We start from the raw sequence: 112234 nt of genomic DNA on the forward strand, positions 1-112234 counted from the left end.
GACTTTGTGTCCCCAGTGGACTGTGCCGGCCGGGAGCGAGTCGAGCAGGAGCTGCCGCAGATCGGCACGTTGCACCTCGGGGCGCCCGCCCGTGCCGTCGTCGGCTTTGTCGAGCAGGACGGCCCCGTCCGGCGCGAGAACCCGTATTGCTTGACGGCCCGCCAGGATGAGGCCGCGGAATTCGGCGGTCAGGCCCGCCGCCTCGATGGCGAGCTGTCCGTTGTAGTCGTGGATGTCGAGCATCCCGCCCTGCGAACGTGCCGACGGGGAGGCTTCGGCCTCGTAGACCGTGACCGGGATGTCGTGGACGTGCAGGACACGGGCCAGGACGAGGCCGCCGAGTCCGGCACCGATGATCGTGACGGGGGTGTTCATGGTGGCTCCTTTTTCAGGCAGGTTCGAGCGCGCGCCGGCGGACGCCGGCACGGCGAGGGGGTGTTCTGAAAGCGTGGCCCAGCCGCGGTTTACGACAGGGTCGGTTGCGGAAGCTCCGCGGTGATCTTCTTGAGCAGGGCGTGCAGGGTGTCCCGCTCAGCCCGGTTCAACGGGGCCAGGGTTGTCTTCTCGACGGCGGCCATTTCGGTGTCGATCCCGGCGATCAGCTCGACGGCGGCCGGTGTCGCGTAGACGCGTTTGCTGCGCACGTCGCCGCCCTCCGAGCGGCGCTCGACCAGGCCGCGGCGCTCGAGCCCCTGCAGCAGACTCGAGACGCTCGCCGCGCTCGTGCGGGTCGTCTGCGCGAGGTCGCGCTGGATCGCACCGGGGTTTTCGACCAGGTAACCGAGCGCGAAGGCCTGCTCGAAGCTCAGCTCGCGGGCCCGGAACAGGTCCTCGCCGGCTTTCCGCTGAGCCCATACGGCCCAGCGCATCAGCTCCAGGGTGCTGGTGGGTTTCGGTCCGGTCATAGTTAGAACACTAACTGTTTGAATTCTAACTGTCAAGGGTCGCCCGCCGCCGTGAGCAGGGTGAGCCGACCGTTAAAAGACTGCCGGTCTGCTATTCTCGGCCTGGTGAGCACCGGTTTCCAGCGCGCCCGGCGGCCCGAGCAGATCGAGGCCCGGCGCGCCACGATCCTCGAGACGGCGACCGCGATGCTGCGCGAGCGGCCGGTCGCCGAGATCAGCCTGCGCGAGCTGAGCGACCGCGTGGGGCTCGCGAAGTCCAACGTGCTGCGCTACTTCGACAGCCGCGAGGCGATTTTCCTCGAGGTGCTGGACCAGGTGTGGCGGGCGTGGCTCGACCGTGTCGAGCAGGAGGTCGAGCGGGAGCTGGCCGAGCCGGTCGAGGACGGGCCGGGTTACGCGCGCGAAGAACGCGTTGCCACGACGATCGCGCGTTCGCTGCAGGGGGACCGGCTGCTGTGCGAACTCATCAGCGCCATGGCTTCCGTGTTGGAGCGCAACATCTCCGTGCAGTCCGCGCGGGGCTTCAAGGCTCGCGCGGTCGCCAGCACCCACCGGCTCGCCGGGCTGGTCCGGGCCCGCGTGCCGGAGCTGTCGCCCGAGGGCGCGAACCACTTCGCGAGCGCCGCGCTCGTGGTCGTCGCCGGGTTGTGGCCGTTCGCCAACCCGACCGAGGCCGTCGCGACGGCGGCGGCCGAACTCGGCGCGCCGCCCGCGTCGCAGATGTTCGCGGACGGCCTCACCGAGGGCCTGGTCAACCTGCTGGTCGGTCTCGTCGCCCGGCAGCGGTGATGTCGCGCGGCTCCAGGATCTGGCGCGGGTACCCGTCGGCGGCGACGGACACCATCGCGAGGCCCAGCTCCTCCGTGGTGGTGACCGTCGCGGGCAGCAGCCGCCGCAGCAGCGAAAGCAGCGGCCCGGTGTACCGGTAGATCGCCCGGTACAGCGGGGTTTTCGAGGTGATCCCGTGCAACGGCTGGACCACGCCGGGCCGGAAGAAGAACGTGGTGAGCGGCAGCCGCTTCAGCGCGTTCTCCGTGGCGCCCTTCACCCGCGCCCAGCGGACGCGCCCCCGCTCGCTGCTGTCCGTGCCGGCGCCCGAGACGTAGACGAACGTGGCGTGCGGCCGCGCGGCCGCCAGCGTCCGGGCGATGGAAAGCGTGAGCTGGTAAGTGATCCGCTCGTAGTCCTCGGCCGGCAGGCCCGCGGAGGAGACGCCGAGGCAGAAGAAGCACGTGTCGTGGCGGGCGAGTTCGGCGGCGTGCCCGCTGAGGTCCGCGAGGTCGTCGGGGACCAGCTCGGCCAGCTTCGGGTGCACGGCGCCGGTGGCCGTCCGCCCGATCGCCAGCACCTGCTCGACGCGGTCGTCGAGCAGGCACTCCCGCAGCACGCCCTGCCCGACCATGCCGGTCGCGCCGAACAGGATCACCTTCATGCGCCGGCCACCGGCAGCAATCCGCGCTCGCCGAAGACCTTCTTGGCGACGAACGTGGCGTTCAGCGCCTTCGGGAACCCGCAGTAGCCCGCCGCCTGCAGCAGCGCTTCGATGATCTCCGCCGGCGTCAGCCCGACGTTCAGCGCGTTGCCGATGTGCACCTCCAGCTGCGGCTCGCACCCGCCGAGCGCGGTCAGCATGCCGATCGTCAGCAGCTGCCGGTCCCGCGGCACGAGCGCGGGCCGCGAGTAGACCTCGCCGAACCCCCAGGAGACGATCTGCCGGGCCAGCTCCGGCGCGACGTCCCCGAGGCTTTCGATCACCTTCTGGGCACTGCCGTCGCTCAGGGCGTTCAAGGTCTTGAACCCGAGTTCGTACCGCTCTTCTTCGGTCATGCCCTGTTCCTACCAGGAGAAGACGAAGAAGGCCGCCACGAGAGATCCCGTGGCGGCCTTCTTCAGCGTTGATCACGCACCGGAGCTGTAGAGCGTCGCCACCTCCTGCTCGGTCAGCGCGCGGTCGTAGACGTGGACCTGGTCGACGGCGCCGTTGAGGTAGTCGACCGGGTTGCCGCCGTACTGGCCGCGGCCGATGACGGTGTGGCCGGTCGACGCCTCGCCGAGGCAGACGTTGCGGCTGACGGCCTGCTTGCCGTCCACATACAGCGCGAGCTGGCCCGTGGCGGCGTCACGGACGCCGACCAGGTGGTACCAGCGCCCGGCTTCCGGCGCGACCGGGGCGAGGGCCCGCACCCCGACGAAGCTGAACGCCAGTTTGTGGTCCGCGCCGGAGTACTGCAGGAAGAACGCGCTGTGGTCACTGCCGTCCTGGCTCACCACGGTCTGGAAGCCGTCGCCCAGCGCGGTGAACTTCACCCACGCCGCGACGCTGTAGCTGCCGTCCGTCTTGACCAGCGGCGCACCGGTGTCGGCGTACTGGCCGGAGCCGTTCACCGCCAGCGCCGAACCGCTGTGGCCCGCCGTCCAGGAAGCTCCGCCGATGAGGGTGGCGTTGTGGTCGCCGACCGCGTCGGCCGCCGTGACGCCGGTGTTCTCGTCGAACGGGTAGGCGGCGATGCCGTCGATGCCCGGAGTGCCCTGTGCGGTCTGGGGGCCCTTGACCGGTGCCCCGGTCGCGCCCTTGATCACCGCCTGGTTCGCCGCGCGCACCGCCGCGAAGTCCATCTTCTTCACCTGACGGTCGTAGGTGAAGAAGCCGTTGACCTCCTTCTCGACGTCCGTGGTCTGCGTGTACACGCCGGCCGAGACGCCGCATTGCTGTGCCGCGAGCAGAAGTCGTTGCTGGAGCTCGCCGTAACGCCTCGTGAGCGTCGCGCTGTCCGGCTCCATTTCGTACGCGAAGCTGCCGGCGGGGTCGAACTGGTGGCCGTCGACCTTGAGCCCCAGCCCGCCGTACTCACCGTCGACGGCGGCGCGCGTGGCGTCCGGTGCCGGGGTGCCCGGTCCGGTGTAGGTGTGGTCGTCGTAGAGGTTGCCGCGGCCACTGTCCGGTTCGGACCGGCAGCAGTTCACCCCGGACTCCGCGTCCACCAGCCGGGTCGGGTCCCAGGACTTGACCTCGTCGGCGATCCGGCCGACCTCGTAGTCGCCCCAGCCCTCGTTGAACGGCACCCAGGTGACGATCGACGGGAAGCTGCGGTGCTGGTCGATCATCCGGTGCAGTTCCGACTCGAAGTTCACCTGCGCGGCCGGGGTCGCGTCCACGTCGTCCTTCATCGCCGGCATGTCCTGCCACACCATCAGCCCGAGCTTGTCGGCGTAGTAGTACCAGCGGTCCGGCTCGACCTTGATGTGCTTGCGCACCATGTTGAAGCCGAGCGCCTTCTCCTGCTGCAGGTCGAACTTCAGCGCGGCGTCGGTCGGCGCGGTGTAGATGCCGTCCGGCCAGAAGCCCTGGTCGAGCGGGCCCAGCTGCATGACGAACTTGCCGTTGAGCAGCATGCGCTGCTTGCCGTCCGCGGTCTTGCCGACCGAGATCGAGCGCAGCCCGAAGTACGAGCCGACACTGTCCCCTGAGGACAGTGACACGCGCAGGTCGTACAGGAACGGGTCGTCCGGCGTCCACAGGTGGGGCTTGTCCACCTTGAGCTTCAACGGTTTGCCGGCCTCACCGGTGGCCCAGCCCACCACGCGCCCGTGGTCGTAGGCGATGGCTTCGACGCGTTGCCGCACTGGGCCGCCGACCACGGCGTTCACCGTCACCGAGCCGCTCGCGACGTCCGGCGTGGTGTCGACGCGGTCGATGTGCGCCGGCGTGACCGGCTCCAGCCACACGGTCTGCCAGATACCGGACGACGGCGTGTAGAAGATCCCGTCGCCGGGCTTGCGCTGCTTGCCGAGCGGCTGGCCGCCGGCGTCGTTCGGGTCGGCGACCCCGACCACGATCTCCTGGTTCTTGGCCGTGGTCAGCGCGTCGGTGACGTCCACGGAGAACGCGTCGTACCCGCCGGTGTGGTGGGTGACCTGCTTGCCGTTGACGTACACCGTGGCGTCCCAGTCGACGGCCTGGAAGTGCAGCAGCAGCCGCTGGCCCCGGCCGCCGACCTGCCAGTTGTTCGGCACCTGGAACGTGCGCCGGTACCACATCTGCGTTTCGTGCCGCATGATCCCGGACAGCGCCGACTCCACCGGGTAGGGCACGAGGATCCGCTCGCCGAGGGAGCGGCCGATCGGCGGCGCCTCACCGGGCTGGGCCTTCGCGAACTCCCAGACGCCGTTGAGGTTCTGCCACTTGTCGCGGGTCTGCTGCGGGCGCGGGTAGTCCGGCAGCGCGTTCGTGGGCGAAACCTGGTTCGTCCACGGGGTGGTCAACGGCGGCGTCAGCCGTTGCCACTGCGGGGGATCGGCCGCGGCCGTGGCCGGGGCACTGGAAAGACCGGACAGCACCACGGCGAGCGCGGCCGCCGCCGTGGCCCATCGGCCGGGTCTGCGGGCAGGACGGAACATCGTCGAACCTCCTGGTGAGACGGGTCAGGACCGGCGAGAACGAGCCAATAGCCGCTGGATCACGACGACGATCAGCAGGAACGCGCCGCTGACCACCGTCTGGTAGTTGGAGTCGAGGGTGCCGACCTGGTTGATCACGTTCTGGATCAGGATGCGCAGCAGCACGCCGACGAGCGTGCCGATGATCGTCCCGGCGCCGCCGGTCAGCAGCGTGCCGCCGATGACGACGACCGAGATCGCGTCCAGCTCCGTGCCGACGCCGAGCACCGTCACGCCGGACTGCAGGTACGCCGCGGTGAGCACGCCGGCCAGCCCGGCGAGGGTGCCGCTGAGCGTGTAGAGCGTGATTTTGGTGCGCACCACGGGAAGCCCCATCAGCAGCGCGGACTGCTCGGCGCCGCCGAGGGCGAACACCGACTGCCCGAACCGCGTCCGCCGCAGCACCACCCCGCCGATCGCGAAGAAGATCAGCGCGAGGTACACGGGCACGCCGACGCCGAAGATCGTGCCCTGGCCCAGCCACAGGAACGCCGAGCCGTCCGGCACCTTGTACGTGGTGGCGCCTTCGTTCGTCAGCGCGAGGAGCAGGCCGCGCGCGAACAGCAGCGAAGCCAGCGTGACGATGAACGGCGCCATTTTCGTCCGGGCGATCAGCAGCCCGTTCACCAGCCCGATCAGCGCGCAGACCGCCACCGGCAGCACGATCGCGACGACCAGGCCGTACTGCGAGCCGTACGCGGCCAGCACGCCGCCGAGCGCGTACACCGAGCCGACGGAAAGGTCGATGCCGCCGGAGATGATCACGAACGTCATGCCCAGCGCGATCACGGCCAGGAACGAGCCCTGCAGCGCCAGGTCGCGCAGGTTGTCGGGGGAGCCGAAGCGCGGGAACGCGAACCAGGCGGCCACGATCCCGAGCACGAGCACCACGGCGGCGCCCTGGCGCTGGACCACCGCGGCGAGCGAGGCACCGCGTTCGGAGCCCGCGGTGTCGGTTTCGGTCACGGCGGTCATCGGCTGCTCCGCTCACGGGCGACGTAGACGGCCGCGACGATGATGGCCGCCTGGACCATCTGCGCGGCCGAGTCCGGCAGGTCGTGCTTGATCAGGGTCGCGTGCACCAGCTGCATCAGCAGCGCGCCGAACACTGTGCCGAGCACGCGCACCCGGCCGCCGGTCAGCGGCGTGCCGCCGACCACCACGGCGGTGATCGCGGACAGCTCCATCAGCAGGCCGAGGTCGTTGGGGTCACTCGCGCCGAGCCGCGCCGTGGACAGCACCCCGGCGATGGCCGCGAGCGCGCCGGAGATCACGTAGACGCCCATGAGCACCCGCTTCACCGGCAGCCCGGCCAGCGTCGCGGCCGGGCGGTTGCCGCCGACCGCCACCAGGTGACGGCCGAACGTGGTGCGCCGCACCAGCAGTCCCGCCAGCGCGGCGAGCACCGCGGCGACGAGCACCATGACCGGGATCCCCAGCAGGTCGCCGGTGCCGAGCGCGAGGAAGTCCTGGTTGTGCAGCTGGACGAGCTGGCCGTGCGCGATCACCAGCGCCAGCCCGCGTCCGCCGACGAGTAACGCCAGTGTCGCGATGATCGGCTGGATGCCCAGGTGCGCCACCAGGAAACCGCTGAAGAGGCCGGAAACCACGCCCGCGATCACGGCGACGATGACCGCGGTGACCGGCCCGGCGCCGAGGTACAGCGGCACGAGCGCGGCGGCCACCGACATCACCGAGCCCACCGACAGGTCGATGCCCTCGGTGCCGATCACCAGCGCCATGCCGAGCGCGACGATGCACACCGGCGCGGCCTGCACCAGCTGCGTGCGGAAGTTGCCCGCGGTCAGGAAGTTCTCCGTGAAGAACACGTTGAACAGCAGCAGCACCACCACGGCCAGGTACACGCCGTAGTTCTGCAGCCAGCTCGTCACGGCTTGTGAGTGGCGATGACGGTTAGAACCGTCATGAACACTCACGAGTTGTTCAGTCGACATCGTCGCCCCCCGCCGCGATCGCGGCCAGCACGTTGTCCTCGGTGATGGCCTCGCCGGTCAGCTCGCCGGCGACGGAACCGTCGCGCAGCACCACCACCCGGTCGGCGCCGTCGAGCAGCTCTTCCAGCTCCGAGGAGATCAGCAGCACGGCGAGGCCCTCCCGGGCCAGCTCGTCGATCAGGGCCTGTACCTCGGCCTTGGCCCCGACATCGATGCCGCGCGTCGGCTCGTCGAGCAGCAGGATCTTCGGCCCGGTGGCGAGCCAGCGGGCCAGCAGCACCTTCTGCTGGTTGCCGCCGGACAGCTCGGACACCTTCTGCTCCGGGCTCGCCGCCTTGATCCGCAGCCGGTCCATGAACGTCCGCACCACCCGGTCCTGCTTGGCCCGGTTGACGAAACCCCAGGTGGACAACGACGGCAGCGCGGCCAGCACGATGTTCTCGCGCACGGACAGGTTCGGGATGATCCCGTCGGACTTGCGGTCCTCGGCGAGCAGGGCGATCCCGGCGCGCATGGCGGCCGCGATCCGGCCGCGCTTCAGCGGCTTCCCGGCGACCAGCACGGTGCCGCCGTCGAGCGGGAACGCGCCGACCAGCGCCCGCGCCGTCTCACTGCGGCCGGACCCGAGCAGCCCGGCCAGCCCGACGACCTCGCCGGGCCGCACGCTGACCGAGACGTCGCGGAGCTTGTGGCCGCCGGAGAGGTTTTCCGCGCGCAGCAACGGTTCCCGCTCGGCATGGTGCTCCTCGCCGAACGCGGTGACCCCCTCGGCCCGGATCTGCCGGATCTCCCGGCCCAGCATCATGGACACCAGCTCGATCCGCGGCAGCGGCTTCAACGGTCCACTGTGGACGACCTTGCCGTCGCGCAGCACCGTGACGCTGTCGCAGACCCGGTACAGCTCGTCGAGCCGGTGGCTCACGTAGATCACCGCGATGCCCTCGGCGTGCAGCCGGGCCAGCACCTCGAACAGCGTGTCCACCTCACGCGGTTCGAGCGACGACGTCGGCTCGTCCATCACCACCACGCCGGCGTCCGTGGACACCGCCCGCGCCAGCGCGACCATCTGCTGCGCGCCGACGCCGAGCGTGTGCAGCGGGCGCCGCACGTCGGTCTCGATCCCGTACCCCTTGAGCAGTTCGCGCGCGTCCGCGTTCATCTTCGCCCAGTCCACCAGGCCCGCGCGGGTGCGCGGCTCGCGGCCGAGGAAGACGTTGCTCGCGATGCTCATCAGGGGGACGAGGTTGACCTCCTGGTAGATCGTGGAGATGCCGGCGCGCTGCGCGTCGATCGGCCGGCGGAACCCGACCGGCTCACCGAGGTGGCGGACCTCGCCCTCGTCCGGCCGGTACACGCCGGTGAGGACCTTGATCAAAGTGGACTTGCCGGCGCCGTTCTCCCCGACCAGGGCGTGGACCTCGCCGCGGCGCAGGGAGAACGAGACGTCGTCGAGGGCCACCGTGCCGGGGAACCGCTTGGTCACCCCGGCCACCTCGAGCACCGGTGCGGACGTGGTCACCACGTCCTCGTCGGCCGTGCTCGTCATCAGAACGCGTTCCCGACCTTCTGGGCCGCGTTCGACTCGTCGTAGGAGTCATCGGAGATCACGATGCTCGGCGCGATCGGCTGCCCGTCCTCGAACTGCTGCAGCGTCTGGAAGGCGAGCTGGCCGAAGCGCGGGTTCGACTCGATCACGGCGTTGTAGCTGCCGTCGGCGATCAGCTGCACGGCGTTGCGCGTGCCGTCGACCGACACGATCTTGACGTCCTTGCCCGGTGCCTTGCCCGCGGTCTTCAGCGCGTTGACGGCGCCGATGCCCATCTCGTCGTTCTCCGCGTACACGGCGGTGAGGTCGGGGTGGGTCTGGATCAGCTGCTCCATCACGTTCTGGCCCTTGGACCGGTCGAAGTCGCCGGTCTGCTCGGCCACCACGGACAGGCCGGGGGTCTTGGCCAGCTCGTCCTTGAAGCCCTTGGTGCGGTCGGTCGTCACGTTGTTGCCCGAGGAGCCGAGCAGGATCGCGACCTTGCCGTTGCCGCCGGTCGACTTCACCAGCGCGGCGGCGGCCCGGTGGCCCTGCTTCACGAAGTCGGAGCCGATGAACGTCAGGTAGTCGGTGCACGGCTTCGAGGTCACCTGGCGGTCGACGGTGACCACGGGGACCTTCTTGGCCTTCGCCGCGTCGAGCGCGGGCGCCAGGCCGTCGGAGTTCAGCGGGGCCACGATGAGCAGCTGCGCGCCCCGGTCGAGCAGTGACTTGATGTCACTGATCTGCTTGTTGAGGTCGCTCTGCGCGTTGGTGGTGAGCAGGTGGTCGGCCGGGATGCCGAGCTTGGCCGCCTCGTCGCGGATGGACTGCGTCTCCGCGATCCGGAACGGGTTGGCCTCCTTCTCCGACTGGGAGAAGCCGACGATCGCGGTCTTCAGGTCGACCTTGGGATACCCGGTCTTGGCCAGCGTGCAGCCGTCCGCGGACGGGGCCGCGGAGGCGGCCGAGGCAGCCGGGCCGGCGCCGCTGGAAGGCGCGGACGAGGTCTCCTCTCGGCTGGTGCAGCCGGTGAGGACGAGGGCCGCGGCGGCACCGGTCACGAGGACCAGCCGGGTGCGGCGGGCAGGGGCGGACAGGGCTGAGACAAGCAGGGGCGCGGCGGACACGGTGGACTCCTCGGGACAGCTACGACGATGACCCGCTCACCGGGTGATCGCTGTCACCACGGGAGCCTGGTACCTTTTTTACATCGTTGGAACAACGTTGTAAACAGGCAAATAGTCGTTATGCTTCGTGGTCGCCGGGGTCATGGTCCCCGGCTCCCGAGCAGAGGGGAGTCGGCGTTGGCCGTGACGCTCAAGGACGTCGCCACACTCGCGGGAGTGTCGGTGAAGACCGTGTCCAACGTAGTGAACGGGTACGCGTTCGTGAAGCCCGACAATCGGCGCCGCGTCGAGGAGGCGCTGGCGGTCACGGGCTACCGGCCCAACGTCGGCGCCCGCAACCTGCGGCGCGGCCGCACCGGCTTCCTCGCGCTGATGGTGCCGGAGCTGAGCATCCCGTACTTCGGCGAGCTGGCCGGGCTGGTGATCACGGCGGCGCAGCGGCGTGGCTGGAGCGTGCTGATCGAGCAGACGCAGGGCACGCGCGCGCGGGAACGGGCCACTTTGGACTCACTGGGCCCGCACCTGGTCGACGGCGCGCTGGTGCACCCGGAGGCGCTGGAGGCCGGTGACTTCCCGGACCTGGACAACGGAATCCCGATGGTGATGCTGGGCGAGCACGCCGTGGACGTGCCGATCGACCGGGTGGCGATCGACAACGTGGTGGCCGCGCACACCGCCGTCTCGCACCTGCTCTCACTGGGCCGGCGCCGGATCGCCGCGATCGGCGTCAACCCGGCGAGAGGCACCGCGTCGCTGCGGCTCGAGGGCTACCAGGCGGCGCTGGCGGACGCCGGACTGTCCGTTGTGGACTCCCTGCTCGCCCCGGCGGCGAAGTACCACCGCGCGGTCGGCGCCGCGGCGATGAAGAACCTGCTGGCGCTGAAGGAGCCGCCGGACGCGGTGTTCTGCTTCAACGACCTGCTGGCCGTCGGCGCGTTGCGCGCGGCCGCCGAGCGCGGGCTGAACGTGCCGGGCGACATCGCCATCGTCGGGTTCGACAACACCGAGGAGAGCGCGTTCAGCCTGCCCTCGCTGACCACGATCGCGCCGGACAAGGCGGCCATCGCGGAGGCCGCCATCGAGCTGATCCACGGCAGGCTGACCATCGGCACGGACGGGGCGCCGCGGGAGATCCAGCCGCCGTTTTCCTTGGAGATAAGGGAAAGCACGGTGGGGGTCGAGGCCGGGGCCGGCTAGGGCGCCGAGCTCAGGACCGGTAGCGGCGCACGGCCTCCGCACGGATGACGAGGCGAACCTGCTCGGTCGCCAGGATCTCGGCGAGGGCGCCGGCGCGGGCCGGGTCGTCGAGGTCCCAGTAGCGGGCGGCGAGACGGGCGGCCAGGTCGTGGCCCCCGTCGGGTTCGACCGTGGCGTGGCCGGCGATGGACAGCCAGTGCTCGCGTTCGCCCACCGGGGCGGCGACGACGATCGAGGCGCGCGGGTCGCGGGCCACGCGCCGCACCTTGAGCGCGTCGGGTTCGGTGAAGAGCTGGATCGTGCCTTCGTCGGTGGCCTCGAACCAGACCGGACGGGGCTGGGGCGGGAGCGGGCCGGCGGCCACGGTCAGGAAGCCGTGCAGGGGGCGGCGGAGGAACTCGAGGTCTTCGGTGGTCAGCGAATCGGTGGTCATCACAGCTCTATTCTTCAGGAGAAAGGAATTCTTGGCCAAGCCCGGTGATCAGCGCGGCCAGGCGCCCGCCGCCGCGGCCCGCACGACGTAGTCCTCGAAGGTCCGGGGCGCCCGTCCCAGCAGGGTGGCGAGGTCATCGGTGGTCACGGCGAGCAGCCAGCGTTCCATCAGCACGAACATCTCGGCGACGTGGTGGGCGTCTTCCTCGCTCAGGCCTGCTTCGACCAGTGTCGCGGTGTACTCGGCGGGGGAGATCTGCTTGTAGGTCATGGGTTTCCCGGACGCCCGGGAGATCAGCTCGACGGCCTCGCCGAAGGTGATCGCCCGCGGCCCGGTCAGCTCGTAGACGCGTCCGGCGTGCTTGCCGGGCTCGGCCAGCACCTTGGCCGCGGCGTCGGCGACGTCGTCGATGTCGATGAACGGCTCGGGGACCGGGCCGGCCGGGAGCGCCAGTTCCCCGGCGACCAGCGGGGCGTGGAAGACGTCCTCGTCGAAGTTCTGCGCGAAGTTCGACGGCCGCAGGACGGTCCACTCCAGCGACGAGCCGCGCACGGCTTCCTCGGCCGAACGCATGTCCAGCCCGAACGCGGAGTCGCCCCAGGTGTCGGCGCCGCGCCCGGACAGCAGGACCAGCCGCCGCACGCCGGCGGCCTCGGCCCTGGCCACGAACTCGTGCGCCGGGCCCGGCACGAACGGGGCCACCACGTACGCGGCGGCGATATCCCGCAGAGCCGCGTCCCAGCTGCCGGGGTCGGACCAGTCGAACCGGGTCTCGCTCGAACGGGAGGCCGCGCGCACCGGCGTGCCGCGCAGCCGCAAGCGGGCGGCGACCCGTCGGCCGGTCTTGCCGGTCGCGCCGAGGACGAGAGTGTTGCTGTTGCTCATGGCGTTGATTCAACCCGGCGAGCTCGGACAATCCCATAGGTCAAAAGCCGGATCGCCTGTCTGTTCGTCTAACCTTGCGGGGGTGGACGTGTTCAGTGACTTGATCCGCGGGGTGCGGGCCCACGGCTCGTTGTTCGGCAGCTCGACCCTGTCCACGCCGTGGGCGCTGCACTTCGTGGACGGCGCGCCGCTGACGCTGTGCACCGTGGTGACCGGGGCGGGCTGGATCGTGCCGGAGCACGGCCGGCCCGAGCCGCTTCGCGCCCGCGAGACGATCATCGTGCGCGGCCCCGCGACGTTCAGCTTCGTCGACGAGGTCGGCACCCAGGCCGAACTGGTGGCGTGCGGCGAATTCTGCGCGACGCCCGACCAAGGCGGCACCCGGCACCGGCTCGGCTGGAACGATCCCGGCTACGACTGCGGTGGTGTGCCCGACGCCAACGGTGGCGGCGCGACAACCCTGATCGTCGGCGCGTACCCGGTGCGCGGCGAGATCAGCCGCCGTCTGCTGGACGCGCTGCCCGTCGTGCTGCGCGCGGACGAATGCGACACGACCGATGCCGTGCTGGACAACCTCGCCGCCGAGGTCGCGGTCGACGCACCCGGCCAGCAGGTGGTCCTCGACCGGCTGCTGGACTGGATGCTGGTCTGCACGCTGCGCGAATGGTTCGACCGCCCCGGCGGCGAGCCCCCGGCCTGGTGGGCCGCCCAGCGCGACCCGGTGGTCGGCGACGCGCTGAGCCTGCTGCACGCCGAACCGGCGGCCCCGTGGACCGTCGCCGCGCTGGCCGATCGCACCGGGGTGTCGCGTTCGACGCTGGCCAAGCGCTTCGCCGACCTGGTGGGCGAACCGCCGCTGACCTACCTCACCCGCTGGCGCATGACCCTCGCGGCGGACCTGCTGGTCGAGCAGTCGGGGACCGTGGCGGACATCGCCCGCACCGTGGGCTACGCCGATCCGTTCGGTTTCAGCGCGGCGTTCAAACGGGTCCGGGGCGTCAATCCGAGCGAGTTCCGGCGCACTGTCAGCTCGCAGTGACGGCGCCGGCCGGTCACCGTTGCATCCTCGGGTCCTCGGTCGGATCCGCGTACATCGGCGGACAGCCCGCCTCGACTGCTTCCGGCCGCAGCTCGTAGTGCCACGGTTCGTTCCGATAGATCTGGCACAGCCCGTACGCCGTGCCGTGCTCGGACAGCCACGCCCTGGCGGCGGAGGGGCCGACGTCGACGGCGTGGCCGGACACGTGGGCGGACGTGTCCGGGGTGGCCACCCACCGGATGGCTTCGGCCGCGGAGCCGTACCTCGAGACCGCCTCGGCGAACAGCCATTCCTGGTATTCCGGGGAACGCCAGCCGCCGTTGACGCGGAACTCGACGCCGTCGGCCGCGGCGGCGGTGGCGGCCCGGCGCAAAGCACTCAGCAGCGCGGGGTCGAGGTTGGCCACGGCCGCCGCCCCGTCGTCGAAGGGCGTCACGGGGTCGGGGACGGCGCCGTGGGACTGCGGCGGGCGGGTTCGTGCTGATTCGAGGGAGGGCATGCCGTCAGTGAAGGCGGCGTGGTGTTGCCGGCGCGTTGGCGGTTTTGGATATGCCCGCGATATGGGCCGGCTCGTACTATCGGAGCATGCGTGTGCTGGTGGTCGAGGATGAGCCCTACCTGGCAGACGCCATCCGCGACGGGTTGCGCCTGGAGGCGATCGCCGCCGACGTCGCCGGTGACGGGGACACCGCGCAGGAACTGTTGAGCATCAACGCCTACGACATCGCCGTCCTCGACCGCGACATCCCCGGCCCGTCCGGTGACGAGATCGCCCGGGGCATCGTCGCCTCCGGCAGCGGCCTGCCGATCATCATGCTCACCGCCGCCGACCGGCTCGACGACAAGGCCTCCGGCTTCGAGCTGGGCGCCGACGACTACCTCACGAAGCCGTTCGAACTCCGGGAGCTCGTGCTGCGGCTCAGAGCACTCGACCGCCGGCGCGGCCACAGCCGGCCACCCGTACGGGAGATCGCCGGACTGCGGCTGGACCCGTTCCGCCGCGAGGTCTACCGCGACGGCCGTTATGTCGCGCTCACCCGCAAACAGTTCGCGGTGCTCGAAGTCCTCGTCGCGGACGAAGGCGGTGTCGTCAGCGCCGAAGAGCTGCTGGAACGCGCGTGGGACGGGAACGCGGACCCGTTCACCAACGCCGTGCGCATCACGGTCTCGGCGCTGCGCAAACGGCTCGGCGAACCCTGGCTCATCGCGACGGTGCCCGGCGTCGGCTACCGCATCGACGCCGGAGGCGGAGACCGTGACTAGGCGTTCCGGGCTGAGCGTGCGCCTCAAACTCACCCTCAGCTACGCCGGATTCCTGATGATCGCCGGTGTTGTGCTGCTCGCCGCCGTGTGGGTGTTCCTGCTGAGAGGCTTTCCCGCCAGTGCGTTCGCGCCCAACTTCGGCAACTTCCTGCGTGCTTTCGACCCCCGCAACTTCGGCCCGGCCGTCTTCGTGCAGGCGGTCGGCGTCGTCATGCTGTTCCTGCTGGTCTTCGGCCTGGTCGGCGGATGGATCCTCGCCGGCCGCATGCTCACCCCGCTGACCCGCATCGCCGACGCCGCCCGCGAGGCCGCGAACGGATCGCTGTCCCACCGGATCCGGCTGCCGGGCCGCCAGGACGAGTTCCGCGAGCTCGCCGACGCCTTCGACGCCATGCTCGAACGCCTCGAAGCACACGTCGTCGAGCAGCGGAGGTTCGCGGCCAACGCCTCGCACGAGCTGCGTACCCCGCTGGCGATCTCGCAGGCCATGCTCGAAGTCGCCCGCAACGATCCCGGCCACGACTCCGGTGAACTGGTCGAACGCCTGCACACCGTCAACGCCCGGGCGATCGAGCTCACCGAAGCGCTGCTCCTGCTCAGCCGCACCGCAGCGATCCTTCACGCGGGAGCCCGTCGACCTGTCGCTCATCGCGGAAGAAGCCACCGAAACGCTTCTTCCTTTCGCGGAGAAGCACGGCGTCACCGTCGAGACCTCCGGTGACCTCGCCCTGACCGAGGGCTCACCCGCCCTGCTGCTGCAGCTGACGACGAACCTCCTGCACAACGCCATCGTCCACAATCTCCCCGAGCACGGCAGCGTGCGGATCGAAACCGCCGCGCGCTCCGGGTTCGTCATGCTGACCGTCGAGAACACCGGCGACAAGCTCAGCCCCCAGCGGGTCTGGACCCTCACCGAACCCTTCCAGCGCGGTACCGGCCGCGCCCGCGGTGATCATGCCGGGGTCGGCCTCGGCCTGGCCATCGTCCGAAGCATCACCCGCGCCCACGACGGGATCTTCGACCTCACCCCGCTGGCCGCCGGCGGGCTTCGCGTCGCGGTGCAGCTACCCGCGCCGGCCCGGCCACCGGTGAGCACGCCGAACCTGGGCGGTCATGCCGCCCGGCTCGACCAGGTGATGGGGAAATCGAAGTAGGTGTCCGGGTAAGGCTCGTCCTCGAGCGTGTAATGCCACCACTCGTATTCGTAGGCGGCGAAGCCGCAGGACTCCATGATGGAGCGGAGATGGTGCCGGTTCCCGGCTTCGGCCTCCGCGATTCCCGGTGCGCCGTGGTGGGAGACCGAATCCATCAGGTCGTGGTCGCCGCCCATGGCCACGAGCTCGCCGGAGGCCAGGTGATAAAGCGTCAGGTCGACCGTGCTGCCCCGGCTGTGACCCGACTTGACCGCTACGTAGCCCTGCTCGAACATGTCGGCCCGATCGATGTTCGGATAGTGCCGCGGCTTCGTCCGGCCGTCGTCGGGCTCCTTCGACCAGCGCACGAACCGGTCCACGGCGCGTTGCGGCCGGTAGCCGTCCCACAGGACCAAACCGAAGCCGAGCGAGGCGGCCTTCTCGTGCGCGCTCTCCAGGGCCGCGCACAAAGCCGTCGTGCCGATGATGCGATTGAGCAGGTATCCGTCCACGGGCTTGCCGGTGAAGTTGTCCCAGGTGGCGTACTTGGCGTCCCAGCGAATTCCGGGCACCACCTCGTCGACGAAGCTGAAGCCGTCTTTCACCGGACCCTCCCCGCCAACGCCAGTGACACGGCCCGGTCGAGCACGTCGGCGAACGACAGCCCCGCGGCCGCCATCATCCTCGGGTAACGGCTGTAGCGGGTCAGGCCGGGAAAGGTGTTGACCTCGTTGAGGACTACCGTGCCGTCCTCCTTGAGGAACATGTCCACTCGTGCCAGCCCCCGGCAGCCGAGTGCGCGGTAAATCGCCTTCGCCGTCTCCTGCACCAGCACGCGCGTCTCGGCCGGAATATCGGCGGGCACGGTCACCGTCGAGTTCTCGGAACCACTTTCCGGATCGATTTCCTGGTGGATCCGGAAAAACCCGTGCGACAGCGTGATCTGATCCACCTCGCCGACGATCAGGTCCTGCTCGTTCCCCAGCACCGCACACCCGACCTCGCTGCCGGCTACAGCCGCTTCGACCAGCACCTTCGAGTCGTACTTCCGCGCGGCCTCCACCGCGCTCGCCAGCTCTTCCCGGCCGGACACCTTGCTGACCCCGAAAGACGACCCCGACCGGGCCGGCTTCACGAACACGGGATAGTCCAGCCGGCCGGCATCCAGGTTCTCGTCCACCGCGACCACCCGGCAGGCCGGCGTCGCGATCCCCGCACTCGCGACGACGGCGTAGGCCAAGGACTTGTCGATACACAGCGCGGAACTGGGCACGTCGCAGCCGACGTAGGGGATGCCGGACAGCTCCAGCAACCCCTGCATCGCACCGTCCTCGCCGTGCCGGCCGTGCAGAACCGGCAGCACGACGTCCAGCTCGATCACCTCGTAGCGCAGCTGCGCCAGCACGTGCAACCCGGGCGCACTCCGGTCCGGCGACAACGCGACGGGACAGTGATCGCCCGTTTCCCAGCCTTCCCCGGGGCCGGCGCAAAGCCGCCAAGCCCCGTCCTGGGTGATCCCGATCCAGAACGGCTCGTACTTCCCGGCATCAAGGTTCCGGGCCACCTCTTGCGCGGACTTGACCGACACGGGGTGTTCTTCGGACGTGCCCCCGAAGATGATTCCGACCTTCACCTTGTTCATGCCTTGTCCCCGATTTCGAATTTCAAGCAATTGATCAGGCTGTTCTCGACGATGTCACTCAGCGCGTGGTCCGTGTAATAGGCGGTATGCGGGCTGATCAATACATTGGGCATTCGCTGCAATCGCGCCACTGCCGCACTTTCGGCGACCTTGCCCCGGCAATCGGCGTAGAAGACCCCTTCCTCGCCTTCGAGGACATCCAGCGCCGCGCCGCCCAGCCGGCCATTTTCCAGAGCGTCGAGCAGCGCCCCGGTATCGATCAACGCGCCCCGCCCGGTGTTGACGACCACCGCGCCGCCCTTCAGCTGGGCGATACGCGACCGGTCCAGCAGATGATGCGTGCGCGCGTCGAGTGGCGTGTGCAGCGTGACGATGTCACTCGACTGCAGCAGCTGGTCGAGCGGCACGTGGCCGGCCGGACTTCGCGGACGCCGGTCGTACGCCAGCACGCTGCACCCGAATCCCCGCAGCCGGTCGATCACCGCCGCGCCGATCCGCCCCGTCCCGATCACCCCGACGGTCAGGTCGCGCAGTTCTTTCCCCCGCGCCGGGGCCAGGCGGTAGTCGTGCACCTCCGCGCGCCTGAAGGTGGCTTTGGTGTTTCGCACCGACATCAACATCAGCATCACCGTGTAATCGGCCACGCTGTCCGGCGAATACGCGACGCCTTCGACGGAAATGCCGACGCTGCGCGCGTATTCCCCGTCGATGTGGTCGTAACCGATGCTCCGCGTCGAGACGTACCGCACGCCGGCCCGGCTGAGCGCGAGAAGCGCGGAATTCGAGATCCGCGCTTTGTGCCCGACGCTGACGCACCGGTTCCCGGCGGTCAGGCCGACGTTGGCTTCCCCCACCGTCTCCGCCGTGACCACCAGCCGCACGCCCCAGTGAGCGGCCAGTTCCCGGAACAACGCGGTCTCGTCCGCCTCACAGCCGTAAACCGTGACCCCGGTCGCCCGCACCCCCAGAGCGGACGACCCGGCCCGCACCGCTTCGCTGTACCTCATGCCCGCCAGTCAACGCATCCCCACGTTGCCGGCCCGTATTCACTTTCCGATACGCCCGCGATATCCGGCGGACCCCGGCTTCGCTACCGGGCCGGCGCGCCCAGGCCCAGCACCAGGCCGGCGGCGCGGGTGGTGCCGCCCGGACCCGGGACGACCAGTAGCCGGTCCCGCTGTCCACGGCCCGGCCTGCCCGTTCAGTACGCTCAAAGGTGCCCGAAGAATTATCGGCAAACGGGCGACCTGCGTGGCCGCTCACGGCGCACGCAGGTCACCGGATCGCCCGTCGGCCTGGCCGAAAACGGCACCACCAAAGGGAACCCGGCCCGATCGGTCCGGACGTGGGTCGACGGCACGGATCCCGCCGTCGGGCGACGGCGGGATCCGCGGGTTCACATTCAGCAGGTGCAGACGCCGGTGTTGATCACTCCGGCGGTGCCGTTGGCGCCGCCGAGACCGTTGGCGCCATTGGTGATGCCGGCCGTGCCACCGCCGACGGTGACGGTGCCGGAGCTACCGACACCACCGGCACCCAGGGTGCCGCCGAAGCCGCCGGCACCACCGGCGCCGGGAGAACAGCCCGTGCCGCCGTTGCCGCCGGCGCCGCCGTTTCCGCCCTTGCCACCGGCCACGGTCGTGGTTCCGGCGCCGAGACCGCCGTGGGTCGTGCCGCTGTTGCCGACACCACCGGCCCCGCCGGTGCCACCCGCGCCGCCGGCCCCGCCCGGCTGACCGGTGCCCATGCCGTTGCCCGCCTTGCCGCCGAGCCCGGCGTTCCCGCCGGTACCGCCGGTGACCTTGATGGTGTCCACACCGCTGCCGCCGGTGATGGTCGCGGAGTTGCCGATCCCGCCGGCCCCGCCGACGCCACCCGCGCCACCGGCGCCGCCGCCGTGCCCGCAACCACCGATGGCCCCGATGCCGCCGGTCGCTCCCGCGCCGCCGGCGATGGTGGCGGTGTCCGTTCCCCCGCCGAGGGTGAGCGGCCCGGAGTTGCCGATCCCGCCGACGCCACCGGCGCCGCCGATTCCCCCGACACCACCGGTTCCGGCAGTGGGGCCACTGACACCGCCACCACCGCCCAGTCCACTGAGGCCACCGGCACCGCCGGTGACGATGACGGTGTCGTTGCCGCTGCCCGCGGTGATGGTGCCGGAACTCGCCACGCCGCCGGCGCCACCAGCCCCGCCGGCTCCACCCGCACCGCCCGCGCCGCCCAGCACTCCGGCGCCGCCGGATCCGCCCGTGCCGCCGTTGCCGCCCACGCCACCGCGGACGGTGACGCTGTCGGTTCCGTTGCCGGAGTTGATGATTCCCGAGCTGCCGAGGGCGATGCCGCCGACGCCGCCCGCCACCCCGACCCCACCGGCGAAGCCGGCCGGATGGGTGCTGGTGCCGGTCGCGCCGTTGCCGCCGACGCCGCCCACCGTGCCGGCGGTGCCGGTGACGGTGACCGAGTCGTTGCCGGTGGTGCCGAAGACCGTGCCGTTCATCGGGCCGCCGGTGACGGTGATGACGTCGTTGCCCGCGGTGCCGGTGAGGGTCTGGCCGGAGGCGATGCCCGCGGTGCAGACGATGGTGTCACCGGAACCGTTGGGAGTTCGAGTGCACCCGAGCGGGTCCGCGTGGGCCGCGGGCGCGGCCACCAGTGCGAATCCGGCGGCGGTGCCCAAGGCGATCAGGGCCCGTCCGGTCCGTCCGGCTGTGGTGCTGCGTGCTGTCGATCTCATGATCGGTCTCCACCCGTGGGATGGGCCCGAGGCCGATGCCGCGGGCCCGAGGATGGGGCGTGGGACCGGGGTCTGGGGGTTCCGATGTCCTGTGCCGCAAGGACACCGGCGTCACCCTCCACTCTCATGCTGAAGCGTCCACCTCACCGCACCGGATGGACAGGGCGGCGACGGCCGGTCACTCCTACGCTGGAAGTTCTTCGCTGACCGGGTGACGGCTCGGAACTCACCGTTTCGGCCAATGCCAGGCTGGTTGGTCCAATCTCCCCTGGCCTTCAACGATCGTGGCGCCGAATTCCTTGGCCAGCTCCAGCGTGGTGACGTCCGGGGCGATCGTTTCCAGCGCATGGACCAGAGGGCGGGCGTGGGAGACGACAACCAGCTGCGTGGTCTTCGCGGCGCGGGTGATCAGGGCGGCGAGCGCGGGCAGCAGGTCCGGGTGCAGGCTCGTTTCGGGCTCGTTCAGCACCAGCAGCTCCGGCGGGCGCGGGCTGAGCAGGGCGGCCACCCACAGCAGGTAACGCAGGGTGCCGTCGGACAGCTCCGGCGCGCTGAGGGGGCGCAGCAGGCCGTGCTGGTGGAAGCACAGCTCCAGCCGTCCGCCGACGGAGTCGACCACCAGCCTCGACCCGGGGAAGGCGTCGTCGACGGCGGTGGCCAGGCCGTCGCGGTCGCCGACCTCGTAGATCGTCTGCAGGGTCGCCGCGAGGTCGGTGCCGTCGTGGTGCAGCACCGGGGTGCGGGTGCCGATGCGCGACTGCCGCGCGGGCGCGCCGGGGTCCGTGCGGAACTGGTCGTAGAAGCGCCACGACCGGATCCGCTCGCGCAGCACCAGCAACTCCGGCGAGGCCCGCGGGTCGGCGAACTCGCTCAGCATGCTGTCGGTCAGCCCGATCCGATGGCTGTCACCCGACCACGCGCCCGTCTCGCCGCGGGTGCGGACCACCGGGCCCGCCCGGTCGGCGAGCAGGCCGGACGGGCGCAGCACCGGACCGCTCCACACGCACTCGCGCTTGAACTCCGGGTCGAGGTCGAACAGGCTGTCCACCGGTGTCGGCATCCCCAGATCGAGCGCGTACCCGTACTCGTCGCCGGAGAAGCCGAGGCGCAGCGCGAGCGGCTTCGTCCGGACCGTGCCCTGCACCGGCGCGCGGCCTTCGCGGACGGCGCGGCCCACCGACTCGGGCCCGGCCCACAGGGTCGACGGCAGCCCGCCTTCCCGCGCGAGCGCGGCGACCGCCCCGTTGCGCGCGGCATCGGCCAGCAGCCGCAACGCGCGGTACAGGCTTGATTTCCCGCTCCCGTTGGCGCCGGTCACCACGGTGAGCCGGGACAGCGGCAGCACGAGGTCGCGCAGCGAGCGGTAGTTCTCGACGGCCAGAGTGGTCAACACCCGCCCGACGCTAGCCGTGCCCACCGACAAGATCAGGATTCGTCGGAGCTTGATAACGATCGTGACTACCTTCGTGGCCGGATCGGGCCTATCCACCTGGTCATCTCACTGTCGGTCGCCAAAATAATTCCGCCCGTGTTCGCGGCCGGTAGACGTGGCGGCTCATTCATCGGATCTTTGTGCACGGAGTTACGAGGTCCGACCGCAAAGGAGCGGCCATGGTTGTCAGGCCAACATCGGGCAGGGCCGGGAGGCGGAAGTTCAGCGTCCTCGCCGCGTCGGTGCTGATGCTGTCGGCGATCCAGATCCCGGCCGCCTCGGCGGCGCCGGCCCCGGCACCGGTCCCAGCTGAGCCAAGCGCGGCACGGCCCGATGCCCAGCTGGCGCAGAAGCCCTACATGGGCTGGAGCAGCTGGAGTCTCGAGTCCACGAACTACCCCGGCGTCAACCCGACCGGCTCGGCCAGCTGGCTGACCGAGAAGAACGTGTTGCAGCAGGCCGACATCCTCGCCGCGAAGTTCAAGCAGCACGGCTACGACCACCTCAACCTCGACGCGGGCTGGCTGGGCTCCTTCGACCAGTACGCGCGCCCGGTCGTCGACGCCAAGAAGTTCCCCGACGGCATGAAGTACGTCGCCGACTACGTGCACCGGAAGGGCCTGAAGCTCGGCTCCTACCTCGCGGTCGGCCTCGACATGAAGGCCTACAACGCCGGCAACTCCCCGATCTTCGGCACCACCGGCTGCCACACCCGTGACCTCGTCTACCCCGACCTGCGCCAGACCAGCGGCTGGGACAACCAGTCGTACCAGATCGATTTCGCCACCCCGTGCGCCCAGGCGTACATCCAGTCCGAGGCGAACCTGCTCGCGAGCTGGGGCGTGGACTTCCTGAAGCTGGACGGCGTCGGCCCCGGCTCGTTCCGCGGCGGCGCGCAGTACGACAACACCGCCGACGTGAAGGCGTGGTCCGCGGCGCTGAAGAAGACCGGGCGGCCGATCGAGTTCATCCTGTCCTGGTCGCTGAGCCACGACCGGATGGACGTGTGGAAGCCGAACGCCAACGGCTGGCGCATCGACACCGACGTCGAGTGCTACTGCGACACCCTGGTCACCTGGAACAACTCGGTGAAGGGCCGCTGGAACGACGTCGTCCAGTACATCCCCGACGCCGGCCCCGGCCACTGGAACAACCTCGACTCCCTCGACGTCGGCAGCGGCAAGATGGACGGCATCACCGAAGCCGAGCGGCAGAGCTACATGACGTTGTGGGCCATCGAATCCGCGCCGCTGTACCTCGGCGACGACCTGACCCAGCTCGACGACTACGGCGTCAAGCTGCTCACCAACGACGAGGTCATCGCCGTCGACCAGGCCGGGGTGCCAGCCAAGCCGGTGAGCCAGAAGAGCGACCAGCAGGTCTGGTACGCCCGCAACGCCGACGGCAGCTACACCGTGGCGCTGTTCAACCTCGGTTCGGCGCCGGCGAAGGTGACCGCGGACTTCGGCGACTTCGGCCTCACCGGCACGGCGAAGGCGCGCGACCTGTGGAGTCATCAGGAATTGGGGCCACAGAACGGTTCCTTCAGCGCCACCCTGCCGGCGCACGGCTCGAAGCTGCTGCGTCTCACGCCGGTGAACCCAGTGCTGCTCCCGGCACCGGCCGTCGTCCACGGCACTGCTTCGACGCCGTCCAGCATCTCGCTGGCCTGGGACGGTTCGGGGAATCGGGCCACCGGTTACGACGTGTTCGCCGGCGGCCGGAAGGTCGCTTCGGTGACCGGCACGAGCGTGACGGTGGGCGGCCTCAAACCCTCGACCTCGTACGGCTTCACGGTGGTGGCCCGCGACCGGTTCGGCCGCAGTTCCGCGCCGGGCACCGCCGTGTCGTACGTGACGCCCGCGGCGACCGGGCCGGTGGTCTACGAGGCGGAGGCGGGCAGCCTGAGCGGCGGCGCGTCCGTCTTCGACTGCACCTGCTCCGGCGGCAAGAAGGTCGGTTACGTCGGCGGCAGCGGCCAGCTGACGATGAACAACATCAAGGCGGCCAAGGAAGGCACCTACCTGGTGCGGCTGGGTTACGTCGACGGCGACACCAGCCGCTCGGCCGTGGTCACGGTGAACGGCAGCGCGTTCAACCTGCCGGTGCCCGGCAGCAACGACAACGACTGGAGCACCGCCCGGGCCATCACGGTGCCGGTGCACCTGATGGCCGGGGACAACCAGGTCGTCTTCGGCAATCCCGGCGACAGCGCGTTCGACGTCGACCAGATCACCGTCTAGGGCTACTGCTACTGCAGCAACCCGATCGGGACCGCTATGCCCAGGAACAGCACGAGCTGATAGGCGCTGTTGAGCACAGTGAGCCGAACCGGCTTCTGCTCGAAGCCGTTGTGCTGCGCCAGAGTGGACAGCGAGAAGCCGAGCCACGCCACGAGTCCGACCGCCAGGGCGACCCAGAAGGAGCCGGTGCCGAAGAAGCCGGACGCGATGGAGCTGGCGGCTGCGAGAGCCAGCGCGGTGACGACGATCGACGCCACCAGGACCATGAACGGCCCCTTGCCGCCGCTCGCGGAGTCCTCTTTGGTCACCCCGGTCAGCTTCCGCCAGACGCCGCCGGCCAGCCCCCAGTCGCTGTACCAGACCCAGGCGATCGCCATGCCGACCACGATCGCGGCCACGACGGCCGGCCAGCTGATGCTCAGCTCCACGAAATCTCCCCTGCTCGACACTCTCCCGCGCGGTTGATATAATCAAGTGCGATGGAAAAAGTCAATCAGAAGGCCAAGGGTCCGCGCTCCTACGGGCAGTTCTGCGCCCTCGCGCGCTCTCTGGACGTCGTCGGCGACCGGTGGACGCTGCTCATCGTGCGCGAGCTGCTGCCGGGTTCGATGCGCTACACAGAGCTGAAGACCTCGCTCAAGGGCATCGCGACGAACCTCCTGTCCGAGCGGCTGAAGACCATGGAGGTGAACGGGATCGTCGAGCGGCGTCTCGAGGGCGCGGGCGTCGGCTACGCCCTCACTCCATGGGGAGCGGGGCTGCGAGAGCCCATGGAGGCGCTCGGCCGGTGGGGCGCGCCGCTGCTGGCCACCGGCCAGGGCGACGACGCCTTCCAGCCGCGCTGGCTGACCCTGGCGCTTCCCGCCCTGCTCCGAGGCGCGACCGCCGCTCCTCCCGTCGAGCTCGGCATCGAGACGGACGGCTTCCTCATGGTCCTGAGAGTCGACGAAGACGGTCCGAGCGCATTCGTGCCCGATCGGGATCCGGCCTCGGTGCTCACTGCCGCTCCCGACGTGGTCGTCGGTCTGGCCACTGGAGCGATCAGCATCGAGCAGGCCGTCGCCGCCGGCGAGTTCCGGGGCGACTCGAACGTCCTCCGAACCGCGTTCGTCCCTGCTCGTGCGGACGTGACTCCACAGGCCAACGGTGACTGACGAGCACGGAAAAGCGGGGGAGCAGTGAAAAACGGGGGAGCAGTGAAAAACGGGGCCGGCTCACGAGAGCCGGCCCCGTTCACGTCACCGCGTTCAGTGGGTCAGTACCGGCAGCTCCTCGTAGATGCGCTGCTGCGGCGCCGTCATGTCGACGCGGAAACCGTTGGCCCACAGGGAGTTCACGCGTGAGCGCTCCTGCGAGTTCGGCAGGGCGTTGGTGCACGACGGGCCGGGGCCGCCGCCCGACATCAGCTCCGAGCACGGGCCCGAGTAGTGGTCGGGGAGCCCGAGCACGTGGCCGGTCTCGTGCGCGGTGATGCGGGTCTGGTTGTACTGCTGCGCCTGGGCGTAGTCGATGAAGATGGTGCCGCTGCCGTGACCGTCGGTCTGGGCGTAGGAGCCCCGCGGGTCGTTGCCCTCGGTGTAGCGCAGCGACGCGCCCGAAGACCGTTCGACCAGCTTCACGTTCGTCACGGAGTTGTTCCAGTTGGCCGCGCCCGCGTTGATGGCGGAGCGGAAGGTCGGGGCACCGGACGTGCTGTAGTACACCGTGGTGACCGCGGCGGCCTGCTGGCCGGTGGCCGGGGCGGCGGTGGCCGTGCCGGAGACCAGCGGGGCGGCGGCGAAGGCCAGTGCGATCGCGCCGGACAGCAGAAACTTCCTCGACATCGGAAAGCTCCTCGGGGGAGGGGGATGGGGATGGGGATGGGGGGAGACAGAGCGGAGATTTGCCTGATTTGCGCGCGCAGAGGCAAATCTAGGCAGTTTCCGCCCTTTTGTGACCCGACTTTCGTACTGTCCGGCAAATGGTGATTTCCCAACACCTTCCCCGGGTTGACATGCTCATCCGTGCATGGGTCAGCCGACCGGCTCGGCCAGTGGCAAGTCGAGGTGGTGCTGCCAGGTTTCGACCAGGCGCAGGTCGGCCCGCTCGATCGCGGTGCCGCAGTGGTCGCAGGTCTCGCCGGGGCGCGTCGAGTGCCCGCACGGCGTGTGCACCAGCCGCATCGGCTCCGAGGCGGCGGGTGACGACGTGTGCGCGTCGCCCCAGGCAGCGATCGCGTGCAGGATCGGCAGGGTGTCGGCGCCGGCCGGGGTGAGCCGGTACTCGTACCGGGTCCGGCCGCCATCGCGGTACGGCACGCGCGTGAACAGGCCGGTTTCGACCATCCGGGCCAGCCGCGCGGAGAGCACGTTGTCCGCGATTCCCAGCCTCGCGCGGAACTGCTCGAACCGCGTGACGCCCGCGTGCGCGTCGCGCAGGAGCAGCAGCGTCCACGGTTCGCCGAGCGCGTCGGCGCCGCGGGCGGTGGGACAGGGCGTGCCGGTCCAGTCGCTTCGACGGCCCATCGGATCTCCTTCCCCCTGCTGACTTGCTTCAAGCAAGTTTACGCCGTACCGTCGTCGCTGGCTAGCTTGCTACTAGAAAGTCAGAAGGAGTCGATCTTCATGGAGATCAAGGGATCGGTCGCGTTGGTCACCGGCGCGAACCGCGGTCTGGGCCGCCGGTTCGCCGCGCAACTGCTGGAGCGCGGCGCCGCGAAGGTGTACGCCGCCGCGCGGAACCCGGAGTCCGTCGACCTGCCGGGCGTCGTGCCGATCAAGCTCGACATCACCGACCCCGCGTCGGTGCGCGCCGCGGCCGAGCTGGCCGGCGACGTGACGCTGCTCGTCAACAACGCGGGTTCGTCCACCGGCGCGTCCTTCCTCGGCGGCTCGCTCGAGGACGCCCGGCTTGAGATGGACACCCACTACTTCGGCACCCTGGTGATGGCGCGCGAGTTCGCGCCGGTGCTCAACCGCAACGGCGGCGGCGCGATCCTGAACGTGCTGTCGGTGCTCTCGTGGTTCACCGCGCCGCGCGTGGCCGCGTACTCCGCCGCGAAGGCCGCGGGGCTGCAGCTCACCAACGGTCTGCGCATCGAACTCCAGGACCAGGGCACACAGGTCACCGCGCTGCACGTCGGCTACATGGACACCGACATGGCGGCCCACGTCGACGGTCCGAAGGCCGATCCCTCGGACGTCGCGGCTCAGGCGCTGGACGGCGTCGAGAAGGGTGACTTCGAGGTCGTCGCCGACGAGGTCAGCCGACGCGTGCGGGCCGGGCTGTCGGGTGATCTCGCCGGGCAGTACCCACAGCTGGTGTCCTGACGGGACCGGATACTCCTTTCGCGGCACCCGGCGGGGCTGACCCACGGTGCGGCCGGGTAAGCGGTAAGAATGGGGGCGTGTCGGAAGAGGTCGAGGTCAGCGCCCCTCGCACCCGCAACAGGTGGGGTGAGGGTGACCGGCTGCGCGGGGAGATCCTCGACGCGGCCAGTCGCCTGCTCTCGGAGCTCGGCGGCGAGGACGGCCTGACCATCCGCGGCGTCGCGCGTGCCGTCGGCATCGCCCCCGCGAGCATCTACCAGCACTTCACCGACCGGTCCGCGCTGGTCGAAGGGCTGGTGGAGTACGAGTTCGCCCGGCTGCGCGCCGCGATGGAGGCCGCCGAGGCGAGTGAGGACCCGGACGACGCCATGGGCCGGGTCCGCGCGCTGGTCCACGCCTACTGCCAGTTCGCCATGGACAACCCCGGCCACTACCGGCTGATGACGGCCAACGGTGCCACCCGGTCCTCGATCGAGGCGCGGCCGACGGCCTCGTTGCCGGGCATCGTCGACCTGCTCTCCGCCGGGTTCGCGCGCTGCGACGCCGCCGGCCACGCGCTGCGGGTTCCGGCGGAGCGCGCCGGCGTGCTCGCGTTCGTCTGCGCACACGGCCGCGTCGCCTTGTTCCACAACTCGCCGCGGCGCGCGAGCGCGGCCACGGTGCTGCCGTTCGTCGACGAGCTCGTCTCGCTCGTTTTCGCCTGATCCAGGGCGTTTTCTCCCGTTTCGCACCGCCTGTTCTCGGCCGTACTGGTGATCTACGTCGCCAGGGTGGCGAACTCTCCACCAGATTGCCTAACATGTGTTCAGTAAGTGTCCGAACAATCGTTTGGTGACTCTGTGTAGGAGGCTTAAATGTCGGAGGCCCTGTCCGACGCGCCCGAGTTCCCGATGGTGCGCGGGCGCCGCCCGTTCGACCCGCCGCCGGAGCTCGACCGCCGGCTGCACGACGAGCCGGTGTCCCGCGTGAAGATCTGGGACGGCAGCGAGCCGTGGCTGCTCACGCGCTACGAAGACGTCCGGGCGATGCTCGCCGACGCGCGGGTCAGTGCCGACACCTCGAAGGCCGGTTATCCGCCGCAGTCGCCCGGCATCGCGGCGCGCCGCAAGCGGGCCAAGGCGTTCATCACCATGGACGAGCCGGAGCACGGCGCCCAGCGACGGCTGCTCACCGGTGACTTCATGGTGAAGAAGATGGAGCGGCTGCGGCCGCGGATCCAGAAGATCGTCGACGACCTGATCGACGACATGCTGGCCGGCCCGAAGCCCGCCGACCTGGTGCAGGCCTTCGCGCTGCCGGTGCCGTCGCTGGTGATCTGCGAGCTGCTCGGCGTGCCCTACGCGGACCGCGCGTTCTTCCACCGGGTCAGCAAGGTCCTGATCTCCAAGGACACTCCGCCGGCGGAGTCGCTGGCCGCGCTGGAGGAGCTGCTCGCGTACCTCGGCGGGCTGGTCAAGCAGAAGCTGACCGACCCGGCTGACGACGTGCTGAGCCGGCTCGCGACGGAGCAGGTCGCGACCGGCGCGATGACCGTGGACGACGTCGCGGCGATGGGGCAGCTGCTCCTCGTCGCGGGCCACGAGACCACGGCCAACATGATCGCGCTCGGCACCGCGGCGCTGCTGGAGCACCCGGACCAGCTGGCCGCGGTCCGCGACGGCGACCCCGCGCTCGTCGCCAACGCCGTGGAGGAGCTGCTGCGCTACCTCACCATCGTCCACACCGGACGGCGGCGCGTGGCGCTGGAGGACATGGAGATCGGCGGACACGAGATCCGCAAGGGCGACGGCCTGATCGCCGCCTCGGACATCGCGAACCGTGACGAGAAGGCGTTCCCGGACCCGGACAAGCTCGACGTCACCCGCAAGGCGCGCCACCACGTGGCGTTCGGGTACGGCGTGCACCAGTGCCTGGGGCAGCCGCTGGCCCGGGTCGAGCTGCAGGTCGTGTACAGCACGCTGTACCGCCGCATCCCGACGCTCAAGCTGGCCGCGCCGGTCGAGGAGCTGAAGTTCAAGCACGACATGGTTGTCTACGGGTTGCACGCGCTTCCCGTGACCTGGTGATTCGTTCGGGAGGAAAGTCATGAAGGTGCTCATCGACCAGGACCGGTGCGTCGGGGCGGGACAGTGCGTCCTGGCCGCGCCGGAGGTGTTCGACCAGCGCGAGGAAGACGGCGTCGTCGTGCTGCTGCAGGAGAACCCGCCCGCGGAGCTGCACGAGCAGGTCCGTGAAGCGGCCCAGATCTGCCCGGCGCTGGCCATCGAGCTGGCCGACTGAGCGGTAGCCGTTCCCGGTGGACGGGCGGCCCTTCGTGGTCGTCCGTCCACTGTGTTGAATGGGGCGGCTTCTCGGGGCTCCTCCCTGCCGCAGGTTTCCCGGTGGGGTGACGCTCGTCCGGGGAATGTCGGGGCCGGGCCCGTCCTGGCTAGGGTGACTCGTCCTGTTGCCGGGGAAGGGAACTCCCGCCGTGTCGATTCGTCGTTGTGTGACTGTGCTTTTCGCCGGCCCGGCGCTGCTGGCGGGTGCCGCCGGGCCGGCTTCCGCGTCCATCGCGCCGATGCCGCCGTCACCGGCGCGCTGTGCCGCCGTCGGCGCGGTGACGGAGCAGCTGCGTTCCGATGTGGACACCATCGTCAGCGGGATGGGCAGCGACCCGAACGCGACCGCCACCCCGGCCTCGAAGGCGTTCCAGAAGGCCACCGTCTCGCTTCCGGCCGCTCCCGGCGCCACCTGCCCGGCCGACGCGGCCGCCGCGGCCGGCGTCGTCGGCTCGATCTTCGGCTACGTCGGCGCGGTCAACCGCTACTCGCCCACGCAGACGCCGACCGTCAGCCTCGTCGTCGACCCCAGCGTGAGCACCTTCGCCTCCGCCCTGCAGGCCGCCGCTCCGGCCACCTTCACCAGCGTCACCCGGTCCGTCACCCCGGAGATGCGCGGTGAGCTGCTGCAGGGCAAGTACGTGCTGACTGCCGCCACACTGGGATTTTGAACGGCGGGATTTTGAACGGCGGGCTTCTGAACACCGTCACCCCTTCCCTTATCCTGTAAGGAGTCGTTCGAGGGGTGAGGAGCCGTCCGTGGTCGTGTTCGCCGGGCAGGGGGACGGTCGCCGTTCGATGGAGCTGTTGTGGCGCACGGGTGTCGCGGCCAGGACGGCGCCTGGGCCGAAGCCGGGGCTGAGCGTCGCCCGCATCGTGTCCGCCGCCATCGAGGTCGCCGACGCCGACGGCATGGCGGCGCTGTCCATGCGCGCGGTCGGCGACCGGCTGGGGCGCACCGCGATGGCGCTTTACACCTATGTGCCCGGCAAGAGCGAGCTGATCGACCTGATGTACGACCACGTGCTGGGCGAGCTGCGCGACGACCACGACCTGTCGTCCGGCTGGCGGCCCGCGATGGTCGAGCTGGCGCGTGAGCTGGGGGAGTTCCACCTGCGGCACCCGTGGCTGCTGCAGGTGTCGTACGCGCGGCCGGTGCTGGGGCCGGGGGAGTTCCGGATGCAGCAGGTCCTGCTGCGCGTGCTGCTGGCGACGGGGCTGCCGGCCGCCCGGGTGCGCCGGATCTTCGGCGCGCTGCTCCACGTCGTGCGCGGCTCGGTCCAGATCGCCGCCGAATCCCGCCAGGCCGCGCGCGAGACGGGCCGGTCGGAGGAGGACTGGTGGTACTCGCGCTCGGCGTTGCTGGGCGAGCTGGTCCCGGACTTCGCCGACCGGTACCCGCTGGTCGCGAGCCTGGGCGAGGGCCAGACCCCGCCGCCCGCCCCGTCGGACACCGGGTCCTACCTGGAACGCGAGGCGTGGCTCAGCCTGGACGCCGGCGTGGAACTCCTGCTGGACGGCATCGAAACGGCCATCGCGCGGCAGTCCTGACCTGCCCTGAAGGCCACCTTCAGGGACGTACATGCCCTCAAGGTGGCCTTCAGGGTCCGTCGCGGCGGCGGCACCGGTCAGACCAGGTTGGCCCGGTAGTCCTCCTCCGCGATCTCCCGGATGGAGCCGACCACGCCGCCGAGCGCGTCGGCCATCTTGGCGGCCTCCTGGGCGATCATCAGGTTGTAGAAGCCGCCGCCGAGGGTGAGGGCTTCGGTGAGGCCGCGGTCGTCGCCTTCCCAGAGGTGGGCGCGGATCAGGGCCTTGCCGCACTGGGTGAAGGCCTCCTCGACGCGCACGACGGTGGCCAGCAGCGCCGGTTTGCCGCCCGCGCTCAGCTGCCGCAGCAGGGCGGGGTCGTCGGAGACGGTGGCGCGGCCGTTGACCCGCAGGGTTTCCCGCATACCCGGCACGAAGAACAGCAGTGCCACCGACGGGTTACGCAGGATGTTTTCGAACGAGTCCGCCAGCCGGTTGCCCGGCCGCTCCGGCAGGGCGAGCGTCCACGGGTCCAGCACCTTCACCGAGCCCGGCGGGTCGCCCTTCGGGCTGATGTCCAAATTGGACTCCGAGTCGGTGGTCGCGAGGCAGAAGAACGTGCTGTGCGCGATGAACCGCACCAGGAACTCACCCAGCGCCGGCTCTTTCTTCTCCGCGATGAACCGCATCGGCTGGCCGATGATCTCGCGCAGCCGGGTGTGGTCGATGGACGCGTAGTCGTCGGCGGCCGTGCGGGCGGGGATGTCAGACATCAAGCACCAGCTTCGGGGTCAGCGCGCGGGAAACGCACGGGAACATCACGTCGCCGCGCGCCTGCTCGTCTTCGGACAGGATGTCGTCGCGGTGGTCGGGGACGCCTTCGAGCACCTTCGTCCGGCAGGTCCCGCACACGCCTTCGCGGCACGAGCCCTCGACCGGCAGCCCGGCGTCCTCCAACGCGCGCAGGACGCTCCGGTCGGCGGGCACCGGCACCGTCCGCGCGGATCGCGCGCACACGACCTCGACTGCGGTGTCGGGCCGGGGCGGACGGGGCCGCGGCTTGAACCGCTCCAGGTGCAGCGAGCCGGCCGGCCAGTGCGCCGTCCCCTTTTCGACGGCTTCGAGCAGCGGCTCCGGACCGCACGCGTAGACCGCGCCGCGCGGTTCCTCCAGCAGCTCCGTCAACGGCAGCCGCCCGGTCCGGTCCGACGCGTGGAAACCGAAGGGGCCCAATGCTTCCAGCTCCGCGCGGAAGGCCATCGAGTCCGCCGTGTGCCCGCCGTACGCCAGCCGCCACGGCACGCCCCACTCGGCGGCCTGGCGCGCCATCGGCAGGATCGGCGTGATCCCGATGCCGCCCGCGATGAACAGGTACTCCTCGGCGCGGCTGAACCCGAAGTTGTCGCGCGGGCCCCGGATCCGCACCGTCTGCCCGGGCCGCAGGAACGTGTGCACGTACTCCGAACCGCCGCGGCTGCGCGGGTCCCGCCGCACGCCGATGCGGTAGCTCGACCGGTCGTCCGGCGAGCCGCACAGCGAGTACTGCCTGCTGATGCCGGTCGGCAGCACGAGTTCGACGTGCGCGCCGGGCCGCCACTCGGGCAGCGCCCCGCCGTCCTCGCGCGCCAGCTCGACGGACACGACGCCGGCCGCTTCCCAGCGCAGCTGCCGGGCGGTCACGGGAAGCTCCATGGCCGTCTCCCTTCTTGGTCACTGACCAACGTAGGCCTGGGTTCAATGTAGGTCACTGACCAAGTGGCTGGCAAGGTGGCGCCGACCACCTACGATCGGCCGGTGACCACTTCCGCCGCCCCGGACCGCCGTGCCGACATCGTGCGGGTGGCGCTCGACGTGCTCGAAGAGTCCGGGCTGGAGGCCACGAGCCTGCGCGCGGTCGCGGGCAAGCTCGGCGTGCGGATGAACACCGTGCTGTGGCACGTGAAGACGAAGGCGCGGCTGCGTGAGCTGATGGCCGACGCGATCCTGGACAGCATCGACCTGCGCGGCCTGCCCGAGGACTCCCGCGAACGCGTGGTCGAGCTGGCTCACCGCTACCGCGCGGCGCTGCTGGCCCACCGCGACGGCGGGCGGGTGGTCGCGGGCACGTTCACCGCCGGGCCGGGCACCCTCGGCACGGCGGACGCGCTGATCGGCGCGCTGGCCGGCCTCGGCCTCGACGACCGCCAGGCCAACTGGACCTGCTGGACGATCGTCTACTTCGCGATCGGCCTGGTCGTGGAGGAGCAGGGCAGCGCGGAGACGCCGAAGCTGCACTTCGAATCGCCGTCGATGCTGGAGCCGTACCCGCACCTCCGGCGCGTGCTGCTGCGCGAGGCCAACGACCGGTTCGATGACCGGTTCACCTTCGGCCTCGACCTGATCCTCACGTCCGCTTCCGGGCCTCGATGAGGAATCGGGTGGTGGTGGCGGTGAACGGCCCGTCGCGCAACCGCTCGTGCAGCTCGCGCAGCCGGGGCCGGTAAGCCTCGACGGTGAAGCCCGGCACCATCCAGATCACCTTGCGCAGGAAGTAGATCACCGCGCCGACGTCGAAGAACTCGGTCCGCAGCTCCTCGGGCCGCAGGTCGACGACTTCGAGCCCGGTGCGTTCGGCGGCCGCTCGGGCGTCGTCGGGGTGACGCCCCCGGCGCACCTCTGGTGGCTGCGGGCCGAGGAAGTACTCGACCAGCTCGAACACGCTGCCCGGGCCGACCTGCTGGGACAGGTAGGCGCCGCCCGGACGCAGGACCCGCGCGATCTCGTCCCACCACACCGTCACGGGATGGCGGCTGACCACCAGCTCGAACGCGTTGGCGCGGAACGGCAGCGGCGGCTCGTCGGTGTCCGCGACGACCACCCCGCCCCGTGGCTCCAGCAGCGCGGCGGCCTTCGCCAGGTTCGGCGGCCACGACTCGGTCGCGACGGTCAGCGGCGGCAGCACCGGCACCCCGGCCAGCACCTCGCCGCCGCCGGTCTGAATGTCCAAAGCGGACTCGACGTGCGCGAGCCGGGCACCGATCAGCCGCTGGTAGCCCCACGACGGCCGTTGCTCGGTGGCCCGCCCGTCGAGCCAGGAGAAGTCCCAGCCCGCCACGGAAACGGCCGAGGCCTCGGCCACCAGCTCCTCGAACGCGCGTGTCATGACCCGATCGTCACAGCCGGGGCCGGACGGCGGCAAATCCGTTAAGGCCTCCTTACCCGCGTTCTACGCGGGTAAGGAGGCCTTAACGGAGGTTTCAGCGACGCCGCACCGGTGGCGGCGGCACGGGTTTCGCGGCGACGACGGCGTCGAGCGGGACGACCACGAGGCCGCGTTTCGTCTCCACCGTGCAGGTGACGGCGTCGCGCTCGCGCAGCGGCCCGAGCGCGTCGGTGAAGCCGCCTTCGATGCGGTAGCGCACGACGACGCGCGTGCCGAGCGGCAGCTCCGTCAGCGGGGTCACCGGGACAGGTGCGCGGTCAGCTCGTCGTCGCTCGGCTCGACGAGGTGGGTGCCGTCGCCGAAGACGATGGTCGGGATGCGGCGCGGCCCGCCCTGCAGCTCACGGACCAGCGCTTCGGCCTTGGTGTCCGCCTCGACGTCGACGTAGTCGTACGCGACGCCTTCAGCGTCGAGCAGTGCGCGGCTGCGCTTGACGTCCGGGCACCAGCCGGCGCCGTAGACCACTGGCTTCATGACACGACCTCCGAGGGGACGGGAGTGGATTTCTCTTCGGTGGCACCGGGTTCCGGGTGCCCGAGGAACGTCAGCCAGTCACGGAACACGTGGTGCACGGCCTCGGCGCCCACCGGCTCGCCCGGCGCCGGGAACTCCCGCGGGTGCACGATGAACCCACGCTGCTGCGGCCCGCCGAGCGCGCCGTGGGAGCCGACGTGCCGCTCGAACGGCGAGGACTGGTCGGACTCCGGGTCGTACCGGCTGTTGATCATGACGTCCGCGCAGTGCGGGAAGGAGTCGACGCGCTTGACCAGTTCGTCGGCGTACGGGCCGTAGTCGGCCAGCGGGTCCTCGCCGATCACGACGCCGGTGGCGAGCCGCTTGAGCCCGTCGCGGCCCAGCACCACGGGCCCGAACTCCGAGCTGCGCACCAGCATGAAGCCGACGCTGTCGTGGTCGACCAGGGTGGGCAGCAGGTCCGGGTACTCGCGCTCGATGGTCTCCAGCTCGACCCGGCCTTCGTGCTCGGTGAACGACACCATCGCCAGGTGCCCGGACACGACAGCGACCACTCCAGGCGCCACGCGCGTGACCGCGCCGGGGGAGCCGCTGGTGGTGCGCGGCCGGTTTTCGGCGCCTTCGGCCCTTTCGACGCGGCCGCGTAGCCGGCGTGCGATCAGGCCGCCGGTGAGGCTGGCTTCGGCCAGCGCCGCGTTCACCTGCCAGCTCTCCGCTTGCCGCCGCTTGCCCGGCTCGGCCACGGAATCGCCGCCGCACAGGCGCCCGACCAGTGCCTCCATCGTCTCGCCGAACCGGTCGACGAACGCCTGGCCCTGGGTCTGGCCGTGGTCCGACAGCCCGACGATGTGGTAGCGCCGCGGCGCGATCCGGCTCGCCCGCTGCAGCCGCGCGAACTGCTGGTCGATCGAGCGCAGCACCTCCAGGGTGTCGAAGCGCTCGATGCCGGAGTGGTGCGCGACCTCGTCGTAGCCCAGGAAGTCGGCGTACACCACGGGCCGCCCGGCCAGCATGTCGCCGATGATCGCGGACACGACGACGTCGCGCGCGATCACCGTGGTGCCCGGCCGCGCGAGCGGGTAGAAGCCGCCGCGCGGGATCCGCGGCATCACGCCGGCGCGGCGCTGCTTGGCGGCCGCGGACAGCTCGCGGAAGACGTCGACCAGTGCCACGCCGAACGTCCGCAGCACGTTCACCGGGTTCGCGAAGTAGGCGCGGTAGCCGGCGCCGACCCGGTCACGCTTGTGGCTGCGCAAGGTGCGCGGCACCAGTACCGGGATCGAGCTCATGGTGAGGCTGACGTGCTCGGCGTCGCCGGAGAACAGGTTGCCGTGGCTCGCGCCGTCACCCGAGAGCAGGCCCCGGCCGTTGGTGTGGCGGCGTTCGATCTCCGCCGCGTCGGTCGGGTGCGCGCACGCCATCACGTGGTCGCGATCCTTTTCGTACCAACGGAAGCCGAGGATGTCGTGGTTCGACCCGTGCAGGATGCCGCACACGCTGGCGCCGGTCTGCGAGCTCCAGTCGGTGTGCCAGCGCGTGAGCGAATGCGTGCCCTGGCCCAGCCAGGCGGCGAACGTCGGCATGTCGCCGTCGCGCACGGCACGGCGCACGGTGTCGTAGCCCAGGCCGTCGATCTGCAGGAAGATCACGCCCGGCGGCTGCTCGGCGAGGTCGGCGTCCGGGCTGTGCCGGCGACGGCGGCGGGCCGCGCGGCGGAAGAAGATCTCGTCCTCGTCGACCGCGAGCAGGCTGGAGATCACCGCGCCGACGGCCGACATCGTGACCGTGACGATCACCGCCGCGCTGAAGCTGTGCAGCTCGACGCCGGGCACGGCCTGCAGGATCGCCAGCGTCGCCGCGCTCAACAGCAGGAAAGTGCCGACGCCGAGGGTGAAGTACGCGATCGGCCACGCGATCCGGACTACCAGCGGCCAGACCACGGACGTCAGCAGGCCGAGGATCAGCGCGCACACCGTGGGCTGCCACCAGGACTGCATCGAGAACCCGTCGAGCCACAGGTCGAGCAGGCGCAGCGCGCCGGTGACCGCGGCCCAGACCAGGATCACGCGGGCGACGACGCGGCCGCCTTGCAGCAGCCGTCCCTTGCCGGGTTCGGGGTTGGTCACCGGGGTCCTCCAGTCCGCTCCGGTTTCCGGCGCAGCTTGCTGATCAGCGTCATGGCGACGGTGACGAGCAGCACCAGCACGGTGGCCAGCAACGTGGCGATGAGCGGCGAGTCGAAGATGCCGCCGCTGATGATGCCGAGCAGTGAGTAGGCGACGGCCCACAGCACACAGGCCACCAGGCTCGCGGGCAGGAACTTCCGCCACGGGTAGCTCAGCGTGCCCGCGGCGAGCAGCACCGGGATGCGCCCGGCGGGCACCAGCCTGCCGATCACCACGAGCTGCCAGCCGCGGCGGGCGAACTGCTCGCGGCCCTTCGTGAGCCGGTCGGCCTGCTGACGGCGTTCGACCCAGCGCAGCAGCGCCTCGCTGCCGAACCGGGGGACGGCGAACGTCAGCACGTCGCCGAGGTACGCGCCGAGCACCGCGAGCACGATCACCAGCGGCAGCGAGAGGTGGTCGGTGGTGGTGGCGACCGCGGCGGCGGCGCCGACGACCGCGCCCGTCGGCACGATCGGGATCACCGAGCCCAGCAGGACCCCGCCGAACAGCGCCGGGTAGCCGATCGCCGACGGGTCGGACCAGTTCACACCCGGTCCTCGGGCAGGGGCAGCGCGACCTCGGCGCCGGGGCGGGTCAGCAGCACCTCGGTGGGCAGGCCCGCCTTGAACACCTCCGCCGCGAACGTGCGCGGCGGCTCCACGAGCAGCTTGCGCATCCGCGCGGTCCGGTGGATCCCGGGCACGGCCAGCGTGCCCCAGTGCACCGGGATGATCACGTTGGCCTGAAGCAGCTTCGCCGCTTCCGCCGCGCGCTCGGGTGTCAGGTGCCCCGGGCCGAGGTTCGGTCCCCAGCCCCAGACGGGCAGTAACGCCACGTCGAGCGGCGCGAGGTCCGCCATGCCGTCGAACAGGTCGGTGTCGCCGGCCGAGTAGACGCGCACACCGCCGGCTTCGAGGAGGTGCCCCAGCGCCGGGCTCTGCGGTCCGTGCGTGAGCCTCGGTCCCCAGCGGTGGCCGGAGTGGACGGCTTCGGTCGCCGTGACCCGGAGGTCGCCGTTGGTGATGGTCTCGCCCGGGGACAGCTCCTCGACGTTCGGGAAACCCCGCTTCGCGAGCCAGTGCCCGGCCCCCCGCGGGACCACGATCCGCGTCCGCCGGCCCACCAGCCGCAGCGACGGCAGGTGGAGGTGATCGCCGTGCAGGTGCGAGATCAGCACCAGGTCGACGTCGGACCAGGCGGCCGCGTCGGGCAGCGGGGCCACCCGGGTGAGCGGGCCGACCCGGGACGTGAGCACGGGATCGGTGAGGACCACGCGACCGCCGAGTTCGACCCGCGTGGTCGCGTGGCCGAGGAAGTGCAGGTTGAGGCCGGTCACGGTTCCGAGTATCACCTGGTTGGCAGGGAAATGCCCGGTGGAGTGGCCGGTCGCACCTTGTCGGGTTCCCGCCGGGCCCGGGGCTAAGGGGTGGGCAGGAGCGAAGCGATCTTGAGCGAGCTGGTGCCGAGGCCGGTCGGCCCGCTGAACGGGTGCGTGGCCGGGGCGACGGGGGTGGCGGCGATGGGTCGGTAGCTGAGTTCCGGCTCGGTGTAGCGGTGACAGCGCTCGTGCCAGTTGAGGATGCCGGAGAGCCAGTTCTTCAGCTCCTCGGTGTAGGCGAGCAGGGTTTTGCGGGCGGCGTCTTCGAGGTTGTAGTCGGTGAACAGGATGGGCAGGGCGACGTCGACGGCGTGCTGGAACTCCTGCATGCGGGCGGTCATGAGGTTGTTCACGACCTCGAAGGCCGGTTGCTCGCCGATGTCCAGGAAGTTCCGGACCACCAGCACCGCGTTGTGCAGCTCGCCCTCGTACTCGATCTCCTTCTGGTACGAGAACACGTCGTTGAGCAGGCACGCGTAGTCCATCGCCGAATGCTCGATGGCCTGGATGGTGCGGGTGCGGTAGATCTCGGGCGGCACGGAGCGGCCGTGGCCGATCCGGCACAGGCTCATGGTCAGCTCCGAGCCGAAGGTCTTGCGGCGCATCTCGACGTAGTCGATCGGGTCCGGGATGCGGTTCTGGATCTGGTTGCCGAGTTCCCAGACCCAGCTGTCGGTCATGTCCACGATGGTCTTGCGGAACGTCTGCCGGAAATCCCGGGCCATGGTCGCGGTGGTGCGGCGCCAGAGGTCGGCCAGCCCCGTTTCGAGTGCGTTCAACGGGGGTGGCATCGGCTCGTCGTCGATCGGCATGAAGAGCTTGAAGCGCTCCGTCATCGCCTTCGCGCCCGCGACGTTGCCGGTCGTGCCGAAGACGACGGGGTAGTAGTCGTCGCCGTAAGTGCCCCAGGTCAGCCAGCCGCTGGTGAGGTCCAGCTGCTCCGGCGTCGCGTCCGGGTGGATGCCCGCGGCGCACAGCGGGAGGTCGGTCGCGCGCAGCTTGTGCTCGTCCCACACCACGCCGTCGAGGATGCCCATGGCTTCCGACCAGCCGACGATGTTCTCCCGCGCCTGGTCCAGGTGCGGGCTCAGCTTCAGCGAGAACGGCATGAAGATCTCGGGCCGGTCGATCGGCCCCACCGGCTCGAACGGCTTGTGCTGAAAACTGCGCATCCGTTGCGGCGCCGTGGCGGCCAGCGAAGAGAAGATCCGCGCCGCCGACGTGCCGAGGCCCGCCGGGCCGCCCAGCAGCTCCGGCCCGCCGCGTTGTTCCAGCGCGCCTTCGTTCATGTACCGGCCGGAGCGCAGGTGCCACTCGTGTCCACCGGACTGCCAGTCCTGCATGCCCTTGACGTAGGCGAACGTCTCGGTGCGCCCGGCCGGGTCCACGCCGTGCTCCTCGAACAGCCCCGGCACCTCGGTGAGCGCGGTGTGCTCGAACTGGTGCAGGCGGGAGGTCAGCAGGTCGTTGACGGCGTCCGCGGCCTCCTGCGTGGAGCAGCCGAGGAACTTCTCGAACACCAGCACGCCGTTGGACAGCTCGCCCTCGTCCTCCACCTCGCGCTGGTAGGAGAACAGGTCGTTGCGCAGGTGGACGGCGTCGGCGAAACAGTCGCGCAGCACCTCCATCGGGCGCTTCGCGGCGATCGCGTCCGGCACCTCCGCGTGCACGGAGTGCTCGATCAGGTTCGCCGACCACGGCGCGCCGCCGACCTTGCGGCGCATCTCGATGTACTCGACCGGATTGGAAACGCGGCCCTCGTTGATGTTCGCCAGTTCCCACAGCGACTCGTCGAGCAGGTTCCGGGTGCTCTCGACGAACCGCCGCCGCCAGCCCGCCGACCGGAACGGCACGGTGCGGTTCCACAGGTCCTCGAGCCCGCGCTCGACGGGGTTCTCCGGTTTCTCGGTGATCTCGCCCGTCACGGGCATGAACAGCGCCAGCCGGTCGAGGTACGCGCGTGCGCTGTCGATGTCGCCGGTGCGCTTGAACAACTCGAGGAAGTGGTCGTCGAAGTAGAAGACCCAGACGTACCAGTCGGTGACCAGGTCCAGCTCGGGCGCGCCCGCGTCCGGGTGGGTGTAGGCGCAGAGCAGCGCGTAGTCGTGGGAGTCGAAGTCGCGGGCGTCCCAGATCACCGTGCCGTGCTGGGGCACGTCGATCATGTCCATCGTGTACGCCCAGGCTTTGCTGTGCTCCCGCGCGCCCTCCAGGTACGGGTTCAGCCTGGCCGGATACGGCATGTAGAACTCGGGCAGAACAAACGGCTGCACGCGGCTTCCCTGGCCTTCCCTGTCGTTGGGTGCGGGCCCCGTGAGGCAACCAAACCCGCCCGCGCGCCGGAAGCCCCGCGGCGCGCGACTACCCGAACGAGCCGGCCCCGTCGCCCAAGCGGCCCAGCGCAGGTCACCGCGCGGTCGGTTCGGGGTGCTGTTCCGTCGCTCTAAGGTGAAGATCATCGGTGCGGTTGCGAGCGAGGGGACCTCTCGCGCCGCGCCGCCGCCGGGCCGCGGCCGGGCCCGGACCGGGAAGTGTGGAGGGGCCTGCGGCGTTCACCCGGATGCCCCGACTGCGAGGAGTGACGATGAGCGACGAGACCCGCGTTGTCCGCAACGACGACGAGAGCCGCTACGAGGTGTTCGCCGACGACAAGCTGGCCGGCTTCGCCGCGTACACCGAACGCGGACAGCTGACGGTGTTCACGCACACCGAGATCGACGACGCGTTCGGCGGCCGCGGCCTCGGCAAGGTGCTCGCGAAGGCGGCGCTGGACGAGGTGGTGGAGCGGGGCCGGGTGATCGTGCCGGTGTGCCCGTTCATCGCCGGGTACCTCCGGAAGAATCCCGGCTATGGCGACCATGTCCGTTGGCCGGACGGCACTTCTGCCGAATAATGAGTGTGCTGAATAACAAGTCCTCTGTGGACTAGCTTTCGAGCCGTCCGGTGAGGATGCCCGAGCGGGCCAGCTGAACCGCTCGGGCGCGCGACGCGGCGAAGCGCAGCAGGCCGAACGGCGCGTGCAGCCGCAGGGTGTCGGTGACGCGCGTGCCGTCGCCGTCCGGCTCGAGGTCGAAGCGGTAGCCGATGCGTACGCCGCCGGGGGAGACGACATCGCCGTACACGGCTTCGGTGCCGTCCAGGTGGAGCGTGACGACGATCGGGTTGTCGTGCCGCAGAAAGCCCAGGAACCGGAAGCGCTCGACGGCCGTGTAGCGCGTCGCCTCGTCTTCGCGGCTCACGTCGCGCACCTCGACGACGAGGGGTGAGAGGCCGACGTAGTTGGCGGGCTCCGCCAGGTGCGCGGAAACGGCGGCGGGGGCGGCCGCCACGGTGAAGGTATGGCGCAGCTCGGTGTCGGGCACGCCTGAGCGTAGCGGGGGACGGCGCGACGTCCGGCCTCACTCGCGCGGGTGGCTCCGCCATTCGGTGCAACCCCGTGTGCGGGGTTTTCGCCCTAGCCGCCCCGATGACCGGATAAACCCGTTCTGGGCAGGGCCGTCCGGTCCAATCAGGCTGGGCCGAACGACTGCCGGGAGTCCGGTTTGTCCGATACCTTGGTTATTAACCAACCTTCGTCGGTAGTGCATCGGTTTCTGGGCAACAAAAGTGTGGGGCGTCCCCCCCCCGTGGTGCGTGGCCCCCGGTCACGCAGGATCCGTCCAGCACAACTGGAGGAAGATTCCATGACTTCCCGGAAAACGGTCGTCGCGAGTTTCACCCTGTTTTCGGCCGCGGCGCTGACGGCGGGCATCTGCTCGTCGGCCGCGTCCGCGAGCCCGGTGGCCTTCGCGCAGATGCAGGCGCAGGCCATCAGTCAGGCCACGCAGGTCGCCGACAGCCTCGGCGCGGCGAGCGGCGGCATCTTCCTTGACAACGGCAAGGCCGTCGTCAACGTCACCGACGCCGCTTCGCAGCAGAAGGCCGAAGCCGCCGGCTTCGCCACGAAGATGGTCAAGCACAGCTTCGCTGCCTTGACCTCCGCGAAGAACTCTCTCGACGCGGTGAAGGACGTGCCGCAGACCGCCTGGGGCATCGACACGAAGAACAACCAGGTCGTCGTCAAGATCTACGACTCGGCCTCGAAGGCCACGGCGGACAAGGTGACCGCGGCCGCCGCCAAGCTGGGCGACTCGGCCCGCGTCCAGCACCTCACCGGGAAGCTGTCGCTCTACATCGCCGACGGCGACGCGATCCAGAACGACCAGGGCCGCTGCTCGCTCGGCTTCAACGTGACCCGGGGCGGCTCGCCGTTCCTGCTCACCGCGGGCCACTGCACCAACCTCGGCGGCACCTGGTCCGGCGGCGACGTCTCCGGTGCCGAGGTCGTCGAAAGCGACTGCCCGGGTGCGGACTCCGGCCTGCTGACCCGCCCGAACGGCTCCGGCCCGGGCGAGATCAACACCGGCCAGGCCATCACCAGCGCGGGCACGCCGACCGTCGGCGAGCAGATGGAGAAGCAGGGCTCGACCACCGGTGGCGGCAGCGGTGAGGTCACCTCGGTCGACGAGTCGGTCAACTTCGACGTCGGTGTCCTCAACCACGAGTTCGGCACCACCGCCCACACCGACCACGGCGACTCGGGCGGCCCGGCGTACGACGGTTCGAAGGGCCTGGGCACCCTGTCCGGCGGCGACACCGTGACCAGCTACTTCTACCCGCTGACCCTGGAGCTTCAGTCCTACGGCCTCGAGCTGGCCTGATCCTCCGGTAGATCTCTCTTCGAGAAGGCCCTCTCCACCGTCCGGTGGAGGGGGCTTTCTTCGCGGTTCCGGCTATTACGCTGGCTGTTCATGGAGCCGAATTCGAGCCTGGCCAGGCGGTTCTGGGTGGCGCTGGAGCCGGTGCACGCCGTTGTCTACTTCGCGCCGGAGCCCGCGGCGGCGGCGAAGGACGTCGGTCTGCGCGGCTGGTGGATGGGGTACTTCGCCGGTCGCGCGGCGCCGCTGGGCCCGGTCGGGCCGGCTCCGGTGACGTCGATGTTCTTCGGCTTCGCGCCCGGGATGGTGGCCCGCGCGCTGCCGGACGCGTGGAAGTTCGCGAGCCCGGAGGACGTGCTGCGCACCCGGGTGGAAGCGGTGGAGGCGGTGCTCGCGCGGGTGCTGCCGGACGCGGGACTGGCCGAGCTGACCGGGCTGCTGGAATGGGCCGTCGCGGGCTGCCGCTTCGACGGCCGCCCGCTGGCCGCGGCGTGGGCCGCGATCCCGCGCCCGCCGCGGCTGCTCGCGCGGCTGTGGCTGGCGACCTGCGTGCTCCGCGAACACCGCGGCGACGGTCACGTCCTCGCGTCCGTGGCCGCCGGGCTGACCGGGCTCGACGCGGGCCTGACCCACATCGCGACCGGCGCGACGACCCGTGGGCTGCTGCAACGCGCCCGCGGCTGGACCGACGAGGAGTGGGAGGCGTCCCGCTCGCGGCTGCTGGGGCGCGGCCTGCTCGACCCCGCCGGCCGGCTGACCGAGACCGGCGCCGCCCTCCGCCACCATGTCGAGGCCACCACCGACTGGCTCGCCGCCGGACCGCTGGAAGCGCTCGGTGCGGCGGACGTCGAGCGTGTCATCGCGTTGGCCACGAGGTTGAGCCGCGTGATCGTCGACACCGGCGTGGTGCCGGTACCGAACCCGATGGGCCTGCCACGGCCGTGAAACTCCTTCACCGAGCCGAGTCCCTGAAGGCCACCATGAGGGCATATCCGACCCTCATGGTGGCCTTCAGGGCGCATCAGTCGGCCGGTGTGGGGACGCGGCCGGGCTCCGCTTCGCCGGTGCGGCGGCACAACAGGTCGTACTGGCAGCGCAGCTCGTAGGCCTCGTCCTCGAGCCGGCGCTTGGCGAGCAGGTGTGGCCGGGCCGTCTCGCTGTAGTGGCGCAGGTCGTCCTGGTCGAGGGAGCCGTCGCGGAAAGCGGTCCAGAAGACCAGCGTCGCCGAAACCACCATCACCAGCGCGACGAGCACGGCCAGCAGCACCGCCAGATCCGACAGTCCACTGAGGACACCCTCGGTGTAGACCCGGACGAACATGACCACTCCCATCAGGCCCACCAGCAGGCCCACCGTCACCAGGCTCAGCTTGGCCCCGGTGGTCAGCTCGGCCCATACGAGCTGGCGGCGGTGGTTCTTGTGCTGCCGCTGGTTGTGCCCGAGGTGGTGCAGCGCGGTGGCCGCGCCGCCGGTGGCGAGCACGGAGATCACCACGCTGATCGCCAGCGGCAGGCCGAGCGGGTCGCTCCAGTCCACATTGAACACGGAGCTGGCCAGCCACAGCATGATCGGCAGGTCGACGATCGTCACCGCGAGCAGGGTGAGCACGCGGGTCAGCCGGTTGACGCGGCGGTGGCGCAGGCTGCCGCGCACCTGCTCCAGCTCGATCAGGTCGTCGAGCAGGTCGGCTCTGGCCTGGGCCTCGCCGGCGGTCAGGTTCTGGCCGTGCGGTCCGACCACGGGCTCGTCGAGGACCCGGGCGGACAGGTACTGCAGCTCCCGGATCCGGGCCAGCAGCCGTTCACCGGCGACAGTGGAGCCCCCGCGAGCTTCCGCGGGAGGCCGTGGTGACGGGAGGTAACGCGTCTCGTCGTTGCTGTACATGGCCTTGCCTCCGTGATCCTCAGTAGGTGATTTCGACCCGGCGCATCCGGGCCGCGGCCGGTTCGTCGAACCGGCCGCCGACGATCGCGGTCACGCCGGGCTGGGTGCCGGCGCCCGCCGCGTCGACCGGGCTCGTGACGCCGGCCCCGGTCAGTGCCGCCGCCACCGTGCGCGCCCGCAGCGTGGCGAGTTCCTGCCGGCCCGTGGCGGTGGAGCCCGGCGGGTCGGCCGCGTAGCCGCGGATGGTGACCGGCGCGTCCGGCCGGTCCGCGAGCCGGGCCGAGATGCTCCCGGCCAGCGAGCCCAGCAGGTCCTTCGCCGCGGGGGACAGGGCGGCGGAGTCACCGCTGAAGCCGAGGGCGCTGTCGGAGACGGTGGTGCTGATCCGGCCGTCCGGTCCCACCACCGACTGGACGCCGGGGACCGGCACGACGGGGGTGGCCACCGTGGCCGCCGGGCGCCGGGCCGGCACACGGCTCTGGTCGACGTCACAGGAGAGGGCATTTGCCGCCGTGCAGATCGCCTGCCAGTAGCGCGCGAGCGTGTCGCGGGCGGGCTCGGGCAGCGGCGGCTGGGCCCCGGAGACGGCGCCGAGCCCGGTGAACAGCACGTGCCAGCCGTCGAGGTGGGGCAGCTGCCCGGCGGCCTTCAGCCGGCCCGCGATGGTGGCCGCGTCGGCGTTCCAGCCGACCTGCCGCAGGTCGAACGCGCCGGCGGTGGCGAGCCCGTTGCTGTCGACGACGAGCGTGCCGGGGCTTATCCCGCGCACCGCGTCGTTGATGCCGCCGAGCAGGTCGAGGCCGGTTTTTCGGGCCGCGCTGGCCGCGATGACGTCCGCCGCGTCCTGCACGTTCCGGTCGACGAGCGCGGGCCGGTTCAGCCCGTGCTCCAGTGCCCCGTCCGCCCGCCGGGGCGTGAGGACAACCTGCTGCGCGTCACCGCCGTCGGCCCCGGAGATGAGCGCGACGCTGCTCTTGCCGGACCCCTGCGCGGAAACGTCGGTGCTGTCGGCGGCGTCGCGAAGCACCTTCAGCGCGGCCGCCGTGGCGAAGGGCTTCGGCTCGTTCGCGGTCCCGCTGACCACGACGACCACCCGTTCGCCACCCGAAGGCGTGAAGCTTCGCGGGGGGATGGCACAGCCGGCCAGGAGAAGTGGCAGGGCAGTGACGGCAATTGCCAAACCGACGGAAAGGCCGCGGCGAGCCTTCCTCGTGGGCGACCGAAACCGCCGCACAATGGGAAAGTAACCAGTTCCAGCCGGATCGACCGGCAGGGCCGGTGTAACGGTTCTGGGCTTCATGACGACCTCCCTAGGGTCCATGAGCAAGCCCAGGATGACACTTGCCTGAGATGAGCGTCAATTGCCGAGATGGATTCGACGCGAAGGGTTTCCCACTCGGTCCGCTGCACGGTGACTTCCTGCCACCTCGGACCGGCGAACGGCCGGAGGTGTGCCCCCGAATGGTCCATCAGCCAGTGCTCTTTGACGCCAGCGGTGGCCGATCGGGCCGCCGCGCTGGTCGAATTCCGTTCCGGAAGCAAATGACACCGGTGGCTCAGGCATTTGCCGGGAGGGCTAGGCTGAGGTGATGGCTGAGGTCGACGGCATCCAGGGTGCGTTCCTCGGGCTGCGCAAGCGCAGCGGCCTCAAGGCGGAGCGCCTCGGCACGACCGAGGTGGACCTGTCGCGGCTGGTCACGCTGCCCGCGGTGGAGTCCGCGGTCGCGGCCGGGTCACCGGTCGAAGAAGCGGTGGTGCGGGTGGTCACCGAAGCCGCGCGCCGGCTGCCGCCGACGGACCTGATCGTCGCCGACGCCGTGCTGGCGCTCGGCCTGCTGCGCGACCGGATGACCGGCCGCGCCGACCTGGCCGGCGTTTACGCCGACGACCTCGGCAAGCGCCGCGCCGCGCTGGCGGACCACTGGACGGAACTGCACACCCTGCTCGACGCCACCCCATCCCCGGTGGCCGTGACCGTGCGCGGCCTGCGCGGTTCCCTGGAGGCCGCGACCCTCGCGCGCCTGGCGGAGGAGTGCGCGGGCTCGCCGGCCCCGTCCCCGGCCCGCCCGGACCGCATGCCCCCGGCCGACGCGAAGTCCGTGGTCGTCGTCGGCGGCGCGGTGATGGACCAGATCTTCGTCGTCGACTACTTTCCCGCCGCCGGGACCTCGACACAGGCCAAACTGTTCGAGAGCCGCCCGGGTGGCAAGGGGCTGAACCTCACCGTCGCGGCCGCGCAGATGGAGTTCGCCCCCCGGCTCATGACGGCGGTCGGGGACGACTTCTGGGGCAAACAGATCCTGCAGACCATCGATGACACCGGTCTCCGGGACGACCTGATCAAGATCGTGCCCGGTGCGACAACGCCGGTCACCGGGGTGATCGTGACGCAGGAGGGGAACGCCAGCTACCTGGGCTGGAAGAACGAAAGCCAGGTCGCACTGTCGACCGCGGACATGCGCAGCCCTGCCTTCCAGAGCGCGATGACTGATGCGGAGGTTGTATTCGTGACCTTCGAGCCAGCCGTGGACGTGGTGCGGTGGGCACTGGGTGCGGCGGCACATCAGCCGCACCGGCCGCTGGTCGTGCTGCAGCCCTCGCCGCCCCTCGACACCCCTCAGCACCTTTACGGGCAGTTGGGCAGCGTCGACTACCTCGTCGGCAGCGAATGGGAGCTTCGCCGTCTTCTCCCCGATCCGGGAGAGGAAGATTTCGGCCTCGTGGTGCCGCTCCTCCTGGGGCTGGGGGTCGGCGCGGTCTGCGCGGTGGAGAAGTTCGGCTGCCGGATCTGGTCGAGAGATCTCACCGCGACGGTCGAGGGTTCGTCTCTGCCGCTCAACGATGCGCCGGGTTCTCGGGAGGTGTTCTCCGCCGCCCTTGCCTTCTGGCTGCTCAAGTTTGGTCGCAAGCTCAGTGTTGATGCCCTAGACTGGATCGTGGCGGCGACAACCATCAAACCTGCGTTAGAGGGACTCGAGCGTTTTCCGACTCCCCAGGAAGTTGATCGTAAGCTGGAAGGCTCAGGGTAGCTGCGAGACCGATGGGCGGGTGGGTGTGCACTCCTTGACGGGTGCCGAGGGGCCCTTCCGGGTTCTTGTCCTCAAAGCCGGCCAGTCGGATGAAGCCAACCCACCTTGTGCGGCGGTATTCGGCGAGCCCGGGCAGGGCTGTCTGGTGCGGATCCACTCACGCTGTCTCTACGGCGAGGTCTTCGATTCCCTCGACTGTGACTGTCGTGCGCAACTGAACCGGTCGCTCGAACTCATCCATGCTGCGGGATCCGGCGTGCTGATCTATCTGGATCAGGAAGGCCGTGGTGCCGGGCTGCTGACCAAAGCCCGGGCTTACGCGCTCAGCCAGGAGCTGGGGATCGACACTTTTTCCAGCTATCGGGAGCTGGGTCTGCCGTCTGATCTCCGGAACTACGACGGTGCGGTCGAGTTGCTTGATGAACTGGGGCTGCGGAAGGTCACACTGCTGACCAACAATCCGGCGAAGGTCGCCGCTGTGGAAGAAGCGGGCATCGAGGTCGTCCAGCGTCCGTTGCGTATTTCGGGGCTGGGCGAGCGGGCCCGCGAGTATCTGGCGGCCAAGGATCGTCAGCTGACGCGGCACGCGGATCCGCCGGAAAGCTGAGCGTGACCGTGTCGATTCCGTCCGGGCCGTCCGTTGGCCGCGGCGTGACCGAAAGCGGGTGAGCGAGCGCAATGCCCGCCCACCCGCGACGAACTACAGCAGCCCGAGCAACTTGAGGTTGCTGAGGTACTTGACGATGACGGTCGGGGTGATGTGCGGGATGTCCTTGTCCGGTGGGATGTTCGCCCGCTGCACGGCCGCGCGGAACTGCTCCGCCGAACCCATGCCGGTGTCCGACGGCGGCGTCGGCCGCTGGTAGTTGTGCAACAGCGGCAGCAGGGAATGCTGGCGTTGCTGGTCGGGCAGGGCCCGCATGGCCGCTTCGAAACGCTGCAGCCACGCGTCGTAGCCGGGGATGCGTTCGATTCGGTAGCCGGCCTCGATCAGCCAGTCGACGTAGGTGTCCATCGAGATGCCGTCGTCGTGCGGGTTCGACACGTGGTAGGTCTCGAACCCGGTCACCACCTGGGTGCCGATGGTGGTGATCGCTTCGGCGATGAAGTCGACCGGCAGCCCGTCGTAGTGGGCGCGCTGCCGGTGGCCGTCGGCGTCCAGCTCGTAGAACGAGGCGGGCGCGATGCCGGTGGCGGCCAGGCTGAGCATGGTGCGGGTGAACATGTCGGGCACGTTGAGCTGACCGGCGTACCGGGTGTCGGTCATGATCATGTCGCAGCGGAAGACCGAGACCGGCAGGCCGCACAGGTCGTTGGCCTCGCGCAGCAGCACCTCGCCGGCCCACTTGCTGTCGGCGTAGCCGTTCGCGTAGCTGTCACGGGACTTGCGGACCGGACTCGCTTCCCGGATGTCGGCCTTCTCGGTGAACGCCGACGGTTCGATCCCGTCGCCGACGCCGAGGGTCGACACGTAGGTGTAGGGCTTGAGCCGGCTGGTGAGGGCGAGCCGGATCAGCTCGGCCGTGCCCACGACGTTGGGGCCGAACAGCTGGTCGTAGCCGAGGACGTGGTTGACCATGGCCGCGGGGTCGACGATCAGGTCCACGGTGTCGGCGAGCCGCTGCCAGACGGCCTGGTCCAGCCCGAGGTTCGGCTCACCCTTGTCGGCGGCCAGTACCTCGAGGTGACCGTCGGCCAGCGACCGGTAGTGCGCCAGCAGCTCCGGGTCCCCGCTGTCGAAGGTTTCGTCCAGGCGTTGCCGCGCGGCCGCGTCGTCCTTGGCCCGGACGAGGCAGATCAGCTTTCCATCCACAATAGACAGACGCTCGAGCCATTCCAGGGCGAGGTAGCGTCCGAGGAAACCGGTGGCACCGGTCAGCAGGACGGTGCGCGCCTCCGGGCCGGCGCTGGGCAGGTTCGGGGCCGCCGCGAGGATCTCGGCGTCGAGGAACTTGTCCAGGGTCAGGTCGGCGGCCCGGATCTCGGTGGTGTTCTGGCCGTGTACCGCGGTGAAGGTCGGGCGCTTGGCCCCGGGGGCACGCAGCTTCTCGATGTGGGCGGCGATGCTCCTCAGGTCGTTCGCCGGGCTGACGAGGACGCCCGCGGACACCTCGACGCCGAAGATGTCGCGCAACAGGTTCGCGAAGGTCAGCCCCGACAGCGAATCCCCGCCGAGCTCGGTGAACCGGGACTCCGGCCGGAGCTCGTCGGCGGACGTGCCGAGCAGGGCGCCGACGGCCTGGATGATCGTCTCCAGCACCGGCCGGTCGGCGCCGCCCTGGCGCAGAGTCTGCAGCTCGTCGGTCTCCGCTTCGGCCAGATCTTGGTAGAGCTGCTCCAGCCGCGGGGCGTAACGCTCCTTGAGCTTGGGCCGGGCCAGCTTGCGGATGTCGGTCAGCAGACCGTTTTCCAGGCTGAACGGCGTCGTTTCGACGAGGAAGTCACGAGGGATCTCGTACGACTGCAGCGCCGCCGTCTTGGCGATGTCACGCAGCGAGCGGCTGATCGAGGACTTCAGCGCGTCGCCGCCGGTGCTCGCCAGCGCGTCTTCGGTGGGCACGACGATCGCGAGCAGGTACGTGCGGGCGCTGTTGCCGTACACGTAGATCTGGCTGACCAGCGGGCTTTCGGCGAACACCGCCTCCAGCCTGGAGACCGTCACGAACTCGCCCTGGGACAGCTTGAGCACGAAGTTGCGGCGATCGAGGTAGGCCAGGTGGTCCGGTTCGGTCTCGGTGACGATGTCCCCGGTGTGGTAAAAGCCGTCGGCGTCGAAGACCCCGGCGGTGACCTCGGGCCGGTTGTAGTAGCCGCCGAACACGTTGACGGACTTCACCGCCAGCTCGCCCCGGGGGTGGGGGCGGTCGGTGGTGAAGTAGCCCAGATCCGGGACGTCGACGAGCTTGTACTCGATCACCGGGGGCCGGGAGACGAGGCCATCGCGCAGCACCATGCCGATTTCGGTCGCGCCGTACGCGTTCATCACGTGGAGGTCGGTGAGCGATTCGACCCACGCCCTCAGCTCCGGCGAGATCGGGGCCGAGCCCGTCAGCGCGGAGAGGAACCGGCCACCGAGCACGTTCTGCCGCATGTCGGCCACCACCTCGGCCTCCAGCGTCGCGGCGTCGAGCCCGTCGGCGGCTCGCCGGTGCAGCTGGCTCTGGAAGTGCTGGAAGAGCATCTCCCAGATCCGGGGCACGAAGTCCAGCGCGGTCGGCCGCACCAGCGCCAGGTCTTCCAGCAAGGTCGACAGGTCGCTCTTGGCGGCGAAGTAGGCGGTGCCGCCGTTGCGGAGCGCGGTGTACAGGATTACGCGCCCCATCAGGTGGCTCATCGGCATGAAGCCGAGCACGATCGACGGGGCGGCGCCGGACGAGCCCCGGACCCCCGGCAGCCACGCGGCCGACCGGCGCCAGAAATTGGCCACCAGACGCTCGGGGTACATGGCCCCCTTGGGCGAGCCGGTGCTGCCGGAGGTGTAGATCAACAGCGCCAGCGGATCCGGCTCATCGGAAACGGCCGCCGGGGCCGCCGGCAGTGACCGGCCGCGTTCGAGCACGGTCGCCAGCGTCTCCAGGGCCACCGGGCCGCCCGCTTCGGCCAACCGGGTCCGGGCGGCTTCGAACGTTTCGCGCTGGTCGTCGACCTCGGGGTGGTAGTCGAACACGATGAGCCGCTTGACCGACGGGCCGGCCAGTACCAGCTCGACGGCGTCGTCCAGCGAATCGAGGCTGGACGCGAGCACGTTCGGCCCCGTCTCGGCGACGATGGGTCCCAGCCGGTCGTGCGGGGCGGTGGCCTGCAAGGGGATGGAGACCGCGCCCAGCCGGATCAGCGCCAGGTCGATGGTGGTGTAGTCGATGCTGGCGAAACCCAGCACACAGACCCGGTCGCCGGGGCGCACCGGGTCGCCGGTCAGCGCGGTCGCGATCGCGCGGGCGCGATCCCAGGTCTCGCGGTAGGTGATCGTGTCGAACCTCGACAGCAGTTCCAGCGCGGTTCGGCCGGTCTGCGGGTCTTCGACCAGCCGGGTCGCGCGCTGCCCCAAGGCGGGCCGGTCGGCGTAACCGTCCATCAGCGTTTGCACGATCTGCGGCAGCCGCAGGCCAGGCTGTTCGGACGCCTCGGTGACGGCCTCGATCGGCCGGGCGTCGGCGAACTGGCTGTCGGTGGCGTACAGCTGCGCGATGCGGTGCTCAAGCCGTGACTGTTGTGAATCGGTCGATGTCAATCCCGTCTCCTATCCTGCTGGGGGCACGCAAGAAGTGGCACTTCAGAGTGTCATCGTGTAACTACAGTGTGCCACCTTGGCACTCGTGAGTGTCAACCCTTCGAAGGGGGCGCGGGCATGACAAAGAACACGCAGGAACTCACCCAGGTGCAGCAACAGCGGCGGCAGGTCACGGTCGACGCGCTGCTCGAAGCCGCGAAGCTCGGCATGATCGACCGCGGGCTCGACGTGAGCATGGACGACATCGCCGAGCTGGCCGAAGTCGGCCGCCGGACCGTGTTCCGCTACTTCGCCACCCGCGAGGACCTGCTGAGCGCGGCCATCGCGGCCGCGTCGGCCGACTATCTGAGTGCCATGGCGGACTGCTCCGGCGAGGACTGGCGCGCCTGGCTGGCCGACTTCGCCCGCGTGATGCACCAGCGGTCGGCGAGAGGGGGACGGCTGTACTGGGAGTTCGCCTCACGCCGCCTGCCCGAGCGGCTGGCGCAGGCCTATTCCGAGCACCGGCAAGCACTTCAAGGCATGTTCGACACCGTCACGGTCACGGTCTGGGGCGCCGCCGGGGGCAACGGCGCCGCGCCGCAAGAACTGCGCCAGACCGTCGCCGCCCACCTGAGCCCGATGTTCACCCAGTCGGTGCTACTCGACGCGGGCGGCTCGGCCGAGCTCGCCGCGGAAATGGCCACCAACGCCATCGCCGGGGCCACGCGCCGGCTGCTCGGGGCCTGACCCGTTCGACCTGTCGATGCTGCTTGAAGGCAAGAACGCGGTCGTCTACGGCGGGGGCGGCGCGATCGGCGGGGCGATCGCGCGGGGTTCGCCGAGGAAGGGGCCCGGGTGTTCCTTGCGGGGCGGACGCGCGCCAAGCTCGAGAAGGTGGCCGGGGGCATCTGGGGAGCCGACGCCGTGGTCGCGGCGGCCGGGAGCATCGACGTCTCGATTAACGTCATCACGCACGGCGACGTCCAGGGCATCCCGCTGGTCGACCTGTCGCTCGCGGACTACGAGCGGCCCGTCGGCTGCAGGTCGCGTTCCACGCGCTGGAGACGATGCGCCGCCAGCTGGCCGCGGAGCTGGGGCAGTACGGCGTCCGCACGGTCACGCTGCGCACCGGCGGGTGCCCGAAACGCTCACGCCCGGGATGCCGGGCGCCGAGGAGATCGCCGGCGGCATCGCGCGGAGCACCATGCTCGGCCGCGCCGCGACCCTCGCGGACGTCGGCGCGGTGGCCGCCTTCGTCGCGTCGGACCGGGCTCGTTGCATGACCGCCGCGACGGCCAACATCAGCTGCGGCGCGCTGGTCGATTGACCGCGCTGGTCGGCTAGTGTCGCGTGATTCCGCCTTCTCTGCCTGGTTGCGGTGCGCCGGCTCCGGCTCGGCCCACAGCGCCCCAATGTGGCGTTGGTTGCGTTGGACGCACCCAATGTGGCGTTCGGTGCGTTGGACGCACCGAACGCCACATTGGGGCGCAACCCGCCAGAGCCACAAGACGCTGGCGGCGTGAAGAGACTGCGGCTAAACGGTGCGAGGAGATCTGCTGCCCGATCCGAGCCCAACCGGGCCGGGCGGCGTGCACCTCAGTCCACATCGGACAACTGTCAGCCGCCGAGCAGCCGGGCCAGTGCTTCGCGGGCGCGCTCGTCCCGTGAGGCCAAGGATTGCAGCTTCGAGGCGAGCACGGTCAGCCACTCGTCCAGCTCGGTGTCGCGGCGGCTGATCACCACGCCGCGCACCACCTGGCGGACCTCGGCCGCGACGCCGCCGCCCCGGCCGGCGGTGAGCACCAGCAGCTGGTCCGGCGTGGTCACGCGCACCTCCACCGGCTGGCCCGTGCGGCCCGCCACGCGGTCGGCGAACGTGCGGCGCCGGTCGACCTCGACCATGCCCGGCGGCAGCGCCGCGCCCAGGGTTTCGGACAGCACGCGGCTGTAGGACTCGACGTCGGCGCGGTCGGTGCGCAGCGTCGCGACCAGCAGGTGGAAGTCCAGCTCCGAACCGGCCATCAGTCGGTCAGCGGCAGCACGAGCTGCGGCTTGGCGATGTGGTGGTCGGCGCGCAGCGGCTTCACGGCCGTGCCGATCGCGAAGAACTCCGTGGTGTGCCCGCCCCACCGGTGCGACTGCGACAGCAGCTGGACGCCCACGATGCCCTCGGCGTGCAGCTGCTCGGCCTCCGCCTGCATGCGTGACATCGCCAGCTCACGTGCGTCGTAGAGCGCCTCGGTGTACTGCGGGATCTCGACGTTCTGCCCGATGTTGCCCATCGCCTGGCGGAACCGCTGGTGCGCGATGTGGTAGACGCACGTGCCCATCACCATGCCGAGCGGCGCGTAGCCGGCCTGCACGAGCGTCCAGAAGTCCTGGCCGGACAGGTCGGAGGTGAACGGCTTTCCCGTGTTGTTGCGCCATTCCCCGGGCTCGTCGGCCTTCACCGCGGTGCCGACGGCGACGAACTCGGCCAGGTCGTTGCCGAACTCCTTGAACTCGATCTCCAGCCGCACGGCCACGATCCCGTCGGCGCCGAGCAGGTCGGCCTCGGCCTCCATGCGTGACATCGCCAGCTCGCGGGCGTGGTACATCGCGGCGGAAAGCCGGTCCAGCTCCTGGTTCTTGCTCCACCGGCCCATCTGGAAGCCGACGTGGTAGATGCTCGACCCGAGCACCAGCCCGAGCGGCCGGAACCCGGCCTCGCGCACGAGCAGGAACTCGTTCACGCTCAGGTCCGAAGTGAACAGGCTGGTCGCCTGTCCCGGCCGCATCTCGGCGAGCCGGCGCATCGCATCCTCGGGGATGTGCTGCGCAGCGGGGTCCACAGTGGTCACAGGGCCTCCTTCTCAGACTCGGTTCAGCGGCAGCATGGTGAGCGCGGACGTCGGCGCGGCGGCCCCGCGGTGGAAGCGGCCGATCGCGGTGCCGAAGACGCTCGACACCCCGGCGACGCCGACCTCGCCCAGCTGCCAGGTGTTGAGGGTCATCCGCGAGACGATCGCGCCGTCGGCGCCGGTGGCCTTCACGGCGCGGCGGAACTGGTTCCGCGCGTCGGCCCGCACGTGCGTGACGAGCCGGGTGTGCGCGTCGACTTCCATGTTCCCGGCCCACATCGTGGTCTGGTACTGCATGTTGTAGTCGAACGTGGTGTGCGCGGCGATGCCGGTCACGATGTCCGCGGGCACCCAGCCGGCCTGCATCAGCTTGCCGACGTCCTGCCCCGGCAGTTCGGTGGTGAAGACCCGGCCCGGGCGCTGTTTCGAGTCCGCGCGCACGGCCGTGCCGAGCGCGACGAACTCCTGCATGGTCTCGTCGAGCGGGGTCACGGAGAGGGTGATGCCGAGCACGCCGTCCGCGCCGATCGCCTGCGCCTCCAGCCGGAGCCGGTCGAGAGCGACGCCGTATCCCTGGCGTAGCGCGTCGGCGTACAGGCCGACCTGCTGGTTCGGGGTCATGCCGTACACCGGGGCCCAGCCGAGCCGTTCCACGATGCAGCCCATCACCTCGCCGACGGCGGTGAAGCCCACGACCTCGGCGCCGACCGCGGCCGGCACGCTCAGCAGCGAGGTGTGCAGGCCCGAAGAAGCGAACCGGTCGACGCGCGCCCGCGCGACCGGCGGCAGCCCACGGCCATCCCAGTCGGGCACTCGGACCTCCTCGCGGCCCGTGGCGGCGGGCCCTCACCGACCATCGTGGCACGACTGGAGCGCTGGTCGGAGCCGGGAAGCGGCGATCAGGGCTGTTTGTCCGGAACATCCTCCGTAATCGTGGCCGACAGTCCAGTGAGGACACGATCGAGGCCGGCTTCGAAGGCCTGCTGCAGGCGGTCGGCCGCGTGCGGCGTCTCGGCCTCGACCATCACGCGGCTGAATCGCGGGTACGCGCCGTTGTTCATGATCGCCGGGCCGTACTCGCCCTGCTGCGTCAGCCACTCGTCGTTGCTCAGCCCGGAGCGGCGGATCGCCTCCTGCTCGGCCAGCTCCGCCTGCACGTGCCCGCGGACGAACGAGAACAGCGTGCCGAGCGCCAGCAGCATGTCGTCGGTGCCGAGGCCGGTGCCGTCGAACGCGGCCAGGGTCAGCTCCGTCCAGCGCAGGCTGTACGGGCCGTGGGTCGGCCGGCCCGCCGACAGTGCGGGCAACCAGGGGTGACGCAGCGAGACCTCGCGCAGGAGGTGGGCGAAGCGTCGCAGGTCGGCGCGCCAGTCGCCGGTGGTGCGGGCGTCGGCCAGCTCGGCCATCACGGCGTCGGTCATCAGCTCGTGGACCTCGTCCTTGCGCAGCACGTAGCGGTAGAGCGACGCGACGCCGACACTCAGCTCCGCGGCGATCCGCCGCATCGAGACGGCGTCGATGCCCTCGGCGTCGGCGACGCGCACGGCCACGGCGGCGACGTCGTCGCGCCGGTACGCCGCCTTCGGGCCGCGGGCGCCCTGCTCGGGCCGCATCCAGATGACGGGGGCGGGCTGATCCATGGCAGTCATTGTCCCGCACGGGGTAGAGTCGGAGTTATTGCGAACGATGTTCTCAGTTTTGGGGGTGGGGTCATGGACTACGACGTGGTGGTGGCGGGCGCGGGTCCGGTCGGGCTGCTGCTGGCCGCCGAGCTGCGGCTGGGCGGGGCGCGGGTGCTGGTGCTGGAGCGGGACGCCGAGGTGGTGCGGCCGTGGCGGGTGGGGTCGATGGGGGCGCGGTCGGTGAACACGCCGACGGCCGCGGCCCTGCACCTGCGCGGGCTGCTGCCCGCCGTGAGCGCGGCGGCGCTGTCCTGGTTCGACCCCAAGCAGATCACGCCGGAAATGCAGGCGGAGTTCCAGGCAGCGGCGCAGGCGGCCCGGTCGGAGGTCCGGCCTCAGGACGGCTCGCCGAAGCCGCCCGATCTCCCGTTCGTCGGGCACTTCGCGGGCATCGGCGTGCGGGCCGACCGGCTCGACTTCGAGGACCCGGAGATGACCGCCGAGCTGTACGGCACCGGCGTGGTCGCGCAGCAGGACTTGGAGGACATCCTCGCCGCGCGGGCGGAGGAGCTGGGCGTGGAGATCCGGCGCGGTGCGGCCGTGACGGGGTTCGAGGCGGACGAAACCGGCGTGACGGTGGCGGCTGCCGGCACCTCCGTGCGCGCCGGCTGGCTGGTCGGCTGCGACGGCGGCCGCAGTACCGTTCGTAAGCTCTCCGGCATCGGATTCCCTGGCGTGGACGCGGTTTTCCTCGGACGACAGGCCACTGTGGACATTACTGGTTCGGACATCGAAAGCCTTGACGAGAGTGCCGGCTGGCAGCACGGCCCCGGCGGGTCGTACGTGGTCGGTGGCTGGGGTGGCGGCGATACGCGGGTGCACACCGTCGAGCCCATCGGCACCGTCCCGGACGGCGAGGTGACGGCCGAGGAGGTGCAGGCGAGCCTGCGGCGGGTCAGCGGGCTCGACGTCACCGTCACGGCCGTCCACACGGCCACGCGCTACACCGACGTGACGCGCCAGGCGGAGACCTACCGGCGCGGGCGCGTGCTGCTGGCCGGCGACGCCGCGCACGTCCACTCGCCCGCCGGCGGGCAGGGCCTGAACCTGGGCCTCGGTGACGCGTTCGGGCTCGGCTGGCGGCTGGCCGCCGTGGTCCGCGGGGACGTGCCGGCGGACCTGCTCGACAGCTACGTCGCCGAGCGGCACCCGATCGGCCGGTGGGTGCAGGAGTGGAGCATGGCGCAGACCGCGCTCAGCCTGGACCGGAGCCCGCGCGCGGACGCCCTGCGCACCGTCGTCGGCCAGCTGCTGGACACTCGCGACGGCGCGACGTTTGTGGTCAAGCGGATCGCCGGCGTGTGGCAGCACTACGACCTGCCCGGCGCGCACCCGCTGGTCGGGCACCGCGCGCCGGATCTGCCGCTGACCGACGGCAGCACCCTGGCGTCCCACTTCGCGTCCGGCCGGGCGGTGTTCCTCGACGGCGGCTTCGGCGGCGAGGTGGCCGCGCGCTGGGCGGGGCGGCTGACCGTGGTCGAGGCCCGTGCCACGGCCTTCGCGGACGTGGTGATGTCGGCCTTCGCGCGGCCCGACGGGTACGTGGCGTGGGCCGGGCCGGGCGAGGGTCTGGCCGAGGCGCTGGAGACCTGGCTCGGCCCGTCAGCCCGTGGCTAGCTCCACGCGGTTGCGGCCGGCCTGCTTGGCCCGGTAGAGCGCGGTGTCGGTGGCCACCAGCACGTCGTCGACGCCGGTGAGGTGCTCGGCGGGGTAGAGGGCGCAGCCGATGGACACGGTGACGTCGGTGATCACCGTGTCCCGGTCGGGCAGGACGACCGCGACCCGCGGGACGCGGCGGCGGATGCGGTCCGCGAGCTGGCCGAGGTGCGCCATGCTGGGCACGTTCGGCACGACGATGGCGAACTCCTCGCCGCCCCACCGGCCGCACACGTCCTGCTCGCGGATCTCGTCTCGCAGCGCGATGGCGATCTCGCGCAGCACCAGGTCGCCGGTCGGGTGACCGTAGGTGTCGTTGATCGACTTGAAGTGGTCGAGGTCGAGCAGCAGCACGCCGACGGTGCCGTGGCCCGCCCTGGCCCGCTCGAGGTACTGCTCGGCGATGGTGCGCCACCAGCGTTTGGTGGCCAGCCCGGTGGTGACGTCGGTGCGCGCGTCGCGCTGGAACTGGGTGAGCAGCAGGCCGCGGTGCAGGGCCACGAGCGCGACGACGACTCCCACGAGCACCAGCGGGTTGGCCAGCACCAGCAGCGTGGCGGTGACCAGGCCGAGGCCGATCGCGCCCGCCTCCAGGATCTGGTCGCCGAAGCCGGAGAACAGCTCGCTGATCGACCGCGGGGTGCTCGACAGCGCGATCGCGACCATCACCAGCGCCGTGTTGATCGCCCACCGCAGCACGGCGGCCAGCGCGATCACGGCGAGGTCGCCGAGGCCGGACAGGAACCCGGAATCCGGGATGCCGGGGTAGTGGTGCAGGCCGAGGCTGAGCACGAGCACGGCGGCCTGCGTGCCGCACAGCACGGTCGCGGCGGAGAAGATCCAGCGGTGCGGGAGCACGGGCCGTTCGTGCGGCCAGATCCGCCACCACGCCACCGCGTAGGTGAGCACGACCATCGCCGACGCGAGCACGGCTGGCAGCGCGATGACGGCCGCGATGCTCCACACAGCCTTGGTGTCGACGTACGCGACCGTGGGCGCCCGGTTGTACTCGCGCTGGCGCTCGATGTGCCGGGTGGCTTCGATCGCGGCGACCGCGCACACGGCGAGCACGCCGAAACGGACGAGATCCTGGTGGCGCACCGGCGCGAGCCACGCGGTGCCCACCGACGAGGCGACCGCGACGACGTTCACCACCAGCACGTAGGTGCGCACGCGGGGAGGCAACCGCCAAAGCCGCCAGCCCCTGAACCAGCTGTCCGGCCGGTCTGTTCCTCCGCGCACTCTTCACCTCACCCGGTTGGCTTTCTACCGTAAACGACGAGGCGCTTCGTGTGACGCTCGTGGCCCGGACTATGGGAGCAGCCCGGGCAAGTTCGCCCGGACAGCCCAGCGCCCGGGCGTCGCGGAGGGGAGGTGACGACTGTGCGTGACGACGATCGGCGGTAAACCCCCGGTCGACCTGGGAATCCATGGAGCAGGAAAGGAGGTGCCGACCATGCGCGACAACAACTGGACGTAGTCGCCGGTACCGACCGTGACGGAACGAGTGAGAGGAGGCGCGCTGTGCGTGACAACAACTGGACCTGCTGAGCCCGCTGACCAGCCCCGATGCGAACCGGGAGGAGGTGGCCCGATGCGTGACAACAACTGGACCCGTTGAGCCGTGCTGATCAGTCCCTGTGCGAATCGGAAGGAGGCAAGCCCGTGCGCGACAACAACTGGACCTGCTGAACCCCGTCCCGAGCGAAGGAACTGCGGCGAGGAGGTGAAAGGCGTGCGCGACAACAACTGGACCCGATGAGGCCGAGCGACCGCGTGATCACCAGATCCGGTCCGAGGAGGTGAACGAGACGACAGCCGGGTACGAGGACCGGTCAAGGGACAGCGGGTGGTGTGGTCCCGCCGAGGGGGCTTCGGCGGGACCACGCCGCGCGCGTCCAGGCTGTGGCGGCCAGCGCGGCGGCCGTCGCCCCGGCGGCCGCCGCGACGCTGACCACGGCGGTCGGCGCGAGCACCTGCGTGAGCGCGCCCGCGGCGGCGATGCCCACCCCCTGCGAAGCCCGCAGCGCCGCGATCGCGACGCCGATCACCTGGCCGCGCTGTTCCGTCGGCGCGGAGAGGCTGTATTGCACCTGCGTGATGAGGTCGTGCGCGGAGCACATGCCGGACAGCGTCCAGAGCACGACGATCGGGACCAGCCCCGGCGCCCAGCCCGTCGGCAGCAGCAGGAGGCTGGTCAGCACCGCGAGCGGGCCCAGCAGCCGCAGCTGGCGCGCCCGCGGGAGCCGGCTGATCAGCAGCGCGCCCAGCACCGTGCCGACGGGGTTCGCGACGAGCAGCCAGCCCAGCACCCCCGTCCCGCCGAGCTGGGCGGAGATCGGCACCGCCAGCCCCTCCGGGATCACGTAGAACCCGCAGCAGCAGGCGATCGCCAGCAGCGACCGCAGTTTCCGGTCCCGCGCCACGAGCCGGCAGCCCGCGACGAGCGCGGCCCACTGGGACAACCGTTGCGGCGTGGGCGAAGTCACCCGTTCCACCGGGTGCGGCCGCAGCCCCCAGCGCAGCGCGAGCGCCGAGACGGCGAACGTCAGCGCGTCCACCCACAACGCCCCCGCCACACCGAGCCACGCGACCACCGCCGCGCCCGCGCCGAAGCCGATCACGAGCGCGGCCTGGTAGGTCGAGGACAGGATCGCCTGGCCGACCGGCAGCCGGTCCTCGCCCAGCAGGTCCGGCAGCACGGCCTGGCGCGCCGCCTGGAACGGGCCCGCCGCCAGCTGGACCACCACGAGCAGCGCCGCGGCGACGGGCCACGGCAGCCCGGGGATCGCCATCACCGCGACGAGCGCGGCCCGCAGCACGTCCGCCACGACCATCACCGACCGTCGCGGATACCGGTCGGCGAGCCCGCCGAGCGCGCCACCGAGGAGGTCCGGCAGATAGGTGAGCGCGTACGTCAGCGCGGCCCAGCCGGCCGACGCCGTCCGGTCGAACACGAGCACTGTCAGTGCCACGCGGGCCAGCTGGTCGCCGGCCACGGACAGCACGTGAGCCAGCCAGAGTGCCCGGAATTCGGTCACACCGAACACATTCCGGAACGTCGGGGGAGCCGGGCTCATGTGATCAGAGTGTCCTGGCTCGGCCACGTGGAGCAACCCCCGGCAGCTCGGGTGGGTCGTCTGGACCGTCACTTCCGTGGCGTGAAAAACTTGGTGGTCGCCGTCCGTGAACGCCGCACCGAGGGGTTAGTCCGTTGACCGAGGAGAGCCGGCAAGTCGCCGGTCGCTACCAGCTCGTCGAGCTCATCGGCAGCGGCGCCATGGGCATGGTCTGGCGCGGGGAGGACAAGATCCTCGGCCGCGTGGTCGCGGTCAAGGAACTCCTCATGCCCGTGAACCAGGGTGAGGAGAAAGTCGCCGAGGCCAAGAGCCGCGCGATGCGCGAGGCCCGGATCGCCGCGCGGCTTCAGCACCCGAACGCCATTTCCGTGTTCAACGTGGTCGAGTACGAGGACCGGCCGTGGCTGATCATGGAATACCTGCCCTCGCGCAGCCTGTCGGCGAAGCTGCACGAGGACGGCGAGATGACCGTCGACGAGGTCATCCCGGTCGCCGTGCAGCTGGCCGGCGTGCTGGCCGCCGCGCACCGGGCGGGCATCGTGCACCGCGATGTCAAGCCCGGCAACATCCTGCTCGGCGAAGACGGAACGGTGAAGGTCACCGACTTCGGCATCTCCCGCGCGGTCGGCGACGTGACGCTGACCGCCACCGGCGAGATCTCCGGCACGCCCGCGTTCCTCGCGCCTGAAGCAGCGCGCGGCGAAGAGGCCACGTTCCCTTCCGACGTTTTCGCGCTCGGCGCCACGCTGTACATGGCGGTGGAGGGCGTGCCGCCGTTCGGCACCGCCGACAACGCGATCGCGTTGCTGTACCGCGTGTCCAGCGGCGAGATCACCCCGCCGAAGCAGGCCGGGCGGCTCGAACCGCTGCTGCTGAAGCTGCTCGAACTCAAGCCGGAGGACCGGCCGTCGATGGCGGAGGTTCTGGTCGAGCTGCGCAACCTCGACGGCGGCGTCACCCCGGTCGCGACGATCCCCGAGCCGCTGACGCTGCCCCGGACCAAGCCCGTCGCGGTCGCGACCCCGGCGGTCGGCGCTGCCTCGGCTGAGGCTGCTGTCCCGGCTTTGGCTTCGGCTTCGGCTGAGGCGGCTCCGACCACGCCGGCCCCTCCGGGGGACCCGAGCGTGGACCGAAGACGCCGCTCGATGCTCCTCGCCGGGATCGGCGCGCTGCTCGTGGTGGTCGCGGTCGTGGTGATCGTGCTCGTCAACCGCAACAGCAGCACCGGCAACACCGCGGGCGGTTCGCCGTCAAGCTCCCAGCCGCCTGCTTCTTCCCCAGCTCCGAGCCCCTCCGCGACGCCTTCGACGCCGCCCAGTTCGCCTTCGACGCCCCCGACGTCCTCCAGCCCGCCGACCTCGTCCAGCGTGGCCCCGCCGCAGAACACCGTGCAGGCGCTGGAGAACTACTTCGGCCTGCTCCCGGGGAACACCGACACGGGGTTCACGTTGCTGTCAAAGGGCTTCCTCGCCAAGCGGAAGCAGACCTTGGAGAGCTACAAGAGCTACTGGAAGCTGTACAGCGAGGTCACGGTGGCGAACGTTCAGCAGACCGGGCCCGAAACGCTGAGCGCGGATGTCACCTACGTCAAGCCCGGCGGCAGTAGCGTGACCAACCACCACACCTACCGGATGGTGCAGGAAGACGGCGTCTGGAAGATCGACACCGAGTCCTGAGTCTCAGCGCAGCAGCAGTTCGATCGCCCCGGCCGCGTCGCCGACCACGTGGTCCGGGGCGCCGTCGTCTTCGAGCCAGCGGCGCCCGCGGTCGACCCACACCGTGTGCAGGCCCGCGGCGCGGCCGCCGGTGATGTCCGCCGCGGCGGAGTCGCCGACCATCCAGCCGCCCTTGAGCGGAACCTCGCAGCGGCCGGCCGCGATCTCGAACAGCCGCCGGTCGGGTTTGCCGAAGCCCTCGTGCGCGGAGATCGCCCAGCCGTCGACCTGCCCCGCGAGGCCCGTGCAGACGAGGGTCGCCAGCTGTTGCGCGGCGTCGCCGTTGGTGACCACGCCGATCCGCCAGCCCGCGGCGCGCAGCCGGGGCAGCCCGCCGCGCACGCCCGGCGCCACGGGGATCAGCGCGGGATGCCGTTCGTGGAAGTCTTCGAGGAGCTCCGGCACCGTCTCGTGCAGCGCGAACCGTTCGCGGACCGCGGTGAAGAACGCTTCCCTCGGCTCGAGGCCGTCACGGTCGGCGGCCACCAGCCACTTGGCGTCCTCGCCGCCGAGCCGGTGTTCCGCGCAGAACTCCCAGGCCCACCGGCGAACGCCTTCCGCCCGGTCGACGAGGGTGTTGTCGAGGTCGAACAGCACCAGCCGCACGGGAAGAACCCTAGGCAGACTCCCCGTCGCCCCGCACGCTGACCAGCCATGAACGACCCGGCCGGCGCACTGTGGCGTCCGTGCGGGCGAATGGTGTTACCCCGGACAGAGCTGCGGTGCGGTGCCGTACCGGTCTTCCTGTGGGCCTCGTGGAACGGCGCGGGGAACTCCGCACCCGCACTTTCGGCTCTTCTTAGGCCGTTCGGGTGGCGTGAAGCCCGTTTTTGTCGGTGTCCGATGCGAACATATGTTCGTGACGAGCGAAGGCCCCATCCTCCACGCCGACCTCGACGCGTTCTACGCGTCGGTCGAGCAGCGCGACGATCCCCGGCTCCGTGGCCGCCCGGTGATCGTCGGCGGCGGCGTGGTGCTGGCGGCGAGTTATGAGGCAAAGGCGTGCGGCGTGCGCACCGCGATGGGCGGGGCGCAGGCCCGGCGGCTGTGCCCGCAGGCCGTGGTGGTGCCGCCGCGGATGTCGGTCTACAGCGCGGCGAGCAAGGCCGTGTTCGAGGTCTTCCGGGACACCACGCCGGTGGTGGAGGGGCTGTCGATCGACGAGGCGTTCCTGGACGTCGGCGGGTTGCTGCGGATCGCGGGCACTCCGTCGCGCATCGCGGCGCGGCTGCGCTCGGAGGTGCTGGGCGCGGTCGGCCTGCCGATCACGGTGGGCGTCGCGCGGACGAAGTTCCTCGCGAAGGTCGCGAGCGGCGTCGCGAAGCCGGACGGGCTGCTGGTGGTGCCGCACGACCGTGAGCTGGAGTTCCTGCACCCGCTGCCGGTGGAGCGGTTGTGGGGCGTGGGGAAGGTGACGTCGGCGAAGCTGCGGGACCGGGGTATCCGCACGGTGCGCCAGGTGGCGGCGATGCCGGAGGTGGACCTGGTCTCGTTGCTGGGCCGCGGTCCGGGGCTGCACCTGCACGCGCTGGCCCGCAACCGCGATCCCCGCCCGGTCCAGCCGGGCCGCCGCCGTCGTTCGATGGGCTCCCAGCGCGCGCTCGGCCGTCGCCCCCGCACGATGGCGGAGCTGGACGAGATCCTGGTGGCCACCGTGGACCGCCTCACCCGCCGCCTGCGCACGGCGAAGCGCGTCTGCCGCACGGTCGTCCTGCGCATGCGCTTCGCGGACTTCGGCCGCGCCACGCGCTCACGGACGTTGGTGGAGGCGACCGACCACACGGAGACCATCTTGGCCGCAGCCCGCCGGCTGCTGTACGAGTCGCAGTCACTGGTGTACGACCGGGGGCTGACGTTGATCGGGCTGTCGCTGTCCAATTTGGACGGTGACGGGTCGGTGCAGCTGGTGCTCCCGTTCGGTGCGGGGGACGGGGACACGCTGGACACGACACTGGACGTGGTGCGGGACCGGTTCGGTGCTGGGGCGGTCACCCGGGCGGCGTTGCTGGGGGTCGAGGCGGGGGTGGAGGTGCCGTTGTTGCCGGAGTGAGTGCTTGGTCGCTGGGTTGGGCTTGGTGCCGGATTGGGTTTGGCGCCGGGCCGGTGCTTGGTGCCGGGCTGGGTTTGCCGCCGGGCTGAGGTCGGGGTTGGGTGGACTCGGGTGCCGGGTGCCGGGTGCCGGGTGCCGGGTGCCGGGTGCCGGGTGCCGGGTGCCGGGTGCCGGGTGCCGGGTGCCGGGTGCCGGGTGCCGGGTGCCGGGTGCCGGGTGCCGGGGTGGAAGGCCTGGTGCTGAGTGGAGGGCTGGGTGCCGGGCTAAGCCGGGTGCGGGGCGGAGGGCTGGGTGGGTGTCGGGCTGGGTGCGGGGTGTCAGACAGAGGGCCGGGTGGGAGCGGAGGGTACCGGGCTGGGTGCTGGGTCGAGCCTCGATACCGGGCTGTCTGCGCACCCGGTGGAACGGAATGGCGATCATGGCAGTCGAAGTCCTGTCAGTCGGGAGTCCGGCAGGCTGAACCTTGGTCGCCGGGAGCGGTGTTCGCCTGACCACTGTTGACCCTGACCGGTGTTCGCCTGCCCAGTGACATCCCGAGTTCCGGAAGGACTGCGGCCTGCCTTGCTGAACGTGCACTTCACCGAAGCGGACCTGGGAAAGGTGGCCGTCGCGGAGGACGCCGACCCGATGTGGGAGCTGTTGATGAGCAGCTATCGGATCCGGCGTCCCGAGGGGGAGCCCTTTTTCGGGCGGTGGCGGCGGGGGTCGCGCTCGGCGATTCCTGACTCGGGGCGGTTGCTGATGTCCGCTGTTCCGCCGTACGGGTACTGCCCGGACTTCCTCACGCCGCCGGAGGCCCGCACCGTCGGCGACGGGATCTCGGCGGTGCTCGAAACGCCCGAGCGGGTCCTGGCCGCCGACGTCGCCGAGTTGGTTGCGCAGGGCACCCGCGTCCCGCCGTGGCTGCTTGGCCTCGCGGGTGGGGAAACGCGCGAGTTGCGCCGGCTGGGCACTGCGCTGCACGACTACTACCAGCAGTGCGTCGCCCCGCATTGGGTGACGGTGCGCGGCGCCGTCGCCCGTGAACGACGGCGCCTGCAGTCGTGCCTTGACCTCGGCGGGCCCCAGTTGCTCCTGTCGACGCTCCACCCCGACGTCACCTGGAGCCCGCCGGTGCTGCGGGTGCGCTTCCCGATCGAGCAGGAACTCCACCTGAACGGCCGGGGGCTGCGGGTGCTCCCGACGTTCTTCGCCCACGGAATGCCGACGACGTACAAGGATCCGGGGCGCCCGCCGGTGCTGGCCTGCTCGATCAGCCACACCAGCCTCCACAGCGACGCCGAGCCCGGCCCGTCGCTGGCCGCGCTGCTCGGACCGACCCGCGCCCGGGTCCTCACCGCGATCGCGATCGGCCGGTGCAACACCAGCGCCCTGGCCGAACTGACCGGCACCCGCCTCTCCACCGCGAGCCAGCACGCGTCGGTCCTGCGCTCCAGCGGGCTGATCGTCAGCACCCGCTCCGGCAAATCCCAGGTCCACGAGATCACCCCGCTGGGACTCGGCCTGATCCAGGCGGGCTAGGGCCGGCTTCTACGACACCGGCGAGCAGCTGTCAAGGGGTGCTTCGACCTTTCAGCCGAGCTTGAAACCAGGATTCGATCCGCGCTCAGCAGGTAAGCGGATGGCAAGCTCTGCTCAGCGCGAGTGAGGAATTCGCAGCTATCGAGATCACATACTGCTATTTCCGGAGTTGAAAGCATGAAGAAAATGACAGTGATCGGTGCGGTCGTCGCGAGCGCGGCCCTGTCGATCGCGGCCGCCGGAACGGCCTCCGCCTACGCCCCCATCCTCAGCGGGAACACCGAGCTGGTCCTCTTCGGCAGCGGCACTCACGTGAGCTCGGCCACGGTCCACAGCATCCCGGACCTCCAGGGGCCGGCCGAGTACGAATTCATCTACAGCGCAACGACTTCACCCACGAAGACGTTCACGATGATCTGCGGCGGCAGCTCGACCGGTGGCAGCTGCTCGCACAAGTTCTCGGTCAACGCCACCTACGCCAAGGGCATCGGCATCAAGAGCTGCGGCCAGATCAAGCGGGTTTCCTCCGGACAGACCTACGGAACCCCCTGTAAGAAGTGGTGACAATTCACCTGGCGTGAAACCGCCGGGACGTCGTTCGATAACAACCGGACGACGTCCCGGTCACGGTATGGGCCGAACGGCGGCGCTGACGGGGTCCGGCCGGGTCTGGGGGTCCGGCCGGGCCCGCACCACACCGTGGCCCACGACGCTGGGCTGTTCCTCCTCGATGTCGCGGTCCGGGTGACCCCGCCGAAACACGCTGTAACGAATCGTGGATCTCTGACGACGGATGGGCAGCTGTCCTTTTTCCGCACCGTCCCACAAAGTCAGAGCGGTATCCCCCGAAAGAAACAGGGATAACATGAATCTGCGAAGACGCCGGCGAAGTATCACAATTCTGTCCATGGTGGCGGCCTCGGTCGCGCTGGTGCTCGTGACGCCGGGGGCGGCCCTGGCCGACACCCCGACCAGCGCGATCACCGTGAGCCAGACGGCGCTGCAGCGCGGCGCGACCTTCACGGTCACCGAGACCATCTACAACCCCGAGAACTTCACCGTCACCGGGGCCAAGCCCGCGCTCTACGGCAAGGAAGCGGCGATCACCGACGTCGCCGACATCGTCTCCTGCACCGTGCCCTGCGGCGCGCTGGGCAGCAGCTACCGCGCCGTCGTCGGGGACCTCGCCCCGCTGCAGAGCGCCACCGTCACGTTCACGCTCAAGGTCAAGGACACCGCCCCGCTCGGTACTTTGACGCTGCAGCACCAGTTCGTCGGTGACAACTACGCGTTCGACACCATCGACGGCGCCGCGCTCACCATCTCGCAGGCGGCCGGCGCGGCCGACGTCGGCTTGACGCTCGCCGCCTCGCCGGCCGGCGTGCTGACCTCGCAGCTCACCTACACGATCACCGCGGCCAACCACGGCCCGGACGCGGCCACCGGCGTCAAGCTCCAGGCAACTCTGCCGTCCGGCCTGGTGTTCTCGAAATCCTCGGCCTGCACGGCATCCGGGCGCACGGTGACCTGCACCATCGCGTCGATCCCGTCCGGCGCCTCGGCCAAGGCGAGCTTCACCACCAGCGCCGGGCTGCTCACCATCGGCAGCTTCACCACCACGGCCCAGCGCCAGCAGAGTTCACCCGCCGACTCGAACGTCGTCAACGACAAGGCTTCGCGTACCTGCGGTGCCATCACCAGCCTGCTCCTGAGCTGCTGACGGCATTGGGGCATGCGCCCCAATGCGGCATTGGTTGCGTTGGACGCACCCAATGTGGCGTTCGGTGCGTCCAACGCACCGAACGCCACATTGGGGCGCATCGACGGACCCCGCGGGCGGCCAAGACAGTTATTGCTCCGAGGTGACGAGTGCGCCGGAAACTAGTGAGCGCAACCGTTCCAGCGCCGGCCGCGCGGTCGGCGCCCCGGGCCGGTCGCGCGCCGAGCGGAGGTCGCTCAGCCGGGAAAGCCCTGCGACGACCACGTCCAGCGGCGGCCCGCTCGCGGTGATCTCCGTCAGCCGGTCGGCTGGCGCCTTTTCCGCCGGGACCACGAGGAACGGCTTGACGAGCCGGTGGTGGTGATAGGTGTAGGCGGCGCCGTGCGCGCGGCAGACGGCGAGGAACAGCTCGGCGTTCTGTCGCAGCTGCGGACCGGCCCCCGATTCCGCCTCGCGCAGGAACTTGGCCAGCAGTGACTCCTCGTCGACCACGGCGCGCAGCAGCACCTGGTCCTCGGGCGCGACGTAGGCGTACTTCTCCGCGATCACGTTCTGGTAGAAGGGATCCCGCGCGTCGCAGAGGCCGAGCAGCAGGTCGATCTCGTTGATCGCGGAGAAGTCGCCGGCGTTGGCCCCGCGGTACTCGACCGCGCCGACCCGGTGCGACTTGAAGTACGGCCGGATGTTGAAGAAGAACCGCTCGACGTCCAGCGTCTTGCCGAGGGTCTGGTCGAACTGCAGCACGTCTTCCAGCGCGGACAGCGCCGTTTCCAGCAGGTACGTCGTCAGCGGATTCGAGACACCCATGGGCGGAACGCGGCGGAGCGCGTCGGCGGCCCGTTGGTAGGCGAGCACGGCAAGCCCGTTGTTCGTCAGGAAAACGGCTTCGTCCTCCAGCGACGTGAAAGTCTGGTACCGGTCCCGCACCGCCGGGTTGTACAGCGCTTGGTGCGCGAAGACGAATCGCGGCGCCACGCCCAGGGCCGAGCCCAGCAGCTGGGCCAGTGACCAGGCGGGCTCGACCGGACCGGCGGACTCGTGCCGGCGACAGGCGGCGAGATAAAAGCCCACCATGCCGAGCAGCTGGTACTTTTCCCGGGCGCCAACCGGTAACGGTCCCGCGGCGGAAACCGCGCCGATCAGCTGGCCGCCTTCGATCGCCACGGACTGTTTGATTTTCTCCAATTCGGGCCGGTGGTGGACGATTTCCCGCCGCTCGGCGAAATACGCTTCCTCGAGCACGGTGTTGTACTCGACGAACTCGTTCCTGATCCACCGGTCGAGCCGGTCCACCGCAGTCGTGCCCGTTGTAGTCCCCACAGTCGTCACCGCTCCGACTCTAATCGAGTCCTACAGTGCCGTTTGTACTAATCCGACGGCAGCCACGGCGGAAACGGGTTTCTACGAGCAGGTCGGCTGCAGCCCGTGTCCGCCTACTTTCGGTCGGATTAGTACAGCCGGTCCAGCCCGTCGAGCACGCGGTCCAGCACCACCGTGCGGGCCTCCGAGTCGTACGTGCCGACCGGCTGGTGCGCGCGCAGCAGGTCTTCCGCCAGCAGGTCCTCGACGAGCGTGCGGGTGGTGCCGAGTGGCAGGCCCAGGTGGGCGGACAGCTCCACCACGGACATCGTGGACGCGCACAGCTCGCACACCCGCGCGTACTGCTCCCACAGCAGCCGCCGCAGCCGGTAGCCGAGATCGGTGGTCGAGACCAATGTTTCCAGTGCGAGCTGGTGCGCGCTCCGCGGCGGGATGTGGTCGGGCGCGTACGGGCGGACCGACGGCGGTTCGCCGGGGTCGGCCATCCGGTGGCGTCCCGACGGCGACCCGCGGCCGGGGACCTCCGGCTCGGTCACGGCGCCACCTCCTCGGGCTCAGGAGGGCAGTACAGCACCGTGCTCACACCCGTGCCAAGCGCGTACCGCGAAACCCGTCCGAAGTGGACCCGAAAACACTTGCGGCCGGGACGAACGGGAAGAATCCCCGTCCGTGCCCGGCCGTGTCAAGGACAAACTCAGGCGGCCTTCACGGCCCCCTTGTGGCCGCCGCGCAGGTCCAGTTCGATCTGCTCCAGCGTGCGGCCCTTGGTCTCCGGGACCAGCCACTTGGTGAGGGCGAACAGCACGACGTTGATGGCCGCGAACAGGAACATCGAGCCGCCGATGCCGAGCGCGCCCGGGTCGGAGATGATCGGGAAGATCGCGCTGATGATGCCGGTCGCGGCCCACAGCACCACGCTGCTGATGCCCATGCCCGCGGAGCGGACCTTGAGCGGGAACACCTCGGCCATCATCACCCAGACCACGGCGCCCCAGCCCAGCTCGTAGCCCACCAGGTAGAGCACCATCGCGACGAGCATCAGGATGCCCTTCGTGTTGGTGTCGTGAACCAGGTAGACGACCAGCCCGGCCGCGATCAGCGTGACGACCATGATCACGTTGCCGATCAGCAGCAGCGGCTTGCGGCCCCAGCGGTCGACGACGAAGACCACCCACGCGGTGAACAGGAATTTGGTGACGCCCAGCAGCACCCCGGACAGCAGCGCCGCCTGCGTGGCGAAGCCGAGGCCGATCAGCATGGTCGGGAAGTACGCGTTCACCGCGTTGACACCGCTGAACTGCTGGCCGATGGCGAGCAGCAGCCCGACCACGAGCATCGGCCGGACCATCGGCGTGAGCAGGTCGCGGAACCGGGTCTTCGAGCTCTCGGCGTCGAGCCGGATGACCTCGCGGATGGTGCCGATCTCTTCGTCCACGTTCACCGAGTTGCCGTGGGAGCTGATCAGGACGGACCGGGCCGCGTCCTCCTGGCCCTTGGCCACCAGCCAGCGCGGCGTCTCGGGCAGGAAGATCAAGCCCACCAGCAGGATCACGGCGGGCACGACGGCGCCTGCGAACATCAGCCGCCAGTTGCCGGACGGGCCGAGGCCGTAACTGACCAGGAACGCGATCAGGATGCCGAGCACGATGAAGATCTGGTTCAGCGCGCCCATCGCGCCGCGCAGCCGGGCCGGCGCCAGCTCCGACAGGTAGGTCGGCACGGTGGACGAGGAGAATCCGATGCCGACGCCGATCACCAGCCGCGAGACGATGAGCAGGGCGAAGGTCGGGGAAACGCTCGCCGCCACCGTGCCGATGATGACGATGACCGCGGCCACCATGATCGTGCGGCGCCGGCCGAGCTTTTCGTTGACGCGTGAGGAGAAGATCGCGCCGACGATCGCGCCGACGGACAGGCTGGCGGTGATCACGCCCTTGTCCCACCCGGTCAGGCTCCAGGCCTTGCCGATGAACGGCAGCACACCCGAAATGACACCGAGGTCGTATCCGAACAGGATGCCGCCGAGGGCACCGAAGAAGTACAACGTGGTCCTGTTGATGGGCCGCCGCGCCGCGGCTGTCTGTGTCATAACCGAGCCGTCTCTTTTCTGGGGCTGGCCGGCCGGTCCGGTTCAGCTGGGGGCGGCCAGCGGAGCGGGATCGGGCGGGTGGGTCTGATGGCCGGTGATCCGGGCTTCGGCGCGCGCCGGAGTTTTCACAGCGCAGGGCTGCGAAACGGCTGGTTCCCCCGCCTGCGACGCCTTTCCTCGTCGCGGGCCGTTCAGCCGTTTTAACCGTCGGCGCGATCCGATGAACTTCGCCGTACACAGTCACACGCTGCCTACCGGCGGGCAATACACCGGCTGATAACTATTCAGTCACGTGACTAGCGTTCACATATGTGGATGAAGTAACGGGAGGATTTCCCAGGTCAGCGGGGGGTTAACGGACAATCCGGGTTTCCGGGAACCGTGGTTACCAGGCCTTCGTCGTACGGTCGTCTTGCGGTCAGGCTGGGGGAGGAGCGCGATGAGCGCCGGTTTCGAGGTGGTTCCCGCGTCGGTGGGCGAGTCGGCGGGCCGGGCGCACCGGGCCGCCGCGGCGGTGCGGCCGGTGGACCTCGCGGGGGCGCTGTCCGGCGTGGCCGCGGGCCTGCCCGGCGGCACGAGTGTCCCGGCGGCGGCGCGGCTGTCCGACGTCTGGGGCGAGGCCGTGCCGAAGTGGGCGTCGGACACCGAGGCGTACGGGGGCCAGCTCGACGAAGCCGCCCGCGGTTATCGCGGTACCGAGGACCGGGCCGGCGCCGACGTCCAGGCGGCGGCGCGATGATCACCTGGGGAGACGTGCGGCGCTGGGACGCCGCCGCGCTCGGCGGGGTGGCCGACGCACTCAACGATCGGTGCACCCGTCTCGTCGCGGTGGACGAAGACGTCGAGGGTATGGCGAAGTTCGACGGCTGGACCGGTGACGCCGCCACGGCTGCCACCGCGCGTGGCACGGCACTGACCACCGCGCTGGAGCAGCGCGTCGCCGAGGCTTCGGCCGTGCGGCGCGGCGCGCACGAGGTGCAGGCGGCGGTCGAGCGGCTGAGCGCGTACGTCCGGGACACCGACGATCTGGCCGCCCACAACGGTTTCACCATCGACGACGACGGCTGGCTCACCGCCGTGCCCGGTCCGCCGGTGCCGTCCGACGTCGCCGCCGCCCGGCAGCGCGCGCAGGGGGAGCTGACCGACCGGGTCGAGCAGATCCTGCGCCAGGCCACGGATGTCGACGCGGACTTCGCGGCCATCCTCACCCGCGCCGCGAACGGTGAGATCACCGACCAGGGCGCGACTTCGCTCGCGCAGGCCGCCGACGCGGGCTCGGCGCAGAGCGGACTGTCGACGCAGGGCCCGCCGCCAGGCGGCACCCCGGGTGACAACCGCGCGTGGTGGGACAGCCTGCCGGACGCCACGCAGGCCACGATCCTGCGGGACAACCCGGACCTCGTGCGTAACCTCGACGGCATCCCGGTGACCGACCGTGACGCGGCCAATCGTGGTGTCCTGCAACGGGAAATGGCCCGGCTGCAAGGGGATCCGAGCGAAGCCGCGAAGGCGAAGCTGCGTGGCCTCGACGCCATCCGGACCCGGCTCGACGCGGCGGGGCCCGGCCTGCCGCAGGCGTACCTCGTCGGCCTGGACACCAGCGGCGACGGCAAGGCGATCGTCGCGGCCGGCAATCCGGACACCTCGGTGAACGTCGCCACCTCCGTGCCCGGCACCGGCAGCGAACTGGCCAAGATCGGCGGCGACCTCAACCGCTCCGACAAGATGTGGCAGTCGGCGACGACGGCGGGCTCGCCGTCGACCTCGGTCGTCACCTGGTTCGGCTACGACGCGCCGAACGAGCTGTGGGACGCGGCCAGCGAGAAGTACGCGGACAACGGGAAAGCCGCGTTGTCCGGGTTCGAAGACGGCCTGCGCGCCTCGCACGAGGGGCCGCCGTCGCACAACACCGTGGTGGGCCACAGCTACGGCACCACGGTGGTCGGCCACGCCGCGCGCGACGGCGGGCTGAACGCGGACGACATCATCTTCGTCGCCAGCCCCGGCGTCGGCGTCGACCACGCGAACCAGCTGCACCTCGACGGTGTCAGCCAGGACGATGTCGGGCAGCACGTGCACTCCACTGTCGCCGAGCACGACATGATCAAGCTGTCCAACCTCGGTATCCCGGGCCACGACGTCGCGCTGGGCCCGTCGCCGACCGGCTCCGACTTCGGCGGGCAGGTGTTCGCGTCGGCGCCCGGTACGAAAGGGCCCTGGTACGAGGGCGGGCTGAGCGGCGCCGCGCACAGTCAATACTGGGAGGACAACAATCCCTCGCTGCGCAGCTTCGGCCGCATCATCGCGGGGAAGCCGGCGTGAGCGGCCGCCGTCCTGACCACCGTCGCCCGCTCCCCGGAGGTGGAGCCATGAACCCCACGATCACCGAGCACCAGGCCCACGACCTCGTCGAGGACTACATCCGCGCGGCCTTCGCGGCGCTGCCGGCCGCGGCCGGGCGGACGCTGTTCTCGCAGAACCGGTCCGAGTGCGCCGACCCGACCGACGACGGCCCGGCCGGGCGTTACGAGATCTCGGCGACCTACGAGGTGACCGGCCTGGACCCGGCGGCGTTCGGCGAGCACTTCGACGCGGTCGTCGCCTGGTGGTCGGGGCACGGCTTCACGGTGCTCGCCGACAACCGGCCCGCGGACCAGTATGTGTTCGCGCGTAACGAAGCTGACGGCTTCGACATGTCGATCCAGGCGAACGACCTCGGCAAGCTCTACCTCGGGGCGACCTCGCCGTGCGTCTGGCCGGACGGGGAGCCGCCCGCGCCTGAGCCTGAGCCCGCGCTCCCGGTCGAGCCGGAGCCGGTCGCGAAACCGCGCCCGCGCCGCGAAGCCGTGGACGACGAGGACTTCGGCGACACGAACTGGTCGGACGGCGGCACGGCTTACTGACCCGGTCTCCAGGCCCGTAAAATGGACCAGCAGGTCCAAGCCCGGAGGAGGCCCCGATGACCGGCACGCTCACCCGCAAGGGAGCCGCGACGCGGCAGCGCATCGTCGAGGGCGCGGCCGCGGTGATCCAGGAGCGCGGGGTGCTCGACACGACCCTGGACGACGTGCGGGAGCGCACGGGCACCAGCAAGAGCCAGCTGTTCCACTACTTCCCGGACGGCAAGGAGCAGCTACTGCTGGCCGTCGCCGGCTTCGAGGCCGGCCGGGTGATCAGCACGCAGCAGCCGCACCTGGGCCGGCTCCACACGTGGGCCGACTGGCGGGCGTGGCGCGACACCGTGGTCGCGCATTACACGGAGCGGGGGCAGCACTGCCCGCTGAACGTGGTGATGTCGCAGATCGGCCGCAACACCCCGGGCGCGCAGGCCGTGGTGACGCAGCTGATGGACCGGTGGCTGGCGGAACTGGTCGCGGGCATCCGGCACCTGCAGGCGGCCGGCGAGATCCCGGCGTCGACGGACCCGGCGCGTGCCGCGTCGGCGCTGCTGGCCGGTGTGCAGGGCGGGGTGATCATGCTGCTGTCGACGGGCGACACCGGCTTCCTGGAAGCCGCGCTGGACGTGGGGATCGAGAACCTGCGGGGGTAACGCTCGCGGGTGGCTGGGTCGAAAGCCGTCAAGGCCTCCTTACCTGCGTCCGACGCGGGTAAGGAGGCCTTGACGGACTTTGCCCGACGGGCCGGCCCATCGACCGAAGTCGGTGAGCCGGCCCTGCGCGACCCGGTTTACCCGGGGTCCGGGACGAGACTCAGGCGTTCTTGATCGCCGAGATCTCGAACTCGAGGGTGATCTTGTCGGACACCAGCACGCCGCCGGTTTCGAGAGCGGCGTTGAAGCTGATGCCGTAGTCGCTGCGCTGGATCGCGGTCGAGCCCTCGAAGCCGACGCGCTCGTTGCCGTACGGGTCCTTGGCCGAGCCTTCGAACTCGAACGGGATGGTGACGGACTTGGTGACGTCCTTGATGGTCAGGTCGCCGGTCACGTCGAAGCTGGTCTCGCCGGTCTGGGTGACGCCGGTGGACGTGAAGGTGATCTGCGGGTACTGCTCGATGGCCAGGAAGTCGTTGGTGCGCAGGTGGCCGTCGCGGTCCGCGTTGCGGGTGTCGATGCTCTTGGTCTCGATGGTGATCCGGGCGCTCGACTTCGACGGCTCGTCACCGTCGACGGTGAAGCTGCCGACGAACTCGTTGAAGGAGCCGCGCACCTTCGTCACCATCGCGTGGCGGGCGACGAAGCCGATGCGGGAGTGGGAGCCGTCGATGATGTATTCGCCGGTGTGCTGCGGGTAGGTGGTCGCGCTGGTCATGAACTTCTTCTTCCTCCGGGGTCGGCCCCCAGATTGTTGAGGGCTCAACAAAGGACTGTAGACCACAATAACTGATTGCGCGAGCAAGCGTCGGGTAAACTGCCCGGATGGTGGACACCAGCCCTCTGACCAGCGAAGAGCAGGCGGTGTGGCGGCCGCTGACCCGGATCATCACCGTGCTGCCGCGGGCGCTCGAGGACCAGTTCGTGAACGACACCGGCGTGTCGATGACCGACTACACGGTGCTCGTCTCGCTGTCCGAAGCCCCCGACGGCTGGCTGCGCCTCACGGACCTGGCGAAGGCCGCGGCCCTGTCGCTGAGCCGGATCAGCCGGGTGATCGACAGCCTGGTCAAGCGCGGGTTCGTCGAGAAGTCCCGGTGCGCGAGCGACGGCCGCGCCGCCAACGCCACCCTCACCGAGCTGGGCCACGCCAAGCTGGACGAGGCGTACCCGGGCCACCTCGCGCGGGTGCGGGCGTACCTGTTCGACCACCTCACGCCCGGCGAGGTCGCCGCCGCGGGCCCGATCCTCGCGCGGCTCGCCGCGGCGCTCGAATCCCCGGATCGGAACGCGCCGCAGCCCGGCTAGCCCTGTCCCACCGACGTCGAACGAAAGCAGAGCCATGACCGGCGAGTTCAAGCGTGACCAGAACTACCTCTCCGACCGCATCACCGCGGACGGCCGCGACGGCTGGCCCGTCGAGGCGGGCCGCTACCGGCTGGTGATCGCGCGCGCCTGCCCGTGGGCCAACCGCGCGGCCATCGTCCGCCGCCTGCTGGGCCTGGAGGACGCGCTGTCGCTCGGGCTCTGCGGCCCGACGCACGACGAGCGGAGCTGGACCTTCGACCTCGACCCCGGCGGCCGCGACCCCGTGCTGGGCATCGAGCGGCTGCAGGAGGCGTTTTTCCGGCGCGATCCCGAATATCCGCGCGGCATCACCGTTCCCGCGATCGTCGACGTGCCCAGCGGCCAGCTGGTGACCAACGACTACAAGCAGCTGACGCTCGACCTTTCCGGCGAATGGCGGAAGTACCACCGCGAAGGCGCGCCCGAGCTGTACCCCGAGCCGTTGCGCGACGAGATCGACGACGTCTCGGAGAAGGTGTTCGGCGACGTCAACAACGGCGTCTACAAAGCCGGCTTCGCCACGACCCAGGAGGCGTACGAGGAGGCTTACCGCGCGCTGTTCGCCCGGCTCGACTGGCTCTCCGATCGGCTCGCCGGGCAGCGTTACCTGGTGGGCGACACGATCACCGAGGCCGACGTCCGCCTGTTCACCACGCTGGTGCGGTTCGACTCCGTCTACCACGGCCACTTCAAGTGCAACCGGCAGAAGCTGACCGAGCTGCCGGTGCTCTGGGCGTACTCGCGTGACCTGTTCCAGACGCCGGGCTTCGGCGACACGATCGACTTCGGCCAGATCAAGGAGCACTACTACGTGGTGCACCGCTCGGTGAACCCGACGGGGATCGTGCCGCTCGGCCCGGACCCGTCGGGCTGGCTCACCGCGCACGGCCGCGAGGAACTGGGCGGCCGCCCGTTCGGTGACGGCACCCCGCCCGGCCCGCCGCCCGCGGGGGAGCGGGTGCCAGACCTGGCGGGGTAGCCGGCGGGGGCTAGCGCGGCCAGCTGGTCGAGGCTCTCGCCCATCACGGCACGGGCGTGGCGACTATTTCGCCGGGCCTCGCACGTGTTCCAGGAACGCCGTCGCCGCCGCGCTCGTCGGGTTCGTGGTGACGGAGACGGTCTCCCACGCGGGCACGTCGCCGTCCAGCTCGACGAAGGCGGCGCGGTCCGTTTTGCGGGCGAAGGTCTCCGGCACGAGCGCCACGCCCAGCCCGGCGATCACCAGGTCGAGCAGCGAGTGCACGTCGGTGATCTCCAGCGCCACCTTGCGGTGCACCCCGGCCTCGGCGAGGACGGCGTCGGCCAGGTCGCGGGTGCCCCAGCCCGCCTGGAAGTCGACGAAGCGCTCGTCGGCGAGCTCCAGCGGCTTGACGGAGCGGCGCGTGGCGAAGGGGTGGTCGAGCGAGCACGCCAGCACCAGCGCTTCGCTGCCCAGCGGCGCGATGCGCACGTCGTCCGGGCAGCGCGCAGGCCTCGAGACGAACGCGACGTCGAGGCGCCCGGCCCGCACCTGCTCCACCAGCTCGGTGGAGCCGCCGTGCTGGAGCCGCACGTCCAGTCCAGGATGGACGGTCAGGAACCCGCTCAGCGCCGCGGGCAGGTGCAGCGAGTACAGGCACTGCAGCGACCCGATCGCGAGGCTCCCGCGCACCAGTCCCTGCACTGCGGCCACGGCGTCACGGCCCGCGCTCGTGGCCGAGAGCGCCCGCCGCGCCTCGCCGAGGAAGGCCTCGCCCTCGGCGGTCAGCTGGACCTGGCGGGTGCTGCGCCGGAACAGCGCCGCGCCCAGCTCCTTCTCCAGCGCCCGGATCGACGCCGACAAACCGGACTGCGCGACGTGCATCCGCGACGCGGCCCGGGTGAAGTGCGACTCCTCGGCGACCGCGACGAAGTACTCGAGTTGGCGAAGCTCCACGATTCATCACCCTGACTGCTCAACCGGATCGGTTTCTTCTGCTGGACAGCTTAATGCCACGGGCGGAGGGTGGAGGAGTACGACGGTAACCATCAGGAGGAAGTCCATGCAGACGCGCCGCCTCGGCGATGTTGATGTCAGCTCCATCGGGCTCGGCGGCATGCCGATGTCCATCGAAGGCCGGCCGGACCAAGAGCGTTCGGTGGCCACCATCCACGCCGCGCTCGACGCGGGCATCACCTTTTTCGACACCGCGGACGCTTATCACCGTGACGCCGGAGAGGTCGGCCACAACGAGTCCCTGATCGCCCGCGCGATCGCGAGCTACGGCGGCGACACCTCGGACGTGCTCGTCGCGACCAAGGGCGGCCACCTGCGTCCCGGCGACGGCTCGTGGACGCTCAACGGCTCGCCCGAGTACCTCAAGCAGGCGGCCGAGGCCTCGCTCAAGCGCCTCGGCGTCGAGGCGATCGGGCTGTACCAGTTCCACCGCCCGGACCCGAAGGTGCCGTACGGCGAATCGGTCGGCGCGATCCGCGACCTGCTCGACGAGGGCAAGATCCGCTTCGCCGGCATCTCCAACGCCAACCCGGAGCAGATCAAGCAGGCCAACGACATCCTCGGCGGCCGCTTGGTGAGCGTGCAGAACCAGTTCTCGCCCGCGTTCCGTTCCAGCGAGCCCGAACTGGAGCTGTGCGCCGGACTCGGCATCGCGTTCCTGCCGTGGAGCCCGCTCGGCGGCATCACCAAGGCGAGCGAGCTGGGCTCGCGCTTCGCGCCGTTCGCCGACGTCGCGAAGGCCCACGGGGTCAGCCCGCAGCAGGTGACGCTGGCGTGGATGCTCGCGAAAGCCCCCGTCGTGATCCCGATCCCGGGCTCGTCCCGCCCGGAGACCATCCGCGACTCGGCCCTCGCCGTCGACCTGACACTGACAGCGGACGAGGTCGCGGCGCTCGACGCCGCGTGACCTCCGCGCGCTCATCGGGCCCCGCTGCCCGGTGATGCGCCCCAATGTGGCGTTCGGTGCGTTGGACGCACCGAACGCCACATTGGGTGCGTTGAGCGCACCCAACGCCACATTGGGGCGTCACCGGGTGAAGTCCCAGCGGGTCGCGCCGTGCGGCTCAGCGGTGGCGACGCCGAACGCGGTGTGCGGCGTGAAGCGGTAGAGGTGCCAGGGCGCCGGGCCCGCACTGGGCGCGGTGAACGGGGCCGTAAACGCGTCGCCCACCACCGTCACGGGCCAGCCGCTGTCACGGTAGGCGGCAGCGACCTGCTCCAAGGTGGCGGCGTCGGTGGTCCGGCGGGCCTCGCCCTCCAGCACCACGTCGATGCCGGACAGCCGGACCGACACGGAACACACCGGGTTCGCCGCCAGATGACGCGACTTCCGGACGTCCGGCCCGCTGGTGAAGTACAGCGCGCCGTCCACCAAGGCGGCCCCGACGCCCGCGGAGTGCGGCCGCCCGCCGGGCCCCACCGTGGACAGGAAGAACGTCACGTTGGCTGTGGGCCAGTCCTGGACGATGGCGTCGAGCGCACGGCTCCACGGCAGCTCCGCGGACCCGTCCTGGTCGAGGTTTTTCGTGGCGTACGGCTCGATCGTGGTTTCAGTCATACCGGTGCGTCGAACGGCGTGGCCCCGGATCGACACCCGGCGCCGAAAACCTCAGCCCGAGCCGGGTAACGCCAGATCGCGGGACTTGCGGAAGTCCGCCAGGGTCAGCCAGGCCAGGTGCGGGTCGAGGGCGAGGTGGCGCCGGGCGATGGCCAGCTGGTGGAGGTCGCCGGTGAGGCGCTCCTCGGTGAGCGCGTCGGTGAAGACCTCCAGCAGCGTCGCGCAGAAGAGCACGAACGCGCTGCTGTGCCGGCGAAGGCGGTTGACCTCGTCGGCGAGGTCGTTGGTGGCGTCCTCGTTCAGCTCGGCCGCTAGGGCGGCCAGCTCGACGGCGTTGCCGGATTCGGGGATACGCAACAGTTTCGACCACAGCTCGTCCAGCACGGCGTTGTGCTCCAGGCCGCGGGCCTGGCCGGTGAACGCGCTGGACTTGGCGGCCAGCTCGGTGCGCACCAGGATGCCCGCGACGACCGACAGCGTCGGCTGGTACCGCTCGGTGGTCACGTCCACCATGTCGATCGTGGTGCGCCGCAGGTCGCGGGGGAGGCCGCCGGACAGGCAGTGGCACAGGTAGGAGAACTGCTCCTGGATCCGCGGCAGCCGCGTCGCGATCCACAGCCGGCTTTCGTCCAAGGTGAACGGTTCGAGGCGGACCAGCTCGGAGAACGCGCTGTCGAACGCGTCGCGCACGGCCAGCCCGCGCTTTTCGAAGCTGAGCACCGCGTCGTCGGACACCGCCACGAAGAACAGGCAGCCGGGCACGCCGAAGATGCCCTTGACGTCGTTCACGAGCTGGTGCGCCTTCTCCTGCTCGCCGATCTTGTCCAGCTCGTCGATGGCGACCACGAGCCGGTCGGTGACGCCCGTGTCCCGCAACGTCGTGGCGCCGCGCCGGGCGAACTCCCGGAAGCTCGCCACCACCTCGGGGTGCGTCAGCTGCTGCTCGGCCCGCTGTGTGGTGCGGGTGCGGCCGAGGTCGCCGCCCGCCGGCAAGGTGAGCTTGCCCGACCAGCCGCTGGTGTGGGTCTGCAGGAACCGGATCCGGTCGAGTTGCTCCCGAGCCTCGGCGAGTAGCCCCCGCAGCTGGCCCTGCCGTCCCCGGCCGTACGCCCGCGTCAGCCATCCCGCGGCCACGATGAGTGCGTCGGCCACCAGCCAGAGCGCGAGGATCCCCACCACGATCAGCGCGATGCGGTGACTGGTCGGCTGACCCGTCCACAGCAGCGGCGGCGTCCGCCAGTCCCGCCTGAGCAGGTGCCACAGCTCGGCGGGAAACCTGAACAGCGAGCCGCCCCACAGCCAGCCCCCGACGCCCCAGCCGATCGCGGCCGAGGCGACGACGTTGGCCAGCCCGCGAAGCCCCGCGCGCAGGGCCGGCCGCCAGCCGCTCGCGGGCTCGTCGACCCGCCTGGAGACCAGGTCGATCACGGCCTTGCACAGCAGCGCGTGCAGGTGCAGCACGAAGTCCCGCGCGTCGTAGTTGGCCGGCGCGGACGCCACCACGACCAACGGCGCGGGCGCCTCGCTGCCGTGGATGAGCCCCCGCTGCATGGACTCGATCGCGGTCGTCTTGCCGACCCCGCGCTGCCCGCCGAGCGCGACCGCCCCGGTGTCCGCCCGCTCGATGATCCGCCGCAGCCGCTTGGCCGCCGGCGTCGGGACAACCCGCAGGTCCTCTTCGTCGTAGAGGCCGAGCTGATCGTCGAAGGCGAGCTTGGTCCCGTAAAAACACTGGCGATGCGCGGTGATGTACGCCCGCAGCCCCGGCAGCACGACTTCCTGGAGCGCGAACTCCTGCCGATTTCCCAAGCAGAGCTGCTCGACGCCGAACCGGGCCTGACCCTGCTTGCCGAGTTCGAAACCGGTCAGCAGCCGGGGAACCCGCCGGATCGCCAGCCCGGCGGACAGGACCAGCACGCACAACAGCCCGGCCACGGTGAAGATCCGGAGGAACACCGGCAGGCTCGGCCAGGCGGCGCGGAACAGGGAGAGGTAGCCGACGCCGAGCAGCATCGCGAACACCAGCCACGCGACTTCCGGCGCCTCCACCGTCGGGGTCCGGCGATCCGGTTCGGCGTCCCCCACCCGGTCCTGGATCATCCGGATCTTCGCGAGCAGCGCCTCGTCGCCGAGCAGCGCGGCTCGCGCATCCGCGGCGCGCAGCTCCTCCATGCGTAGGGCGTGCCCGATTTCGTCGGTCTCGAGCGCGTCGTCGACCAGCACCCCCAGCGCGACCCGCGCGGTCCACGACTCGTGGTCGGTGAAGAACTCCTCGCTCACCAAGCGCGGGTCTCTCCACTCACCGTTCACCCGGGCATGTTCCCACAAGCCGCCCAGCGCCAGAGGGTGTTTGGCCGCGGCGTCAGCGCGGTGTCAGCGCTGTCGCCAGGCCGTGTCAGCGCTACGGCGCACGCTGGGCCGACCAACCGAGAGAGGGGGAGCCTTGACCACAACCAGGACCGCCGCCGCCATCACCGCGACCGGACTGCGCAAGGCCTACGGGGACCACACGGTGCTCGACGGCATCGACCTGAACGTCACCGAAGGCACGATCTTCGCGCTGCTCGGCCCCAACGGCGCCGGCAAGACCACCACCGTCCAGATCCTGTCCACCCTGCTCGCGGCCGACGGCGGCGAGGTGCGCGTCGTGGGCCACGACCTGGAGCGCGAGCCGGACGCGGTGCGCGGCGCGATCGGTGTCACCGGGCAGTTCTCGGCCGTCGACGACCTCCTCAGCGGTGCGGAGAACATGCAGCTGATGGCGGACCTGCACCACCTCGGCCGCGCCGAGGGCAGGCACCGGGTGGCCGACCTGCTGGGCCGGTTCGACCTCGCCGACGCCGCGGGCAAGCTCGCCTCGACGTACTCGGGCGGCATGCGCCGGCGCCTCGACCTGGCGATGAGCCTGGTCGGCGTGCCGCGGATCATCTTCCTCGACGAGCCGACCACGGGCCTCGACCCACGCAGCCGTCGCACGATGTGGGGCATCATCCGCGAGCTGGTCGCGGGCGGCGTCACCGTTTTCCTCACCACGCAGTACCTGGAAGAGGCCGACCAGCTGGCCGACCGGATCGCGGTGCTCGACCACGGCCGCCTCGTCGCGGAGGGCACCGCCGAGGAGCTGAAGCGGCTGGTGCCCGGCGGCCACATCCAGCTGCGCTTCGCCGACGTCGCCTCGCTGGCCGCCGCCGAGCGGCTCTTCGACGAGTCCACCCGCGACGACGACGCGCTGTCCCTGCAGGTCCCCAGCGACGGCGGCGTCCGCTCGCTGCGCGCCCTGCTCGACCGGCTGGACACGGCGTCGGTGGAGGTCGGCGAGCTGTCCGTGCACCTGCCCGACCTCGACGACGTTTTCCTCGCACTGACCGAAAGGACCTCGGCCCGATGAGCGGTTACGCCTGGCGCGACTCCTCGACCATGTTGCGCCGCAACATCAAGCACATGATCCGGTACCCGTCGATGACAGTGCTGCTGGTCGGCATGCCGGTCATCTTCCTGCTGCTGTTCGTCTACGTCCTGGGCGGCACACTCGGGGCCGGCCTCGGCGGCGGGCGCGGCGCGTACGTCAACTACGTGACGCCGGGCATCATCCTGATGGCGATCGCCGGCGCGGTCCAGGGCACCGCGGTGTCGGTGTCGATGGACATGACCCAGGGCATCATCGCGCGGTTCCGCACCATGGCGATCAGCCGCGCCTCGGTGCTGACCGGGCACGTGCTGGGCAGCGTGATCCAGGCGATGCTCAGCGTCGCGGTGATCCTCGGCCTCGCGCTGGCCATCGGGTTCCGCTCGGACGCGGGCCCGCTGGAGTGGCTCGGCGCGATCGGCGTGCTGGCGCTGCTCGCGTTCGCGCTGACCTGGCTGACGGTGGCGTTCGGCCTGGTGAGCAAGAGCGTCGAGACCGCCAGCAACCTGCCGATGCCGCTGGTCCTGCTGCCGTTCCTGGGCAGCGGCTTCGTCCCGACGGACTCGATGCCCGCCGGCGTGCGCTGGTTCGCCGAGTACCAGCCGTTCACCCCGGTGATGGAGACGGTCCGCGGCCTGCTGCACGGCACGCCGGTGGGCGGCACCGCGATCCTCGCCGTGGGCTGGTGCCTGCTGATCGCCGCGGGCGGCTACTGGTGGGCGCTGCGGTTGTACGACCGGAACCTGGTCCGTTAGTCCACAATGGACGTGACCAGCGCGGGAATCTCCGCGGTGGTCACGTTTCCACCGGCCCGGAAAGCCTCGTCGTACGCGTCGTCGCCGAGCCGCGCGCGGGCGCCGGCCTCGATGCGGGCGGTGTCCGGCTGGGTCAGGTCACGGCCGCCGCGCACGGAGTCGGCGACGGCCAGCATCCGGGCGGCGTCGGCGGGGCTGTCCTGGCGCAGCGCCTGGTCCGCGACGCCGATCAGCATCTGGGCCAGGTAGAGCGCGTCGCCGGAAGCCTGGACCAGGTCGAAGGCCTCGCGGCGGGAAACCGCTGCGGCCGCCAGATCTCCGGCGTCGGCGTCGAGGAAGGCGTGGGTGTACAGCAACATGCCGCGGAACACCGGGTGTACCGGCGCATGCGCCATCAGCGCGTCGGCGCGGTCGAGTTCCGCGCGGGCCGTGGCCGGATCGCCGCGCCAGCGCGCGAGCTCCGCCTTCGCCTGGGCCAGTCCGGCCAGCGCGTCGGGGAACACGACGGTCAGCGCCTCCCGGTCGGCCGCGGCCAGCGTGTCGGCGGCGGCCTCGGTGTCGCCGAGCAGCCAGAGCAGCTGGGCCTGGTGGCTGCGCAGGTGCAGGACGTCCTCCAGCGTGCCGATCTCGGCGACGGCGTCGATCGCCTCTTCGTTGTGGCCGAGGGCGGCCGCCAGGTCCCCGCGGCGGCCTTCCAGCTCCGCCAGGCCGCCCAGCGCGAGCGAGAGTCCCCACCGTTCCCCGGTCGTCCGGAGGTCCCGCAGCGCCTCCTGGGTGTCGGCTTCCGCCTCGTCCAAGCGGTCGCCGAGGCTCATCAGCATCCGCGCCCGGGTCAGCCGGGCGTGGCCGCGCAGCCACGGGTCCTCGTCGATGAGCAGACCGTCCAAAGTGTCCAGTCGAGGGGCCGCGCCGTCGCGGAGGCTGCCCATCAGCTCCTCCAGCGGGATGATGAACCGCAGGATCGGGTGCGCGGGAGCCTTTCTCCGGCTGAACTCCAACGCGATCTTCAGCCACTCGCCGACCGGGCGGTCGTCGCTGACGCCGGCCGTGACGAACATGGCGTACAGCGCGTACGCCGTCGCCCGCGCCTCGTCGTCGACTTCGCCGGGCACAGTCAGCACCTGGGTGATCAGGTCCATGCCCTCGCTCCGGTGCCCGCCCAGCAGCCAGTACCAGCCGGCCCCGACGACGAGCCGCACGCACGCGGCCGCGTCACCCGCGGCGATGGCGCCGCGCAGCGCGGCCGTGAGGTTGTCGTGGTCGGCGGCCAGCCGTCGTAGCCACTCGAGTTGCTCGGCGCGGCGCAGGTGCGGGTCGGCCGTCTCGGCGAGACGGGCGAACCAGTCCGCGTGCGCCCGTCGCACCTGCTCGCGCTCGCCGGCCTCGTCCAGCCGCTCCAGCCCGTAGGCCTTGATCGTCTCCAGCATCCGGTACCGCGGCTCGCCCCCGTCTTCGGCGGTCACCAGCAGCGACTTGTCCGCCAACGCGGTGAGCAGTTCGAACGCGTTCGCGTCGCCGCAGACCGCCGCGGCCGCCTCGGCCGTCGCGCTGCCGGAGAACACCGCGAGACGGCGCAGCAGCGTGCGTTCGGCGTCCGACAGCAGTTCCCAGCTCCAGTCGACCACCGCGCGCAGCGTGCGGTGCCGCGGCAGCGCCGTGCGGCTGCCGCCGGTGAGCAGCCGGAACCGGTCGTCGAGCCGGGCGGCGAGCTGGTCGGCGGTGAGCGCGCGCAGCCGGGCCGCGGCCAGCTCGACGGCCAGCGGCATCCCGTCCAGCGCGCGGCAGACCCGGACGACGGCGCCGGCCGTCGTGGCGTCCACGGTGAACCCGGGGCGCACCGCCGCCGCGCGGTCGGCGAACAGCCGGACCGACGCGCACGACATCGCCTCCATGACACCGCTGCCCTCCGGCGGCAGCGCGAGCGGCTCCACCGGCCACAGCGCCTCGCCCGTGACGGCGAGCGGCTCGCGGCTCGTCGCGAGGACCCGCAGCCGCGGGCATTCGCCGAGCAGCGCGTCCGCCAGCTCCGCCGCGGCGTCGATCACGTGCTCGCAATTGTCCAGTACCAGCACGGCATTCCGCGTGCGCAGGGCCGCGACGGCCCGGTCCCGCGGCGTCCCGCCGGTGGCCAGCCCGAGATAGGACTGGCCACGCAGGCCCAGCGCGGTGAGCACGGCCTGCGCGACGTCGGCGCCGTCGGTGACCGGCGCCAGCTCCACCAGCCACACACCGCCGTCCGCCTGATCCAGCAGCGTGCGCGCGGTCTCGGTGGCCAGCCGGGTCTTCCCGGCGCCGCCCGGCCCGATCAGCGTGGTGAGCCGGTACTCGTCGACGAGTTTCGCGACCATGGCGACGTCGGTGTCCCGGCCGACGAAGCTCGTCAGCCCGGTGCGCAGGTTCGTCCGCGATTCGTCCACTGTGGATTCACGCAGGATCGACGAGTGCAGTGCGGACAGCTCACCCGACGGGTCGGCGCCCAGCTCTTCGGCCAGCACCCGGCGGGTCCGCTCGTAGACGTTCAGTGCCTCCGCCGGCCGGCCGGCCGCGCACAGCGCGCGCATCAGCACCGCGGCCAGCCGTTCGCGCAGCGGGTGTCCGGCCAGCAGGTCGGCCAGCTCACCGGCCAGCGCGGCCCCGGCGCCCAGCCGCAGCGACGCCTCGGCGTGCTCCTCGACGGCGGTCAGCCGCAGCTCCGCCAGCCGCGCGAGCGGGGCCTGGAAGTACTCGCCGTCCGCGGGCACCGGGCCGCGCCATAGATCCAGCGCCTCACGCAGCAGCCGGGTGGCGTCGCCGCCCGCGCGCGCCGCGGTGAGGAGTTCCTCGAACCGGGCCACGTCGGTCTCGGCCGCCAGGCAGTACCCGGTGGCCGTCGAATCCGGCGCGACGCCCGCCTTCCGCAGCCGGGAGACCAGCGCCTGCAGCGCGTTCGCCGTGCCCGGCGGGTGTTCGCCCCAGACGGCGTCCACCAGCCGCGCCGAAGCGACGACCCGCCCCGGCTCCAGCGCCAGCGCGGTCAGCAGCGCGCGTAAACGGGCGCCCGTGATCTCGACGGCGGTGCCGTCTTCGGTCCGGACGTCCAAGGGTCCCAGCAAGCTGATCCGCACCATCCGATTCTGCCTGCTCCAGGGGCTCCGTCGCCTCGGGGATGGCCCGGATTTACGGCGCACCGCCGTTTGCTGGGGCCGACTGCAAAAATGGAGTTGACCCCAATTTTGCAGTCTGCTGCACTGAACGGCATGACCGAAGGACTCCGTGAGCGCAAGAAGCGCGAGACGGCCGCCCGGATTTCCGGCGTCGCCATCGGGTTGTTCGTCGAGCGGGGGTTCGACGCCGTCACCATCGCCGAGGTGGCGGAGGCCGCGGACGTGTCCGTGAACACCGTCTACAACCACTTCCGGACCAAGGAGGACCTGGTCCTGCCGCCGGAGGAGGCGTCGCCGGGGCGGCTCGCGGACATGGTGCGGGCGCGGGGGCTGGGGGTGTCCGCGGCGCACGCCGTGCTCGGCCGCCTGCGTGCCGAGGTGCGCGGGCGCGAGCGCACGATCGGCCTGACCGACGGGTTCGGCCGGGTGCTGCCGATGATGCTGGCGGCGCCGACTCTCGCCGCGCGGCTGGGCGAGCTGGGCACGCGGATGACCGGCGAGCTGGCCACCCTGCTCGCCGAGGAGGCCGGCGCGGGTCCGCACGACCGCGTGCCCGGGCTGGTCGCCGCGCAGATCGGGTGGGTGCACAACCTGGTGTACGCCGAGATCGGCGAGCACATCGTCGCGGGGGAGCGGCCCGATGCCGTTGCGGCGGCCGCCGAAGAATTGCTCGACGCCGTCGAAGGCCTCCTTGGCGAGCGAGTCCTCAAGTACGCGATCAGGGAGGAAAACCAATGACCCAGGATCTGTTCCGGGTGATCGTCCGCGGCAAGTTCGACGGCCTCGACGACACCGGCCGCGCCGCCCTGCGAGCCAAGGGCGGCGACCCGCTTTTCAGCGAGGAAGGCACTTTCACCTACGACGTCAACGCCACCGCGTTCACGTTCCGCTGTCAGGTACCCGCCGGGCCGGACGACGACGAGCGCGTCGCCAGGGAGCGCGCGACCGAGGCGCTGCGGGCCCACGGACTGCCGTACCGGGACCTCAACTTCGCCGTCACGGACCTGCGCACGATCCGGGTCCGCGCCAAGAGGCGGTGACACGAAGTCGCGTCGTTCCCGTCCTCCGGCGCGCTTCGTACCTACAGTGGCCGGGTGACTACGCCCGCACAGCACAAGCGCGACCAGGCGACCGCGCGCGTCGGCCGGCTCCAGGAGAGCATCCGCGCGGGGCTGTCCGGCCTGCCCGCCCTCACGGATGACAACGAGCGCACCGCGGCGTTGGACCAGCTGGTCGACGCGGCCGGCGACCTGCTCCGCACCGAGCGTGAGGTCGAGGCCGCCGCCGAGCAGGTGCGCCTGGCCCGGCTGGAGGCCCGGCGCGTGGGCACGCAGCGGATGGCGCTGTACCTCGCGACGCTGCCGGTCGGGGTCGGGCTGGTGGCCGGCGCGCTGATGTTGTTCGGCGGGATCAGCCCGGTGTGGGTGCTGCTCGTCCTGCCGTTGCTCGTCACCGGGCTGCGCATCGCGCTCGGCCCGGTGGGCCCGACGCCGCTGATGGTCGACCGCCGGCTGCGCGCGGCGTACACGGGCGCGGCGGCCGGCGCGCTGACAGCGGCGGCGCTGGTGTTCCAGGCATCCAGCGTCGCCGAGGTGATCCTGGTCCTGCTGGCCTCGCTCGCCGCCGTGGCCACGGCGATGTTCCTGGTGCAGGAGGTCCGGTGACCCACTCGGAGTACTACGCCGACACCGCCGGGTACTACCCGGACGACGACCCGCGCGACGATTCCGGCGTCGAGCGAGAGGACGAGTTCACCGTCCTGTCCGACACCGTCGACGGCATGCAGGAGACCGTCGACGACCTCGAGTCGCGCACCGGGCGGGAGCTGACCGACCTGCGCGAGTCCGTGGACTCCTACCGCGAAGCGCAGGAGCGCCACGAGTCCCGGCTGGACCTCGCGACGCGGCAGCTGGAACGGCTCAAGCAGCGGTTGCTGCTGCTGGAACGCGCCGTGCGGGTGTCGGAGAAGGTGCCGGTGGTCGACCTCGACGACGTCGGCCCGGCGTTGCGCACGCTCGCGGCCGAGGCGGAGCGGCGGCACTCGCTCACCGCGCAGCTCATGACGGCCAACCAGCGGCGGCCGTACGAAGAGGACATCGCGTTGCTGCCGAAAGCGCGGGAAGCGTTGGCGGACAGCGAAAAGTCGTTGATCGCGGTGCTCGGGGTGCTGGCGACGACCCAGCGCACGGACGAGCGTCGCGCCGACGCCGAGGCCCGGCTGTCCGAAGTGGTCGCCCGCCGTCGTGGGGTGCTGGACCGTCAGCTTCCCGCCGCGGTGAAGGACGCCGAGGCGGCGCGGCAGGCGTTGGACGCCGACGACGTGACGCGCACCCGCGTCCTCCCGCAGATCGAGAAGGCCGAGCGTGACTGGGAGGAGCTGCACTCCCGCCTGCGCGAGCGCATCACCGGCGCGATCGGGTCGAGCGCGTTGCTGCCGGTGTGGTTCACGCACGCCTTCGGGGTGGCCCCGCCCTCGGGCGCGGCGGGCGACCGCTGGATCCGCGCGTCTTCGTCGGTGCTGGCCTACCGTGTGACCCACGGGGTGACCGACCAGGCCCTGCCGCTGGGCGAGCCCCCGCCGTCCGACACGGACTGGACGCAGCCGCAGTGGTCGTGGCGCGCCCGGCTGGAACAGGACATCGAAGACCTGGACGACAGCGCCGGCTTGTGAGTGTTCACGACGGTTAGAACCGGCATAAACACTCACGAGTCTTTTAGTGCGGCTCGTCCGGCACCTCGACGGTGGGCGGCACCAGGTCGCGCTGCGCCCAGGCGACGTCGCGCCAGGCGCCGTGCTTCCAGCCGATGCGGCGATAGGTGCCGATGGGCTCGAAGCCGAGCGCGCGGTGCAGGCCGACGCTCGCGTCGTTCGGCAGGGTCATGCCCGCGACGGCCGTACGGAAGCCGCGCTCGACGAGCCGGGCGAAGAGGGCTTCGTAGAGCGCGCGGCCGCCACCGGTGCGCCGTCGGCCCAGCTCCAGGTAAACGCTCGCCTCGCACGACCACCGGTACGCCGCGCGCGCCTTGTACGGGCTGCCGTACGCGTAGCCGACAACGCGGCCTTCGTCCTCGATCACCAGCCACGCGTGGGTCTTCACGGCGTTCGTGATGCGGTCCGTCATCTCCTCGACGGTGGGCGGCTCGGTCTCGAAGGTGATCGCGGTGTCCGTGACGTACGGCGCGTAGATCGCCGCGCAGGCTTCGGCGTCGCTCGCCGAGGCGTCTCGAATCAGCATGGCCACTATAGTAAACATAGACCGCTGCTATAGTCGACAGCTGTGACGGATCCCCTCTCCGAGTCGATCGCCGCGACGCTGCGCGCGGCGCGCCAGGCCCACGACATCTCGGCCGGCGCACTCGCGGAACGCGCGGGCGTTTCCCGTGCCATGGTCGGCAAGATCGAGCGCGGCGAGGCCCAGCCCACGGCGGTGCTGCTGAGCCGGCTGGCGTCCGCCCTCGGCCTGTCGCTGTCGGAACTGGTGGCCAGGGCGGAGGGCGACGACCGGCGCGTCGCGCGCGTCACGGACCAGCCGAGGTGGACGGACCCCGTGACGGGCTACCTCCGCCAGTCCGTCTCGCCCCCGGGCCGCGGCGCCACGGAACTCGTCGAGGTCACGCTGCCGGCGGGCGCGGAGGTCGCGTTCCCGGCGGACTCCTACGTCTTCGCGGACCACCAGATCTGGGTGCTGGACGGGCATCTGCGCTTCCACGAGGGCCCGGCCGTCCACGAACTCGACGCGGGCGACTGCCTGCAGCTGGGCCGTCCGCAGCCCTGCGCCTACGTGAACCCGACGACCGAGCCCTGCCGGTACCTGGTCGTGCTCACGAAGCGCTGAAGCCGTCTACAAAGGACAAACCGGCCGGGGAACGAGTCCCCGGCCGGTTCGTATGAAGCGTCAGGAAAGCTCCGGGACGACCTTCGAGGTGAACAGCTCGACGCCCGAGCGGTCATAGGCCGCTTCGACGAAGTACGTGATCGCGTACGTCATGCCGAGGCCTTCTAGTTCCTTGAGCCGCGGGATGATCTGCTCCGGGGTGCCGACCAGCGGGCCCGAGGCGAAATTCTGGTACGCGCCCTCCAGCACGTCGGCCGGGAGGAGCGGCTCGTAGTGCGAGCGGATCCACGCCAGGCGGTCCTGCACGTCCTTCTCGGTCTCGCCGATGACGACGTTGTAGTTGGCCGAGCGGACGATCTTGCCGTAGTCCGTGCCGACGTCCTTGCAGTGCGCTTCCAGTACGGAGGACTTGTGCTGGAAGCCCTCGGTGTCACCGACGAAGTTCGTGTACGACGCGTACTTCGCCGCCGTGCGCAGGGTCTTCTTCTCGCCGCCGCCGGCGATCCACAGCGGGATACCGCCTTCCTGCAGCGGGAGCGGGCGGGAGATCGCGCCGTCCACCTGGTAGTGCTTGCCGTCGAGGGTGGCCTTGCCCTCGGTCCACAGCTGGCGCATGATCTGCACGCCCTCGTCGAGCTGGCCGAGCCGGTCGCCCGCGCTGGGGAAGCCGTACCCGTAGGCGCGCCACTCGTGCTCGTACCAGCCGCCGCCGATGCCCATCTCCACGCGGCCGCCGGAGATCACGTCGATGGTGGCGGCGACCTTCGCGAGGTACGCGGGGTTGCGGTAGCCCATGCAGCTGCACATCTGGCCGAGGCGAACCCGGCTCGTCGCGGCGCCGTACGCCGCCATCAGGCTCCACGCCTCGTGCGTGGCTTCGTCGCTGGGGACGGGAACGGTGTGGAAGTGGTCGTAGACCCAGATCGACTCGTACGGCCCGGCATCGGCGTAGCGGGCGAGGTCGAGCATGGTGGTCCAGTGGTCCGCGGGGTCGATGCCGACGAGGTCGTGGCGCCAGCCCTGTGGCACGAAGAGTCCGAATCGCATGGCCCCGACCCTAAGCCTGGAGTCACTCCACCTGCGGCGCGAACCCGGCTATTTCACAGTTTCGGCAGCCGCTGGGAAACTCCGAGCAACGCGGCGAACGGGTCACCGGCCGTTTTGACGCGGTCCAAGACGGTCCGGATGGTCCAGCGGCCGGGGGTGAGGTCCGGGTCGTCGAGTTCGTCCCACTCCAGCGGAACCGACACCGGCGCACCGGGCTGCGGCCGCACGCTGTAGGGCGCCACCAGGGTCTTGTTGTGCACGTTCTGGGTGTAGTCCAGCCGGGCGCGCCCGCCGCGGCGGTCCTTGTGCCACGCCCAGCTCACCAGGTCCGGCACGGTTTTCCCGATCGTCTTCGACACGGTCTCGGCCCACGCCCGCGTCTCGGCGAAGGTGTAGCGCGGTTCGACGGGCACCCACACCTGGATGCCGCGCTGCCCGGTCACCTTCGGCCGCCCGGTCAGGCCGAGGTGCTCCAGCGCCGTGCGGTGCAGCCGGGCGAGCACCAGCACGTCGTCGAAGGACGTTTCCGGGCCGGGGTCGATGTCGAAGAGTGTCCATGTAGGACGGTCGACGTCGGGGATCCGCGACGTCCACGCGTGCAGCTCGAGCGCGCCGAAGTTGGCCAGCCACGCCAGGTCCGCGGCCGCGCCGGGCACGAGGTACTGCTGCACCTCGTCGGCCGTGGCGGCCTCGTTGTGCCAGCGGTGCAACCATTCCGGCGCGTGGTCGGGCACTTCCTTGTGCCAGAACCCGGGTTTCCCGATGCCGCCGGGGAAACGCTGGGTGTTGAGCGGCCGTCCGGCGAGGTAGGGCAGCATCACCGGCGCGATCGAGGCGTAGTACCGGATCAGCTCGCGCTTGGTGATCGGGTCCTCGTCGTCGCGGCCGGGGATCAGCACCTTGTCCAGGTTGGTCAGGTTCAGCTTCCGGCCGCCGACCGTCCAGCTGCCCCGGGCGCCGAGCGCGTCCAGCGCGGCCAGCTCGTCGTCGGTCGGCCCCTCGAACACCGGCTGGACGGGCTCCTCCGCCTCGGCCGCGGGCCGGTCTCCGTGCCACAGCGCCGCGGGAGCCGCCGCGACCTCGTCGTTGGTCAGGCCGCTCTTCGCGGACTTCGGGTGGTCCTCGGCGTCCCAGCCGGCCTGCGCGTGGTCGTCCTGCTTGTGCAGCAACAGCCACTGCTTGCCGTCGCCGTCGCGGCTCGGGTGGATGAGCACGAACCGGCCGGCCAGCTTGTCGCCGAACAGGTCGAAGTGCAGGTTGCCGTCGGCGAGCGCCTGCTCCGGGTCGTCGGTGTCGACGGGCTCCCAGGTGCCGCGGTCCCACACGATCACGTCACCGCCGCCGTACTCGCCGTGCGGGATCACGCCTTCGAAGTCGGCGTACTCCAGCGGGTGGTCTTCGACGTGCACGGCCATGCGGCGGACCTTGGGGTCCAGCGTCGGGCCCTTCGGCACGGCCCAGCTGACGAGCACCCCGCTCAGCTCCAGCCGCAGGTCGTAGTGGCGCCTGCGCGCCCGGTGCCGCTGCACGACGAACCGGTTGCCGGGCGCGGCTTCCCCGCCCGCGGGCTCGGCGGTGCGCTCGAAATTCCGCATCTCGCGGTACTTCGCGAGCCGCTCGGCCGCCTCGTCCATGGTCGCCGCCCTCCTCGTCCCAGGGTAGGACAACGCGCTGGTTTCGGCCGTGTCTCCGGCTCAGCAGACGGACGGCGGTACCGGCTCGTCCACCGCGCCCGCGCACGCGCCGATCTCCGTGGTCGCGGTCGCCTGCTGGAGCAGGCCGTAGAGCTGCTCGCGCTCGTCGTGGTTGAGGCTGGCCAGCACCTCGTCCTCGACGCCGGCCAGCGCGAACTCCGCCTTGGCCAGCTTCTTCGCGCCGACGTCGGTCAGCTCGACGACGTGCCGGCGGCGGTCCTCGGGGGAGCGGCGGCGCTCGGCGAGGTTGTCGGCCTCCAGGTCGTTCAGCAGCCCGACGATGGTGGTGCCGTCCATCTCCAGCGTGCTCGCCAGTGCCCGCTGGGTGCTGCCGCCCTGGTCGCGCAGCACGGTGAGCGCGAGCAGGTGCCTCGGCCGCAGGCCGAGGGGGGCCAGCACGGATTCCGCCCGCAGCCGCATCCGGCGCGAGAGGTGGTCGAGCAGCGCGCCACAGCGGTGCGGCGGCTGGTTGACGACCGGGAGCGAGGTCATCTGCCCAGCATACGAGAGCGGTGAGCGTAGGCATGCTATAAATGGTTTGACCTACCTAAACTATCTATGGATGGCTAACGAGATGGCTCACCTGCTGCACATCGACTCGAGCATCAATGGCGACCTCTCGGTCAGCCGCAAGCTCACCGCCCGCGCCGCCGCCGCTTGGCGCGCCGCGCACCCCGAGGGCACCGTCACCTACCGCGACCTGGGCCGGAACCCGCTGCCGCACCTGGACGCCGAAAACGGCCTGGCCCGCGTGGTGCCCGCCGAGCAGCGCACGCCCGCGCAGGAGGCGTCCTGGAAGCTCACCGAGGAGCTGGTCGGGGAGCTGCAGGAGGCGACGACGGTCCTGCTGGGCCTGCCGCTGTACAACTTCGGCGCGCCGAGCGTCATCAAGTCCTGGGTCGACCACCTGATCGCGCCCGGGCTGGCCTTTGACCCGGCCACCGGCGCCGGCCTGCTCGACGGCCGCGAGTTCCTGGTGCTGGCCAGCCGCGGCGGCGGGTACGGCGAGGGCACGCCCCGCGCCGGCTGGGACCACGCCGAGGCCTGGCTGCCCCACGGCCTGGCGATGACCGGCCTGGAGCCGCGGTTCATCTCGGCCGAGCTGACGCTCGCGGAGTCCAACCCGGCGATGGCCGGACTGCGCGGCCTCGCCGCCGAAAGCCTGGCCGCGGCGGAGCGTGAGATCGACGCGCTTTGGGTTCCGGCCAACGCTTGAGGTTCCGCTGAGGTTCCGCTGGGGTCTGGCTGGGGTCCCGCTGGGCTCCGGTTGAGGTCCCCGGCGGGTCCCGCGGCCCGGGAGGGTGCCGCGGTGTCCTCGGCTGATCCACAGTGGACGGATGCTGGACTCGATCCGGCTTTGCGGCGGGCTATCGCATCCGCGGTCGCCGTAGTGGCAGTAGTGGCCGTAGCTGCGAAGCCCGTCCGCCGTGCTGTCCACCGCGGCGGATCCTCGTACACTTGGTTAACTGGAGTCAGGTCCGTTTAGCCGGGTGAGGTAGGTCGTGGCCGAAGAGGTGAAGCCGCTGCGTGCGGACGCGCAGCTCAACCAGGACCGGTTGCTGGAAGCGGCCGCTCGGGCGTTCGCGCGAGACGGTGTCGGGGCGTCGCTGAAGGCGGTGGCCAAGGACGCGGGCGTCGGGATCGGCACGCTGTACCGCCGTTTCCCGACGCGGGAGACGCTGGTCGAGGCCACCTACCGCAACGAGGTCGCGCGCCTCTGCGACGCCGTCCCGGCCCTACTGGAAACCACGCCCCCCACCGACGCGCTGCGAACTTGGATGGACCGCTTCGTCGCGTTCATGGCGGCCAAACACGGCATGGCCGACACCCTCAAAGCCGTCCTGACCACCGACGGCGACCTCCGCATGCGCACCCGCGACCTGCTCACCGACGCGCTGGAAACCTTGCTCTCCGCCGGCACCGCCAACGGCGCCCTCCGCCACGACGTCGACACGAACGACGTCCTCATGGGACTGGGCGGCGTCACCCTCATTGCCGGCGAACCCGGCCAGGAGGCGTTGGCGAACCGCCTGCTGAACTTGCTTGTCGACGGGCTGCGTTACCAGGCTTCGTGAGTGCTGAGTCGCCCTCATCGCCCCGAGCTTGGCTAGGCGGCGTTGGCGAACCGTCCCTTGAACCTGCTTGTCGACGGGCTGCGCTACCAGGCCTCGTGAGTATGGCGTTGCCCTCATCGCCGCGGTCTGGCTAGAGGCGGCGTTGCTGAACCGTCTGCTGAATCTGCTTGTCGACGGCGGCGTTGTGTGAGTGCTGCGTCGCCCTCTTCGGCGGCAGCCCGGCTAGGCAGCGCTGGCGAACCGCCTGCTGATCCTGCTTGTCGACGGGCTGCGTTACCGGGCTTCGTTCGTGAGCGCTGTCATCCGGCGGAACCGGCTCAGACACTCACGAGCCTCATCGCTGTTCGGCGATGTCGCTGTGCCGGATTCGGTAGACCTGCAGGCTGAGGTCGTAGTATTTGGTCGTCTCGCCGACCCATTCCATGCCCAGCCGTTTCGCCGTGGCGACCGCGCGGGTGTTGTTCGGCCGCGCGACCGCGAACAGCTCGTCGGTGTCCTGAGTGAACGCCCACTCGATCAGCGCGCGCGAGGCCTCCGTCGCGTAACCCTGGCCCCAGGCGTCCGGGTGCAGCTGCCAGCTCAGCTCCAGGTCCTCACGGAACGGCGGCAGCAGCCGAATCCCGAGCCCGCCGACCACGGCACCGTCCGACTTCCGCTCGACGGCCCACCGCCCACGCGGCGGGATCATGTTCGGCTGCGCCTCGAGCCATGCCTGCAAAACCGAGCGCATCGCGGCGACGTCGGTGACGCGGTCCATCGCCGGGGTCAGCCAGTGGGTGACCTGCGCCGTGCCGTAGACCTCGTACGCGGCTTCGGCGTCTCCGGCCGACCAGTCACGGATCACGAGACGGTCGGTGGCCAAGGGCATTTCCATGCTTGAACGGTACGCCGGACCAGTACCCCAGCGGCAGGTGACGAGCGGCACCTTCATCGTCAGTGTCCGCCGTTCGCCAGTGCAGCGGTGTTGGTGCAGCCAGCGCAGCGCCGTCAGCGCAGCGCCCGCCGGCCAGCGTCGGCTACAGGCATTTTCGAAGTAACCTGTGGCGCGTGGAGATCTGGGTCAACCCGCGTTGTTCGAAGTGCCGTTCCGCCGTCTCACTGCTCGACGAGGCCGGCGTCGCCTACACCGTGCGCCGTTACCTCGACGAACCGCCGACGCCCGCCGAACTTGACGCCGTCCTCCAGCGCCTGGGCCTCGACCCGTGGGACATCACCCGCACCGGCGAGAAGGTGGCGGCCGAGCTGGGCCTGAAGTCCTGGCCCCGCACCCCCGACGCGCGATCCCGCTGGATCGACGCCCTCACCGCCAACCCCACCCTGATCCAGCGCCCGATCATCACCGCCGACGACGGCACCACCCTCATCGCGCGCGACGAGGAATCAGTGCGCTCGCTCCTGCCCTGACGTCCCGGCACTTTGACACTCCGGTGCCCCGGCACCTGGCGACACCCTGGCACTCCGATGCCCCGGCACCTGGCGACACCCTGGCACTCCGATGCCCCGGCACCTGGCGACACCCTGGCACTCCGATGCCCCGGCACCTGGCGACACCCTGGCACTCCGATGCCCCGGCACCTGGCGACACCCTGGCACTCCGATGCCCCGGCACCTGGCGACACCCTGGCACTCCGATGCCCCGGCACCTGGCGACACCCTGGCACTCCGATGCCCCGGCACCTGGCGACACCCTGGCACTCCGGCGCCCGTCGCTCCGATGCCCGGCACCCGGCATCCGGACCCGGCATCCAGCGGCACCCCGCGCCCCGGCCCTCCGATGTTTGACGTCCCGGCAGCCCGACGAGCCCACGCTCCGGTGCCCTGACACCCCGGCACCTCGCCACTCCGGCACCTCGCCACTCCGACACCAGGGCGCCCTGACGACTCAACGCTCGCGTGTGGACTCTCCATCACGCGTGGACTCCCCGCTAACGGAGGGCATCGGCCAACCTCCTGTACACGGAGCCAACCGAGAGCATCAGCCGATCCCGGAATCCGTCGCGCGCCCGAGCCCAACCGGTGCCGAGGGTGCCTTGATCGCGGTCACAGTCCTTGTCCCGTGGCCATCTCCTTCCGTCCTCGATCCTCCTCCCGTCATCCACTCCGTCCGCCGTGTCTCAAAAGTATCATAAACCGTCTCATTAATGCGAGCCCGAAAGGTGCCGGTAGACCGTCGCGCGGGAAACGCCCACCGTGGCAGCGATTTCGTTGGCTGAAAACCCCCGATCGTGGAGGTCTCGGCACATGATGACCAGGTTGTCCGTCATCTTGCTGGGGCGGCCGCGGGCGGGGCGGGGGCTTGCCTGGCCGGCGAACAGGCGGCGCACACCGTCGAGGACGGCGGCTCGGAGTTCGTGCAGCGGGCTGTCCGCGAACAGGACCACGGGGTCGCTCAGCATGGCGATGGCCTGTGCGGCGCGCACGCGCTGCGGGAAGTCCGCTTCCGGGCCCGCGACCAGTGCGTTCGCACGCAGCATGCTGTCGCGGAATCGGTCGAAGGTCACCGATGACGCGGTCAGTCCGAGGTCTCGCAGGTTGAGCCGCAGCAGGTGACGGTGCTGGAGCCAGACGTCGAGGAGGCCTTCGAAGACGTTCCAGCGCACCTCGTCCGGGTCGGCCGCCTCGGCGATCGCGAGGCAGCGCTCGAGGTCCACCAGCAGCGGCTCGGCCAGCGCCGTGATGATGTCCGCCTTGCCGGGGAAGTGGTACAGCACAGCGGTTTTGGTGACGCCGACGCGCTCGGCGATCTCCCGCACCGACGTCGCGTGGTAGCCGCGCGCGGAGAACTCGTCCATGGCGGCGCGCAGGATGCGGGCCCTGGTGTCCGGGGGAACCTCTTCACTCACGGCCCGATCCTAGACCACTTGCCTGACCGGCGGACAGGAGCGTACTGTCGATTCTGACCAGCGGTCAGGAGGCCGTTCGGCGGGAATACCTGGGGGACCGAAGACATGACAGCGAAGACAGTGCTGATTTCCGGAGCGGGCGTCGCCGGGCCGACACTCGCCTATTGGCTGGCCCGCGCCGGTTTCCGGCCCACCGTCGTCGAGCGGGCGGGCGGTCTGCGGTCGAGTGGGAGCCCGGTGGACGTGCGGGGCCCCGCCGCCGAGGTGGCCCGGAAGATGGGCCTGCTGTCGCGGCTGCGCGAGGCGGCCACCGACGTCACCGGCCTGAAGTTCGTGAACGACCGGGGAAAACGCGTCGGCCGGGTGACGCTGGACAACGCCGGGGGAGAGGACGTCGAGCTGAGCCGCACCGAGCTGGCGCGCATCCTCTACGAGGCGAGCCAGGACGAGGCCGAGTTCGTCTTCCATGACTCGGTGACGGCGCTGGAACAGGACGACGGCGGCGTGGACGTCACGTTCGAGAAAGGCGCTCCACGGCGGTTCGACCTCGTCGTCGGCGCGGACGGCCTGCACTCGGCCGTGCGCAAGCTGGCGTTCGGCGCGGAGACGACGTTCGTGGAGCACATGGGTGTGTACGTCGCGACTCTGCCGCTCGACGGTCCGGTGGCGGACCCGCACAACGTGGTCATGTACAACTCGCCGGGCCGCGCGGTCGCCGTGCACCCAGGCCGTGGGCATGACCATGGCCGTGGCATCGCGGCGTTCATGTACCGCGGCGCGGCCGTACCTGGTTTCGACCACCGCGACACCGCGCAGCACCGCCGCATGCTGGCCTCCGCATACGCCGGGGCCGGCTGGCGGGTGCCGGAGCTGCTCGAACAGGTCCGGCACGCGGACGACCTGTACCTCGACTCCGTCAGCCGGGTCCGCATGCCCGCCTGGTCCGCGGGCCGGATCGTGCTGGCCGGTGACGCGGCCTCGTGCGTCTCGCTGTTCGGAGACGGCTCGACCCTGGCGATGACCGGCGCGCACACGCTCGCCACCGCCCTGACCGAGTCGCCCGGCGACCACGTCGCCGCGTTCCGCCGGTACGAGACCACGCACCGGAAGCTGACGGCGCCGAAACAACGCAACGTTCCCGTCGCGGCGGCCCTGCTCATCCCCGCCACCCGCGCCGGCATGACGGTCCGCAACCTGGGCACCCGCCTTGCACCGCTCGTCACCGCGGTGCAACGGATGACCACGGCCCGCAGCGCGTGAGCCGGCGGCGGAAATGAGTGGACAGCGCACGGGGGAGCCGGTGTGATCGGGAGACATTCGAGGCCGGGGAGGCTGAGTGTCCACTGGGGACATGTCGTCCGACGAGGTGACCATCACCGTGGCCGTGGTGCGGCGGCTCGTGGCCGGGCAGTTCCCGGAGTGGGCCGAGCTGCCGGTGGTGCCGGTGCCGTCGCCCGGGGTGGACAACGCCACCTACCGGCTCGGCGAAACGATGTCGGTGCGGCTGCCGCGGTTCTCACGGTGGGAGGGGCAGGTGACGCGCGAGCAGCGCTGGCTGCCACGCCTCGCGCCGCACCTGCCGCTGGCCGTGCCGGTTCCGCTCGCGGTGGGCGCGGCGACGGCCGAGTACCCGTTCCCGTGGTCGGTCTACCGCTGGCTCGACGGCGAGCGTGCCGACCCGGAGCGGCTCACGGACCTGTGGCGCACGGCCCTCGACCTGGCGGGGTTTTTCCTTGCGCTGCAAGCTATCGATACCACCGACGGGCCGCCGCCGGAGTGGAGCAACGGTTTCCGCGGCGTCCCGATGGGGGATCCGCGCGATTCGGCTGTGGTGGAGTCGCGGCTGCGCACCAGGATCGCCGCGCTCGCGGGGCGCATCAACACCGACGCGGCGACGGAGGTGTTCGAGACGGCGCTGGCGGCACCCGCGTGGGACCGCCCACCAGTCTGGGTGCACGGCGATCCGGCCCCGGGCAACCTGCTGGCCCGCGACGGCCGCCTGTCGGCCGTGATCGACTTCGGCACCCTCGCAGTGGGCGACCCGGCCTGCGACCTCATCGTCGCGTGGACCCTCCTGGACGACGATGCCCGCGGGGTCCTCCGTGAAGCCCTCGCCGTCGACGACGCCACGTGGGCGCGCGGCCGGGCCTGGGGACTGACCGCCGTGCTGCCGGACCCTTCTCGCCCTGTTGTGGAAGGGGAGGCCGACCGCTTCGACGCCCTCGTCGCCGACCTCCGGCGAACCGGGGATCCGTCCCGCTAGGCCGAATGGTCCAAATTGCGGCACGGACGGAACCTCGCCCTCCACCTCGCCGTAACCACCTGGTGATCCATGGCCAGTGGAGGTGCCAGTGCGTAAGTCCTTGACCGTCCTCGGTGTCGCGGTGTTCGTCGCGGCCGGGGCGACGGGTGTGGCGGCGGCCGAGCCGTCGCAGCAGCAACTGCAGCAGTGGAACCAGCAGCAACAACAGGAACAGCGGCAGCAGAAACAGCAACAACAGCGGCAGCCACAGGCGAGATCCGTCGTGCTGATCACCGGTGACGTCGTCACCGTCCGGCCAGCTGGGGACGGGCGGGAGGTGTTCGACGTGCAGCCCGCGGCGCAGAAGGGGGCGGCGCGGTCGATCGTGCACCTCGGGCTCGGCGGGCGGGACTACGAGATCCCCGCGACCGCTCTGCCCTACCTGGGCAAGGGGCTCGACCTCGGGCTCTTCGACGTGCACGCGCCCGCGGCCAACCAGCCGGACCGCGTGGCCGCGGCGGAGTTCGGCCGCAAGCTCGCCCGGCAGTACGACCAGGACCGTGCCCGCGGCAGCTTCGGGGGACAGGGGCTGTTCGCGAACGGCGCCCACTTCGGCAACGAGTCGCCGAAGGACGCGACGCCGAAGGGCGAGTTGCCGACCGACGAGACGCCGGAGACCGGGACGCCGACCAACGAGACGCCGGAGACCGAGACGCCGAAGACCGGGACGCCGAAGGACGCGACGCCGAAGGCTGGGGCGCCGAAGACTGGGACGTCGACCAACAAGCCGCCGACCGACGAGCCGCCGACCGACGAGTCGCCGACCGACGAGTCGCCGACCGACGAGTCGCCGACCAACGAGCCGCCGAAGACCGAGACACCGCAGCAACAACCCCGCACGGTAATGAACACCGTCACCCTCGCTGCGAACGAGATCGACGGCAAGCCGTCCGACACCGGCCTCGCCGTGTTGTACAACAACGACGACGCCACGTTGTTCGACGGGAACGAGGCCTCCAACACCTACTACGGCGGCGTCGCCAAGTTCAGTGCGCCCGCCGGGAACTACAGCGCGTTCAGCGTCTTCTTCACCACCGGCGCCGACGGCTCCGTCACCGAGGTGCGGGAGGTGGTGAACCCGGAGCTGACCGTCAAGGGCGACACCACCGTCCGCATGGATGCCGCCCGCGCCACCAGCAAGGTCACCTGGGTGACGCCGCGTCCGGCGCTTCTCGACGACAACGGCTTCTTCATCCGCCGCGCCGCCAAAACCGGGCCGGCGCTCACGCTCGACTACGACGCCGGGCCCGGTGTGCCCGTCTGGGTTTCGCCGGTCGCCAAGGCCGTGCGGACCGGCGAACTGCAGTCGTACCCGTACTCGCGGCTCATCTCGCCGCCCGGACCGGGCACGCCGTATGAGTACCAGCTGCAGAAGGCGACCGTCGGCACCATCCCGGGCCAGCGTTACGTCGTCACCGACAAGGACGTCGCCACGATCGACGCGAGCTACTACTCGGAGTTCGAGCTGGTGGGCCGCCACCAGCAGACCGGCATGTTCTCCTTCGAGGACAGCGGCGGCCGCAGCAGCGTGCCGATCGCCTTGCCCCGCCGGCAAACCGAGTACGTCTCCGCGGCACCCGACCTGCTCTGGTTCGGCGGGCTCGCGAAGTACGTCGACAGCACCGGCGGTTTCGAGGGCTGGTACGGCGCGCAGTACACGAACAGCGAGGTCTACCCGGCCGGCCGGCACTTCAGCGAGGGTTTCAACCAGTTCCCGCTGCACCCCACCGCGCACACCGCGGTCGGCCCGGCGATCAAGAACTCGTTCCTCACCGTGCCCGGCGCCGTGCGAAAGGGCGACGACGTCTCGGTGCTGCTCACGCCGTTCAGCGACAACCAGCCCGGGCACAACGGCATGGGGCTCTACGGCGAGTCGCGCGACACCATCTCCGGGCATTACGTCCTCACCCAGGACGGGAAGACCGTCGCCGAAGGCGTGCCGGACGGGGACGTCAGCTTCAGCCAGCCGGTGAGCGCGACGCCGTCGACGCTCGGGCTGACCGTTGATGCCGGCCGCCAGGGACCGAATTACCTGCTTTCGACGGCGAGTCACACCGAGTGGACCTGGCGTTCACAGCACGTCGACGGCGGCGGGCTGCCCGCTCCGCTCGTGTGCGTCATCTCCCGGGGCGACGCGCCCGACCGGGCGTGCGCGGTCGAGCCGCTGCTCTCGCTGGGTTACGCCGTCGGCGGGCTGGGCGTGAACGGTTCCGCGGCCGGCGGCGCGCAGACGCTCGACGTCACCGTGGGCCACCTGCAAGGTGCGGCCGGGAGCGCCGTCACCGGCACGACGGTGCAGTTCTCCACCGATGGCGGCAAGACCTGGCAGGACGCCACCGTCACCCCGGGCGCGAACGGCGTCTTCCACGCGGCCTACACCGTGACAGCCACCAGCATGCGCGGCACGGACGTGGCGTTGCGCGTCACCGCCGCCGACGCGGCCGGCGCCACGATCGCGGAGACGCTCACCGCCGCCTACCACGTGAACTACTGAGGGGAAGTCCACTGTGTACCGAAGAGTGATCACCGTCGCGGCGGTGGTGGGGGCGGCGATCGTCGCCCCCACGGGAACAGCTGAGGCGAACGCGGTCCCGCGTGCGGTGTGCGGTGCCGTCGGGCCGACCCAGGCCCGTTGCTTTACCGAGTACGTGAGGGCGGCCGACGCGCCGGAGGGCTGGGGAGCGACCGACCTCGCGTCGGCCTATCGGCTGCCCGCCGACGCCGGGCCCGGTGACCTCGTGGCGATCTCCATCGCCTACGACTCGCCGGACCTGGAAGCCGACCTCAACACCTACCGCACTCAATACGGCCTGTCGCCGTGCACCTCGGCGAGCGGCTGCTTCCGCAAGGTGAACCAGAAGGGTGACGCGGCGCCGCTGCCCGTGGCGGACTACGGCTGGGGCCTGGAGTCCACTTTGGACGTGTCGATGGTATCGGCCGCCTGCCCGTCGTGCCGGATCCTGGTGGTGGAAGGGAACAGTCCGTCGTTTCCCGATCTCGCCGCCACGGAGGACGCGGCCGTACGGCTGGGCGCGAAGATCGTGACCAACAGTTACGGCGGGCGCGAGAGCGGCTTCTCGCTGTCGTATGCCGGCAGCTACCAGCACCCGGGCGTGACGACCGTGGTGTCCTCCGGCGACTCCGGGTTCACCGCGGCCAGCTTCCCGGCGGTGCTGCCGGACGCGGTCGCCGTCGGCGGCACGACGCTGGCGAAGGACACGTCGGGGCGCGGCTGGGCGGAGTCGGCCTGGGCCGGGGCCGGCAGCGGCTGCTCGGCGTACGTGGAGAAACCGTTGTGGCAGAAGGACAAGAGCTGCCGTAATCGCACGGTCGCGGACGTCTCCGCGGTCGCCGAGGGTCTGTCGCTGTACTACGACGGCAGCTGGGGCACGGTCGACGGGACGAGCGCGTCGGCGCCGTTCGTGGCGGGGCTGATCGCGCGGGCCGGGCACGCGGGCACGACGAGTGCGGCCACCGTTTACGCGGGTGGGGCGCACTTCTTCGACGTCACCAGCGGCTCGAACGACGGCGCCACGGGTGGCGCGAAGTGCAGCGGCGACTACCTGTGCGTCGCGGCGGCCGGTTACGACGCGCCCACGGGCGTCGGCACGCCGGACGGATTGGCGGGCCTCTGAGAAACGCCGTCCGGCCGGGCCCGTGACATCTGTCAGGCCCGGTTCCGGCCGGACGGCATACCTCCGGCAGCCCCGCCGCCGCGAGGCTGAGCGCATGACGACGAACAAGGGCGGGCCCGGCGACGTGGCCCGGATGCTGGCGATCGACGTGGCGCTGCCCACGGGGGCGTACTACGCGCTGCACGCGATGGGGGTGAGCACGTTCGCGGCGCTTGCGCTGAGCGGCGTGATCCCACTGGCGCGGACGCTGCTGCAGTTCGCCCGCGAGCGCACGCTGAACGGCCTCGCTCTGGTGGTGCTGGCGACGAACGTCGCGGGCATGATCCTGACCTTCGTCTCCGGTGACGCCCGGATGATGATCGCGAAGGACTCCATTGGCAGCGGCGTGACGGGCGTGGTGATCCTGGTATCGGCCGCCACGGCGCGCCCGCTGCTCACCGCCGCCCTCCGCCCGTTCCTCACCAACGGCGACGCCGCGCGCGAGACAGCGTGGGAGCGTCTCATGACCGGCCCGGGCCGCTTCTCGTCGATCCTCCGCCGCGCGAGCGTCGTGTGGGGCTGTGCTTTTGTGCTGGAGAGCGCCGCCCGCGTGGTCGGCGCCTTCACCCTCCCGATCGACACGATGGTCTGGCTGGGCACGGTGATCTTCGTGGCGGCCCTCCTGACGTCGATGGTCCTGACCGGCGTCGTGACCAGCCGGGCGGGGGCCCTGATGGCTAGCGAAACCGAGCTGGTGGCGGCCTGACCGGCGCCGGGATCGTGAGATGCGATCCGCTATAACCGCAGGTAGATTCGCGGTCGTGACCTTGACAGAGGCTGCTCATGCGTGAGGACGAGGTCCGCGCGCAGCTCACCACGCCGCTGGCCGCGCCGGCGTTCCCGCGCGGGCCGTACCGGTTCACCGACCGGGAATACCTGAACATCACCTACCGGACGGACCCGGACGCGTTGCGGGCGCTGGTGCCCGAGCCGTTGCGGGTCGGCGAGCCGCTGGTGCGGTTCGAGGTGATGCGGATGCCCGACGTGACCGGGCTGGGCGACTACACCGAGTCCGGGCAGGTCGCGATGGTCACCTACGACGGCGAACCCGGCGAGTTCACCCTCGGCATGTACGTGGACAGCCTGCCCGCCATCGCGAGCGGGCGCGAGGTCGCCGCGTACCCGAAGAAGCTCGGGGCACCGAAGCTCTTTGTCGACTCAGACACGCTCGTCGGCACACTCGACTACGGCTCGATCCGCGTCGCGCTCGCCACCATGGGCTACAAACACCGTGAACTGGACAAAAGCGTTGCCCGCCAAGAGCTGACCGCGCCGACGTACATGCTCAAGATCGTGCCCGGCTACGACGGGAAGCCGCGGATCTGCGAGCTGGCGCGCAGCCAGATCAGCGACCTCACGGTCAAGGGCGCGTGGACCGGCCCCGCCCGGCTGCACCTGGTCGCGCACGCGCTCGCGCCACTGGCCGACCTGCCCGTGCTGGAGGTCGTCTCCGCGAGCCACCTGCTCACCGACCTGACACTGGGCCGCGCGGCCGCGGTGCACGACTACCTCGCCTGAGGAGCAACCACATGAAGGCCACCATCGTCGGAGCCGGGGTCATCGGCGTTTCGTGGGCCGGGCTGATGCTGTCGCGCGGGCTCGAGGTGACGGTCAGTGACCCGGCGCCGGATATCGAGGCGCAGGTGCGCGCGGGGCTCGCCGAGCTGGTCCCGGCGCTGCGTGAGCTGGGCCTGCCGGCCGACGGCCTCGAGGCGCGGCTGAGCTTTGAGGCGGACCTCGCCACCGCCGTCGCGGGCGCCGGTGTCGTGCAGGAGAACGGGCCCGAGCGGCTCGACCTCAAGCACAAGATCTGGTCGACGATCGAGGCCGCCGCGCCGGCGGACGCGCTGTTTCTGACCTCGACCTCGGGCATCCCCGCCACCGAGATCGCCACCGCGCTCCAACGGCCGGAGCGCCTCATCGTCGGCCACCCGTTCAACCCGCCGCACCTGATCCCGCTGGTCGAGGTGGTGCCGGGGGAGCGGACGTCGGCGGAGACGGTCGAACGGGCCGTCGAGTTCTACCGGAGCCTGGGCAAGAAGCCGATCGTGCTGGGCAAGGAGGTGCCGGGTTTCGTCGCGAACCGGCTGCAGGCCGCGATCTTCCGCGAATGCGTGCACCTGGTCGCCGACGGCGTGGTGACCGAGCAGCAGTTGGACGACGTCGTCACGTCCTCGCTGGGGCAGCGGTGGGCGGTGAGCGGGCCGTTCCTGAGCTTCCACCTCGGCGGCGGCGCGGGCGGACTGCCGCACTTCCTCGAGCACCTCGGTCCCGGCCTGCGCAAACGCTGGGGCCAGCTGGGCACGCCGGACCTCGACGAGCCCACCGTCGCGCTGCTGAGCGAGCAGGCCGCCGGGTTCGGCGGGACGGTCGACGAACTGGCGAAGGCCCGTGACACCGCGCAGATCGCCGTGATGAAGGCGCTGGGCACCACTCCCGGACAGGAGTCCTGATGTCGGTCACCGAGAAGATCGAGGCCGCGCTGGCGAACCCGATCCGCTCCGAGGACGAGGACACGTTCGACATCCACGAGGCGCTCGGGGAGGTACTCGCGGCGGCCGGGATGTCCGAAAAGGACAGTGGCGGGAAGGTCGAGTTCGCCGGCGCCGACCCCGTGGTGCCGAGCGCGGTACGGCTCGGCGCGGCGCCCGCGATCGGGCTCGTCGCGAAGTCGGTCGCGCTGGCCGCGCTGTGGCGCCACCGCGGCGGTCCCGGCCAGGACATCAGCATGGACCTGCGCCAGGCCCCGCACCGGCTGTGCCCGTTCTACGACAAGAAGTGGGAGCTGCTGAACGGCCTGCCGCCGACCAACACCGGCGACCCGGGCAGCCCGCTTTCGCTCAGCTTCTACCGCGCCGGCGACGGCCGCTGGGTGATGCCGCTCAACATCTACCCGAAGCTGAAGTCCAAGACCCTCAAGCTGTTGCGCACCTACGACGACAGCACGGCCATCGCGAACGCCGTGGCCCGCTGGAGCGCTGCCGAGCTGGAAGAGGCGGGCTCCGACGCGGGCCTCGTGATGCCGATGGTCCGCAGCACGGAGGAGTTCCTGGCCACCCGGCAGTACCAGGACGTGCTCGCCGGCCTGCCGTTGATCGAGATCGAGAAGATCGGCGACTCGGACCCGGAGCCGCTGCCCGAGGGCGCGACACAGCCGCTCGACGGCATCCGCGCGCTCGGCATGGGCCACGTGATCGCGGGCGCGGGCATCGGCCGCGCGCTGGCGCAGCACGGGGCCGACGCGCTGAACCTGTGGCGCCCCACCGAGTGGGAGAACGACGTGGTCTACCTGACCGCGAACGTCGGCGTCCGCTCGTCCACTGTGGACTTCGCACGGGACCCCGCGGCCATGGCGCGGGTGCACGAGCTGCTGCGCGGCGCCGACGTGTTCTACGCCAACCGCCGCCCCGGGCTGGTGTCCGGCCTCGGGCTCTCGGCCGAGCGCGCCGCGGAGATCCGGCCGGGCATCATCCACACCACCGTCTCGCTGCACGGCGAGCGCGGGCCGTGGGCCGGCCGCGTCGGCTTCGACCAGACCGCCGGCTGCGTCACCGGCATGATGACCCTCGAAGGCACGCCGGACCAGCCGAAACTGCCGCACATCACCGTGGTCAACGACTACCTGGTGCCGTGGCTCGCCACCACCGGCATCTGCGCCGCCCTGATGCGCCGCGCCACCGAGGGCGGCAGCTACCGCGTGCACATCTCGCTCACGCGCATCGCGCTGTGGATCATCAGCCTCGGCGTGTTCGACAAGAACTACGCGCACGCGATCGCGGGCACCGGCGAGCGGCACGCCTACCTCGACCCGGAGACGTTCACCGCCGAGACGCCGCTGGGGCGCTACCAGGGCGTCACCGACCAGGTCCGGATGTCGGAGACGCCGGGCGAGTTCTCGACGATCTTGGTGCCCCGCGGTTCGGGTCGCGCCGAGTGGCTGCAGCGTTAGGGTCGTGATCATGAGCGAGATCCCCGAAGTCGTGTCCCGTCTGCGTACCGCTTTCCAGGCCGGGCGGACTAAGCCGCTGGAGTGGCGGAAGGCGCAGCTGACCGCGTTGAAGGCCATGCTCCTGGAGCAGGCGGACGACTTCCTCGCCGCCCTGCACGCCGACCTCGGGAAGAACGCGGCCGAGGCGCGCAGCGCGGAGATCACCTTCGTGGCCAACGAGGTCGAGCACACGCTGGAGCACCTCGACGAGTGGGTGGCGCCGGAAGCCGCGCCGCTGCCGGAACGGCTGATGCCCGGGCGCGGCACGGTCGTGCGCGAGCCGCTGGGCGTCGGGCTGATCATCGGGCCGTGGAACTACCCGCTGCACCTCGTGCTGGCGCCGCTGGTCGGCGTGCTGGCCGCGGGCAACGCCGCCGTGGTGAAGCCCAGCGAACTCTCGCCGACGGTGTCCGCCGCGATCGCCCGGCACGTGCCGGCGTACCTCGACCCCGAGGGCGTCGCCGTGGTCGAGGGCGCGATCCCGGAGACCACCGAGCTGCTGGAGCAGCACTTCGACCACATCTTCTACACCGGCAACGGCGCCGTCGGCCGGATCGTGATGACCGCCGCGGCCAAGCACCTCACGCCGGTGGCGCTGGAGCTGGGCGGCAAGAGCCCGGTGATCGTCGACACCGACGTCGACCTGCGGCTGACCGCCGAGCGGATCGTCTACGGCAAGTTCATGAACGCGGGCCAGACCTGCGTGGCGCCGGACTACGTGCTCGCCGTCGGCGACACCGCGGAGAAGCTGGAGCCGCTGCTGGCGGACGTGCTGCGCGCCAGGTTCGGCGACGACCCGGCCGCCAGCCCCGACTACGGCCGGATCGTCAACACCCGGCACTTCGACCGGCTGTCGAAACTGCTCGGCAGCGGCCGCGTGGTCACCGGCGGCCAGACCGACCGGGACGCCAAGTTCATCGCGCCGACCGTGCTCGCCGACGTCGCGCCGGACTCGCCCGTGATGGGCGAGGAGATCTTCGGGCCGATCCTGCCGGTGCTGAAGGTGGCTTCGCTGGACGACGCGATCACGTTCATCACCGGGCGGGACAAGCCACTCGCCCTGTACGCGTTCACCGGCTCCGCGGAGACAAAACAGCGCATTCTCGACGAAACCTCCTCGGGCGCCGTGGGATTCGGCCTGCCGGTGGCGCACCTGACCGCGTCCGACCTGCCGTTCGGCGGCGTCGGCGAGAGCGGGATGGGGCGCTACCACGGGAAGTACTCCATCGACACGTTCAGCAATCTGAAGGCCGTGCTGGACAAGCCGCTGGGGTAACGAGATCCCCGTGCGGAGGCGCTCGGACGGCTACGATCTCCGGTTATGAGCCACCCAGGGGGTCCGCCGGGACAGCAGCCGTGGCCGGGGTATCCGCAGCAGCCCGGACAGCCGCACCAGCCGCAGCCGGGGCCGGGGCAACAGCCCGGGCAACAGCAGTGGCCGCAGCAGCCCGGTCAACAGCAGTGGGCCCAGCCGGGAAACCCGTATCCGCAACAACAGTGGGCGCAGCAGCCTCAGGCCGCCTGGGGTCAGGGACAACCGCAGCGACCCGCTCCGTTGACCGCGGTCGGGCTCGGCGTGATCCCGGCCGCGCTCGGGATCGTGCTGGAGCTGGTGGCGCTGTTCGCCGTGCCGTGGGTGACGTTCACTTCGGGGACCGCGTCGGTTTCGATGACCTTCCTGGACCTCCTGCGCCAGTCGGACGCGGTGCGGTTCTCGTCCGGCCTGGCCACGTCGTACGTGCAGTGGTTCGCCTTCCTCGTCACGGTCGTGACGATGGCGAGCGTGCTGCCGTGGACGCTGGGCGCGCTGCGCACCAAGCGTTCGGCGTTCCTGCTCAGCAGCATCCGGCGCAAGGAGCTGACGCACGCCAACTTCTGGTGGTACCGCACGGTTTTCGCGGGCCGGGCGACGGTGATGCTTCTGCTGCACGCCGCCGGGGTCGTGTTGATCTTCGCGCGGAACTTCTCGCTGCTGGGGCTGGGGCCGTATCTGCTGGTCGGCGGGGCGCTCCTGGTAGTTGTGGGTGCCGCGATCGGCCCGCGCAAGGCACCGGGGATGCCCCGCTGAACTCACGTCCGGACTTCAGTGCTGACGAAGTCGGCCGGGTGTTCGGCTCCCGGCACTGACCGTTGGCCGCCGGCTCGGGCCGGAGTCTGGCTCGTCCGGCCGGCACCCGGCACCGTGGTAACGAGTTCCACCCGACCGATCCGTCAGGAGGCAGAAGTTGGCCAGCCCATACGACCCGCCCACCGGCGCGCTGCGGGGGTTCTGCAGCTGCGTGGAGTACGGGGGCGAGCGCCGCACGCCGCACGTGTTCGGCCTGGCCGGCTGCCGCAACGAGCTGGCCGCCGAGGCGGAGCTGGCCGACACCGACGACTTCCTGCCCACCGGCTACGCGCCAGGCGCCTTCGCCGGGCGAGACTGACCTCGTGAGTGGCTATGACGGTTAGAACCGGCATAGGCACTCACAAGGCGGTCAGGCCTGCCAGCCGTGTTCAAGCAGGTCGAAGGCGGCGGCGACGGCCGCGTGCGAGTCGTCGCGGTCGCAGGTGAGCGCGGTGGACTCCAGGGCGAAGTGGGCGAGCGCGGCGGCCGACGGGTCGTCCGCCGGCAGCCCGGCGTCCTCGGTGATGGCCCGCGCCAACGCGGTTTCGTGCCGCATCCACATGCGGTGCGAGTAGTCGCGCAGGGCCGGCGTTTCCGCGATCAGCTCACGGAACGCCGTGAAGGCCGGGTTGTCCGACGTCCTCAGGTGCGAGTGCAGCACGTGCTCCCGCAGCGCCGTGAGCACGCTCTGGCCCGCCGGGCGATCACGCACCACCGCGACCAGCATCGCCTCGTGTTCGGTCTCCTCGTCGAAGACCAGCGCCTCCTTGCCGGGGAAGTGCTTGAAGACCGTGGTGGTGGACACGTCGGCGGCCTCGGCGACGTCCTTGACGCTGACCTGGTCGTAACCGTGCTGCAGGAACAGCGCCAGGGCCGCGTCGGCCAGCGACTGCCTGGTCGCGGCCTTCTTCCGCTCGCGCCGGCCGAGGGGTTGCGTCGTCTCGCTCACCGGCCCAGCCTACCTCGTCAGTTGACGGACTACCAAAGTTGACTCATCACACTTTCATAATGAGTTTTCCTTGGGGCCTTCAGGAGGCGGCGTCGAAGAACAGCGCCACGGTCAGCGCGCCCGGATCCACCACGCCGCGGGCGTTTTCCCCGACGTA

110 protein-coding genes and 1 pseudogene (2 of these 111 only partly in view) are annotated in these 112234 nt (G+C 70.7%); 55 read left to right on the top strand and 56 right to left on the bottom strand.

The window, feature by feature from the left end:
• Together OG943_RS43815 and OG943_RS43820 are read right to left on the bottom strand one after the other, a co-directional pair.
• Positions 1-375, bottom strand: partial view of an FAD-dependent oxidoreductase gene (locus OG943_RS43815; RefSeq protein ID WP_328606749.1) — the 5' portion only. 756 nt of this gene lie to the left of the window's left edge; the window shows 375 of its 1131 coding nt (coding positions 1-375); the start codon lies at positions 373-375; the stop codon falls past the left edge of the window.
• An 89-nt stretch (positions 376-464) separates the two neighbouring features.
• A complete protein-coding gene (locus OG943_RS43820; RefSeq protein ID WP_328606750.1) occupies positions 465-905 on the bottom strand; it encodes a MarR family winged helix-turn-helix transcriptional regulator in 441 nt (146 codons plus the stop codon).
• Positions 906-1010: 105 nt separating this feature from the next.
• On the opposite strand from OG943_RS43820, the gene OG943_RS43825 reads away from it, so the two are divergent.
• Entirely contained in the window at positions 1011-1694 is a 684-nt protein-coding gene (locus tag OG943_RS43825; RefSeq protein WP_328606751.1) for a TetR/AcrR family transcriptional regulator, read from the top strand.
• On the opposite strand, the gene OG943_RS43830 is transcribed toward OG943_RS43825, so the two are convergent.
• The 7 genes from OG943_RS43830 to OG943_RS43860 all read right to left on the bottom strand — a co-directional run bounded on the left by OG943_RS43830 (position 1657) and on the right by OG943_RS43860 (position 9922).
• Complete coding sequence (locus OG943_RS43830) at positions 1657-2337, bottom strand: epimerase (RefSeq protein WP_328606752.1); 681 nt, start codon at positions 2335-2337, stop codon at positions 1657-1659. The two genes, OG943_RS43825 and OG943_RS43830, sit on opposite strands and share 38 nt — an antisense overlap.
• A complete protein-coding gene (locus OG943_RS43835) occupies positions 2334-2732 on the bottom strand; it encodes a carboxymuconolactone decarboxylase family protein (RefSeq protein ID WP_328606753.1) in 399 nt (132 codons plus the stop codon). Before OG943_RS43835 ends, OG943_RS43830 begins: the two co-directional genes overlap by 4 nt.
• Before the next feature lie 72 nt (positions 2733-2804).
• Positions 2805-5303: a LamG-like jellyroll fold domain-containing protein gene (locus OG943_RS43840; protein WP_328606754.1), complete on the bottom strand. Its 2499-nt coding sequence runs from the start codon at positions 5301-5303 to the stop codon at positions 2805-2807.
• A 24-nt stretch (positions 5304-5327) separates the two neighbouring features.
• On the bottom strand, positions 5328-6317 hold the full coding sequence (locus OG943_RS43845) for an ABC transporter permease (RefSeq protein ID WP_328606755.1): 990 nt from the start codon (positions 6315-6317) through the stop codon (positions 5328-5330).
• Positions 6314-7234 (bottom strand): ABC transporter permease, encoded by a 921-nt coding sequence (locus OG943_RS43850; RefSeq protein ID WP_328606756.1) that lies wholly within the window; start codon positions 7232-7234, stop codon positions 6314-6316. Before OG943_RS43850 ends, OG943_RS43845 begins: the two co-directional genes overlap by 4 nt.
• Before the next feature lie 52 nt (positions 7235-7286).
• Positions 7287-8843, bottom strand: coding sequence for a sugar ABC transporter ATP-binding protein (locus tag OG943_RS43855; RefSeq protein ID WP_328606757.1), 1557 nt, complete (start codon positions 8841-8843; stop codon positions 7287-7289).
• Positions 8843-9922, bottom strand: a complete 1080-nt coding sequence (locus tag OG943_RS43860; protein ID WP_328612334.1) for an ABC transporter substrate-binding protein — start codon at positions 9920-9922, stop codon at positions 8843-8845. The genes OG943_RS43855 and OG943_RS43860 overlap by 1 nt, the downstream gene beginning before the upstream one ends.
• Before the next feature lie 207 nt (positions 9923-10129).
• Here OG943_RS43860 and OG943_RS43865 point away from each other — a divergent pair, with 207 nt between their 5' ends.
• Positions 10130-11149: a LacI family DNA-binding transcriptional regulator gene (locus OG943_RS43865; RefSeq protein WP_328606758.1), complete on the top strand. Its 1020-nt coding sequence runs from the start codon at positions 10130-10132 to the stop codon at positions 11147-11149.
• Between the two features lie 10 nt (positions 11150-11159).
• Here the strand turns inward: OG943_RS43865 and OG943_RS43870 are convergent, their stop codons facing one another.
• Positions 11160-11582: a pyridoxamine 5'-phosphate oxidase family protein gene (locus OG943_RS43870; RefSeq protein ID WP_328606759.1), complete on the bottom strand. Its 423-nt coding sequence runs from the start codon at positions 11580-11582 to the stop codon at positions 11160-11162.
• A gap of 48 nt (positions 11583-11630) precedes the next feature.
• Entirely contained in the window at positions 11631-12467 is an 837-nt protein-coding gene (locus OG943_RS43875; RefSeq protein WP_328606760.1) for an NAD(P)H-binding protein, read from the bottom strand.
• 82 nt (positions 12468-12549) lie between these two features.
• On the opposite strand from OG943_RS43875, the gene OG943_RS43880 reads away from it, so the two are divergent.
• Complete coding sequence (locus OG943_RS43880) at positions 12550-13506, top strand: AraC family transcriptional regulator (protein ID WP_328606761.1); 957 nt, start codon at positions 12550-12552, stop codon at positions 13504-13506.
• A gap of 13 nt (positions 13507-13519) precedes the next feature.
• Here the strand turns inward: OG943_RS43880 and OG943_RS43885 are convergent, their stop codons facing one another.
• On the bottom strand, positions 13520-14005 hold the full coding sequence (locus tag OG943_RS43885) for a M15 family metallopeptidase (protein ID WP_328606762.1): 486 nt from the start codon (positions 14003-14005) through the stop codon (positions 13520-13522).
• An 86-nt stretch (positions 14006-14091) separates the two neighbouring features.
• Between OG943_RS43885 and OG943_RS43890 the strand changes: the two genes are divergently transcribed.
• Both OG943_RS43890 and OG943_RS43895 read left to right on the top strand, forming a co-directional pair.
• The gene (locus OG943_RS43890; protein WP_328606763.1) at positions 14092-14769 is read left to right on the top strand and encodes a response regulator transcription factor; all 678 of its coding nucleotides are present in this window, start codon (positions 14092-14094) and stop codon (positions 14767-14769) included.
• A pseudogene (locus OG943_RS43895) lies at positions 14762-15923 on the top strand (sensor histidine kinase). Before OG943_RS43890 ends, OG943_RS43895 begins: the two are co-directional and overlap by 8 nt.
• Here OG943_RS43895 and vanX read toward each other — a convergent pair.
• The 5 genes from vanX to OG943_RS43920 all read right to left on the bottom strand — a co-directional run bounded on the left by vanX (position 15881) and on the right by OG943_RS43920 (position 21671).
• Positions 15881-16507 carry a D-Ala-D-Ala dipeptidase VanX gene (gene vanX, locus OG943_RS43900; protein ID WP_328606764.1) on the bottom strand — a complete coding sequence of 209 codons (627 nt, stop codon included), beginning with the start codon at positions 16505-16507 and terminating at the stop codon, positions 15881-15883. The pseudogene OG943_RS43895 and the gene vanX sit on opposite strands and share 43 nt — an antisense overlap.
• On the bottom strand, positions 16504-17544 hold the full coding sequence (gene vanA / locus OG943_RS43905; RefSeq protein WP_328606765.1) for a D-alanine--(R)-lactate ligase: 1041 nt from the start codon (positions 17542-17544) through the stop codon (positions 16504-16506). The genes vanX and vanA overlap by 4 nt, the downstream gene beginning before the upstream one ends.
• Positions 17541-18551, bottom strand: a complete 1011-nt coding sequence (locus OG943_RS43910; protein WP_328606766.1) for a D-isomer specific 2-hydroxyacid dehydrogenase family protein — start codon at positions 18549-18551, stop codon at positions 17541-17543. The genes vanA and OG943_RS43910 overlap by 4 nt, the downstream gene beginning before the upstream one ends.
• Before the next feature lie 395 nt (positions 18552-18946).
• Complete coding sequence (locus OG943_RS43915) at positions 18947-20278, bottom strand: hypothetical protein (RefSeq protein ID WP_328606767.1); 1332 nt, start codon at positions 20276-20278, stop codon at positions 18947-18949.
• A gap of 226 nt (positions 20279-20504) precedes the next feature.
• Positions 20505-21671, bottom strand: a complete 1167-nt coding sequence (locus OG943_RS43920) for an AAA family ATPase (RefSeq protein ID WP_328606768.1) — start codon at positions 21669-21671, stop codon at positions 20505-20507.
• A gap of 218 nt (positions 21672-21889) precedes the next feature.
• Between OG943_RS43920 and OG943_RS43925 the strand changes: the two genes are divergently transcribed.
• A complete protein-coding gene (locus OG943_RS43925; protein WP_328606769.1) occupies positions 21890-23953 on the top strand; it encodes a fibronectin type III domain-containing protein in 2064 nt (687 codons plus the stop codon).
• Positions 23954-23961: 8 nt separating this feature from the next.
• Here OG943_RS43925 and OG943_RS43930 read toward each other — a convergent pair whose 3' ends face one another.
• Complete coding sequence (locus tag OG943_RS43930; RefSeq protein WP_328606770.1) at positions 23962-24381, bottom strand: DUF1761 domain-containing protein; 420 nt, start codon at positions 24379-24381, stop codon at positions 23962-23964.
• Between the two features lie 51 nt (positions 24382-24432).
• Here OG943_RS43930 and OG943_RS43935 point away from each other — a divergent pair, with 51 nt between their 5' ends.
• Positions 24433-25107, top strand: coding sequence for a winged helix-turn-helix transcriptional regulator (locus tag OG943_RS43935; protein ID WP_328606771.1), 675 nt, complete (start codon positions 24433-24435; stop codon positions 25105-25107).
• A 93-nt stretch (positions 25108-25200) separates the two neighbouring features.
• On the opposite strand, the gene OG943_RS43940 is transcribed toward OG943_RS43935, so the two are convergent.
• Positions 25201-25776 carry a snapalysin family zinc-dependent metalloprotease gene (locus OG943_RS43940; RefSeq protein ID WP_328606772.1) on the bottom strand — a complete coding sequence of 192 codons (576 nt, stop codon included), beginning with the start codon at positions 25774-25776 and terminating at the stop codon, positions 25201-25203.
• A 189-nt stretch (positions 25777-25965) separates the two neighbouring features.
• Positions 25966-26457, bottom strand: coding sequence for a winged helix-turn-helix transcriptional regulator (locus OG943_RS43945; protein WP_328606773.1), 492 nt, complete (start codon positions 26455-26457; stop codon positions 25966-25968).
• A gap of 99 nt (positions 26458-26556) precedes the next feature.
• On the opposite strand from OG943_RS43945, the gene OG943_RS43950 reads away from it, so the two are divergent.
• The 6 genes from OG943_RS43950 (at position 26557) to OG943_RS43975 (ending at position 31133) form a co-directional block, all read left to right on the top strand.
• A complete protein-coding gene (locus tag OG943_RS43950; RefSeq protein ID WP_328606774.1) occupies positions 26557-27261 on the top strand; it encodes an SDR family oxidoreductase in 705 nt (234 codons plus the stop codon).
• Positions 27262-27338: 77 nt separating this feature from the next.
• Positions 27339-27965, top strand: a complete 627-nt coding sequence (locus tag OG943_RS43955) for a TetR/AcrR family transcriptional regulator (RefSeq protein WP_328606775.1) — start codon at positions 27339-27341, stop codon at positions 27963-27965.
• Between the two features lie 150 nt (positions 27966-28115).
• Complete coding sequence (locus OG943_RS43960) at positions 28116-29327, top strand: cytochrome P450 (RefSeq protein WP_328606776.1); 1212 nt, start codon at positions 28116-28118, stop codon at positions 29325-29327.
• A gap of 19 nt (positions 29328-29346) precedes the next feature.
• Positions 29347-29541 carry a ferredoxin gene (locus tag OG943_RS43965; protein WP_328606777.1) on the top strand — a complete coding sequence of 65 codons (195 nt, stop codon included), beginning with the start codon at positions 29347-29349 and terminating at the stop codon, positions 29539-29541.
• 208 nt (positions 29542-29749) lie between these two features.
• Entirely contained in the window at positions 29750-30253 is a 504-nt protein-coding gene (locus OG943_RS43970) for a hypothetical protein (protein WP_328606778.1), read from the top strand.
• Positions 30254-30341: 88 nt separating this feature from the next.
• On the top strand, positions 30342-31133 hold the full coding sequence (locus tag OG943_RS43975) for a TetR/AcrR family transcriptional regulator (RefSeq protein WP_328606779.1): 792 nt from the start codon (positions 30342-30344) through the stop codon (positions 31131-31133).
• 77 nt (positions 31134-31210) lie between these two features.
• Here the strand turns inward: OG943_RS43975 and OG943_RS43980 are convergent, their stop codons facing one another.
• Positions 31211-31885: an MSMEG_1061 family FMN-dependent PPOX-type flavoprotein gene (locus OG943_RS43980; RefSeq protein ID WP_328606780.1), complete on the bottom strand. Its 675-nt coding sequence runs from the start codon at positions 31883-31885 to the stop codon at positions 31211-31213.
• Positions 31878-32804: a PDR/VanB family oxidoreductase gene (locus tag OG943_RS43985; RefSeq protein ID WP_328606781.1), complete on the bottom strand. Its 927-nt coding sequence runs from the start codon at positions 32802-32804 to the stop codon at positions 31878-31880. The genes OG943_RS43980 and OG943_RS43985 overlap by 8 nt, the downstream gene beginning before the upstream one ends.
• A 102-nt stretch (positions 32805-32906) precedes the next feature.
• On the opposite strand from OG943_RS43985, the gene OG943_RS43990 reads away from it, so the two are divergent.
• A complete protein-coding gene (locus OG943_RS43990; protein WP_328606782.1) occupies positions 32907-33521 on the top strand; it encodes a TetR/AcrR family transcriptional regulator in 615 nt (204 codons plus the stop codon).
• Here the strand turns inward: OG943_RS43990 and OG943_RS43995 are convergent.
• The 7 genes from OG943_RS43995 to OG943_RS44025 all read right to left on the bottom strand — a co-directional run bounded on the left by OG943_RS43995 (position 33496) and on the right by OG943_RS44025 (position 40604).
• Positions 33496-34254, bottom strand: coding sequence for a methyltransferase domain-containing protein (locus OG943_RS43995; protein WP_328606783.1), 759 nt, complete (start codon positions 34252-34254; stop codon positions 33496-33498). The genes OG943_RS43990 and OG943_RS43995 overlap by 26 nt on opposite strands.
• Before the next feature lie 94 nt (positions 34255-34348).
• Complete coding sequence (locus tag OG943_RS44000; RefSeq protein ID WP_328606784.1) at positions 34349-34555, bottom strand: putative acetyltransferase; 207 nt, start codon at positions 34553-34555, stop codon at positions 34349-34351.
• Entirely contained in the window at positions 34552-34788 is a 237-nt protein-coding gene (locus OG943_RS44005; RefSeq protein WP_328606785.1) for a glutaredoxin family protein, read from the bottom strand. Before OG943_RS44005 ends, OG943_RS44000 begins: the two co-directional genes overlap by 4 nt.
• The gene (locus tag OG943_RS44010) at positions 34785-36914 is read right to left on the bottom strand and encodes a phage holin family protein (RefSeq protein ID WP_328606786.1); all 2130 of its coding nucleotides are present in this window, start codon (positions 36912-36914) and stop codon (positions 34785-34787) included. Before OG943_RS44010 ends, OG943_RS44005 begins: the two co-directional genes overlap by 4 nt.
• On the bottom strand, positions 36911-37501 hold the full coding sequence (locus OG943_RS44015) for a DedA family protein (RefSeq protein WP_328606787.1): 591 nt from the start codon (positions 37499-37501) through the stop codon (positions 36911-36913). The genes OG943_RS44010 and OG943_RS44015 overlap by 4 nt, the downstream gene beginning before the upstream one ends.
• Positions 37498-38289 (bottom strand): MBL fold metallo-hydrolase, encoded by a 792-nt coding sequence (locus OG943_RS44020; protein WP_328606788.1) that lies wholly within the window; start codon positions 38287-38289, stop codon positions 37498-37500. Before OG943_RS44020 ends, OG943_RS44015 begins: the two co-directional genes overlap by 4 nt.
• A gap of 83 nt (positions 38290-38372) precedes the next feature.
• Entirely contained in the window at positions 38373-40604 is a 2232-nt protein-coding gene (locus OG943_RS44025) for a terpene synthase family protein (protein WP_328606789.1), read from the bottom strand.
• Positions 40605-40915: 311 nt separating this feature from the next.
• Between OG943_RS44025 and OG943_RS44030 the strand changes: the two genes are divergently transcribed.
• The gene (locus tag OG943_RS44030; RefSeq protein WP_328606790.1) at positions 40916-41224 is read left to right on the top strand and encodes a GNAT family N-acetyltransferase; all 309 of its coding nucleotides are present in this window, start codon (positions 40916-40918) and stop codon (positions 41222-41224) included.
• A 31-nt stretch (positions 41225-41255) separates the two neighbouring features.
• Here OG943_RS44030 and OG943_RS44035 read toward each other — a convergent pair whose 3' ends face one another.
• Entirely contained in the window at positions 41256-41693 is a 438-nt protein-coding gene (locus OG943_RS44035) for an SRPBCC family protein (RefSeq protein ID WP_328606791.1), read from the bottom strand.
• A 321-nt stretch (positions 41694-42014) separates the two neighbouring features.
• Here OG943_RS44035 and OG943_RS44040 point away from each other — a divergent pair, with 321 nt between their 5' ends.
• Both OG943_RS44040 and OG943_RS44045 read left to right on the top strand, forming a co-directional pair.
• Positions 42015-43031, top strand: a complete 1017-nt coding sequence (locus OG943_RS44040; protein WP_328606792.1) for a S1 family peptidase — start codon at positions 42015-42017, stop codon at positions 43029-43031.
• A gap of 90 nt (positions 43032-43121) precedes the next feature.
• Positions 43122-43973 carry an SCO6745 family protein gene (locus tag OG943_RS44045; RefSeq protein ID WP_328606793.1) on the top strand — a complete coding sequence of 284 codons (852 nt, stop codon included), beginning with the start codon at positions 43122-43124 and terminating at the stop codon, positions 43971-43973.
• Between the two features lie 76 nt (positions 43974-44049).
• Here OG943_RS44045 and OG943_RS44050 read toward each other — a convergent pair whose 3' ends face one another.
• On the bottom strand, positions 44050-44913 hold the full coding sequence (locus OG943_RS44050) for a hypothetical protein (RefSeq protein WP_328606794.1): 864 nt from the start codon (positions 44911-44913) through the stop codon (positions 44050-44052).
• A gap of 19 nt (positions 44914-44932) precedes the next feature.
• A complete protein-coding gene (locus OG943_RS44055; RefSeq protein ID WP_328606795.1) occupies positions 44933-45997 on the bottom strand; it encodes an OmpA family protein in 1065 nt (354 codons plus the stop codon).
• A gap of 505 nt (positions 45998-46502) precedes the next feature.
• Between OG943_RS44055 and OG943_RS44060 the strand changes: the two genes are divergently transcribed.
• Both OG943_RS44060 and OG943_RS44065 read left to right on the top strand, forming a co-directional pair.
• A complete protein-coding gene (locus OG943_RS44060; protein WP_328606796.1) occupies positions 46503-47942 on the top strand; it encodes a carbohydrate kinase family protein in 1440 nt (479 codons plus the stop codon).
• Between the two features lie 25 nt (positions 47943-47967).
• A complete protein-coding gene (locus OG943_RS44065; protein WP_328612335.1) occupies positions 47968-48549 on the top strand; it encodes a GTP cyclohydrolase II in 582 nt (193 codons plus the stop codon).
• 93 nt (positions 48550-48642) lie between these two features.
• Here OG943_RS44065 and car read toward each other — a convergent pair whose 3' ends face one another.
• A complete protein-coding gene (gene car, locus OG943_RS44070; RefSeq protein ID WP_328606797.1) occupies positions 48643-52173 on the bottom strand; it encodes a carboxylic acid reductase in 3531 nt (1176 codons plus the stop codon).
• Between the two features lie 117 nt (positions 52174-52290).
• Between car and OG943_RS44075 the strand changes: the two genes are divergently transcribed.
• Both OG943_RS44075 and OG943_RS48565 read left to right on the top strand, forming a co-directional pair.
• Entirely contained in the window at positions 52291-52902 is a 612-nt protein-coding gene (locus OG943_RS44075) for a TetR/AcrR family transcriptional regulator (protein WP_328606798.1), read from the top strand.
• 388 nt (positions 52903-53290) lie between these two features.
• The gene (locus OG943_RS48565; protein ID WP_442874657.1) at positions 53291-53482 is read left to right on the top strand and encodes an SDR family oxidoreductase; all 192 of its coding nucleotides are present in this window, start codon (positions 53291-53293) and stop codon (positions 53480-53482) included.
• Between the two features lie 290 nt (positions 53483-53772).
• Here OG943_RS48565 and OG943_RS44085 read toward each other — a convergent pair whose 3' ends face one another.
• The 4 genes from OG943_RS44085 to OG943_RS44100 form a co-directional block, all read right to left on the bottom strand.
• Positions 53773-54177: a hypothetical protein gene (locus OG943_RS44085; protein ID WP_328606799.1), complete on the bottom strand. Its 405-nt coding sequence runs from the start codon at positions 54175-54177 to the stop codon at positions 53773-53775.
• Complete coding sequence (locus OG943_RS44090; RefSeq protein WP_328606800.1) at positions 54177-54995, bottom strand: heavy metal-binding domain-containing protein; 819 nt, start codon at positions 54993-54995, stop codon at positions 54177-54179. The genes OG943_RS44085 and OG943_RS44090 overlap by 1 nt, the downstream gene beginning before the upstream one ends.
• A gap of 12 nt (positions 54996-55007) precedes the next feature.
• Positions 55008-55808, bottom strand: coding sequence for a heavy metal-binding domain-containing protein (locus OG943_RS44095; protein WP_328606801.1), 801 nt, complete (start codon positions 55806-55808; stop codon positions 55008-55010).
• 86 nt (positions 55809-55894) lie between these two features.
• Positions 55895-56635, bottom strand: coding sequence for a TetR/AcrR family transcriptional regulator (locus tag OG943_RS44100; RefSeq protein WP_328606802.1), 741 nt, complete (start codon positions 56633-56635; stop codon positions 55895-55897).
• A 72-nt stretch (positions 56636-56707) separates the two neighbouring features.
• Here OG943_RS44100 and OG943_RS44105 point away from each other — a divergent pair, with 72 nt between their 5' ends.
• Positions 56708-58294: an FAD-dependent monooxygenase gene (locus OG943_RS44105; RefSeq protein ID WP_328606803.1), complete on the top strand. Its 1587-nt coding sequence runs from the start codon at positions 56708-56710 to the stop codon at positions 58292-58294.
• Here the strand turns inward: OG943_RS44105 and OG943_RS44110 are convergent.
• Both OG943_RS44110 and OG943_RS44115 read right to left on the bottom strand, forming a co-directional pair.
• Positions 58280-59506: a GGDEF domain-containing protein gene (locus OG943_RS44110; RefSeq protein WP_328606804.1), complete on the bottom strand. Its 1227-nt coding sequence runs from the start codon at positions 59504-59506 to the stop codon at positions 58280-58282. The two genes, OG943_RS44105 and OG943_RS44110, sit on opposite strands and share 15 nt — an antisense overlap.
• 662 nt (positions 59507-60168) lie before the next feature.
• Positions 60169-61413, bottom strand: coding sequence for an MFS transporter (locus OG943_RS44115; protein ID WP_442874658.1), 1245 nt, complete (start codon positions 61411-61413; stop codon positions 60169-60171).
• 134 nt (positions 61414-61547) lie between these two features.
• Between OG943_RS44115 and OG943_RS44120 the strand changes: the two genes are divergently transcribed.
• Positions 61548-63089: a serine/threonine-protein kinase gene (locus tag OG943_RS44120; RefSeq protein WP_328606806.1), complete on the top strand. Its 1542-nt coding sequence runs from the start codon at positions 61548-61550 to the stop codon at positions 63087-63089.
• A gap of 3 nt (positions 63090-63092) precedes the next feature.
• On the opposite strand, the gene OG943_RS44125 is transcribed toward OG943_RS44120, so the two are convergent.
• Entirely contained in the window at positions 63093-63734 is a 642-nt protein-coding gene (locus OG943_RS44125) for an HAD family hydrolase (protein ID WP_328606807.1), read from the bottom strand.
• A 247-nt stretch (positions 63735-63981) separates the two neighbouring features.
• On the opposite strand from OG943_RS44125, the gene dinB reads away from it, so the two are divergent.
• The 4 genes from dinB to OG943_RS44145 all read left to right on the top strand — a co-directional run bounded on the left by dinB (position 63982) and on the right by OG943_RS44145 (position 68419).
• Positions 63982-65178, top strand: coding sequence for a DNA polymerase IV (dinB, locus tag OG943_RS44130; protein ID WP_328606808.1), 1197 nt, complete (start codon positions 63982-63984; stop codon positions 65176-65178).
• Between the two features lie 570 nt (positions 65179-65748).
• Complete coding sequence (locus OG943_RS44135; RefSeq protein ID WP_328612336.1) at positions 65749-66699, top strand: ArsR/SmtB family transcription factor; 951 nt, start codon at positions 65749-65751, stop codon at positions 66697-66699.
• A 186-nt stretch (positions 66700-66885) separates the two neighbouring features.
• Entirely contained in the window at positions 66886-67263 is a 378-nt protein-coding gene (locus tag OG943_RS44140) for a hypothetical protein (RefSeq protein WP_328606809.1), read from the top strand.
• A gap of 343 nt (positions 67264-67606) precedes the next feature.
• Complete coding sequence (locus tag OG943_RS44145) at positions 67607-68419, top strand: hypothetical protein (protein ID WP_328606810.1); 813 nt, start codon at positions 67607-67609, stop codon at positions 68417-68419.
• A 129-nt stretch (positions 68420-68548) separates the two neighbouring features.
• Here OG943_RS44145 and OG943_RS44150 read toward each other — a convergent pair whose 3' ends face one another.
• From OG943_RS44150 to OG943_RS44160, 3 genes are all read right to left on the bottom strand, one after another.
• Positions 68549-69748, bottom strand: a complete 1200-nt coding sequence (locus OG943_RS44150; RefSeq protein ID WP_328606811.1) for a monodechloroaminopyrrolnitrin synthase PrnB family protein — start codon at positions 69746-69748, stop codon at positions 68549-68551.
• 119 nt (positions 69749-69867) lie between these two features.
• The gene (locus OG943_RS44155) at positions 69868-70275 is read right to left on the bottom strand and encodes a DUF742 domain-containing protein (protein ID WP_328606812.1); all 408 of its coding nucleotides are present in this window, start codon (positions 70273-70275) and stop codon (positions 69868-69870) included.
• Between the two features lie 158 nt (positions 70276-70433).
• The gene (locus OG943_RS44160) at positions 70434-71828 is read right to left on the bottom strand and encodes a sugar porter family MFS transporter (RefSeq protein WP_328606813.1); all 1395 of its coding nucleotides are present in this window, start codon (positions 71826-71828) and stop codon (positions 70434-70436) included.
• Positions 71829-72267: 439 nt separating this feature from the next.
• Here OG943_RS44160 and OG943_RS44165 point away from each other — a divergent pair, with 439 nt between their 5' ends.
• The 4 genes from OG943_RS44165 to OG943_RS44180 are packed head-to-tail and all read left to right on the top strand — an operon-like array spanning position 72268 to position 75378.
• Positions 72268-72567, top strand: coding sequence for a hypothetical protein (locus tag OG943_RS44165; RefSeq protein ID WP_328606814.1), 300 nt, complete (start codon positions 72268-72270; stop codon positions 72565-72567).
• Entirely contained in the window at positions 72564-74150 is a 1587-nt protein-coding gene (locus OG943_RS44170; RefSeq protein ID WP_328606815.1) for an alpha/beta hydrolase, read from the top strand. Before OG943_RS44165 ends, OG943_RS44170 begins: the two co-directional genes overlap by 4 nt.
• Before the next feature lie 47 nt (positions 74151-74197).
• Positions 74198-74731 (top strand): hypothetical protein, encoded by a 534-nt coding sequence (locus OG943_RS44175; RefSeq protein ID WP_328606816.1) that lies wholly within the window; start codon positions 74198-74200, stop codon positions 74729-74731.
• A 56-nt stretch (positions 74732-74787) separates the two neighbouring features.
• Positions 74788-75378, top strand: a complete 591-nt coding sequence (locus tag OG943_RS44180; RefSeq protein WP_328606817.1) for a TetR/AcrR family transcriptional regulator — start codon at positions 74788-74790, stop codon at positions 75376-75378.
• A gap of 160 nt (positions 75379-75538) precedes the next feature.
• On the opposite strand, the gene OG943_RS44185 is transcribed toward OG943_RS44180, so the two are convergent.
• Positions 75539-76096, bottom strand: coding sequence for a YceI family protein (locus OG943_RS44185; RefSeq protein ID WP_328606818.1), 558 nt, complete (start codon positions 76094-76096; stop codon positions 75539-75541).
• 107 nt (positions 76097-76203) lie between these two features.
• Here OG943_RS44185 and OG943_RS44190 point away from each other — a divergent pair, with 107 nt between their 5' ends.
• Together OG943_RS44190 and OG943_RS44195 are read left to right on the top strand one after the other, a co-directional pair.
• Positions 76204-76686, top strand: a complete 483-nt coding sequence (locus OG943_RS44190; RefSeq protein ID WP_328606819.1) for a MarR family winged helix-turn-helix transcriptional regulator — start codon at positions 76204-76206, stop codon at positions 76684-76686.
• A 34-nt stretch (positions 76687-76720) separates the two neighbouring features.
• A complete protein-coding gene (locus OG943_RS44195; RefSeq protein WP_328606820.1) occupies positions 76721-77704 on the top strand; it encodes a glutathione S-transferase family protein in 984 nt (327 codons plus the stop codon).
• A gap of 63 nt (positions 77705-77767) precedes the next feature.
• On the opposite strand, the gene OG943_RS44200 is transcribed toward OG943_RS44195, so the two are convergent.
• Positions 77768-78640 carry a LysR family transcriptional regulator gene (locus OG943_RS44200; RefSeq protein WP_328606821.1) on the bottom strand — a complete coding sequence of 291 codons (873 nt, stop codon included), beginning with the start codon at positions 78638-78640 and terminating at the stop codon, positions 77768-77770.
• A gap of 106 nt (positions 78641-78746) precedes the next feature.
• Here OG943_RS44200 and OG943_RS44205 point away from each other — a divergent pair, with 106 nt between their 5' ends.
• A complete protein-coding gene (locus OG943_RS44205; RefSeq protein WP_328606822.1) occupies positions 78747-79607 on the top strand; it encodes an aldo/keto reductase in 861 nt (286 codons plus the stop codon).
• A gap of 120 nt (positions 79608-79727) precedes the next feature.
• Here OG943_RS44205 and OG943_RS44210 read toward each other — a convergent pair whose 3' ends face one another.
• Positions 79728-80258, bottom strand: coding sequence for a pyridoxamine 5'-phosphate oxidase family protein (locus tag OG943_RS44210; RefSeq protein ID WP_328606823.1), 531 nt, complete (start codon positions 80256-80258; stop codon positions 79728-79730).
• Between the two features lie 51 nt (positions 80259-80309).
• Positions 80310-82538, bottom strand: a complete 2229-nt coding sequence (locus tag OG943_RS44215; protein WP_328606824.1) for a hypothetical protein — start codon at positions 82536-82538, stop codon at positions 80310-80312.
• A gap of 163 nt (positions 82539-82701) precedes the next feature.
• Between OG943_RS44215 and OG943_RS44220 the strand changes: the two genes are divergently transcribed.
• Both OG943_RS44220 and OG943_RS44225 read left to right on the top strand, forming a co-directional pair.
• Complete coding sequence (locus OG943_RS44220; protein ID WP_328606825.1) at positions 82702-83646, top strand: ATP-binding cassette domain-containing protein; 945 nt, start codon at positions 82702-82704, stop codon at positions 83644-83646.
• The gene (locus OG943_RS44225; RefSeq protein WP_328606826.1) at positions 83643-84419 is read left to right on the top strand and encodes an ABC transporter permease; all 777 of its coding nucleotides are present in this window, start codon (positions 83643-83645) and stop codon (positions 84417-84419) included. Before OG943_RS44220 ends, OG943_RS44225 begins: the two co-directional genes overlap by 4 nt.
• On the opposite strand, the gene OG943_RS44230 is transcribed toward OG943_RS44225, so the two are convergent.
• Entirely contained in the window at positions 84416-87526 is a 3111-nt protein-coding gene (locus OG943_RS44230; RefSeq protein WP_328606827.1) for a BTAD domain-containing putative transcriptional regulator, read from the bottom strand. The two genes, OG943_RS44225 and OG943_RS44230, sit on opposite strands and share 4 nt — an antisense overlap.
• 129 nt (positions 87527-87655) lie before the next feature.
• Here OG943_RS44230 and OG943_RS44235 point away from each other — a divergent pair, with 129 nt between their 5' ends.
• From OG943_RS44235 to OG943_RS44250, 4 genes are read left to right on the top strand one after another with little or no spacing between them, the layout of a single operon-like run.
• Complete coding sequence (locus OG943_RS44235) at positions 87656-88300, top strand: TetR/AcrR family transcriptional regulator (RefSeq protein WP_328606828.1); 645 nt, start codon at positions 87656-87658, stop codon at positions 88298-88300.
• Positions 88297-88602, top strand: coding sequence for a DUF6204 family protein (locus OG943_RS44240; protein WP_328606829.1), 306 nt, complete (start codon positions 88297-88299; stop codon positions 88600-88602). Before OG943_RS44235 ends, OG943_RS44240 begins: the two co-directional genes overlap by 4 nt.
• Before the next feature lie 54 nt (positions 88603-88656).
• The gene (locus OG943_RS44245; protein WP_328606830.1) at positions 88657-89226 is read left to right on the top strand and encodes a hypothetical protein; all 570 of its coding nucleotides are present in this window, start codon (positions 88657-88659) and stop codon (positions 89224-89226) included.
• A complete protein-coding gene (locus OG943_RS44250; RefSeq protein WP_328606831.1) occupies positions 89223-90233 on the top strand; it encodes a hypothetical protein in 1011 nt (336 codons plus the stop codon). Before OG943_RS44245 ends, OG943_RS44250 begins: the two co-directional genes overlap by 4 nt.
• 43 nt (positions 90234-90276) lie before the next feature.
• Here OG943_RS44250 and OG943_RS44255 read toward each other — a convergent pair whose 3' ends face one another.
• Positions 90277-90798 carry an arsinothricin resistance N-acetyltransferase ArsN1 family B gene (locus OG943_RS44255; protein WP_328606832.1) on the bottom strand — a complete coding sequence of 174 codons (522 nt, stop codon included), beginning with the start codon at positions 90796-90798 and terminating at the stop codon, positions 90277-90279.
• A gap of 42 nt (positions 90799-90840) precedes the next feature.
• Between OG943_RS44255 and OG943_RS44260 the strand changes: the two genes are divergently transcribed.
• A complete protein-coding gene (locus OG943_RS44260; protein WP_328606833.1) occupies positions 90841-91398 on the top strand; it encodes a helix-turn-helix domain-containing protein in 558 nt (185 codons plus the stop codon).
• A 60-nt stretch (positions 91399-91458) separates the two neighbouring features.
• Here the strand turns inward: OG943_RS44260 and OG943_RS44265 are convergent, their stop codons facing one another.
• From OG943_RS44265 to OG943_RS44275, 3 genes are read right to left on the bottom strand one after another with little or no spacing between them, the layout of a single operon-like run.
• Entirely contained in the window at positions 91459-92445 is a 987-nt protein-coding gene (locus tag OG943_RS44265; RefSeq protein ID WP_328606834.1) for an LLM class F420-dependent oxidoreductase, read from the bottom strand.
• Positions 92446-92498: 53 nt separating this feature from the next.
• Positions 92499-94079, bottom strand: coding sequence for a non-homologous end-joining DNA ligase (gene ligD, locus OG943_RS44270; RefSeq protein WP_328606835.1), 1581 nt, complete (start codon positions 94077-94079; stop codon positions 92499-92501).
• A 60-nt stretch (positions 94080-94139) separates the two neighbouring features.
• Positions 94140-94631, bottom strand: a complete 492-nt coding sequence (locus OG943_RS44275; RefSeq protein WP_328606836.1) for a MarR family winged helix-turn-helix transcriptional regulator — start codon at positions 94629-94631, stop codon at positions 94140-94142.
• An 82-nt stretch (positions 94632-94713) separates the two neighbouring features.
• On the opposite strand from OG943_RS44275, the gene OG943_RS44280 reads away from it, so the two are divergent.
• Positions 94714-95355 (top strand): FMN-dependent NADH-azoreductase, encoded by a 642-nt coding sequence (locus OG943_RS44280; protein WP_328612337.1) that lies wholly within the window; start codon positions 94714-94716, stop codon positions 95353-95355.
• Between the two features lie 286 nt (positions 95356-95641).
• Positions 95642-96214 (top strand): TetR/AcrR family transcriptional regulator, encoded by a 573-nt coding sequence (locus OG943_RS44285; protein WP_328606837.1) that lies wholly within the window; start codon positions 95642-95644, stop codon positions 96212-96214.
• A 334-nt stretch (positions 96215-96548) separates the two neighbouring features.
• On the opposite strand, the gene OG943_RS44290 is transcribed toward OG943_RS44285, so the two are convergent.
• Complete coding sequence (locus OG943_RS44290; protein WP_328606838.1) at positions 96549-97088, bottom strand: GNAT family N-acetyltransferase; 540 nt, start codon at positions 97086-97088, stop codon at positions 96549-96551.
• 173 nt (positions 97089-97261) lie between these two features.
• On the opposite strand from OG943_RS44290, the gene OG943_RS44295 reads away from it, so the two are divergent.
• On the top strand, positions 97262-97618 hold the full coding sequence (locus OG943_RS44295; protein ID WP_328606839.1) for an ArsC/Spx/MgsR family protein: 357 nt from the start codon (positions 97262-97264) through the stop codon (positions 97616-97618).
• Between the two features lie 734 nt (positions 97619-98352).
• Here OG943_RS44295 and OG943_RS44300 read toward each other — a convergent pair.
• Complete coding sequence (locus OG943_RS44300) at positions 98353-99057, bottom strand: TetR family transcriptional regulator (RefSeq protein ID WP_328606840.1); 705 nt, start codon at positions 99055-99057, stop codon at positions 98353-98355.
• 105 nt (positions 99058-99162) lie between these two features.
• On the opposite strand from OG943_RS44300, the gene OG943_RS44305 reads away from it, so the two are divergent.
• The 11 genes from OG943_RS44305 (at position 99163) to OG943_RS44355 (ending at position 111447) form a co-directional block, all read left to right on the top strand.
• Positions 99163-100317, top strand: coding sequence for an FAD-dependent monooxygenase (locus OG943_RS44305; protein WP_328606841.1), 1155 nt, complete (start codon positions 99163-99165; stop codon positions 100315-100317).
• Positions 100318-100393: 76 nt separating this feature from the next.
• Positions 100394-101320, top strand: a complete 927-nt coding sequence (locus tag OG943_RS44310) for an aminoglycoside phosphotransferase family protein (RefSeq protein WP_328606842.1) — start codon at positions 100394-100396, stop codon at positions 101318-101320.
• Positions 101321-101408: 88 nt separating this feature from the next.
• On the top strand, positions 101409-103853 hold the full coding sequence (locus OG943_RS44315) for a hypothetical protein (RefSeq protein ID WP_328606843.1): 2445 nt from the start codon (positions 101409-101411) through the stop codon (positions 103851-103853).
• Between the two features lie 13 nt (positions 103854-103866).
• Positions 103867-104994 carry a S53 family peptidase gene (locus OG943_RS44320; protein ID WP_328606844.1) on the top strand — a complete coding sequence of 376 codons (1128 nt, stop codon included), beginning with the start codon at positions 103867-103869 and terminating at the stop codon, positions 104992-104994.
• A 94-nt stretch (positions 104995-105088) separates the two neighbouring features.
• Positions 105089-105739, top strand: coding sequence for a VC0807 family protein (locus OG943_RS44325; RefSeq protein ID WP_328606845.1), 651 nt, complete (start codon positions 105089-105091; stop codon positions 105737-105739).
• Between the two features lie 77 nt (positions 105740-105816).
• A complete protein-coding gene (locus tag OG943_RS44330; RefSeq protein WP_328606846.1) occupies positions 105817-106551 on the top strand; it encodes an acetoacetate decarboxylase in 735 nt (244 codons plus the stop codon).
• An 11-nt stretch (positions 106552-106562) separates the two neighbouring features.
• The gene (locus OG943_RS44335) at positions 106563-107486 is read left to right on the top strand and encodes a 3-hydroxyacyl-CoA dehydrogenase NAD-binding domain-containing protein (protein ID WP_328606847.1); all 924 of its coding nucleotides are present in this window, start codon (positions 106563-106565) and stop codon (positions 107484-107486) included.
• Positions 107486-108982 (top strand): CoA transferase, encoded by a 1497-nt coding sequence (locus OG943_RS44340; protein WP_328606848.1) that lies wholly within the window; start codon positions 107486-107488, stop codon positions 108980-108982. Before OG943_RS44335 ends, OG943_RS44340 begins: the two co-directional genes overlap by 1 nt.
• A gap of 10 nt (positions 108983-108992) precedes the next feature.
• Complete coding sequence (locus tag OG943_RS44345) at positions 108993-110297, top strand: aldehyde dehydrogenase family protein (RefSeq protein WP_328606849.1); 1305 nt, start codon at positions 108993-108995, stop codon at positions 110295-110297.
• Between the two features lie 279 nt (positions 110298-110576).
• Entirely contained in the window at positions 110577-111089 is a 513-nt protein-coding gene (locus OG943_RS44350; RefSeq protein WP_328606850.1) for a hypothetical protein, read from the top strand.
• Between the two features lie 157 nt (positions 111090-111246).
• Entirely contained in the window at positions 111247-111447 is a 201-nt protein-coding gene (locus tag OG943_RS44355) for a hypothetical protein (protein ID WP_328606851.1), read from the top strand.
• 51 nt (positions 111448-111498) lie between these two features.
• Here the strand turns inward: OG943_RS44355 and OG943_RS44360 are convergent, their stop codons facing one another.
• Positions 111499-112077, bottom strand: coding sequence for a TetR/AcrR family transcriptional regulator (locus tag OG943_RS44360; RefSeq protein ID WP_328606852.1), 579 nt, complete (start codon positions 112075-112077; stop codon positions 111499-111501).
• A 79-nt stretch (positions 112078-112156) separates the two neighbouring features.
• On the bottom strand, positions 112157-112234 hold the 3' portion of the coding sequence (gene dhaL / locus OG943_RS44365) for a dihydroxyacetone kinase subunit DhaL (RefSeq protein WP_328606853.1). The gene runs 519 nt beyond the window's last position; the window shows 78 of its 597 coding nt (coding positions 520-597); its start codon lies beyond the right edge, outside the window; the stop codon is at positions 112157-112159.

Source organism: Amycolatopsis sp. NBC_00345 (assembly GCF_036116635.1).
In the GTDB taxonomy this organism is placed as follows: domain Bacteria; phylum Actinomycetota; class Actinomycetes; order Mycobacteriales; family Pseudonocardiaceae; genus Amycolatopsis.

What these genes read in the sequence shown, in the direction of transcription:
- OG943_RS43820 (WP_328606750.1), bottom strand. Translation starts at nt 905, where the DNA reads ATGACCGGACCGAAACCCACCAGCACCCTGGAGCTGATGCGCTGGGCC.
- OG943_RS43830 (WP_328606752.1), bottom strand. Translation starts at nt 2,337, where the DNA reads ATGAAGGTGATCCTGTTCGGCGCGACCGGCATGGTCGGGCAGGGCGTG.
- OG943_RS43835 (WP_328606753.1), bottom strand. Translation starts at nt 2,732, where the DNA reads ATGACCGAAGAAGAGCGGTACGAACTCGGGTTCAAGACCTTGAACGCC.
- OG943_RS43840 (WP_328606754.1), bottom strand. Translation starts at nt 5,303, where the DNA reads ATGTTCCGTCCTGCCCGCAGACCCGGCCGATGGGCCACGGCGGCGGCC.
- OG943_RS43845 (WP_328606755.1), bottom strand. Translation starts at nt 6,317, where the DNA reads ATGACCGCCGTGACCGAAACCGACACCGCGGGCTCCGAACGCGGTGCC.
- OG943_RS43855 (WP_328606757.1), bottom strand. Translation starts at nt 8,843, where the DNA reads ATGACGAGCACGGCCGACGAGGACGTGGTGACCACGTCCGCACCGGTG.
- OG943_RS43870 (WP_328606759.1), bottom strand. Translation starts at nt 11,582, where the DNA reads ATGACCACCGATTCGCTGACCACCGAAGACCTCGAGTTCCTCCGCCGC.
- OG943_RS43875 (WP_328606760.1), bottom strand. Translation starts at nt 12,467, where the DNA reads ATGAGCAACAGCAACACTCTCGTCCTCGGCGCGACCGGCAAGACCGGC.
- OG943_RS43885 (WP_328606762.1), bottom strand. Translation starts at nt 14,005, where the DNA reads ATGCCCTCCCTCGAATCAGCACGAACCCGCCCGCCGCAGTCCCACGGC.
- OG943_RS43890 (WP_328606763.1), top strand. Translation starts at nt 14,092, where the DNA reads ATGCGTGTGCTGGTGGTCGAGGATGAGCCCTACCTGGCAGACGCCATC.
- vanA (WP_328606765.1), bottom strand. Translation starts at nt 17,544, where the DNA reads ATGAACAAGGTGAAGGTCGGAATCATCTTCGGGGGCACGTCCGAAGAA.
- OG943_RS43910 (WP_328606766.1), bottom strand. Translation starts at nt 18,551, where the DNA reads ATGAGGTACAGCGAAGCGGTGCGGGCCGGGTCGTCCGCTCTGGGGGTG.
- OG943_RS43915 (WP_328606767.1), bottom strand. Translation starts at nt 20,278, where the DNA reads ATGAGATCGACAGCACGCAGCACCACAGCCGGACGGACCGGACGGGCC.
- OG943_RS43925 (WP_328606769.1), top strand. Translation starts at nt 21,890, where the DNA reads ATGGTTGTCAGGCCAACATCGGGCAGGGCCGGGAGGCGGAAGTTCAGC.
- OG943_RS43935 (WP_328606771.1), top strand. Translation starts at nt 24,433, where the DNA reads ATGGAAAAAGTCAATCAGAAGGCCAAGGGTCCGCGCTCCTACGGGCAG.
- OG943_RS43940 (WP_328606772.1), bottom strand. Translation starts at nt 25,776, where the DNA reads ATGTCGAGGAAGTTTCTGCTGTCCGGCGCGATCGCACTGGCCTTCGCC.
- OG943_RS43945 (WP_328606773.1), bottom strand. Translation starts at nt 26,457, where the DNA reads ATGGGCCGTCGAAGCGACTGGACCGGCACGCCCTGTCCCACCGCCCGC.
- OG943_RS43950 (WP_328606774.1), top strand. Translation starts at nt 26,557, where the DNA reads ATGGAGATCAAGGGATCGGTCGCGTTGGTCACCGGCGCGAACCGCGGT.
- OG943_RS43960 (WP_328606776.1), top strand. Translation starts at nt 28,116, where the DNA reads ATGTCGGAGGCCCTGTCCGACGCGCCCGAGTTCCCGATGGTGCGCGGG.
- OG943_RS43965 (WP_328606777.1), top strand. Translation starts at nt 29,347, where the DNA reads ATGAAGGTGCTCATCGACCAGGACCGGTGCGTCGGGGCGGGACAGTGC.
- OG943_RS43980 (WP_328606780.1), bottom strand. Translation starts at nt 31,885, where the DNA reads ATGTCTGACATCCCCGCCCGCACGGCCGCCGACGACTACGCGTCCATC.
- OG943_RS43985 (WP_328606781.1), bottom strand. Translation starts at nt 32,804, where the DNA reads ATGGAGCTTCCCGTGACCGCCCGGCAGCTGCGCTGGGAAGCGGCCGGC.
- OG943_RS43995 (WP_328606783.1), bottom strand. Translation starts at nt 34,254, where the DNA reads ATGACACGCGCGTTCGAGGAGCTGGTGGCCGAGGCCTCGGCCGTTTCC.
- OG943_RS44005 (WP_328606785.1), bottom strand. Translation starts at nt 34,788, where the DNA reads ATGAAGCCAGTGGTCTACGGCGCCGGCTGGTGCCCGGACGTCAAGCGC.
- OG943_RS44030 (WP_328606790.1), top strand. Translation starts at nt 40,916, where the DNA reads ATGAGCGACGAGACCCGCGTTGTCCGCAACGACGACGAGAGCCGCTAC.
- OG943_RS44040 (WP_328606792.1), top strand. Translation starts at nt 42,015, where the DNA reads ATGACTTCCCGGAAAACGGTCGTCGCGAGTTTCACCCTGTTTTCGGCC.
- OG943_RS44045 (WP_328606793.1), top strand. Translation starts at nt 43,122, where the DNA reads ATGGAGCCGAATTCGAGCCTGGCCAGGCGGTTCTGGGTGGCGCTGGAG.
- OG943_RS44050 (WP_328606794.1), bottom strand. Translation starts at nt 44,913, where the DNA reads ATGTACAGCAACGACGAGACGCGTTACCTCCCGTCACCACGGCCTCCC.
- OG943_RS44060 (WP_328606796.1), top strand. Translation starts at nt 46,503, where the DNA reads ATGGCTGAGGTCGACGGCATCCAGGGTGCGTTCCTCGGGCTGCGCAAG.
- OG943_RS44075 (WP_328606798.1), top strand. Translation starts at nt 52,291, where the DNA reads ATGACAAAGAACACGCAGGAACTCACCCAGGTGCAGCAACAGCGGCGG.
- OG943_RS44085 (WP_328606799.1), bottom strand. Translation starts at nt 54,177, where the DNA reads ATGGCCGGTTCGGAGCTGGACTTCCACCTGCTGGTCGCGACGCTGCGC.
- OG943_RS44100 (WP_328606802.1), bottom strand. Translation starts at nt 56,635, where the DNA reads ATGGATCAGCCCGCCCCCGTCATCTGGATGCGGCCCGAGCAGGGCGCC.
- OG943_RS44105 (WP_328606803.1), top strand. Translation starts at nt 56,708, where the DNA reads ATGGACTACGACGTGGTGGTGGCGGGCGCGGGTCCGGTCGGGCTGCTG.
- OG943_RS44115 (WP_442874658.1), bottom strand. Translation starts at nt 61,413, where the DNA reads ATGAGCCCGGCTCCCCCGACGTTCCGGAATGTGTTCGGTGTGACCGAA.
- dinB (WP_328606808.1), top strand. Translation starts at nt 63,982, where the DNA reads ATGTTCGTGACGAGCGAAGGCCCCATCCTCCACGCCGACCTCGACGCG.
- OG943_RS44140 (WP_328606809.1), top strand. Translation starts at nt 66,886, where the DNA reads ATGACAGTGATCGGTGCGGTCGTCGCGAGCGCGGCCCTGTCGATCGCG.
- OG943_RS44145 (WP_328606810.1), top strand. Translation starts at nt 67,607, where the DNA reads ATGGTGGCGGCCTCGGTCGCGCTGGTGCTCGTGACGCCGGGGGCGGCC.
- OG943_RS44160 (WP_328606813.1), bottom strand. Translation starts at nt 71,828, where the DNA reads ATGACACAGACAGCCGCGGCGCGGCGGCCCATCAACAGGACCACGTTG.
- OG943_RS44165 (WP_328606814.1), top strand. Translation starts at nt 72,268, where the DNA reads ATGAGCGCCGGTTTCGAGGTGGTTCCCGCGTCGGTGGGCGAGTCGGCG.
- OG943_RS44170 (WP_328606815.1), top strand. Translation starts at nt 72,564, where the DNA reads ATGATCACCTGGGGAGACGTGCGGCGCTGGGACGCCGCCGCGCTCGGC.
- OG943_RS44175 (WP_328606816.1), top strand. Translation starts at nt 74,198, where the DNA reads ATGAACCCCACGATCACCGAGCACCAGGCCCACGACCTCGTCGAGGAC.
- OG943_RS44180 (WP_328606817.1), top strand. Translation starts at nt 74,788, where the DNA reads ATGACCGGCACGCTCACCCGCAAGGGAGCCGCGACGCGGCAGCGCATC.
- OG943_RS44185 (WP_328606818.1), bottom strand. Translation starts at nt 76,096, where the DNA reads ATGACCAGCGCGACCACCTACCCGCAGCACACCGGCGAATACATCATC.
- OG943_RS44190 (WP_328606819.1), top strand. Translation starts at nt 76,204, where the DNA reads ATGGTGGACACCAGCCCTCTGACCAGCGAAGAGCAGGCGGTGTGGCGG.
- OG943_RS44195 (WP_328606820.1), top strand. Translation starts at nt 76,721, where the DNA reads ATGACCGGCGAGTTCAAGCGTGACCAGAACTACCTCTCCGACCGCATC.
- OG943_RS44205 (WP_328606822.1), top strand. Translation starts at nt 78,747, where the DNA reads ATGCAGACGCGCCGCCTCGGCGATGTTGATGTCAGCTCCATCGGGCTC.
- OG943_RS44210 (WP_328606823.1), bottom strand. Translation starts at nt 80,258, where the DNA reads ATGACTGAAACCACGATCGAGCCGTACGCCACGAAAAACCTCGACCAG.
- OG943_RS44225 (WP_328606826.1), top strand. Translation starts at nt 83,643, where the DNA reads ATGAGCGGTTACGCCTGGCGCGACTCCTCGACCATGTTGCGCCGCAAC.
- OG943_RS44230 (WP_328606827.1), bottom strand. Translation starts at nt 87,526, where the DNA reads ATGGTGCGGATCAGCTTGCTGGGACCCTTGGACGTCCGGACCGAAGAC.
- OG943_RS44235 (WP_328606828.1), top strand. Translation starts at nt 87,656, where the DNA reads ATGACCGAAGGACTCCGTGAGCGCAAGAAGCGCGAGACGGCCGCCCGG.
- OG943_RS44240 (WP_328606829.1), top strand. Translation starts at nt 88,297, where the DNA reads ATGACCCAGGATCTGTTCCGGGTGATCGTCCGCGGCAAGTTCGACGGC.
- OG943_RS44255 (WP_328606832.1), bottom strand. Translation starts at nt 90,798, where the DNA reads ATGCTGATTCGAGACGCCTCGGCGAGCGACGCCGAAGCCTGCGCGGCG.
- OG943_RS44265 (WP_328606834.1), bottom strand. Translation starts at nt 92,445, where the DNA reads ATGCGATTCGGACTCTTCGTGCCACAGGGCTGGCGCCACGACCTCGTC.
- ligD (WP_328606835.1), bottom strand. Translation starts at nt 94,079, where the DNA reads ATGGACGAGGCGGCCGAGCGGCTCGCGAAGTACCGCGAGATGCGGAAT.
- OG943_RS44275 (WP_328606836.1), bottom strand. Translation starts at nt 94,631, where the DNA reads ATGACCTCGCTCCCGGTCGTCAACCAGCCGCCGCACCGCTGTGGCGCG.
- OG943_RS44280 (WP_328612337.1), top strand. Translation starts at nt 94,714, where the DNA reads ATGGCTCACCTGCTGCACATCGACTCGAGCATCAATGGCGACCTCTCG.
- OG943_RS44290 (WP_328606838.1), bottom strand. Translation starts at nt 97,088, where the DNA reads ATGGAAATGCCCTTGGCCACCGACCGTCTCGTGATCCGTGACTGGTCG.
- OG943_RS44305 (WP_328606841.1), top strand. Translation starts at nt 99,163, where the DNA reads ATGACAGCGAAGACAGTGCTGATTTCCGGAGCGGGCGTCGCCGGGCCG.
- OG943_RS44325 (WP_328606845.1), top strand. Translation starts at nt 105,089, where the DNA reads ATGACGACGAACAAGGGCGGGCCCGGCGACGTGGCCCGGATGCTGGCG.
- OG943_RS44330 (WP_328606846.1), top strand. Translation starts at nt 105,817, where the DNA reads ATGCGTGAGGACGAGGTCCGCGCGCAGCTCACCACGCCGCTGGCCGCG.
- OG943_RS44335 (WP_328606847.1), top strand. Translation starts at nt 106,563, where the DNA reads ATGAAGGCCACCATCGTCGGAGCCGGGGTCATCGGCGTTTCGTGGGCC.
- OG943_RS44340 (WP_328606848.1), top strand. Translation starts at nt 107,486, where the DNA reads ATGTCGGTCACCGAGAAGATCGAGGCCGCGCTGGCGAACCCGATCCGC.
- OG943_RS44345 (WP_328606849.1), top strand. Translation starts at nt 108,993, where the DNA reads ATGAGCGAGATCCCCGAAGTCGTGTCCCGTCTGCGTACCGCTTTCCAG.